Origin of the sequence: Geobacillus sp. C56-T3, assembly GCF_000092445.1 — a bacterium.
Taxonomy (GTDB): Bacteria; Bacillota; Bacilli; order Bacillales; family Anoxybacillaceae; genus Geobacillus; species Geobacillus thermoleovorans.
On the sequence record NC_014206.1, the window covers coordinates 3,306,651 to 3,421,993 of the forward strand.

93 protein-coding genes, 4 pseudogenes and 1 riboswitch (2 of these 98 cut by a window edge) are annotated in these 115,343 nt (G+C 51.9%); of the genes and pseudogenes, 20 read left to right on the forward strand and 77 right to left on the reverse strand.

Translation table 11 applies throughout. From position 1 onward, the window contains the following. From GC56T3_RS16450 to GC56T3_RS16495, 10 genes are all read right to left on the reverse strand, one after another. Positions 1–662, reverse strand: the 5' portion of a protein-coding gene (locus tag GC56T3_RS16450) for a flagellin (RefSeq protein ID WP_013146436.1). The gene continues 166 nt to the left of window position 1, outside the view; the window shows 662 of its 828 coding nt (coding positions 1–662); the start codon lies at positions 660–662; the stop codon falls past the left edge of the window. 18 nt (positions 663–680) lie between these two features. After that, positions 681–1,106, reverse strand: a complete 426-nt coding sequence (gene fliS, locus GC56T3_RS16455; protein WP_013146437.1) for a flagellar export chaperone FliS — start codon at positions 1,104–1,106, stop codon at positions 681–683. 45 nt (positions 1,107–1,151) lie between these two features. Next, positions 1,152–1,448 (reverse strand): EscU/YscU/HrcU family type III secretion system export apparatus switch protein, encoded by a 297-nt coding sequence (locus GC56T3_RS16460; RefSeq protein ID WP_013146438.1) that lies wholly within the window; start codon positions 1,446–1,448, stop codon positions 1,152–1,154. Next, positions 1,445–3,589: a hypothetical protein gene (locus tag GC56T3_RS16465; RefSeq protein ID WP_013146439.1), complete on the reverse strand. Its 2,145-nt coding sequence runs from the start codon at positions 3,587–3,589 to the stop codon at positions 1,445–1,447. The genes GC56T3_RS16460 and GC56T3_RS16465 overlap by 4 nt, the downstream gene beginning before the upstream one ends. A gap of 71 nt (positions 3,590–3,660) precedes the next feature. Further along, entirely contained in the window at positions 3,661–4,353 is a 693-nt protein-coding gene (locus GC56T3_RS16470; RefSeq protein ID WP_013146440.1) for a ComF family protein, read from the reverse strand. Further along, a complete protein-coding gene (locus GC56T3_RS16475; RefSeq protein WP_013146441.1) occupies positions 4,350–5,741 on the reverse strand; it encodes a DEAD/DEAH box helicase in 1,392 nt (463 codons plus the stop codon). The genes GC56T3_RS16470 and GC56T3_RS16475 overlap by 4 nt, the downstream gene beginning before the upstream one ends. A 588-nt stretch (positions 5,742–6,329) precedes the next feature. After that, positions 6,330–7,175, reverse strand: coding sequence for a DegV family protein (locus GC56T3_RS16480; protein WP_013146442.1), 846 nt, complete (start codon positions 7,173–7,175; stop codon positions 6,330–6,332). Positions 7,176–7,406: 231 nt separating this feature from the next. Then, entirely contained in the window at positions 7,407–8,771 is a 1,365-nt protein-coding gene (locus GC56T3_RS16485) for an ISLre2 family transposase (protein WP_013145704.1), read from the reverse strand. A 375-nt stretch (positions 8,772–9,146) separates the two neighbouring features. Further along, complete coding sequence (locus GC56T3_RS16490; RefSeq protein WP_013146443.1) at positions 9,147–9,821, reverse strand: response regulator transcription factor; 675 nt, start codon at positions 9,819–9,821, stop codon at positions 9,147–9,149. After that, positions 9,818–10,999: a sensor histidine kinase gene (locus GC56T3_RS16495; protein WP_013146444.1), complete on the reverse strand. Its 1,182-nt coding sequence runs from the start codon at positions 10,997–10,999 to the stop codon at positions 9,818–9,820. The genes GC56T3_RS16490 and GC56T3_RS16495 overlap by 4 nt, the downstream gene beginning before the upstream one ends. Positions 11,000–11,220: 221 nt before the next feature. On the opposite strand from GC56T3_RS16495, the gene GC56T3_RS16500 reads away from it, so the two are divergent. The 5 genes from GC56T3_RS16500 (at position 11,221) to GC56T3_RS16520 (ending at position 17,823) form a co-directional block, all read left to right on the forward strand. Beyond that, positions 11,221–11,862 carry a YigZ family protein gene (locus GC56T3_RS16500; protein ID WP_013146445.1) on the forward strand — a complete coding sequence of 214 codons (642 nt, stop codon included), beginning with the start codon at positions 11,221–11,223 and terminating at the stop codon, positions 11,860–11,862. Positions 11,863–11,894: 32 nt separating this feature from the next. Next, positions 11,895–12,902 (forward strand): LCP family protein, encoded by a 1,008-nt coding sequence (locus GC56T3_RS16505; RefSeq protein ID WP_013146446.1) that lies wholly within the window; start codon positions 11,895–11,897, stop codon positions 12,900–12,902. 239 nt (positions 12,903–13,141) lie between these two features. Next, complete coding sequence (locus GC56T3_RS16510) at positions 13,142–15,589, forward strand: SH3 domain-containing protein (protein ID WP_013146447.1); 2,448 nt, start codon at positions 13,142–13,144, stop codon at positions 15,587–15,589. 218 nt (positions 15,590–15,807) lie between these two features. Continuing rightward, complete coding sequence (locus GC56T3_RS16515; protein ID WP_013146448.1) at positions 15,808–16,485, forward strand: SH3 domain-containing protein; 678 nt, start codon at positions 15,808–15,810, stop codon at positions 16,483–16,485. Between the two features lie 3 nt (positions 16,486–16,488). Continuing rightward, entirely contained in the window at positions 16,489–17,823 is a 1,335-nt protein-coding gene (locus GC56T3_RS16520; protein WP_013146449.1) for a SpoIID/LytB domain-containing protein, read from the forward strand. Between the two features lie 145 nt (positions 17,824–17,968). Here the strand turns inward: GC56T3_RS16520 and GC56T3_RS16525 are convergent, their stop codons facing one another. From GC56T3_RS16525 to GC56T3_RS16585, 13 genes are all read right to left on the reverse strand, one after another. Beyond that, a complete protein-coding gene (locus GC56T3_RS16525; protein ID WP_013146450.1) occupies positions 17,969–19,225 on the reverse strand; it encodes a glycosyltransferase family 4 protein in 1,257 nt (418 codons plus the stop codon). After that, a complete protein-coding gene (locus GC56T3_RS16530) occupies positions 19,222–19,488 on the reverse strand; it encodes a hypothetical protein (protein WP_013146451.1) in 267 nt (88 codons plus the stop codon). Before GC56T3_RS16530 ends, GC56T3_RS16525 begins: the two co-directional genes overlap by 4 nt. Next, the gene (locus GC56T3_RS16535) at positions 19,485–20,567 is read right to left on the reverse strand and encodes a glycosyltransferase (protein WP_013146452.1); all 1,083 of its coding nucleotides are present in this window, start codon (positions 20,565–20,567) and stop codon (positions 19,485–19,487) included. The genes GC56T3_RS16530 and GC56T3_RS16535 overlap by 4 nt, the downstream gene beginning before the upstream one ends. After that, the gene (locus GC56T3_RS16540) at positions 20,564–21,679 is read right to left on the reverse strand and encodes a glycosyltransferase (RefSeq protein WP_013146453.1); all 1,116 of its coding nucleotides are present in this window, start codon (positions 21,677–21,679) and stop codon (positions 20,564–20,566) included. Before GC56T3_RS16540 ends, GC56T3_RS16535 begins: the two co-directional genes overlap by 4 nt. Continuing rightward, complete coding sequence (locus tag GC56T3_RS16545; protein WP_013146454.1) at positions 21,680–23,068, reverse strand: O-antigen polymerase; 1,389 nt, start codon at positions 23,066–23,068, stop codon at positions 21,680–21,682. It abuts the gene before it with no gap. A 12-nt stretch (positions 23,069–23,080) separates the two neighbouring features. Further along, complete coding sequence (gene wecB, locus GC56T3_RS16550) at positions 23,081–24,139, reverse strand: non-hydrolyzing UDP-N-acetylglucosamine 2-epimerase (RefSeq protein ID WP_013146455.1); 1,059 nt, start codon at positions 24,137–24,139, stop codon at positions 23,081–23,083. Positions 24,140–24,305: 166 nt separating this feature from the next. Next, entirely contained in the window at positions 24,306–25,754 is a 1,449-nt protein-coding gene (locus GC56T3_RS16555) for a lipopolysaccharide biosynthesis protein (protein WP_013146456.1), read from the reverse strand. Between the two features lies 1 nt (position 25,755). Then, positions 25,756–26,487 (reverse strand): acyltransferase, encoded by a 732-nt coding sequence (locus GC56T3_RS16560; RefSeq protein WP_013146457.1) that lies wholly within the window; start codon positions 26,485–26,487, stop codon positions 25,756–25,758. A gap of 17 nt (positions 26,488–26,504) precedes the next feature. Continuing rightward, on the reverse strand, positions 26,505–27,818 hold the full coding sequence (locus tag GC56T3_RS16565; protein ID WP_013146458.1) for a nucleotide sugar dehydrogenase: 1,314 nt from the start codon (positions 27,816–27,818) through the stop codon (positions 26,505–26,507). Positions 27,819–27,833: 15 nt separating this feature from the next. Beyond that, entirely contained in the window at positions 27,834–28,847 is a 1,014-nt protein-coding gene (locus GC56T3_RS16570) for a Gfo/Idh/MocA family protein (protein WP_013146459.1), read from the reverse strand. Continuing rightward, positions 28,844–29,581, reverse strand: coding sequence for an LPS biosynthesis protein (locus GC56T3_RS16575; protein WP_013146460.1), 738 nt, complete (start codon positions 29,579–29,581; stop codon positions 28,844–28,846). Before GC56T3_RS16575 ends, GC56T3_RS16570 begins: the two co-directional genes overlap by 4 nt. Before the next feature lie 118 nt (positions 29,582–29,699). Continuing rightward, positions 29,700–30,818, reverse strand: a complete 1,119-nt coding sequence (locus tag GC56T3_RS16580; protein WP_013146461.1) for a DegT/DnrJ/EryC1/StrS aminotransferase family protein — start codon at positions 30,816–30,818, stop codon at positions 29,700–29,702. A 234-nt stretch (positions 30,819–31,052) separates the two neighbouring features. Continuing rightward, positions 31,053–32,135: a glycosyltransferase family 4 protein gene (locus GC56T3_RS16585; protein WP_013146462.1), complete on the reverse strand. Its 1,083-nt coding sequence runs from the start codon at positions 32,133–32,135 to the stop codon at positions 31,053–31,055. 268 nt (positions 32,136–32,403) lie between these two features. Here GC56T3_RS16585 and secA2 point away from each other — a divergent pair, with 268 nt between their 5' ends. Together secA2 and GC56T3_RS16595 are read left to right on the forward strand one after the other, a co-directional pair. Beyond that, positions 32,404–34,797 (forward strand): accessory Sec system translocase SecA2, encoded by a 2,394-nt coding sequence (gene secA2 / locus GC56T3_RS16590; RefSeq protein ID WP_013146463.1) that lies wholly within the window; start codon positions 32,404–32,406, stop codon positions 34,795–34,797. A gap of 38 nt (positions 34,798–34,835) precedes the next feature. Then, positions 34,836–35,729: an accessory Sec system S-layer assembly protein gene (locus tag GC56T3_RS16595; protein WP_013146464.1), complete on the forward strand. Its 894-nt coding sequence runs from the start codon at positions 34,836–34,838 to the stop codon at positions 35,727–35,729. Between the two features lie 173 nt (positions 35,730–35,902). Here the strand turns inward: GC56T3_RS16595 and GC56T3_RS16600 are convergent, their stop codons facing one another. The 5 genes from GC56T3_RS16600 to GC56T3_RS16620 all read right to left on the reverse strand — a co-directional run bounded on the left by GC56T3_RS16600 (position 35,903) and on the right by GC56T3_RS16620 (position 42,165). After that, positions 35,903–37,315: a S41 family peptidase gene (locus tag GC56T3_RS16600; protein WP_013146465.1), complete on the reverse strand. Its 1,413-nt coding sequence runs from the start codon at positions 37,313–37,315 to the stop codon at positions 35,903–35,905. A gap of 31 nt (positions 37,316–37,346) precedes the next feature. Further along, complete coding sequence (locus GC56T3_RS16605) at positions 37,347–38,087, reverse strand: hypothetical protein (protein ID WP_013146466.1); 741 nt, start codon at positions 38,085–38,087, stop codon at positions 37,347–37,349. 163 nt (positions 38,088–38,250) lie between these two features. Beyond that, a complete protein-coding gene (locus GC56T3_RS16610) occupies positions 38,251–38,646 on the reverse strand; it encodes a hypothetical protein (protein WP_013146467.1) in 396 nt (131 codons plus the stop codon). A gap of 165 nt (positions 38,647–38,811) precedes the next feature. Then, the gene (locus GC56T3_RS16615) at positions 38,812–40,770 is read right to left on the reverse strand and encodes a phosphodiester glycosidase family protein (protein ID WP_013146468.1); all 1,959 of its coding nucleotides are present in this window, start codon (positions 40,768–40,770) and stop codon (positions 38,812–38,814) included. Between the two features lie 162 nt (positions 40,771–40,932). After that, positions 40,933–42,165 carry a CAP-associated domain-containing protein gene (locus GC56T3_RS16620; protein ID WP_013146469.1) on the reverse strand — a complete coding sequence of 411 codons (1,233 nt, stop codon included), beginning with the start codon at positions 42,163–42,165 and terminating at the stop codon, positions 40,933–40,935. 221 nt (positions 42,166–42,386) lie between these two features. On the opposite strand from GC56T3_RS16620, the gene GC56T3_RS16625 reads away from it, so the two are divergent. After that, positions 42,387–43,130: a hypothetical protein gene (locus GC56T3_RS16625; protein WP_013146470.1), complete on the forward strand. Its 744-nt coding sequence runs from the start codon at positions 42,387–42,389 to the stop codon at positions 43,128–43,130. 51 nt (positions 43,131–43,181) lie between these two features. Here the strand turns inward: GC56T3_RS16625 and GC56T3_RS16630 are convergent, their stop codons facing one another. Continuing rightward, positions 43,182–48,113 (reverse strand): alpha-amylase family glycosyl hydrolase, encoded by a 4,932-nt coding sequence (locus tag GC56T3_RS16630; protein ID WP_227456670.1) that lies wholly within the window; start codon positions 48,111–48,113, stop codon positions 43,182–43,184. 428 nt (positions 48,114–48,541) lie between these two features. Here GC56T3_RS16630 and amyS point away from each other — a divergent pair, with 428 nt between their 5' ends. Continuing rightward, entirely contained in the window at positions 48,542–50,155 is a 1,614-nt protein-coding gene (gene amyS / locus GC56T3_RS16635) for an alpha-amylase (RefSeq protein WP_369769996.1), read from the forward strand. A gap of 100 nt (positions 50,156–50,255) precedes the next feature. Here amyS and GC56T3_RS16640 read toward each other — a convergent pair whose 3' ends face one another. From GC56T3_RS16640 to GC56T3_RS16670, 7 genes are all read right to left on the reverse strand, one after another. Beyond that, entirely contained in the window at positions 50,256–52,580 is a 2,325-nt protein-coding gene (locus tag GC56T3_RS16640) for a bifunctional 2',3'-cyclic-nucleotide 2'-phosphodiesterase/3'-nucleotidase (RefSeq protein WP_013146473.1), read from the reverse strand. A 352-nt stretch (positions 52,581–52,932) separates the two neighbouring features. After that, positions 52,933–53,409 (reverse strand): hypothetical protein, encoded by a 477-nt coding sequence (locus GC56T3_RS16645; RefSeq protein ID WP_049775759.1) that lies wholly within the window; start codon positions 53,407–53,409, stop codon positions 52,933–52,935. Between the two features lie 74 nt (positions 53,410–53,483). Beyond that, complete coding sequence (locus GC56T3_RS16650; protein WP_013146475.1) at positions 53,484–54,380, reverse strand: hypothetical protein; 897 nt, start codon at positions 54,378–54,380, stop codon at positions 53,484–53,486. Continuing rightward, the gene (locus GC56T3_RS16655) at positions 54,377–55,171 is read right to left on the reverse strand and encodes an ImmA/IrrE family metallo-endopeptidase (protein WP_013146476.1); all 795 of its coding nucleotides are present in this window, start codon (positions 55,169–55,171) and stop codon (positions 54,377–54,379) included. Before GC56T3_RS16655 ends, GC56T3_RS16650 begins: the two co-directional genes overlap by 4 nt. A 4-nt stretch (positions 55,172–55,175) precedes the next feature. Continuing rightward, complete coding sequence (locus GC56T3_RS16660) at positions 55,176–55,568, reverse strand: hypothetical protein (RefSeq protein ID WP_013146477.1); 393 nt, start codon at positions 55,566–55,568, stop codon at positions 55,176–55,178. A gap of 310 nt (positions 55,569–55,878) precedes the next feature. Continuing rightward, on the reverse strand, positions 55,879–56,604 hold the full coding sequence (locus GC56T3_RS16665) for a hypothetical protein (RefSeq protein ID WP_013146478.1): 726 nt from the start codon (positions 56,602–56,604) through the stop codon (positions 55,879–55,881). 27 nt (positions 56,605–56,631) lie between these two features. Continuing rightward, positions 56,632–56,714: riboswitch (cyclic di-GMP riboswitch) on the reverse strand. Between the two features lie 90 nt (positions 56,715–56,804). After that, positions 56,805–57,149 carry a hypothetical protein gene (locus tag GC56T3_RS16670; RefSeq protein WP_013146479.1) on the reverse strand — a complete coding sequence of 115 codons (345 nt, stop codon included), beginning with the start codon at positions 57,147–57,149 and terminating at the stop codon, positions 56,805–56,807. A 365-nt stretch (positions 57,150–57,514) separates the two neighbouring features. Here GC56T3_RS16670 and GC56T3_RS16675 point away from each other — a divergent pair, with 365 nt between their 5' ends. After that, on the forward strand, positions 57,515–59,173 hold the full coding sequence (locus GC56T3_RS16675; protein ID WP_041468191.1) for an IS1634 family transposase: 1,659 nt from the start codon (positions 57,515–57,517) through the stop codon (positions 59,171–59,173). A 258-nt stretch (positions 59,174–59,431) separates the two neighbouring features. Here the strand turns inward: GC56T3_RS16675 and GC56T3_RS19015 are convergent, their stop codons facing one another. Then, entirely contained in the window at positions 59,432–62,638 is a 3,207-nt protein-coding gene (locus GC56T3_RS19015; protein ID WP_013146480.1) for an immunoglobulin-like domain-containing protein, read from the reverse strand. A gap of 302 nt (positions 62,639–62,940) precedes the next feature. On the opposite strand from GC56T3_RS19015, the gene GC56T3_RS16685 reads away from it, so the two are divergent. Next, the gene (locus GC56T3_RS16685; protein ID WP_041468546.1) at positions 62,941–64,599 is read left to right on the forward strand and encodes an IS1634 family transposase; all 1,659 of its coding nucleotides are present in this window, start codon (positions 62,941–62,943) and stop codon (positions 64,597–64,599) included. A 303-nt stretch (positions 64,600–64,902) separates the two neighbouring features. Here GC56T3_RS16685 and GC56T3_RS16690 read toward each other — a convergent pair whose 3' ends face one another. From GC56T3_RS16690 to GC56T3_RS16700, 3 genes are all read right to left on the reverse strand, one after another. Next, complete coding sequence (locus GC56T3_RS16690; RefSeq protein WP_013146481.1) at positions 64,903–65,682, reverse strand: hypothetical protein; 780 nt, start codon at positions 65,680–65,682, stop codon at positions 64,903–64,905. A 45-nt stretch (positions 65,683–65,727) separates the two neighbouring features. After that, positions 65,728–67,080 (reverse strand): peptidoglycan-binding protein, encoded by a 1,353-nt coding sequence (locus GC56T3_RS16695; protein WP_013146482.1) that lies wholly within the window; start codon positions 67,078–67,080, stop codon positions 65,728–65,730. 154 nt (positions 67,081–67,234) lie between these two features. After that, a complete protein-coding gene (locus GC56T3_RS16700; RefSeq protein ID WP_013146483.1) occupies positions 67,235–67,744 on the reverse strand; it encodes a hypothetical protein in 510 nt (169 codons plus the stop codon). A 209-nt stretch (positions 67,745–67,953) separates the two neighbouring features. On the opposite strand from GC56T3_RS16700, the gene GC56T3_RS16705 reads away from it, so the two are divergent. Next, positions 67,954–68,361 (forward strand): helix-turn-helix domain-containing protein, encoded by a 408-nt coding sequence (locus tag GC56T3_RS16705; protein WP_013146484.1) that lies wholly within the window; start codon positions 67,954–67,956, stop codon positions 68,359–68,361. A 120-nt stretch (positions 68,362–68,481) separates the two neighbouring features. Here the strand turns inward: GC56T3_RS16705 and ssb are convergent, their stop codons facing one another. Continuing rightward, the gene (gene ssb, locus GC56T3_RS16710; protein ID WP_011232661.1) at positions 68,482–68,841 is read right to left on the reverse strand and encodes a single-stranded DNA-binding protein; all 360 of its coding nucleotides are present in this window, start codon (positions 68,839–68,841) and stop codon (positions 68,482–68,484) included. 270 nt (positions 68,842–69,111) lie between these two features. Here ssb and GC56T3_RS16715 point away from each other — a divergent pair, with 270 nt between their 5' ends. Continuing rightward, a complete protein-coding gene (locus tag GC56T3_RS16715; protein WP_013146485.1) occupies positions 69,112–69,552 on the forward strand; it encodes a YwpF-like family protein in 441 nt (146 codons plus the stop codon). A 56-nt stretch (positions 69,553–69,608) separates the two neighbouring features. Here GC56T3_RS16715 and GC56T3_RS16720 read toward each other — a convergent pair whose 3' ends face one another. The 4 genes from GC56T3_RS16720 to GC56T3_RS16740 all read right to left on the reverse strand — a co-directional run bounded on the left by GC56T3_RS16720 (position 69,609) and on the right by GC56T3_RS16740 (position 73,802). After that, positions 69,609–70,238: a class D sortase gene (locus tag GC56T3_RS16720; protein WP_013146486.1), complete on the reverse strand. Its 630-nt coding sequence runs from the start codon at positions 70,236–70,238 to the stop codon at positions 69,609–69,611. 6 nt (positions 70,239–70,244) lie between these two features. Beyond that, positions 70,245–71,144: a processed acidic surface protein gene (locus tag GC56T3_RS16725; protein ID WP_013146487.1), complete on the reverse strand. Its 900-nt coding sequence runs from the start codon at positions 71,142–71,144 to the stop codon at positions 70,245–70,247. A 381-nt stretch (positions 71,145–71,525) separates the two neighbouring features. Beyond that, positions 71,526–72,902 (reverse strand): aspartate kinase, encoded by a 1,377-nt coding sequence (locus GC56T3_RS16735; RefSeq protein WP_013146488.1) that lies wholly within the window; start codon positions 72,900–72,902, stop codon positions 71,526–71,528. A 465-nt stretch (positions 72,903–73,367) separates the two neighbouring features. Beyond that, a complete protein-coding gene (locus GC56T3_RS16740; protein WP_013146490.1) occupies positions 73,368–73,802 on the reverse strand; it encodes a DUF1284 domain-containing protein in 435 nt (144 codons plus the stop codon). Between the two features lie 492 nt (positions 73,803–74,294). Between GC56T3_RS16740 and GC56T3_RS16745 the strand changes: the two genes are divergently transcribed. The 3 genes from GC56T3_RS16745 to GC56T3_RS16755 all read left to right on the forward strand — a co-directional run bounded on the left by GC56T3_RS16745 (position 74,295) and on the right by GC56T3_RS16755 (position 77,184). Continuing rightward, positions 74,295–74,882 (forward strand): hypothetical protein, encoded by a 588-nt coding sequence (locus tag GC56T3_RS16745; protein WP_013146491.1) that lies wholly within the window; start codon positions 74,295–74,297, stop codon positions 74,880–74,882. 213 nt (positions 74,883–75,095) lie between these two features. Continuing rightward, the gene (gene adh / locus GC56T3_RS16750) at positions 75,096–76,616 is read left to right on the forward strand and encodes an aldehyde dehydrogenase (RefSeq protein WP_013146492.1); all 1,521 of its coding nucleotides are present in this window, start codon (positions 75,096–75,098) and stop codon (positions 76,614–76,616) included. A 208-nt stretch (positions 76,617–76,824) separates the two neighbouring features. Continuing rightward, the gene (locus GC56T3_RS16755; protein ID WP_013146493.1) at positions 76,825–77,184 is read left to right on the forward strand and encodes a DUF779 domain-containing protein; all 360 of its coding nucleotides are present in this window, start codon (positions 76,825–76,827) and stop codon (positions 77,182–77,184) included. 208 nt (positions 77,185–77,392) lie between these two features. Here the strand turns inward: GC56T3_RS16755 and GC56T3_RS16760 are convergent, their stop codons facing one another. The 12 genes and pseudogenes from GC56T3_RS16760 to GC56T3_RS16815 all read right to left on the reverse strand — a co-directional run bounded on the left by GC56T3_RS16760 (position 77,393) and on the right by GC56T3_RS16815 (position 91,074). Then, the gene (locus GC56T3_RS16760) at positions 77,393–79,009 is read right to left on the reverse strand and encodes an MDR family MFS transporter (protein ID WP_013146494.1); all 1,617 of its coding nucleotides are present in this window, start codon (positions 79,007–79,009) and stop codon (positions 77,393–77,395) included. Continuing rightward, positions 78,994–79,917, reverse strand: coding sequence for a TetR/AcrR family transcriptional regulator (locus GC56T3_RS16765; RefSeq protein ID WP_013146495.1), 924 nt, complete (start codon positions 79,915–79,917; stop codon positions 78,994–78,996). The genes GC56T3_RS16760 and GC56T3_RS16765 overlap by 16 nt, the downstream gene beginning before the upstream one ends. After that, positions 79,910–80,050, reverse strand: coding sequence for a hypothetical protein (locus tag GC56T3_RS19760; protein ID WP_013146496.1), 141 nt, complete (start codon positions 80,048–80,050; stop codon positions 79,910–79,912). Before GC56T3_RS19760 ends, GC56T3_RS16765 begins: the two co-directional genes overlap by 8 nt. A 205-nt stretch (positions 80,051–80,255) precedes the next feature. Further along, entirely contained in the window at positions 80,256–81,128 is an 873-nt protein-coding gene (locus GC56T3_RS16775; protein ID WP_013146497.1) for an ROK family protein, read from the reverse strand. Between the two features lie 162 nt (positions 81,129–81,290). Further along, the gene (locus tag GC56T3_RS16780; protein ID WP_013146498.1) at positions 81,291–82,112 is read right to left on the reverse strand and encodes a carbohydrate ABC transporter permease; all 822 of its coding nucleotides are present in this window, start codon (positions 82,110–82,112) and stop codon (positions 81,291–81,293) included. After that, complete coding sequence (locus GC56T3_RS16785; RefSeq protein WP_013146499.1) at positions 82,112–83,083, reverse strand: carbohydrate ABC transporter permease; 972 nt, start codon at positions 83,081–83,083, stop codon at positions 82,112–82,114. Before GC56T3_RS16785 ends, GC56T3_RS16780 begins: the two co-directional genes overlap by 1 nt. A 61-nt stretch (positions 83,084–83,144) precedes the next feature. Further along, positions 83,145–84,440, reverse strand: coding sequence for an ABC transporter substrate-binding protein (locus tag GC56T3_RS16790; RefSeq protein WP_013146500.1), 1,296 nt, complete (start codon positions 84,438–84,440; stop codon positions 83,145–83,147). A gap of 261 nt (positions 84,441–84,701) precedes the next feature. Beyond that, positions 84,702–86,294, reverse strand: coding sequence for a response regulator transcription factor (locus tag GC56T3_RS16795; protein ID WP_013146501.1), 1,593 nt, complete (start codon positions 86,292–86,294; stop codon positions 84,702–84,704). Next, a complete protein-coding gene (locus GC56T3_RS16800; protein ID WP_013146502.1) occupies positions 86,291–87,742 on the reverse strand; it encodes a sensor histidine kinase in 1,452 nt (483 codons plus the stop codon). The genes GC56T3_RS16795 and GC56T3_RS16800 overlap by 4 nt, the downstream gene beginning before the upstream one ends. A gap of 165 nt (positions 87,743–87,907) precedes the next feature. After that, entirely contained in the window at positions 87,908–88,921 is a 1,014-nt protein-coding gene (locus GC56T3_RS16805) for a sugar-binding protein (protein WP_013146503.1), read from the reverse strand. 519 nt (positions 88,922–89,440) lie between these two features. Continuing rightward, positions 89,441–89,725, reverse strand: a pseudogene (locus tag GC56T3_RS16810) (DUF4351 domain-containing protein); the annotation flags it as partial. Positions 89,726–89,730: 5 nt separating this feature from the next. Beyond that, entirely contained in the window at positions 89,731–91,074 is a 1,344-nt protein-coding gene (locus GC56T3_RS16815) for a 6-phospho-beta-glucosidase (protein WP_013146504.1), read from the reverse strand. A 124-nt stretch (positions 91,075–91,198) separates the two neighbouring features. On the opposite strand from GC56T3_RS16815, the gene GC56T3_RS16820 reads away from it, so the two are divergent. Together GC56T3_RS16820 and GC56T3_RS20355 are read left to right on the forward strand one after the other, a co-directional pair. Next, positions 91,199–91,966, forward strand: coding sequence for a MurR/RpiR family transcriptional regulator (locus GC56T3_RS16820; protein WP_013146505.1), 768 nt, complete (start codon positions 91,199–91,201; stop codon positions 91,964–91,966). Between the two features lie 296 nt (positions 91,967–92,262). Continuing rightward, a pseudogene (locus GC56T3_RS20355) lies at positions 92,263–92,541 on the forward strand (transposase); the annotation flags it as partial. Positions 92,542–92,971: 430 nt separating this feature from the next. On the opposite strand, the pseudogene GC56T3_RS19490 reads toward GC56T3_RS20355, so the two are convergent. The 12 genes and pseudogenes from GC56T3_RS19490 to GC56T3_RS16875 form a co-directional block, all read right to left on the reverse strand. Continuing rightward, positions 92,972–93,246, reverse strand: a pseudogene (locus GC56T3_RS19490) (hypothetical protein); the annotation flags it as partial. Positions 93,247–93,582: 336 nt separating this feature from the next. Continuing rightward, the gene (locus tag GC56T3_RS16830) at positions 93,583–95,514 is read right to left on the reverse strand and encodes an ATP-binding cassette domain-containing protein (protein ID WP_013146507.1); all 1,932 of its coding nucleotides are present in this window, start codon (positions 95,512–95,514) and stop codon (positions 93,583–93,585) included. Between the two features lie 15 nt (positions 95,515–95,529). Next, positions 95,530–96,651 (reverse strand): M50 family metallopeptidase, encoded by a 1,122-nt coding sequence (locus GC56T3_RS16835; protein WP_013146508.1) that lies wholly within the window; start codon positions 96,649–96,651, stop codon positions 95,530–95,532. Between the two features lie 601 nt (positions 96,652–97,252). Continuing rightward, a complete protein-coding gene (locus GC56T3_RS19765) occupies positions 97,253–97,390 on the reverse strand; it encodes a hypothetical protein (RefSeq protein ID WP_013146509.1) in 138 nt (45 codons plus the stop codon). Positions 97,391–97,856: 466 nt separating this feature from the next. Continuing rightward, complete coding sequence (locus tag GC56T3_RS20225) at positions 97,857–97,991, reverse strand: hypothetical protein (protein WP_255347820.1); 135 nt, start codon at positions 97,989–97,991, stop codon at positions 97,857–97,859. A gap of 94 nt (positions 97,992–98,085) precedes the next feature. Then, a pseudogene (locus GC56T3_RS19505) lies at positions 98,086–98,406 on the reverse strand (DUF4277 domain-containing protein); the annotation flags it as partial. Positions 98,407–98,613: 207 nt separating this feature from the next. Further along, positions 98,614–99,975, reverse strand: coding sequence for an FAD-binding oxidoreductase (locus GC56T3_RS16845; protein ID WP_013146511.1), 1,362 nt, complete (start codon positions 99,973–99,975; stop codon positions 98,614–98,616). A 109-nt stretch (positions 99,976–100,084) separates the two neighbouring features. Continuing rightward, complete coding sequence (locus GC56T3_RS16850; protein ID WP_041468589.1) at positions 100,085–101,062, reverse strand: alpha-ketoacid dehydrogenase subunit beta; 978 nt, start codon at positions 101,060–101,062, stop codon at positions 100,085–100,087. After that, a complete protein-coding gene (pdhA, locus tag GC56T3_RS16855; protein WP_013146513.1) occupies positions 101,063–102,142 on the reverse strand; it encodes a pyruvate dehydrogenase (acetyl-transferring) E1 component subunit alpha in 1,080 nt (359 codons plus the stop codon). 101 nt (positions 102,143–102,243) lie between these two features. Then, complete coding sequence (locus GC56T3_RS16860; protein ID WP_013146514.1) at positions 102,244–103,551, reverse strand: dihydrolipoamide acetyltransferase family protein; 1,308 nt, start codon at positions 103,549–103,551, stop codon at positions 102,244–102,246. A 1,047-nt stretch (positions 103,552–104,598) separates the two neighbouring features. Further along, positions 104,599–104,994 (reverse strand): hypothetical protein, encoded by a 396-nt coding sequence (locus GC56T3_RS16870; protein ID WP_193568246.1) that lies wholly within the window; start codon positions 104,992–104,994, stop codon positions 104,599–104,601. Beyond that, positions 104,981–105,346, reverse strand: a complete 366-nt coding sequence (locus GC56T3_RS16875) for a hypothetical protein (RefSeq protein WP_013146516.1) — start codon at positions 105,344–105,346, stop codon at positions 104,981–104,983. The genes GC56T3_RS16870 and GC56T3_RS16875 overlap by 14 nt, the downstream gene beginning before the upstream one ends. 452 nt (positions 105,347–105,798) lie before the next feature. Here GC56T3_RS16875 and GC56T3_RS16880 point away from each other — a divergent pair, with 452 nt between their 5' ends. Further along, positions 105,799–106,785, forward strand: coding sequence for a Gfo/Idh/MocA family protein (locus tag GC56T3_RS16880; protein ID WP_041468592.1), 987 nt, complete (start codon positions 105,799–105,801; stop codon positions 106,783–106,785). A 97-nt stretch (positions 106,786–106,882) separates the two neighbouring features. Here GC56T3_RS16880 and GC56T3_RS16885 read toward each other — a convergent pair whose 3' ends face one another. From GC56T3_RS16885 to GC56T3_RS16905, 5 genes are all read right to left on the reverse strand, one after another. Then, complete coding sequence (locus tag GC56T3_RS16885) at positions 106,883–107,317, reverse strand: DUF4275 family protein (RefSeq protein ID WP_013146518.1); 435 nt, start codon at positions 107,315–107,317, stop codon at positions 106,883–106,885. A 228-nt stretch (positions 107,318–107,545) separates the two neighbouring features. Continuing rightward, positions 107,546–107,965, reverse strand: coding sequence for an arsenate reductase (thioredoxin) (gene arsC, locus GC56T3_RS16890; RefSeq protein ID WP_013146519.1), 420 nt, complete (start codon positions 107,963–107,965; stop codon positions 107,546–107,548). A 15-nt stretch (positions 107,966–107,980) separates the two neighbouring features. Beyond that, entirely contained in the window at positions 107,981–109,048 is a 1,068-nt protein-coding gene (gene arsB / locus GC56T3_RS16895) for an ACR3 family arsenite efflux transporter (protein ID WP_013146520.1), read from the reverse strand. A 21-nt stretch (positions 109,049–109,069) separates the two neighbouring features. Next, a complete protein-coding gene (locus tag GC56T3_RS16900; RefSeq protein ID WP_013146521.1) occupies positions 109,070–109,417 on the reverse strand; it encodes a metalloregulator ArsR/SmtB family transcription factor in 348 nt (115 codons plus the stop codon). Between the two features lie 220 nt (positions 109,418–109,637). Beyond that, positions 109,638–110,021, reverse strand: a complete 384-nt coding sequence (locus GC56T3_RS16905) for a DUF1360 domain-containing protein (protein WP_013146522.1) — start codon at positions 110,019–110,021, stop codon at positions 109,638–109,640. A gap of 350 nt (positions 110,022–110,371) precedes the next feature. On the opposite strand from GC56T3_RS16905, the gene GC56T3_RS16910 reads away from it, so the two are divergent. Further along, positions 110,372–111,736, forward strand: coding sequence for an ISLre2 family transposase (locus GC56T3_RS16910; protein WP_013145704.1), 1,365 nt, complete (start codon positions 110,372–110,374; stop codon positions 111,734–111,736). 970 nt (positions 111,737–112,706) lie between these two features. On the opposite strand, the gene rbsB is transcribed toward GC56T3_RS16910, so the two are convergent. The 3 genes in view from rbsB to GC56T3_RS16925 are tightly spaced (at most 31 nt apart) and all read right to left on the reverse strand, a layout consistent with a single transcriptional unit that may run on beyond the window. Continuing rightward, positions 112,707–113,642: a ribose ABC transporter substrate-binding protein RbsB gene (gene rbsB, locus GC56T3_RS16915; protein WP_013146523.1), complete on the reverse strand. Its 936-nt coding sequence runs from the start codon at positions 113,640–113,642 to the stop codon at positions 112,707–112,709. Positions 113,643–113,673: 31 nt separating this feature from the next. Continuing rightward, the gene (gene rbsC, locus GC56T3_RS16920; protein WP_013146524.1) at positions 113,674–114,618 is read right to left on the reverse strand and encodes a ribose ABC transporter permease; all 945 of its coding nucleotides are present in this window, start codon (positions 114,616–114,618) and stop codon (positions 113,674–113,676) included. Then, on the reverse strand, positions 114,615–115,343 hold the 3' end of the coding sequence (locus GC56T3_RS16925) for a sugar ABC transporter ATP-binding protein (protein WP_013146525.1). 765 nt of this gene lie beyond the right edge of the window; 729 of the gene's 1,494 nt are visible here — the last part of the coding sequence; its start codon lies off the right edge, out of view — the gene reads right to left on this strand; the stop codon is at positions 114,615–114,617. The genes rbsC and GC56T3_RS16925 overlap by 4 nt, the downstream gene beginning before the upstream one ends.

Genomic DNA, 115,343 nt, shown 5'->3' on the forward strand with positions numbered 1-115,343 from the left:
GTTGTTAAGTTGTTAATGGTATGCTCGAGGCGGTTTTGGTAAGCGCCCATTTTCGATCGCGTTTTCGACACTGATATAATCGCTTCATCTAATTTTGCAATAGCAGCTTGGGCATTCGCTACCTGCTTGATATCCAATGAGCTAATGTCTTTCTTGTCTTCCCCAAGAGAGTCTTTTTTTTGCTTTTCCCACGATATTGTCAACGACTGCCCATTATTCGGCCCCAGCTGGATCGTAATATTTTGGCCGCTGGCTAAAATATTCATAGTGTTAAATTGTGTATCCGTTCCGATCCGATCAATTTCATCCTTCAATTGTTGGAATTCACTGTCAAGCGCTTCGCGATCCGTATCTTGGTTCGTCCCATTCGCCGCCTGCACAGCCAGCTCGCGCATCCGTTGCAGGATGCTGTGGACTTCGTTTAACGCCCCTTCCGCCGTTTGAATGAGCGAAATCGCATCGAGCGCGTTCCGTTCTGCCATTTGCAAGCCGCGAATTTGCGAGCGCATTTTTTCCGAAATGGCAAGCCCCGCCGCGTCGTCAGCCGCACGGTTGATGCGCAAGCCGGAGGAGAGACGCTCCAAGTTTTTCGAAATGTTCGATTGGTTGGCTGCCAAGTTGCGGTAGGCGTTGAGCGCCTGAATGTTATGGTTGATTCGCATCGAAACCGACTCCTTTGCTTAAGATTGCTCATAGGCGATGAACTGCTCATACGCTGCTGTTTTGGGCTTTCGCACCGTTTGCGCGGGGGAGGCGCCGCTCTTCAGCGCCTCGTTCCACGCGGTGGCGATCGTAGTCGTTAATTGCCACACTTCCTGAACAATCTTCACGTCTTTTTTCATATTCGCCTCGATGAGGCGCTCAGCCATATAGTTGTAGAGCGCATCCAACTGATGGGCGATAATGCCCGCGTCATAGCGCAATCCAACGCCGAGGCGGCGGAGGATGTCGTTTCCTTTTTGCAGCTGTTTGTTCGCTTTCCAATAGTCTTTTTGTTCAAGGGCTGTCAAAGCCTCTTCCAAACATTCCATCAATCCTTCATATAACAATGCCGTCAGCTGTTGCGAGTTTTTCTGGTAAATCCATTCTTCTGTAAAAAAATCCACTATGTATTACCCCCATTTTTATATCGGTCGTTATTTTAGGCATGTTTAGTGATTTTTTTCAAGTTCCTGAATTAAAATGAGTATTTCAGCAATGACCGCATACAATTGCGGCGGAATGCGGTCGCCAAGATCAAGCTGAAGCAAGTTTTGCACGAGCAATGGATCCTCTTGAATCGGGATGTGATGCTGTTTCGCCAGTTCAATGATTTTCTGCGCCACATGTCCGCTTCCTTGGGCGACGACAGTCGGCGACTGGCCCGACGATTCGTCATACCGGATGACGGCCGCCGTCGGACCAGTCATTTGCTTTCGTTTTTTTTGATTGAAATATTGCGCCATCATATCGTGAAATCGTACCCTCTTTCCGTAAACGGTCCGTACAGGCGAACGGATGGCACCCGTTTTTCTTCTTCCTGCCGCTTCGTTTCATTCGTCAGCTTTGTGATGTTGACCATTTTGACGTGGTAGCCGATCTCCTCCAATCGCTTTTTCGCCATATCGATGAACGGCGCGGCTTTTTGGGCAAAGTCATCGCGGTCGTTGCGAAGGGTGACGGACAAGCTTCGCTCATTGGCTTGAAGCAAAATGCCGAGGTCTCCCAGTTTTTTCGTCTCCAGCAAGAAATACAGCTGACAGTTTTCCCAATCGATTCGCTCGCCATCTTGGCGGGCGTTGACATAGACGTTGACGTTCCGCACTTCATTTTGCCATCGCAACGGCAAGGAGAAGAACAGGCTTTGCATGCCCACTCCTGCGTCCCAGCGGTTTAACAGCTGTTGGCCAGTCAAATTGGCCAGCGCTTGCACCGACTGGCGCGCGATGGGTTCATTTTCGCTTTGCACAAGCTGCAAGAGCGCCGCCTTCATATTTTGCAGTGTTCCTTCCTCGTCCGCACCTTTTTGCACGAACGATTCAGCCGCCTCATACTCGTGGGTAAAACCAAACCGTCGGAATGCTTCAAACAGTTGCCGTGCTGATGGGCCGTCAACGAACGGCTGCGTCGCTTCGTTTATGTGCCGGAGAAATGCTTTGGACGCATCTTCCTGCGGTTCGCCCAAACCAACCACAAAATGCTTCACTTTTGCTTCGGAAAGTTTCAGTTCCATATTCGCAAGGGTCTCTTTTACCCCATTGACCAATTTTCGAGCGCCTTGCTCATCCCCTTGACGAAGCCGCTTTTTCGCTTCGGCGAGCTGGGAGCTCGCCTTCATCAGCTGCTTTTCCGTCGCCATGTCCGTAAACAGCATCAAATCACTTTTTAAAATGACGTTGTCCAACTGCTTAATTGCGCTTTCCAAGTACTGTTTTGCCTGCAAGCGGGCGGCTTGTCCTCTTTGTTCCGCCCAGTGCAGCACCGTCTCCAAATGGTGCATCACATTGCGCTTCACAATCTGAAAGTCACGGGACGCCTGTGCCATTTTGGCTGTGACCGTTTGCACGAGAAAGTCTTTCGTTTGCATCGGCACACTCGCTTGCATCCATGTTCCATTAAGCAGAACATGGTCCGATGATCCCGAGGAAAGGGTTTGTTCCATGTCACTCAACATATCGAACAACGCTTTCCGGGCAGCAAGCTCTCTTCCGCTTTCCATCGACTGGCGCGCTTCTGTCAATGCTTCGTTGAACGCCTGCCTCCAGGCAGGATGAATCTGAACTCCTTCTCCAATCTCCTTTTGAATCAAGTCAAGCGCTTGTTCAAGATGCGGCTCTTTTTTCAGTTGCTCGATGGCATGAAGAACCTTGTCGCGCAATAAATTGATCGCTTGCATCATCTCTGTGCCATTTGCCTTTTGATGCGGTTCGGACAAAAGAGCTGTTAATCGTTGCAGCAATGGTTGAACGAATTCTTGTGGAGAACCAACACGGGACATAGAAGTTGACGCACTGTCGTCCAATTTTCCTTCCATGGAAACGCGGAATTTCTTTTGTTCATTCACCTTAAGCTCCTCTACCATATCTACGAGCCTCTCTCCGAGCGGCTTCCCATGCAGCGCCTCATGGACGGCCGCAAGATGAACGTTCGTCAGTTCTAAATGCTTATTGATGACCGCGCGGACGGTATCGAGTTTTTGCTCTACGGTGCCTGGGGCTTCGGTGAAAAACGTCCGCAAGGTGGAAACGATCTCTTTTGTGAGCGATTGTCCATGTTTTTGCAGCCAATCCCCGACCTGTCTCAGCTCAGGCAATAACGGTTCAGAAGCAGAAAAATGAACCGCTTGTTTGTCCGTCTCTTGTGGCGGACGGGGAACGATTCGCGCCACAGGAACTCCATCTTGTTCACTGACGATCTTGATTGCCACACGCCCTTCCTTCGGCCATTCTCCTTCCGTTCGCACCCGCACGTCGGTCCCCTTGATCACGACGACTGCCTCGCCGTCTCGGCTTTCTTTGATGACGGCATCGTATGTTTCGCCCTTTTGCACCATCAGGGTTTGATTTGGCGACGTTATCGATTGTCTAGTAAAAACGTTGCGAATTTCCATCCCCGTTCACCTTCTGCTCGATTCAGTTACTACTGTTTATATCGGCACGTAGGCTTTCAATGTTTACACTGTTACGCGCGAATGAGCGTCAACGCCCCCACCTCGGCCGCCCCCGCTTCAAGCAACACAAGGGCCGCGTGGCGGACGGTGATGCCCGTCGTGTAAATGTCATCGATGAGAACGATTCGTTTTCCGTCAATCGGCGGATGTCCGGAGAGAAAAAACGGGTTGTCGGTCTCCAGCCGCTCGCGGCGCGATTTTTTCGATTGCTTCTCGGAATGCCGGCGGGCCAGCCAAGGGAAATACGGGGATGGGAGCAAGCGGGCGAGCGCTTCCGCTTGGTTGAAGCCGCGCTCATACAGCCGTTCGGGGCTCAGCGGGATCGGGACGATGTGCCAATCGCGACCGAAATGGCGGCGAAACGCTTGGGAAAACGGACGGCGAAACGCAGCGACGATGGCATAGTCGCCGCGGAATTTCCACAAGGCGACGACTTCTTTCATCCAGTCGTTGTATATATACACAGATCGGTTTTTCACGAGCGCCCTCCCCCACTGTTCATCTTCCTGCCACCTTAGACAGTTGGCGCACAGCGATGGCTTGGCTTCCTCAAGCGGGCGGCCGCACATCTCGCAAAGTCGGCCGTCAATGAGTTTGAACGACCCGCGGCAGCGCGGGCAAAGGACGTCAAGGTCTTCGAGGAAAAGAAGCTGGCGCCAGCTCGCGATCGGGTTGTACGGAGAATGGCAAAGGAGGCAGTTCATGGGCGCAGCAGCCCCCTTTTCTTCGCTTCTTCGTTCATGCGAAGGATATGGCGGCGCGCCCGCACCATCTCGTTCGTTTTCCCGTGATGGAAAAAGCGGACATCGCCATCCGGAAACGCGGCGTGGCGGCCCACGCGGCCGGCGATTTGCACGAGAGCGCTTTCCGTGAAGATGCAGTCTTCGGCGCCGAGAACGGCGACATCGATGTTCGGCACCGTCACTCCCCGTTCAAGGATCGTCGTTGTGACGAGCAACGGCACGCGCCCATCGCGAAATGCCTGAACGTGCTCGGCTCTGTCTAGGGCTTCGGCATGAACGCCGACGATGCGGGGATCGACGCGCTGCAAGAGGCGGGTGACAGCTTCAAGCTCATCGATATGGGGAACGAACAAAAACGCTTGTTTTCCCTGCGCCAAACGATGGAGAACCCACGCAAGGACGTTTTCAGGCAAGCGGCCGCGCTCTAACCGTTTGCGCCAATTGCCGCACCATTCGAACATGGGGACGGGAAGCGGACGGCCGTGGTAGCGGGCGGGGATGACGACAGCTTTCCGTTTACCTCTTGTGATATCAAGCTGCCAAGCGCGGGACGGGGTGGCGGTTAAATAAATGAGGCTCGCCTGTTCTTTTCGCGCTTCACGAACGGCGTATTCAAGCATCGGCTCAACAGAATATGGAAAGGCATCGACTTCATCCACGATCATAACGTCAAAGACGCGGTAAGCCCGCAGCAACTGGTGGGTGGTTGAGAGGACCAAGGAAGCGATCCGCCCGCGCTCTTCGCTTCCGCCGTACCAAACAGCGAGCGGAACGCGCGGGAACGCTTGGCGAAAGCGGGGAGCAAGCTCGCGGACGACATCGGTCCGTGGCGTGGCGAGGCCAACGCGCCAGCCCTTCTCGAGCGCGGCGGCGATGGCGGGAAACAAAATCTCGGTTTTCCCTGCGCCGCATACGGCCCAAACGAGCAGTTCGCTTCGATCGAGCACGGCCTGACGGACTGCCCAGGCGGCCTCCGCTTGGGCGGCGGACAGCGTCCCATCCCAAACAAGCGGCGCCTCGTGCCGCTCGGACGGAAGCGGCATCGTCACGTGCACAAGGTGAGTGCAGGAGCTGATGCGCCCCATCACGAGACACTTGCGGCAATACGCGCAATCCGATCCACAGCGGGCGCATGGAAACGATGCAAAAAGACGCGCGTCTTCATTCCCGCAGCGCATACAGCGCCAGCCGCTTGATATTTTGATGAGGCCGGGCTGTTCGCATAGCGAACCAGTCTGGATGGCGGCAGCGACTTCTCCATCGGGAAACGGCAGCTGCTCTCGGGGTAGGCGCTGGCCGTTCAGCCAAGCGACGAGCGGCGAAGCAGCGGCTGATGGGTGAATGTACAATGAGCATCACTCCTTTTGCCATTCAGGAAAAGCATGTCTCCTAGTCGGGAGCCAAAAAGAGCGGGTGACGCGGCGAAAACGCCATGGAAAACACCCTCTCCCCAAGTTGAGAGGCTTGAAGCGCATAAAGGTACAGGAAGAGCGATCGACGGTGTTCGTTTTCGTAAAAAGTTAGAAAGATGGTGAAAAATGGGCGTCATGCGCAAAACAGCAACATTCCGCCAGAAAAGAAAGTGGAGATGAAAAGGCCTTTCCAAATGGAATAAGGATGTGGTTTGACCGTCTTTTTCACGACATATCGGCCTTCGAAAGAAATGGATGCGGCGAAACCTGACGCCAGCAAAGATTCACAGGAGAGTCATGGAGTCGATCGATAACGTGTTTCGACAACATTCCCAGGGAAATAGCGACAAATTTTTCAGGAAAGGAAAACGGTTCGACAAGTTCGGCCAGCCCCACATCTCCGTCCGTTTCATAAAGCGGAGAGAAAACTACTGTACAACAAATTCGCCGCCGCGCAAGGCGGAGCGCACCGTTCCTCCTTGCGCTTGGCTGTAGCGCCTCGAGAAGGCGCTTTGCGGCCTCGGCTTAAGGTTGATACCACGTCAACCCGAGCGCGCCTTCGCCGACATGCGTGGCGATGACTGGGCCAAAATAGCTGATCGAAAATTCGACGTGCGGATAGCGGGCGGACAGCTCATCGCGCCAGCGGCCCGCTTCATCCGGCTGGTTGGCGTGGATGATGGCGGCTTTGAGCGGCACACCCTTTTCCGCATCTTCGGCGAACAGCTCTTCGATGCGGTGGATCGCTTTTTTGCGCGTGCGAATTTTTTCAAACGGCACGATCACTTTGTTTTCAAAGCGAAGAAGCGGCTTGATTTGCAAGAGGCCGCCGATGAACGCCTGCGCCCCGGTCAGCCGTCCGCCCCGCTGCAGATGGGCCAAGTCATCGACCATAAAGTAGGCGCGCAGCGTTTGTTTCATTTCATCCAAGCGAGCGATGATATCCTCAGGGGACCTCCCCGCCTGCGCCATTTCCGCCGCTTCGATCGCATAAAACCCTTGTGCCATGCAGCTGATTTCCGAGTCGTATGCGTAAACACGCAATCCGTCCACCATCGTCCCTGCCGTGACCGCCCCTTGGTACGTGCCGCTGATGCCGCTTGAGAGGTGGATGCTGACGACCGCCTCGTACCCTTCCTCACGAATGGCAGTGAACAAGTCAACGAACTCACCGACCGACGGTTGGGACGTCGTCGGCAACGTCGGATGCTGCTTGATTTTGGCAAAAAATTCATCGGCCGTCATATCGATCTCTTCGCGGTACGTCTCATTCCCGAAAATGACGCTGAGCGGAATCAAGCGAATGCCCAGCCTCTCGCGCACCTCTTTCGGCAAGTAGGCCGTGCTGTCGGTGACAATTGCCGTTTTCACGAACGCCATTCCTTCCTGATTTCAAATTTTCTTCCATTATACCAAAAAGACAAACCGCCCACCACTACGAATCCAAATGGGAGTCAGTCAAGACTTTGTGGAGAACATTTTTTCGGTTCACTACGGGCGTTGTCAATCACTAGTTAGCGAACCATTTTCAGGAATTAATATCGTAAGCGCTTTCGGACTCTCATCCCTCATCTTGAGGCGATGATACGATATTCCATTTTTTTACACCCAACCACCATCCCGGAGCGCCGACAACGCTTGATGGATCGGCGTCCCGGATGACCGCTGCAGACACGGTAGATTCTGACGCACCACATCTGCCCATAACCGTCCGGCCTTCCGTTTGGCCTGTTCGATCCGCTTGGACTTTGTTGAGGCCGAGACGGCCGACTGGGGCTCTTGCTCCTCCCACCGTCCCTTTCTCCACCCGATCCCGTCGATTCGGGCCGCCATCGCCCTCAGAAACGCCCGAAGCCCTTGGTCTTTCCAGCTGCGGCGGGATTTCACCCGATGCGCAAACCGGCTCATCACGCTCTCGGCGTGGCCCATCGGACGCATGCCGGTCGTCTCCACCCCTTGCTCCGACAGCCACTCCCGATAGTCCCGGATGCATCCCGGCATCGACTCGATCCGGCGGATCATGGCAGCCATCTGCTTCTCTTTCGCTTCGTCCTCCAACGTGCCGACCGCGCTGTTCAGCTCCACCAGAAGCCCCTCTTCGTCTTGTTTCGCCAGCTTCTTCCGCACCTCCCGCCAACGCGGATGGCCGGACAGACACTGACGCAGCTCCCGCGCCACATGAAATCGATCCAGCTGAAAGCACGCCCGCTTCCCAAAATACTCCCGGCAGGCCGTGATCCACGACGCCGCGTCGCCGTTGATGATCAAAAGGTCCCGGCACGGATCATAGGCATATTCGTTCATCAGCCACTCTTCAAACCGTTCCCACACGTCTCCCGCCCCTTCATGGAGGTAGTGGCGCCGGTTTACCAGCTCAAGCTGCGAACCGTTTCGTTTCCATCCCTCGTGAATCGCCAGGATTTTCTCTTCTTTCGCCCGTTTCCCTTTCCCCTGGCGGGAAATGAACAGCCCATCCGCCTCCACAAACAGCACTCGGCCGTGCCGTTTGGAAACAGGGTGGTGCAGCGAGACAGGGGCCTCCAGCACCAGTTGGCGAATCGCCTCGTGGCTCATGACCGCATACCCTACGATCGACTCGAGTGTGCGAGCCGCTTTGCGGTAGGAAGAGCACTCTACGGCCAACTCGACCGCCGTTTCCTCGAGGCAAGGACTGATCGATCGGGCCCCATCAAAGCCTAATTCGGCATCCAGCAAGAAGGTATAGTTCCCCGTTTGCCGGTCATAGTAGTAGTTCCGTCGAAACGTCACTTCTCCAAACAGCGTTTGGATCGTAGTCGGCCGTTTGTCTTTCAGCTGATACCGGCGCTTGTCCCGCGCTTCCGCCAGTTGTTGATCAATCTCCTCCAAAAGGGCCGCCAACAAGACAGCGAACACCTTTTGAAGAGTTCTGACTAATTGTTCCTCCAGCTCTTTTAATAAAGGCCATTCTGTGGTAAGATGTTTCATGGACTCTCTCCCTCCTGTTTTCGGTTGATGTTGACAATCACCATCATAGCAGGGAGAGAGTCCTTTTTGCATGACATTTGCTTTTTTCTACCGCGCTTCGCTTGGTGGCCCCGACGAGCGTCGCGAACAAAAGTTCGCAACCCTCGTCGGGGATCATTTCGGAATGTCACCCACAAATATTTTACTCACACTCCAAATGGGGGATAGCGCACCGCAAGGACCTAAACAAAGCCGCTTGCCGCCAACTACAAGACAGCTTGTCCTCACCACGGACACACCAACAACAAAGCATCGCTGCCTCGATCCCCTCAACACCAGCCGCCAGACGCCCGTCCAATCCGCCGACAATAGGCGAAAACGGAGGGGGCATTGCCATTAGCGCACTTCCACCCAGCCGTTTTTGATCGCAACCACAACGGCTTGCGTCCGGTCGTTGACGTTTAATTTTTGCAAGATGCTGCTGACGTGGTTTTTCACCGTTTTTTCGCTAATGTAAAGCGCTCCGCCGATGGCGCGGTTGCTTTTGCCGTCAGCCAACAGCTGCAACACTTCGCACTCGCGCCGCGTCAGCAAATGAAGCGGGCGGCGCACCTCCTGCTTAACCACTGCGCCGCCTTTTTCTGTCGTCAAGCGGCGGTATTCGCGAATCAAGTTGTGCGTCACTTTCGGATGCAAGTACGAACCGCCTTCCGCGACGATTCTCACCGCCTCAATGAGCGTATCGGCATCCATCTCCTTCAACAAATATCCGGTCGCTCCCGTCTGCAAGGCGCGCATGACATAGTTTTCATCGTCATGAATCGACAGCACGACGACTTTCGTATCAGGGTAAGCTTCAATCAGCTGTTTCGTCGCCTCAACGCCGTTGATGTCCGGCATGTTAATGTCCATCAGCACCAAATCGGGGCGGTATGTTTCGACGATCGAAAGCGCTTCGCTTCCGTCGCTTCCTTCCGCCACGACTTCAAAATCGCCCTCAAATTCCAAAATGCGCTTGATGCCCTCGCGAAACAGCTGGTGATCGTCGATAATCGCGATGCGTGTTTTCATCGTTTCCTCTCCTCCTTGTTCGTTTTGTCAGTCGAACGGTCGAGCGGAACGCGAATGAACACGGTCGTTCCGCTGCCAATCTTTGAGCGGATGTCGAGCGTGCCGCCGAGCAGCTCCACCCGCTCCCGCATTCCAATCAAGCCGAACGCATTTTCTTTTTTGACCGATGGATCAAATCCTTTGCCATCGTCTTTGACACTGACAAGCAGATGGTCGCACGTCACTTCCATTTTGACGTCGATATGGCGCGCTTCGGCATGCTTCAAGGCGTTTTGCACCGATTCTTGGACAAGCCGAAACACGGCCGCCTCCATCCGCGAAGGCAACCGAATTTCTTCGCCGATATGTACAAAGGAAATGTGGACTCCCTTGTTATATTCTTCCGTCGTTTGCAAATATTTTTTTAGCGTCGGAACCAATCCTAAATCATCAAGCGCCATCGGCCGCAAATCGTAAATGATGCGGCGCACTTCGGACAAAGCCGAACGCACCATTTTGCGAAAATCACGAATCTCGGCGATCGCCGCCTCTGTCCCTCGCTCTTTGATCACCTTTTCGACCAAATCAGACCGAAGAAGGACGTGAGCGAGCAGCTGCGCCGGGCCGTCATGGATTTCCCGCGACAGCCGCCGCCGCTCTTCTTCCTGGGCTTCGATGATTTTCAGCCCAAATTCCTGCTTTTGCTTCGCTCCTTCAATAAGCTCGCCGACCTGGCGGAAATCGCTGTTTAAGTAGTGGAGCACGACCGTAATTTGTCCAACTAAATAATCGGCGCGTTCGATAATTTGCGCAAGGCTCGCCAATCTCCGCTCGAGCTCGTCGCGGCGCAGCCGCAGCTGTTTCTCCCGCTCGCGCACCATCGTCAGCTTCATATGCAACTCATGCGCCGCTTCATACGCCTCGCGAATATCTTGTTCCGAGTGGGTGGAAAAGTTTTGACTCACTTCCGACAGGCGGCGGCGCGCCTGACGCGCCTTCATTTCCAGCTGATCCGCTTCTTCGATCGCCTGCACGGTCAGCCGCTTCACCTCCTCGAGTTCGCGAAGCAAATGGTCGTGCTCTTGACGCGACTGCTCCCCGATGCGGAAAATTTCGTCTTTGCTGTGTTGAACGGTGTCGATCATTTTTTCGACAATCCGATCCAACTGCTTCACATCCCACTGTTTTGCCTCAGCCAATTTGCCAACCTCCAACAGCGCTGCCAAGCGGTGCGCATGGGCGCCAGCAAAATTTGTTTGAAGGAAAAAAGTTGTCGATTTATAATAATAAAAGCATGCCCTATCTATTGCTCTTTTATTTTCAGTTTACCATAATTAGAGTAGATCGCTAGCCATTCCATGCAAAAAAATGAACAAAATTAAACCGTTTTCGCGTTTTTTGTATGTTGAGGTGTTTTGCTTTGTTGCAAACATATTACACGGTCAAAGGATACGGCGAACGCGAGATCGTGATCGAAAAATCACGGTTCATCTGCTATATCAATCGCGCTGAAACCGAGGAAGAGGCCGTCGCCTTTATTCAACAAATCAAGAAGAAGCATTGGGATGCCACCCACAACTGCTCCGCCTATTTGATCGGCGAGCATGACCAAATCCAAAAAGCGAACGATGACGGCGAGCCGAGCGGCACCGCAGGGGTGCCGATGCTTGAGGTGCTGAAGAAAAAAGGATTGAAAGACACCGTCGCCGTTGTCACCCGCTACTTTGGCGGCATCAAGCTCGGCGCGGGCGGGTTGGTGCGCGCTTACAGCCGCGCCGTCTCCGAGGGGCTGAACGCCGCCGGCATCGTCGAGCGTCGGCTCATGCGCGTCATGCATGTCACGATCGACTATCCATGGCTTGGGAAAGTGGAAAATGAGCTACGCTCTTCCGTATATACTATTAAAAATATCCAATATGCCGACCGCGTCACGTTTGACGTTCTCGTTCCCGAGGACGGCCAGTCTTCGTTCGGCGAGTGGATGACCGAACTGACAAACGGAAGGGCGAACATTCAGGCGGGAGCGATGGAGTATGCCGAGCGGCTGCTTCCGTCTTCCTAAAACGACACCGTAAAGGAAAGAAGGGTTAAACGATGAATCATACAAGAAAAACGGTGAAAAAGCGAAAGAAAAAAAAGCGGCTCCGCCGATTCTTTTTGCTCGTGTTTCTTCTTTTGCTCGGGGGTGTCGGCGCCTTTGGCTACAATATTTACTCCGAGACGAAACAGGCAACAAACAAAATTTACCAAGAGCTTGATCCATCAAGCAAGCCTGCAAGAAATATTGAAATGCGCAAAGATCCGTTTACCGTGCTGTTGGTTGGAGTGGAAAACCAGTACCACGACGAGGAGGGGCGGTCTGATGTCGTCATGTTGTTGACCGTCAATCCGAAGACGAACAAAGTGTATTTGTTGAGCATTCCCCGCGATACGCGCGTTTACATTCCGAGCGAAGGGAGGAAAGACAAAATCACCCACTCCTACAGTCATGGAGGCATTCAATCGACGATTGCAGCCGTCAATGAGCTGATCGATGTTCCGATCGACTATTACGTGACGACGGATTTTGAAGGGTTCGAAAAAATTGTCGATTCCCTAGGCGGCGTCACGGTGGATGTTCCGTTTACATTCAAAGCTCAGCTGACAGGTTCGCTCAAATGGCATACGTTCCATAAAGGCAAACAAGAGTTGAATGGCAATGAAGCGCTCGCCTATGTGCGCATGAGAAAATCGGACCCCCGCGGCGATTTTGGCCGAAACGAGCGGCAAAAGCAAGTCATTCGCGCCATTATTGACAAAAGCACGTCCATCACCTCGTTGCCGAAGCTGGATGACGTCATCGCCGATTTAGGGGATCACGTGCGGACGAACATCCCTCCGTCCGAGTTGTTGTCATTCATCTACGTCTATCAAAAAATGAAAAACGCGGATGTAGAAAATTTGCATTTGAAAGGATACGACGAAACGATCAACGGCGTGTACTACTACATCCCGGACGAGCAATCGGTCAGCTCAATCAATGAAACGCTGCGGCAAGCGCTCGAGACGTCCAACGCCTCCCTCACGCGCAGCGATTCACCATCCACACAAAGCCAAAATTAACGATCACAAAGAAGGTGCTACCAAACGCAATGGGGCGCCTTTTTCCATTTACAGCGTATATCATGCCGCAATGATGATGAAAGAGCACAACCTTTCATGTCCTCTGCTTTTTTCTCTCTTTTTCAACAAAACTTTTCATTTTTTCTCATAATAGGACTGAATTCGGGTTGGATAAAACGGCAAAATTCGCTATGATAGTATAGAAAACGCAAACTTGAGAAAAAGGGGGGATCGAATCCTTGAAAAAAACGCTTCTTTCCGTCTTGTTGGCGACTTGCCCGCTATGGCCGTCAGCCGCCTTGGCCGCCGATGGAAGTCCTTCCTCATCCTCACCGACACTCATGGTCGCTGAGCATAACGCTTTGCTGAGGAGAGGAGCGACGGATTCCTATCAAATCGTCGAATCCATTTCCGCTGGCCAACAAGTAAAGGTCATCGACAAGTTCCAAAATGCTGCTGGCGAAACGTGGTATCGCATCGAATACAAGGGCATCACGGGCTGGGCGCGGGCAGACGACTTTTCTGAAGCGCATGTCTCTTCCGCCTTCCCTAACGTGATGTTCGCCAAGCAAGACTCGTTGCTGAAAAGAGGGGCAACCGATTCATATCGGGCCGTTGGTTCGATTCCCGCTGGCCAACAAGTGAACGTCATAGACGAGTTTCAAAACGCCTATGGTGAAACGTGGTATCGCATCGAGTACGGAGGCGTCACCGGCTGGGCGCGTGCGGACAGCTTTTCCAACCAACCACCTTCCATGCTCGTCGGAAAGCGTGCGGTCATCGCCGCCAACGACATCGCGATGCGCAAGGGGGCATCCCCTTACTATCCGGTCGTAAAAACACTGTCTAACGGCGATGTCGTCTCCATCATGGCCGAGTTCACCAATTCGCTCGGGGAACAGTATGTGCGTGTGGAGTGGGCGGGAGTCAAAGGATGGGTGAAAACGGAACAGATCTACATACCCAAACAGCTTCCGACACTTTTGCCGACATTCATGAACGTTGTGCAGTCCTCCCCGGTTCGCCGCGGGGCGAGCGTCCATTACCGCGCCGTCGCCACAGTGTCACGCGGTCAATCTGTCAAAGTGATCGATTTGTTCGTCACAAATGGTCAGGAACTTTGGTACCGCGTTGATCTCGGACATGTCCGGGGATGGGTGTCGGAAAAAGTGTTGACGATGTCATCAACCATTTCGGTTCCAAGCGGTGTCTCGGATACGTCCAGCATCTCAGGCCAGCCGCTGACGGTCAGCGTGTCGGTCGCCAATGTGCGGCAAGCTCCATCTTTAAAAGCAAAAGTCGTCACCCAACTGAAAAAAGGAACCAAACTGAACAGCCTGTCAAGCGCCAAAGATGCGTCGGGAGCGCTTTGGTACAAAGTGTCCCTCAATGGAAAAACGCTCGGCTGGGTGCACGAGACGGTCGTAACCAAATCCTACCTTTCCCCACCAGCCAGCCAGGGGAAGCAAAAGCAGGTGACAACCGCTAATGCGGCGCTGTTTGCCGAACCTTCGTTGAGCGCCGCCGTCATCGAGCGGATTGCGAAAAACCGAACGGTCACGGTTTTGAAGACGACAGAAGCATCTCCGTTCGACTGGGTGCAAGTCACCTCTGCATCGGGGAAAACGGGATGGATGCCGGCGTTTGAAGTCAACGCCCCATCCTACGTATACGTCAAACAGGCGGGCACTCCGCTGCGCCGAGGCGCCTCTTCAAACTATCAATCGTTGAAGACGCTGGCAGCGAATGAGCGGCTTGCTGTCCTTTACGAATATCATGGATGGCTGAATGTCGAAACATCCAATGGCGTCCGCGGATGGGTGGAAGAATCGAGCACCTCTACCGTCGCCTTAAATAGTCTCGTGGAACCGACGTTTTCGACCATCAACGACAATGCCTATTTGACGTGGAAAAAAACGTCTAATTTCCGCGTCTCCTATTCGTTGTTGCCTGGCAATCGCCTGAAAATCACCGGCTCGTTTTCCTACGCTGAAGTCCCGTCGACCGACATTCCAGGCATCCAAACGGTGGAGTGGACGGGCAGCAGCCTGCTCATCACCTTTGAACCGGGGTACACGTTCACCCTTCGCCATTACAGCGACCGATTGGCGCTGAAAATTCTCGAGACCGGACTCAAGGGCAAAAAAATCATTATTGACGCAGGGCACGGGGCGCACGATACCGGGGCGATCGGCCCTGGCGGCACGCGGGAAAAAGATATTACGCTGGACACCGCCTTATTGCTAAAAGAAGAATTGGAGCGGGCCGGAGCGATCGTGAAATTGACGCGAAGCACCGACATCTTTTTGGAGCTGTCGGAACGGACATGGATCGCCAACAGTTCCGACTACGACGCCTTTATCAGCATTCACGCCGACTCGTACTCTCGGACATCTCGCGGAACGACAACGTACTACAACGTATCGAGCAACTTCAACGGGCCAAAAAGCGAGCAGTTGGCCGCCATCGTGCAAAAACATCTTGTCCAACAGCTCGGAACATATGACCGCGGCCATAAAACGCAAGACTTTTACGTCAACCGGAAAAACGAGCTGCCGAGCATTCTTGTTGAGCTCGCCTTCATCTCCAATCCGAATGAAGAGGCGCTGCTCAAAACGAAAGCGTTCCGCCAAAAAGCAGCCGTCGGCATTCGCGAAGGACTGGAAGAATACTTCAGCCAATTCTAGTTTGTTCACATTCGGAGAATAATAGCATGAGAAGGCCGATGATGCAACGGATATAAAGCTTTGGCAACGGTGTTTCTCAAGCTGGAGAAACATGGCAACATCGCGTTTTCATTCCTTGCGATTCCTCATGAACCAAGCGAATCCGTTGTGTTTCACCGGCCTTTTAGGAAAGCTATTATTCTCCTTTCTTTCCATATCCAAAAACGGGGGAGATGAACATGATGAAACGAAAAGCCAAATGGGCCGTTGCTGCCAGCCTGGCGGTCGGAATGACGGCAGGCGCCCTCTTGTTTACGCCATCGGCGATGAAAGCATCGGAAGAAGTCGTGTTAGCGAGCGTCGACTGGGTGACGTCCCAGCTCAACCCGATGAAAAACGACATTGCCAACCTGAAAGCACAACTGGCCGCCCAGCAACAACAAATTCAACAGCTTCAACAACAACTTGCCAGCAAACCCGCTTCGCCTTCTTTGCCTTCTGTCGTCTATGTAGCGAAAAACAATGCGGCCGTCCGCAGCGGAGCGTCAACGAGCTACCGCGTCATCACTTATAAACAGGCAGGGGCTTCACTGCAAGTCGTCGGGGCGCACCTTACTTCCCAAGGACTTTGGTACAACGTCGTCCTATCTTCATCGCTGAAAGGATGGATCCATTCAGGCGATGTCTCGACATCCGCTGTCAGCAGCGACAGCACCAAGCACGTCATCGCCACGGCCGCGGTCAATATTCGAAAAGGAGCGACGACTTCTTATCCGATTATTGCGACCGTTCCAAAAGGGACAGAGATGGTCTATATCCAGCCGTTTACCAACAGCAAAGGAGAGAAATGGTACAACGTGCAGCTGTCTGACGGGCGGCGGGGTTGGATGGCCGCTGAATTTGGTGAGGTGAAGTAGACGGTGAAAAAACTAGCGTGGTTGGCCGTCGTCCTGTTTTGGCTCATCACCTCTCCTTCCGCCTCGAACGCCGCTGGGGTGAAAACGTACAACAATCCCGTGCAAGTCCTTTTATATAAAGGAGCATCGGTGACAGCCGCCGTCGAAGGAAACTATCAAATCGTCAATAAAGAGACGTTGACGATCACCCCGTTGCCAAGCGGGACAAATCTGACATTTCGGTCTTCCTCTTCGACCGTGTTTGTCACGTACAATGGAAAGACGGATTTTTCAAGCACCGGATTTACTATTCAAGAAACAATCGGCGCGGCGCCGTTGTCCCTTGTCAAGGTGAACCAAACGCGGTATCGGGGAAGCGTCGACATTCGCCTGCAAAACAGCGCCTTGTATGCTGTCAATATTTTAGATATGGAAGATTATTTAAAAGGAGTCGTGCCGAGCGAGATGCCTGCCTCTTGGCCGCTTGAGGCGCTGAAGGCGCAAGCCATTGCAGCCCGAAACTATGCCTATAAACATAAAACAAGTTTGACGACCAATCCAAACACACAGACGTATAAAGGATATGATGGAGAATCTCCCCGATCGAACGAGGCAGTGGATGCGACAAGAGGATTGTATCTTAAATATAATGGCAGTGTCATTGAAACGTATTACCACTCGACAAGCGGCGGCAGAACCGCCAACGTAAGCGACGTCTGGAACTCGTCGCAAACCGCCTACCCATATTTGGCGAGCGTCGATGACCCGTATGAATCATCGCCGTACAGCCGTTGGTCGTTCACCTTCTCCCCGTCTGTGCTGCTGCGTTCGTTCGGGCTCACCGATCCATCGGTTGTTTTATACGACGTCTCGATCACCAAAACCGGCGCGAACGGGGAAGTGGGGGCCGTCACGATTGAAACCTCGGCCGGCGAAAAAACGGTGAAAGGCAATGAAACGACCATCCGCAAACTGTTCCCGCTAGACGGTAATCAATTTTACGGCATCTTGCCGTCCAACTGGTTCGACATTCAAGTGCAAAAAAGCGGTCCATCCGTGTCGATTCAAACGACGAACGGCAGCATCGCCGCCTCTTCCTTGTCATCTTATTCTGTCCAAACAGAGAACGGAACGGTTTCGCTCGCCGGCGTCGAAGGAATCAAAGTACAAACAACGGATGGCATCATGCCGCTTTCCGCCTCGCCGTCAGGGGTCAGCTCGATCACCGTCACGGGAAAAGGCTGGGGGCACCGGGTCGGCATGAGCCAATACGGAGCAAAAGCATTCGCCGAGCGCGGATGGACGGCGGAGCAAATTTTAGAGCATTACTTCCGCGGGGCGGAAGTCTCGTTCGAGTGAAAGCGTGACGATTGTGAAGGAAAACATCACTCGCATTACAACACTCCCGACGCAGTCGGAAAATATCTTTCCAAATGGAAACATAGCCGCTTTTCACATAAAGGAAAGGGCATCCTGCTTATGAGCCGGACACCCTTTTCTTTTTTTATTGTTCCGCCGGCCAAACGGATTCGCGTTTTGTTTCATCGCCAAGGGCGTGAAGCAAATCGTCGACAATGCGAATCCATGAGTATTGCTCCACCGCCAACTTGCGCCCATTTTCCGCCATCTTTTCGTATTCCTCTCTCGGAAGGCAAAGCAGCTCGAGAACCGCCGCGGCGATCTGTTCGGGATTTTCTGGAGGAGCGATTTTTCCGCAATGGTATGTTTCTAAAATCTCTGCGCTCTCCCCTTCGCCGCAATACAGCACCGGGGTTCCGGTGGCGATCGCCGGGAAAATTTTCGACGGCCTTGCTCCTTTAAACAAATCGATGTTGCGCAGCGAAACGATGCTGTAATCGGTGATGGAGAAAATCTCCGGCATCTTCTCAACCGGAACGGATCCGTAAAACGTCACGTTGTCAAGGCCAAGCTCTTCTTTTAACGCCATCAGCTTTTCCCGCTCTTGGCCGTCGCCGACAAACAGGAAATGCGCCCGTTCATCTTTCGCTTTGACGATGGCCGCCGCCCGCAGCACCGAATCGAGCCCTTGGGCGTATCCCATCGTTCCGGCGTACGTAAACACCACTTTTCCTTCGAGCCCTAATTCCGCGAGCAGCTTCTTGTTTTTCGGCAACGGGCGAAACACATCCGTGTTGACGCCGTTCGGCAATAAAAAGACATCCTCGGGCGCCTTCCCTTGCTCAATCATATAATCGCGAATGCCTTCCGTCGCGGCGGCGATTTTCCACGCCTTCCGGTATAAAAACAGCTCGAGCCATCTCGCCATTCGGATGAACAGCCGATTTTTCAAAATGCCGAGCTCAACGGCCGATTCCGGCCAAATGTCGGCGACGTTGAAAACAAACTTCGCCCGTTTCAACTTCGCGCCCACGTACCCGGTGATCCCTAAAAACAACGGCGGGGAATTGCAAATGATCACATCCGTCGGCTTCGCTTTCACAAGCAGCGAATAAAACGAGCTGAACGTAAACGAAAAATACGAAGCGAGCCGTTTCCAAAAGCTCCCCTTCGGCGACGGATAAATCCATGTCCGATGAACGGGAATGCCGTCCCATTGTTCGAACAAATAAAACAGGCCGCGGTATGGCTTGGGGATGACGCCGTGCGGATGATGCGGGAACGCCGTGAGCACTTCCACTTGATGCCCCCGTTTGATCAGCTCTTTGCTCACCTCATACACACGAATTTGCGGTGCGCCTGTTTCCGGCGGGAAGTGTTGGCATAGGTACATGATCCTCATGGCCCGCTCCACACCACTTTCCCAAAAAATCGCAAACGAACGTTCCATTTCGAGCGCCAAGAGGCGAGCGCAAACGAGGCGTGGAAAAGGGGAAACGCCCCCCTGGCATCGTCCCGCTGTCCTTGGATGGATAATCGTTGCCGCGAACCGACGGTCATCATGAGCTTGCCAACGGAAAGCCGCCGGCTTCGCGACTTAGCCTCCGCTTTCGGCAACAAACGAGCACCAACCGCGGCGGCTGATATGACGGCTTTGTTCCTCATTGACTCCCTCCACCGCCTTTCAACGTTTGTTCATACAATCGGATCATGCGCATCGCATTTTCCGTCCAATCGTAATGTTCATGGACATGGTTGACGCCGTTTTCCCCCATTCGTTGCCGCAGCCTCTCATCAAGCAGCAGCCGTTCGAACGCCTCCGCCAGCTTTTCCGGACTGTTTTTCGGCACGATCAACCCCGTTGTTCCCTCACGGACGACTTCCGGCAGCCCGCCGACGTTGGAGACGACAACGGGAACGCCGCACGCCATCGCCTCGACGGCGGCAACGCCAAAACTTTCGCTGTCTTCAGTCGAAGGCACGGCGAAAATATCCATTTGATTGATATACAGCGGCACTTGTTCGTTCGGAACTTTGCCGGCAAACGTCGTCACGGATTGGATGCCGAGGCGGGCGCACAGCTCCTCGTATTCGCTCCGCTGCGGCCCGTCGCCGACGATCAACAGCTCCGTTTGCGGATGCCGCTCGTGCACAATGGCAAACGCCCGAATCAAATCGGCGATCCCGTACTTGTCGGAAAGAGCTTTCACCGTGCCGATCGTCACGGTCCGTTTCGGCTGTTTCGGCAACGGTTTGAAGCGGGCGACATCAACACCAAACGGCGTCACTTCGATCGGTTTGTCCGTATACTTTCCGGTTTCTTTCGCCATCACATGGCTTGTCGAACAAATGACATCCGCACGCTGGAATGTATATTCAAGCATCCGTCGGTTCCAACGATTGGCATTCGGAAACTGATACACGTCGCGCCCCCAGACGGAGACGTAAAACGGATGATACCCCGCAAGCGCCCCGATCAACCCGTAGCTGGAGGCATAATGGGCGTGCAAAATATCTGGTTGAAACGAAGCGAGCAGCCGCTTTAATGAAAAGACAGTGGAAAAATACGACAACTTCCCCGGCAGCCATTTCGGCAGCACGACTGTCTCGACTTCTTTCGCTTGTTCCGGCCCGTAATGGTCTTTAAACGTCACGACTTTCACGTCGATGCCTTGCGTTTGGTAAAAGCGGGCCCACTTATGCGTATGGATCGATTTGCTTGGAGCCAATAAGGCGACTTTCATCGGAGGCCCCCCACCAACGTTTCTTTCACCTTTTCCACTCTCGCTTCCCACGAGTGTTTCGCCATAAACGTCTGCGCAATGCGCAAGCGGCACTCCTCGAGCATGTCGGCCATCTTGGCGATCGCTTCTGCCATCGACGACGGGTTGTCGTCGCAAATGACGCCGTACCCATCCGCTTCAATCAACCGCTTTTGCGCTGAGCAAGCGGTGGCGACAATCGGCAGGCCGCTCGACAGATAGTCAACCAGCTTGACGGGAACGGAAAAATCATTGTACTCGCTCCGCCGCCGCGGGATGAAGGCGAAATCCATCTCCGCATACAAACGGTCGAGCGCTTCGCCGCTGACGTGCTCGACGCGCACTTGCAAGGCGGCAAGCTCTTCTTTCACCGCAAGCGGCTGCCGCTCGTACTCGTCTTTTCGGCAGACGACGGTGAGCGAAACAAGCGGCTTGCGGCGGTTTGCCAAGCGAATCGCCTCAAGCAGGAGCAAAAGCCCGTAGTCGGCATTGTTGATGCCGCCGACATAAATGGCATTCAGCGGCTGTTTCGCCGTCCCGAACCGCTGAAACGGCTTTTGCTTCCCACCCGGCGGCAAATCGACCATCGGGCGGCGGATCGCGACGTATGTTCCCATTTCGAGGCTCGGCAAAAAGATGACATCGCAGTACCGCTCGTAAAACCGTTCTTCCCAACGGTACATCATTTGCATGGCCGCTTTTTTCCAACCGCGGAGCGGATACAAATCAGGAAACTTCCAATAGACGTCGCGGTAAAAGACGCCGATCGGAACATTGCGGGCTTTCAAGTAGCGGAGAACGTCCCGGTCGACGAACGGACTTTGCGGCCGGTGTCCTGGGTCAGTGAGCCAAAGCGGAATCGTCTGGTTTTCCATATAGCAAAACCAGACATCATCGAGCTTGCCTTGGCTGCGGAGCTCTTGAAATTGCTTCTCCCGCTCGGCTGACGTGCCGGCGATCAGAAGAACGTCCACTCCCTCCTTCGCTCCCCAGCGCAAAAACGCCTGATGCATTTCATACGGCCGCAGCTTTGACCCGCTGTTTCGTTCCGCGGCGAGTGAAAACGGGTAATAAATCAATACGGTTTTCATCATTCATCCCTCATCCGTGATTCGCCTTTTCGTTGCAAACCATGCCCGTAAATCCCCCTGCACCCGCAGCCATAACGCCATGCCGCCAAACAACGCCACGAGCAGCACCCAGGTCGGATTGAACAAAAAATCGGTGAACCCACCGACGAGCGTGCGGGGGATGTTAATGGAAAAATAAACGAACAAACTTAAAAACAAAGGATTTTTTGGCAGCCGTAGAAACCCAATGTACAACAGCTGCGTCACGACACCGACATACAGCGTGCCGATGACGATCCCCACATAACCGAAATTGGCATACGCCTCAGCGACAAAAAGGGTGTTCAACACTCCCCCTGTCCCGTCTTCAATCCGCTCTGGGAACACGTGCGCCATCACGAGGCGGGCGGAGCGGACGTTCTCGACGTCAAACAACCCTGTTAAAATCGAGGGCAAGCTTTTTCCATAAAGAAATGGCAGCGCTTCGCCGAACAAATTCAAATGAAGAAACGTCGGCGCGATTTGCGCCAAAATCATGCGGCCGATCGGGCCCTTGTTGTAAGACAAAAAGGTCGTGGCATCTTGCACCCCTTGAATGACGATGTACATGCCGACGAGCACCGCCGCCCCCACTCCCCCATACAGCGCCAATTTCACCGCCGACAGCCTTGTTTTTCCAATGTAAATGCGAATGAGGAAAAACATCATCACGTAAAAGAAAATCGGCGATTTGGCCAAATCATACACATTGACGAACACCGCCCCGACAAACAGACAGATAAACAGCAGCTTCCACCGCCACTCGTGCGTCAGCTCGGCAAACAAATAAGCGATAAACGACAAAAGCGGCGTGAGCGTAATGGCAAAAATATTGCGAACGAGCACGTTTCCGGCAAAATGGCGCGACGCCTCAATGCGCAACGCAGCCAAGCTCTCATCCGTGCCTGTCAAGAGCGCAAACACCGGAATCGTCGGCGTTTTCCAAATCATATACGCAATGGCGGCAAAACTGAGCAGCGACAGCGCCAAAAACGCATAAAACACTTGGCTGCCCGTCGCTCCGGCCAACGGGGAAAGCGGCTTTTGCAAATAGGCGCGAAACTCCTGCCTGGCTTCAAATCCGCACAGCCTTGAAACGACCACCATCGACAGCGGGAACACGATCATGACAAAGCACACGACGACAAATCCAATCTGCCGGTATTCCTCAGGCCGAAACAACTTGCGAATCATGTAGTAATCGTCCATCCCCAAGGCGATCAGCAGCGCGCCGATGAAGCTTGACAGAAGGAACGAGTAATAGTACACAATCGACACGAGATTCGGCGCCGTCAATGAAAGCGTCCCCGCTGCATAGCGAAACATCAAGGTGGAGGCGACAAGAACAATCAACCAGATCAACACGTCCAACATGCCGACGCACCCTTATCGCTGTCCGATCGCCGCCACGATTTTCTCCGCCGCATGCCCATCGCCAAAGACGTCCACATAAACAGGGGCGACTTCCTTGTGAACCGCCGCGACGATCTTCTCGCGGTCCGTGCCGGTTAAGATGTTCGCCCCGCCTTCGAGCGTTTCCACCCATTCGGTTTGTTCGCGCACCGTCACGCAAGGCACACGAAGGAAATACGCTTCCTTTTGTACGCCTCCTGAATCGGTGATGATTTTTTTCGCGCCGCTCTCTAACCGAAGCATGTCCAAATAACCGACCGGATCGATCAGCCGAAGCCCTGGAATCGCCGAAGCGTCCAAGCCGTACTCTTCAAGCTTATGCCGCGTCCGGGGATGAATCGGCCACACTTTCGTTCCGTCAATATCCCGAAAAGCAGCCAAAATGGCTTTCAATTTGTCGGGGTCATCGGTATTTTCCGCTCGGTGAATGGTGATCAAGTAGTAGGATTGTTCCGCCAGCGACAAATCAGCCAAAATCGTCGATTGGCGCTGTGCGAGCTCCTTGTTGTACAAAATGGCGTCATACATGACGTCGCCGACATTCCAGACGTTTCGCGTAATATTTTCTTTTCGTAAATTTTCCACGGCCGTCTCCGTTGGACAAAATAAGAGCTCGGAGACATGATCGGTCATGATGCGGTTGATTTCTTCCGGCATCTGCTTGTTGAAGCTGCGCAGTCCGGCTTCGACGTGGATGACGGGAATATGGAGCTTCGCTGCGACAAGAGCGCCCGCGAGCGTCGAGTTCGTATCGCCATAGACGAGCACATAATCCGGTTTTTCCTGCATGACAATTTCTTCAATTTTCATCAGCATTTCGCCCGTTTGCTTTCCATGGCTGCCTGAACCCACCCCAAGATAGTAGTCAGGCGTCGGAATGTTCAACTCCTCAAAAAAAATGGCCGACATATTCGGGTCATAGTGCTGCCCGGTATGGATCAGCACTTCGGTATATTGTTTTCGCAAGACGCGCGAGACAGGGGCAGCCTTGATAAACTGCGGTCTGGCGCCTAACACGGTGGCGATTTTCATCCGAAACACCTCCTAGAACGTTGGTGAAAAACAGTGATTTCTGCAAAATCATCGGTTCATGAATGCAAAGCAGGATCATGACCATGCTGTTTTTCAATGTGAGAAAGTCCTTTGAAGGAGCGTTTTCCCATTCAGTCACCAGACTTCTAGATCAGACGAGCGGTTATCAAGTATTTTGCGCATTTTCGCCCTCGATCGTGCGCACCGGGCGGCGCAAATCACGATCAACCCGGCTGGCAAAGAGCGTGGCAGCAAACAAGCCCCAACCAGCGAGCACCCAGCCGTCAGCAAGCGGCGCTTGCTGGACGTAGACGATGACGATGAGGGCGAGCAATGTGCCGACAAAAACCAAAGACATCTTTTTCCACGACACCGGCACGGAATACACTTGTTGGCTTTTGCGAAAAATGAAGGCCACAGCGACAATATACGTAATGAGGCTGGCCGCGACCGCTCCCCAGCTGAGCCAAAGCGGCACCAAAACGGCGTTCAACGCAAGGTGAAGAAGCGCCGCTAGAGTGAACACCCGTGAAATATAGCCGGTTTCCTTTGTCAAAAACAAGCCGGTGGAAACAATCAGATAATAAAAGTTCAAAAACGTGACGGCCGATAAAAACGGGATATAGGACGCTGCATCGCGATATTCCTGTTTGAAAAAGGTTTCCACAAGCCACGGGCTCGCCGTGGCGATCAAAAGCAGCCCAAACGCTCCAATGAGCAAAAGCGCCATATACACTTTCGCAAACAGCGCACGGCTTTCCGGCCGGTCTTTCATCGACATCGAATACGGACGCCACGCCATCTGCACGCCGCTCGTGATGAGCGTGATCACGGTCGCGAGCCGCAAGGCAACCCCAAACACCCCGACTTCCTCCAACGACGCAAACCGTTGGATGAAAAACGTGCTGACGTTGGCGATCACCCAAAAGGCGAGCGAAGTCGGCACGAGCGGGGCGGCGTAGGCAAGCAGCTCCTTTAACACGTCAAGGCGCACGCGCCACACCATATACTTTACGGTCAAACGCAGCATCAACAAAAACACGAGCGCGCTGCTTACGAGCCGGCCGATGAGCAGCCCTTCCGGCGTCGCCGCGAACCACCGGAGCGCCGCATACGACAGCACAGCGACAAGCAGCATTTTCACGAGCGTCCAAATCACGACTTTTTTCGTCTGAAATTCAAACCGCAGCACCGTCGTCGCCACGACGAAAATCGTATCGAGCAATAGCGTCGCGATACTGATGTACAGCAAATCGACATAGCGAGGTTCTTGAAACAGCGCGCCTGCGATCCACGGACCGGCCAAAACGACAGCCAAAAATAAGATGGCGACGACAAACAGCCGGAAGTACATGACGTTGCGCACATACAAAAGGCGCTTCTCTTTGTCGTCCGTGTCGTAATAGTAAAAAGAGAGCGCCGAATCCGTACCGAAAATGACGAGAAACGTCAGCATCGACGTCCATTGGTCGATCAAGTAGACCGCCCCGTACTGCGCCTTTGACAAATAGCTTGTATAAATCGGCAGCATCAAAAAGGCAATCAGCTTCGTACCGACGTTCATAAACGCGTAAAGGAGCGAATCCGCTCCTAAACGCTTGAATGCCGAGAACAATTTATAACAACTCCCGCTCGTCGACCATTTTGCTGAAGCGCGCCGGGAATCCTTTCACGACCGTCCTCGGTTCCGTATCTTTCGTCACAAGCGCCCCAGCGGCGACAAATGTCTCTTCCGCCACCGTCACGCCCGGCAGCAAAATCGCTCCGCCTCCGACGCGCGCCCCGCGCTTGACGGTCGCCCCTTTGATTTTGGCGAACCGTTCTTCCGTCCGCCCCATGTAGTTGTCATTGGTCGTCGTGACGCACGGAGCAATGAACACATGGTCTTCGAGCGTTGTGTAGGCCGTGATGTAGGAGTTCGACTGGATTTTCGTCTGATCGCCGATTTGGACGTGGTTTTCGACGCACACCCCGCGCCCGACGATCACATATTGGCCGATGTGCACGTTTTCGCGCACGCTCGCCAAATCAGCGATCAATGTGTAGGCGCCGATCACTGCTCCTCGATAGATGACAGCGTTGGCGCCGATCGTGCAATGGTCGCCGATGACAAGCGGCGGCAGCTCGCCCGACAGCTTGACGGTGCTCGTTTTCGCCGGCTTCGGCGGTTTGCCGAGCACCGCTCCGTCGGCGATCGTCACGCCGTCGCCGATGACGGTTCCTTCGTGAATCGTGACGCAATGTCCGATTTTAACGTCGTTTCCGATTTTTACATTCGCCTCGATGACAGTGAAATGGCCAATTTCGACACGTTCACCGCAAACAACAGAGGGATCGACAACGTTCATGGTTTCGTCTCCTTCGCTTACAATTTGACGTATTTTGCCGGTTTCGACACATCTTTCATGGCGTTGCGTGTGTCAAACACGACCCGGCTGTGACGAGCGACCATTTCATAGTCGATGTTGGAATGGTCCGTCGTAATCAAGACAAGATCTGACTGTGCAAGCAGTTCCGGCGTCAGTTCGACCGTCTCAATGACGCGGTTGCACGCCCGGAACGACGGCACATACGGGTCGACGACGGCAAATTCCGCCCCGTATTGTTCGAGCAGCTCGACGATTTTCAACACCGGCGATTCGCGCACATCGTCGATGTCTTTTTTGTAGGCGACGCCGAGCACCGTCACTTTCGAACCGCGCAGCGCCTTCCCTTCTTCGTTCAAAATGAGCATCGCGCGGTTGACGACATATTCCGGCATTGCGTTGTTGATTTCGCCGGCCAGCTCGATCAAGCGTGTATGGTAGTTGTATTCGCGCGCTTTCCATGTCAAATAAAACGGGTCGATCGGAATGCAATGGCCGCCAAGCCCCGGGCCCGGGTAAAACGCCATAAATCCGTACGGCTTCGTCTTCGCCGCATCGATCACTTCCCAAACGTCAATGCCCATCCGTTCACACAAAATGGCCATTTCGTTCGCCAATGCGATGTTGATATGGCGGAACGTGTTCTCAAAAATTTTCTCCATTTCCGCCACCGCCGGACTCGATACTTCGTGCACATCGCCTTCAAGCACGGCGCGATACATCGCCGCCGCCACTTTCGTGCACGTTTTTGTCACGCCGCCGACGACTTTTGGCGTATTTTTCGTCTTAAACTGCTTGTTGCCCGGGTCGACCCGCTCCGGTGAATAGGCAACAAACACCGTTTTCCCAACGACGAGCCCCTTTTTCTCCAGCGCCGGTTTCACGATTTCTTCCGTCGTGCCTGGATAGGTGGTCGATTCCAAAACGACAAGCATTCCTTCATGGGCATATTTGGCGACTTCGTTCGCCGAGTTTTCGACGTAGGACGTATCCGGCTGGTGATGCTCATCGAGCGGGGTCGGCACCGCGATCGCCACGGCGTCGACTTCCGCGATGCGGGCGTAATCGGTCGTCGCTACGAGCCGCCCTTGTTTGACCATCTCATGCAAATCTTCATCGACGACATCGCCGATGTAGTTGATCCCGTTGTTTACTTGATCGACGCGGCTTTGTTGGATATCAAAGCCGATGACATGAAATCCTGCTTTCGCTTTTTCGACCGCCAGCGGCAAGCCGACGTAGCCAAGACCGACCACGCCGATGACCGCGTCGCGTTTTTCAAACTTTTGCAACAGCCGTTCCGCGTAGTTCATTCCTCTCATTCCTTTCTACTCAGATAGTTGCACTCTTGTCCCCGTTTCCGCCGAACGCAAAATCGCTTCGATCAGCCGAACAGGAGCCAATCCGTCCAAACCAGTGACGATCGGCTCGCGGTCTTCGCGAATCGCTTGCACCATATCTTCAATGATCCATTGGTGCCCCGGCTTGCCAAACGGGTCGGCGTTGATCTCATCGATGAGCTTTGCCCGTTCTTCCTCGCTGACGCCTTCCGCTTCCCACGTTTCGATAAAGTTGGCCGTCCGGCCGCCGATTTTCACCGATGCCGTTTCGCCGAAAATGGAGATCGATTCCTCCAAGTTTTGCGGATAAATCGTCGTCGCTGCCTCAATGACGCCAAGCGCCCCGCTTTCAAACTCGACGACCGCCGCCGCGACGTCTTCCGTCTCAATCTTGCGCAGCCTTGTCGCCGCCATCGCTTGCACCGCCTTGACCGGCCCCATCAGCCAAAGCAGCAAATCCAAATTGTGAATGGCTTGATTCATCAAGACGCCGCCGTCAAACTCTTTTGTCCCCCGCCACGCCGCCTGATCATAGTAGGCTTGATTTCGATTCCAGCGCACCGTGGCGTTCGCATGGCTCAGTTTCCCGAACATGCCGCGCTCCATCGCCTCTTTCAGCTTCCGAATCGCCGGACGGAAGCGGTTTGGATGGACGACCGCAAGCTTCACGCCATATTCCTTCGTCGCGCGGATCATCTCTTCAGCGTCGCTTGTGCGAAGAGCCATCGGTTTTTCCACAATGATATGGCGGCGATAGCGGGCCGCCAGCTTGGCCAGCCGCGCGTGCAATCCAGACGGAACACAAATGTTGACGACATCGATCTGTTCGTTCTCCTTCAACATCGTCTCCATATCAGTGTAAACAGGAACATCCGACACGTCGCGCAAACGTTCGGGGTTCGTGTCGCAAACCGCCGCCAGTTCGGCGTCGTCCGCCTTTTCAATGGCATCGATATGTTTTTTGGCGATATGCCCCATGCCGACAATGGCAAAACGGATCATGAAGAATAGTACCTCCTCGCGTCCAATATATACTTCCAAAGCACGAGCCAAACGACCGTCAAAAACAGGCCGAGGACAAGGCCGACGGCCATCAGCTGCCCCGTATACGTTTTCGATTTCGCCACCGTTTCCGACAATACGGCCGGTTTTTCGTAAAAGACAAGATTGCCGCGGATGCGATTGACACGCTCCATCACTTCAGTCAAGTTGTTTTCCGACTCAACCAACAAGTCGCTGATGTCATGGAGCTGTTCCGGATTCAAGCGGCCCGACTGTATTTGTTCGCTATAATAATCGACTTTTTGCTGCAATGCGCGCTCCCGTTCTTCCAGCGCATGCAAGTATTTCGTGGTGACATCAATCCGCTCTTGCGAATGGCGCTTGAGCCCCTGGCTGTATTCCGACACAACAAGCTTCAATTCTCGACTCACGTCTTGTTCATCGTCGCCTTTGACAGTGATTTGCACGTACTGTTCTTCAGGAACGACGACATCCAAGTTTTTCACATCTGGAAACTTCGCTTCTATATTTTTCGGATCCGTCAACTCTTTTACGTCAATCGATCCGGTAAACACGACAGCTTTCCCCGTATACTTCTCCCCCTGCAGCAAAAGCCGCCCTGCGATGACGGTCAACACGATCGTCGCAAGCGGAACGACAAGAAACCACCATTTTCGCTGCCAAAAAAAGCGCAAATATTCGTATAGCACAAACGGTCGTTTTTCCGCCGTCAATCCGGCCACCATCCCTTATCATAAAATAACAAAGTGTTGTGAACAAAACAAATGATCCAACGCCAAAGAAAACGCCATTGCTGTGCGCAAGTGACGTTTCCTTTGGCCGGTTGGACGATCAAGCGAAATGACGGTAAAACTCTGCGATTTTCTCGACGACGTACTGTTGCTGCTCCTCTTTCAGCTCTGGGAACATCGGCAGCGACAGCGCTTCTTTCGCCGCTTTTTCCGCCTCCGGCAGCTGCCCTTCCTTGTATCCGAGCGAAGCAAACACCGGCTGCAAATGCAGCGGCAGCGGATAGTACACCATCGTCGCGATCCCCTGTTCTTTCAAAAACGCTTGCAGCTCGTCGCGCTTCGGCGCTCGAATCGTGTATTGATGGAACACATGATAGCGCCCGTCGACTTCTTTCGGCGTCACAACAAGGTCGCCGACCGCCTCCTCGAGCAGGCGCGTATACGTCGCCGCATGCTTGCGCCGCTGTTCCGTCCACCGATCCAGATGCGGGAATTTGACGCTTAAAATCGCCGCTTGCATCTCATCGAGGCGGCTGTTGTAGCCAAGTACATGATGGTAATATTTCGGCTTGCTGCCATGAACGCGGATGACCCGGCATTTTTCGGCCAGTTCGTCATCATTCGTAATGATCATGCCGCCATCCCCGTAGGCGCCCAAGTTTTTCGTCGGGAAGAAGCTGTACGTCGCCGCCGTCCCAAGCTCGCCAACGCATTTCCCGTTGTATTTCGCGCCGATCGCCTGGGCGGCGTCCTCAATGACCGCCAATCCGTGCCGGTTGGCAATCGCGGCAATCGCCTCCATATCCGCCATTTGCCCGTACAAATGCACCGGGATGATGGCTTTCGTCTTCTCCGTCACCGCCGCTTCAATTTTCGCTGGATCGATGTTGAACGTCACCGGATCGATATCGACAAACACCGGTTTGGCGCCGGCCCGCGCAATCGATCCTGCCGTCGCGAAAAAGGTGAACGCCGTCGTGATGACTTCATCGCCCGGCCCGACGCCGGCCGCTTGCAAAGCAATATGTATCGCATCGCTTCCGTTGCCGCAGCCGATCCCATGTCTAGCCCGGCTGTAGGCGGCAATATCTGCTTCTAGCTTTTTGACATAATCTCCTAAAATAAAGCGGGAGGAGCGCATCACTTCATCCAATACGCGCATGATCTCCAGCTTCAATTGTTCATACTGTTCGCTTAAATCCAACATTGGCACATTCATCGCAAGTTCCTCCAAATCCAAAAAATATATAGAATAAACATGTTTAGTTTATCACATTTGCGTCAATATATAATGACAGTTTTGTGGCAATCTTGGCCTTGCCGCAAAAAAATCAGCGAAGGAACGGAAGAAGCTGCATAAACAACGAAAAAGAAGGGTATAATTTTCCAAAGACGGGCCATTCCTGAAAAAAGCCGTTTGTCCCTTTCATGACACAAACGGCCCATTTGCTATTTATCGGTCATTTCCGTATACTTTTCGGCTTCCCCGAAGCAGCTTGCGAATAAAGGTCATAAACGGCTTGTACTGATCATTGACCAAGCCGATCAGTTCAGCAAGCAGTTCCCCGAAGACGATCAAGGCAAAGACAATGAGAATGGACTGCCATAACGTCGAGGCGGAGAACAAAATCGCGCTGATGGCAAACATCAAGCCAAACGCATAAATGAGCAGCACCGTGTTGCGATGCGAAAAGCCAAGGGCCAGCAGCCGATGATGAAGATGCGACTTATCCGGCGCCGAGATCGGCTTTTTATTCACAATGCGGCGAATAATGGCAAATGTCGTATCGAAAATCGGCACACCCAAAATGATCACCGGAACGACGAAGCTGAAGAGCGTCACGCTTTTGTAAAGCCCTAGCACCGACAGGACGGAAATCGCATATCCTAAAAACAACGCGCCGGTATCCCCCATGAAAATTTTCGCCGGGTGGAAGTTGTAAAACAAGAAAGCGATGACGCTGCCTAAGATGATCAAGCAGAGCGTGAAAATGAGCATTTTGCCCGCCATGCCCGCCATGACGGCAATGGCCGCAATTCCAATGGCGGAAATGCCTGCGGACAATCCATCCAATCCATCGATCAAGTTGATGGCGTTCGTAATCGCGACAATCCAAAATATCGTGATCGGGTAGCTCCACAGCCCCACCTCAAACGTGCCGACAAACGGAACGGTCAAAAGATCGACCTTCAGCCCGGAAGCAACAACGACGAACGCCGCCAGCAGCTGGCCGGCCAGCTTCACTTTTGGCGACAGCTCGTACAAATCGTCGAGCATCCCGACGAGCACGATGATGATGGCGCCGACCGTCATCCCCGTCACTTGCTCTTTATACACCCCGCCGACAAAATAGCCGACGGCGACACCGATAAAAATGGCCAATCCGCCAAGCCTTGGCATGACTTTTGTATGCACTTTTCTCCCGTTCGGCCGATCGACCGCGCCAATTTTGACCGCGAGCTTGATCACGAACGGGGTGATGACCAATACTGTGATAAACGAAGCCAAACATGCGGCAAATGCTTCCATATTCATGTGCAATCACCTTGGCCTTATAAAATCGCGGAAACACACATCATCTTTATGTTACCATATACGATGAGTAAATCAATCTTTTTTTACACCCCTTTTTTGTCCCCAAGGATGGAAAATTTCTTTTTCCCTTGCCGCGAGAAGCTCCGAGCGCCAATCCGGCGGACGATTCCACATTTTACATCCTCCCTCCACAGGAAACATCTTGTGCTATAATTAGGTTTTAGAGCACTTGGTGTGAATCATGCCTGTCTAGGAAAGGAATGGACATATGTTTGCAAAAGTAAAGCAACTATTTGACGAAAGCGCGCGAGAAGTGCAGCGTCTTGCCAAGCTGGCGGCGCAAATCAATGAATGGGAACCAACCATTTCTTCGCTGAGCGATGAACAACTGCGCCAAAAAACGGTTGCCTTCAAAGAACGGCTCGAACGCGGTGAGACGCTCGATGACATCAAAACCGAGGCGTTTGCCGTCGTCCGGGAGGCGGCGCGGCGCGTGCTCGGTCTGCGCCATTACGACGTGCAACTGATGGGCGGATTGGCGATGCATGAAGGAAACATCGCCGAAATGCAGACCGGGGAAGGAAAGACATTGGCGGCCACTTTGCCGAGTTACTTGCACGCCCTCCTTGGAAAAGGCGTCCACATTATTACAGCCAACGAATATTTGGCGCGCCGGGACTGCGAACAAATGGGCCGTGTGTTCCGCTTTCTCGGCTTAACCGTCGGCCTGAATGTGTCGCAAATGACGGCCAGCGAGAAAAAAGAAGCGTACGCGGCCGATATCACGTACGGCACCGGCACCGAGTTCGGCTTTGATTATTTGCGCGACAACATGGTGTACCGCCTCGAAGATAAAGTGCAGCGCCCGCTGTATTACGCCATCATCGATGAAATCGACAGCATTTTAATCGACGAAGCGCGCACCCCGCTCATTATCGCCAATAAATCGGGAATCGGAGCCGAATTGTTCCCGATTATGGCGCGCATCGTCCGCACCTTTGAAGAAGGAAAAGAGTATGAACGGTCTTTGGAGACGAAACAAATTTTCCTCACCGAAGAAGGGGCGCAAAAAATCGAGCGGGCGTTTGGCATCGACAATCTATACGACTGGGAGCATCACGTGCTGCTCCATCACGCGATGCAGTCGCTGCGCGCTTGGTTTATCATGCGGCGGGATGTCGATTACATCGTCAAAAACGGCAAAGTGATGATCGTTGACCCGTTCACCGGCCGGGTGATGGAAGGGCGCTCGTTCAGCGACGGCCTGCATCAAGCTATTGAAGCGAAAGAAGGTGTGGAAATCACCGAAGAAAACGACATCCAAGCAACGATTACGATCCAAAACTATTTTCGCATGTATGAGAAGCTAGCCGGGATGACCGGCAGCGCTACGCCGTCGAAAGAAGAATTTTGGCAAACGTACCGGCTGCGCGTTATTACGATTCCGACCAACCGGCCATCCCGCCGCACCGACTGGGACGACCTCGTCTACCAGACGTACGAGGCGAAAGTACGGAAAATTATTGACGAAGTGAAAAAAATGAATGCCATCGGCCGTCCCGTTCTCATCGGCACGACATCGGTCGCACAGTCGGAACGGTTGTCAGCAGCGTTTTCGAAAGCAGGCATCCCTCACCACCTGCTCAATGCCAAAACGGAGGAAGAAGAAGCGCGCATCATCGCGACCGCTGGGCAAAAAGGGCAAGTGATGATCGCAACCAATATGGCCGGGCGCGGGACCGACATTTTGCTTGGAGAAGGCGTCAAGGAACTTGGCGGGCTGCACATCATCGGCACAGAGCGGCATGAAAGCCATCGCATTGATATGCAGCTGCGCGGCCGGGCAGGACGCCAAGGGGATCCGGGGTCTTCCCAGTTTATCATTTCGCTGGAGGATGATTTATTTCGGCTGTACGATCAAGAGGAACTGGAAAAATGGCGAAGCAAAGTCAAGACGGATGAAACCGGGCTCATCGTGTCGCCCGACCCGATCAAGTTCGTCCAAAAAGTGCAAACAACGATCGAAAACGCCCATTATTCAGCGCGTTTGCATTTATTGAAATTGGACACCGTGATCGACCAACAAAGCAAAGTCATCTACCATATGCGCGACCGCGTTTTGGCGCTGAAGCAAGCAGAGGTGCTGTCCGAGCTCCTTCGACACATTCAGCGTTATATCACGCAAACGATCGACCGTTATTGCCCGGAAGACGTCTTGTTTGAAGAGTGGAACATCGAAGGACTGCACAACGAGCTGCGCCGTGCCTTTTTCCAGTTTGTCTATCCGATTGAGGATCTTCGCCATAAGCAAAAAGAAGAAATCGCCCTGCTTGTTTGGGACGAATACAAATCGCTTGAAGCGGCGCTCACCGATCTTCCGTGCGACGAAGAACAAACGATGCGGCTTAAGCATTTGATGGTCGAAACCATCGACGCCCACTGGATTCGCCACTTAAATCAACTGAATTTATTGAAAGAGGGGATTCATTTGCGCAGCTACGGCCAAGAGGATCCGTACCGCGCCTTTGAAATGGACGCCTACCGCGAATTCGTCGCGCTGCAGCAAGCGATCGACGCCGGCATTTGCACCACAGCCATGAACTATTTGAAAAGCCAGTTTGTCATCGATGACGAAGCGGCCGCCGCCGCGAACGAACCATAACCGCGGCGCAGCACGCCGCCTCGTAAAGGAGGTTCCCTATGATTTTCCGACGAAAACAACGCACGCAACCGGAGGCCGAGTTGCCGGCGCAGCATGTCGAACAGCCGGAGGGCGGAACGAAAACGACGCTGTCGTTTCATCCGGACTGGCAGCTGTCTCCAGAGGAAACGTACGTCTATCGCTTTTACCACGAACAGCTGCCGCCGCTTCAGCCAAACCAAATTTCCATTTCCGGCGTCAAGCTGGTCGAATACAACGATGGGTTTGTCGCTGTCGCCATTTTGCGCAACACGCTGCCGAAGCCGGTTCGCTTTGAACGAATCCGCCTGTTGCTGCTTGACGAGGATGGCACGGCGATCGCCCGCAAAGAGTTTGATATGAGCGCTTTCGGCGAGCTGCCGCCGATGACGGCCCGCCCGTGGCGGTTTTTGTTCGCCGCCGAGGACAAGCTCGTCGATCAGTTGCCTCAAGATGGATGGAAGATCGCCTTTGAACTGACACCGCGGCATCGGCTCGACCTAGAGGAAAGCTGGGAGCAGGCGCTGTCGGCCAAGCAGCACCAACAGCTGCAAGCCCTCGTTGACTCGGTTCCGCCTCCCGCTCCCGGGGAGGTGAACTTCATGGGCATTGAAGCGAAACAGCTGCCTTCCGGTGAACTAGCCGTCACGTTGCTCATTCGCAACGGCAGCGACAAACATATCCATTTTGAACAAATCCCGCTTGAAGTGCGGGATCATGCTGGCGACATGGTCGCCCGCGGATTATTTCCGTGCCATCTGGAAGTGAAAGCCCACACCAGCAAACCATGGACGTTCCTCTTCCCACCGGAATTGCTGCACAAAGCAGAACCGGATTGGACGTCCTGGAAGGTGACAATCCCATCCTCCCCGGCACAGAGCGAAAGGCAAGAAACGCAATCAAGCGAAACGTAATCGGCAAAAAGCTGGCCCCCATGGTCGCCAAACGACCGATGGAGGCCAGCTTTCTTTGCATCGTTCCGTTCAAAACGACCGCGCTCCCGTTGTCAGCCGAGCCTTAGTCGAAGCAGCCGAACTTTGCACCATCAAGAGCAGACGGCTATCCAACGCATCTGGACGGGAGGGCCTTATTTCGTAGAAGCAGCGGTTTGAATCTCCATGTAAGCGCCTTTTTTCATCGCCACGCCGTCTTTGCTTTTTAACACCGGCGGAATGACCAATAAATAGCTCTGCCCTTTGGCCAGCTTCGCTGCCGGTTTGATCAAAAGCTCCGTCCCCCGGCGGATTTGCGCCGTCACCGCCGCTTCCTGTCCACCTAATTGATACAATTTTACTCCGCTTACCGCGGTATTGGCGAGCGGACGAGAGAAGCGGACGACAAACGTCTTATCGACCGGCGCGTTGCGCAGCTTGCCGAGCGACTGATACCCTTTCAGCTGGCCAATCAGCAAATCGCGGTGAGCGGCATACAGCTCTTTACCGACAACCGTCGGCACATCCGGCTTCACCCCAACGTGATGAATCGGCGTCCCTTTTGGCGAGAAAAAGTGGGCGACGGTCAACTTCAACATGCTGCCGTCCGACAGCTCAAACATTTCCTGCATCGATCCTTTGCCAAACGTCCGTTGCCCATACAAAACGGCCGCCTTTTGCTCCTTCACCGCCGCCGCCAACATTTCCGACGCGCTCGCGCTCGACGCGTTGACAAGCAGCCGGATCGGACCCGCCATTTGCACCGGCTGTTTGACAGCGGCATACACTTCTGGGTGATTCGAACGGTCGCGCAACTGAAACGCCTGTTTCACATTCGGGAAAAAGCCGGCGATTTGCTGCGCCGTTTCCACATATCCCCCCGGATTGTCGCGGAGGTCAAAAATCCACCCTTTCACCCCGCTTAACGAGCGAATGGCGCGTTCGATCTCACCAGGCGCTGTCTCATCAAAACTATATAGCTGAATATAGCCGATATTCCCTGCCAGCCGTTTGAACTCCACGTTCGGCCAGTCGATTTTTTCCCGCTTGATGGTGACGCTGACGGTTTCCTCGGTCGACGGCCGCCAAACGGTTACGGCCACCGTCGTTCCTTCTTCCCCTGCGATCAAGCTCAATACTTTTTCCATTGTCTCATTCGTTACCGGCTGCCCGTCAACAGCCTGAATCACATCGCCCGGCTGCAGTCCGGCGCGGGCGGCTGGCCCATTGTCCAAGACAGACATGATGTGGACGCCGTCCTCATCTTCCTCAATCATCACGCCGATGCCGACAGACTCCATATCAATCCACTTCAAAAATTCCTCGTATTCTTCCTTTGTCATATAGGCAGAATACGGGTCAAGCTGTTTGACAATATCTTGCGGGGTGCTCGCCTTCAGCACTTGATCGCTCACTGGTTCCACATAATACTGGCGGACAATTTCCCGCACTTCTTCGAGCACCTTCGTTGACGCCGGAGCCGTCGCCGCCTCCGCCGGCGGACTCCAAACCGAAAATGAAGCCGCAAGCAATAGAAGAGCCGCCGCCCATCGCTGAATCACCTTCATATCCGTCTCTCCTCTCCCGACATGCGCCAGTTTATTCGATATCGACATCTAAGACAACCGGCGCTTTAAAATCATCGATATACACCGCCAGCTGCTTGCGCGTCGCCGCATCCACCACGTTTGGCAGCCACCGGTCGCAAAGCGACAGCAACCGCTCCGCCCGCGCGATATCCCCTTCATCATACGCATCAAGCAGCTTGTCCATGGCTTTCATAATATTGATGGGATCATAGGCACGCAGCTTGACAGCCAAAGCCGGGCGTTGAAACCATCCTTCCATCTTTTCGCGCAGCGACGCTCCCGGAACGCGGCCGATGAGAATCGCTGTTTTGCGAATTTGATATTCCAGCGGACCGTAGGAATCGTACACAACATCCACATCCCCCGTCCGCAGCGCCCGGTCGACGTTGGCCGTCAAGGCGCGCAATCGCTCCCCGCTTTCGACCGCGCTGATATAGGCGGAAGCCTTTTTCATCGTCTGTTCTCCGGCCGCGATCCGTTTTTCCAACTGCGCCCTTGCCGTTTGTGGACGCACGCGCGCCACTTCTTTTTTTGCCGCCTCATAATCGCGTTTGACTTGGTTGAAGAGACGGTACGGCTTGGACCATTGATCCGCTTTCATCGCCCGCTCAAGCTGGGCGGCATGCTGTTCAAGCCGCTCCACACTTGGGAACGGGGCCGCTTCCGCCTGAACAGCCAACAGCGAAAACGACAACCAAAACACCGCCAGCCATCCGATGATGGAAAATGCTTTTCTCCGTTTTCTCCTCACACTTTCACCTGCTATCTATAAAAATAGGAAACATGTATTTCAATTTTACTGGAAAAGAAACAAAATGAAAATATGTTCTGAAAAAAATCGAACGTAAGCCCTTCAAAGCATAAAATAAGGCCGACTCTTCAGCCACCTTTTTGACTGTCAGAGCCAGCCTTGATCAACGAAAGTCCGGCCAATGAGTTTGCTGCTTGTCGCCGTCGATTTTGCTCAGCGTCCGGTAGCGAAACGGAACGATTTCCTGCTCTGGCTTGCCAAGAAACTCTTTCGCCCATTCGAACGGAATCAAATCGAACTGCTCCTTGTTTTCAGCGATAAAATAGACGCCGACGACTCTTCCTTGTTGATTGAGGTCAATTGTCAAAAAAGCCGGGTAATACGTGCCGTCTTGCGCCCACAGCACCGCTTTGGCCGTCACCCGGCCGTCCCCTTCGTCTTCCACATCCGGATTGGCGATTCGCTCCAACACTTTGATCGCCCATCCTTGTTTTTTATATCCTCCGACCAGCTTCGGCGGATTTTTCCGCAACTGCTCCAACAATGTTTGCTCGTCCATCGTAAAACTTTTGCCTCCCTTGCGGTTTGCCTATCCACATATATACAATACTTTTCAGAGAAATGCAAATGCCTAGAAGAACAGCATGCAAGGACTTTCTCGATTAGTGAGCAACATCCCTTGTTCATTCACCATCCTTCTAGGCAAGCAGGGGAGGCGAGCGCATCAGCGGAAGATGGCGCGAAGGCCGTCGATGTAAATCGCTCCGGCGTTTTTCCGTCCCGCTTCCGTTTCCATATAACGCACCGGCATCTCCAGCATGAGCGGAAGCGCGACATCGCTAGGCACAGCGGCTTGCACATATTTCCAACCAGTCCAATCGACATGGCGGGAAAAATCGATCCAGATGCGGCGCCCGCTTCCATCCCGCAGCTGGGCGCGCAGCCAATGGCCGCTTCCGTCTCCATACACCCACATGCCAATCGCTTGCGGCCGTTTTGAAATCCAAATCGCTTCCTCCCGACTAGCATAGACGCCGGATGTCCCTGGCATCCCGCGGAAATCATATGAAATTTTCAGCGCCTGCTTTCCTTCTCTCACCTTTTCTGTCGTCCGCTCGACCGCAGCCCCCACATAGTTGACGCCCGATGCATTCCACTTCGACTCGGCCTCAAAATCATCAAGCACTTCTTCGCTTTCCCCGTTCTCTTGCGTCTCTTTGTACACAACAAGAAGCGCATTCGCCACCGGACGCGCAAATCCATCAGACGGCTTGTTTTCGACTTTGAGCTGCCCGTTTGGCTGGCGGACGACAAAGGTCGAAGAACCGCCGCCATCGAGCGTCATCGCATCGACGGCGCCAAGCTCATGCATCAGCTTGGCCAGCTCATTCAATGTCATTCCTTGGCTATGGGCAGGCTGGCGGCCATCGACAACGATGAGCATGACATTTCCGTTCTTGTCAATGCCGACGGCTGTACGCGGATGGACTCCTTCGATCGAAAACGGCTGCACTTTTCCATCCGCCACCAACCGGTATCGGCCGCCGAGCGCTTCTCTCACCCCACTCCATTCGGGCTGGTCATACTGAAGGGAAATTTCCACCGCATCCCCTTCTTTCGCCTGCCGCAAATAGTCGCTCGCCCGGCCGTGGCCCGATAGCACGAGCTCTCCAGGCTGGAGCGGTTCATCGCCTTGACCGACTACAACTTTCTTCACCGTTCCGGTGACCGTTCCATTCCCGTTCAACACCCCTTGTACATTCGTCAGCACGACTTCCGTCCCAAGGGCGTTCGTTTTCGTGGAGGCAGCGAAATACGGGGTGTACAAAATCAACTGATGAGCGCGCCGCGGCTTGTTGATGCCATCGACGGGATATGAGCCTCCTTCTCCAATTCGAACGCCAATTTGAACATCTGGGTTTCCAATCATCGGCTTCCCATCAGCGCTGATGCCAAAAATCGTCCGTTCCGCCGCCGGCGTCGTATTTGTTATCACAATTTCCCCACGGTGCACCATCAAATCGGTCGGCGAACCATCCTCTTTGAAATAATCGCCGTTCACCGCCGCCAGTACGATTCCGTCGCGGCCATCGTACCGTTTTGCCTGCTCAAGCACCGGTTCAATGCCAAGCACTTGATCATTGGACAGCGCCGTCTCAATGGCCAGCCTCTCATTCGACGTATCGATGTCAAGCTTGTACACATGCTGCTTGCCGCGCGTTCCGACGATTTCCATTTCCTCTTTTTCCACCCCGGAGGCGATGCGCGTCGACACCTCCTTTACCACCGTGCCGACCGCCAGTTGTTTCGCTCCGTACCGCCCAGGATTGACAAGCTTCAGCTTCTCCTTTGACGGCGTTTTATACACGACATGCCCTTTGATATTGGTGACGTAATATCCACCGCCAACCCCGTATTGGCCGCCAAACGCCTCGTCATACGAATACACCCGGTACTGTTCTCCAGGCTGCAACACGCGGACAAACGTCAGCTCCCCGTTTTCCCGTTTCCATAGGTTAATCGGTTTCACGATCTCCAATTTTCCAATTTGCCCCTGCACGAGGCGCATGCCTTCCCAGTAGACGACATTCGCTCCGGCATCCGCTTCTGCCGCCTGCAGCGCCGTCCATGCGGCCAACACCGCCCCGATCCCAATGCGGATGATGTTCTTCGCTTTTCCCACTGGTCCTATTTTCCTCTCTTTCTATCATTTTGTTGACACTGATTCTATTATACGACAAACTTCTACAAAAAGGGGAACCCTTTTCCATTTATTTAGTCAAAAAAAAAAAGAACGTCCCAGCAAGGTTGGGACGCTCTGTAGAAGCGAAAACATCATCCGCGGTCACGGAGTATAAAACTCTTGAGAGTAGTAGGGTTGATGAAATGAATTGAACGCCACCCCAACGCCGAGGCGGGTAAAGTCCGGATATAAAAGGTTTTGCCGATGACCGAGCGAGTGCATCCACGCTTCATGGACAAAAATCGCATCGTATTGTCCGTAGGCGATGTTCTCTCCCGCCACGCGATAAGCGATGCCATGGCGCTTCAGGCGGTCAAACGGCGACAGGCCTTGCAAGTTCGTATGAGAGAAGTAGTGATGGACCGCCATATCTTCGCTATGTTCACGGGCGGCCGCCGCCGCCTTCGCATCCCACGCGAGCGCCGGAAGCCCGTGCAAGCGGCGCGCCGCGTTTGCTAAATCAAAAATTTGATATTCATAGGCCGTGCGCAGCTCCTCCGTCGCCGTTCCGTAAAACCCGGGCTTTTCATACTCGAGCGCCCGATTGACGACAAGCACGCCATCCACCCGGTTGTTGTTGTACCGGTCATAAAAGAAGGTGACGTAGCGGCCGTTGACAAGATACGTATCATATTCATCATTTTGGATGCTGTAAAGGCCATCTTTTTTTTGAATCACCGCAAGCGGCCGGCCGTAGCGCGCTTCCACCACCGTTTTCGCCGTTCCGATGCCCGTTCCTTTTTTCGTTTGGACAATCGGCTGATTCGTGTACATCGCCGCCACCCGATCACGGTCATAGCTCACCATCAAAAAGTTTTTGTAACCGCCCTGATCATACGCCTCCCAATATAGGCCGTAGGCGTTTTTCGTCTTCCGCTTCGCCTTGCCGTACATCGCTTCGACCTTCGCGCGCGAGTCGCCGATCGCCACCCCGTTCATCGTGACATCCGCCATGTTTGCCTTCGCCTGCTGCACGCATAAAGCAGCGGCCAATTTCTCTTTTGACGGCGTTTCATAGCGGACGCGGGCATCGTTCTTAATCGCATATCCTCGGCCGACCTCGAAATACCCGCCGCCTAGCGCGTACACGCGATACACCGCGCCGCTTGGCAGCGTCTTCACTGCTTTGTTCGACAACCATAGCTCTGTCGGCGCTGTGACCGTCAACCGGCCGATTTGCCCGGGCTTCAGTTCAACGCCGTCCCACCACACTTTTTCCGTTCCGACAAGCTCCCCGCAATCCTCCGCCTTGACCATTGATGAACTCGGCATCCAAAGCCATCCGGCCGCAGCCAACAGCATTCCGATTGCCACCGTCTGCACCCATTTTCTCACTTCCGTCCGCTCCTTCCTTTCTCTTTTTCTTTCATCATAGATGCCTTTCCATCAAAAGAAAAGAGAAAAAAGAATGATTTCAACGAAAAAGAGGCCGCTTTGGCGGTGCAAAGGTCAACATTTCGTCAAACAAGATTTCCAACGGACTTGGCTAAAGAGTGAAAGATCGGTTAAAATGGATCATATTATTCTTCCATCTTTGTAAGAGAGGAGCATACTTTATGAAGACCATAAAAAAATTTCTAACAGTCTCAGCGCTAAGCGCCGGAATCCTTCTGTCGCCATTTCACGCCCACGATGCGCAAGCAAAAGTTTGGTGGAACGGCATGGAATTGGTGCAGGGACAGATCGGCAAGTTGACCGTTTTAAAAGATACCGAGCTTTATAAGTTGCAAGGAGAGAAGAAAGTTTACATAAAAACGTTAAAAGCCGGTGGAGTCTATCGCATTTACACGTTTAAACCTGGCATGTTAGGTTTAGGCGGCGGATATTATGTCGATCGCGATGCCCGGGTAAAATACGAAACGCCGTCCAAAGCAAAACTCAATCAAGTCAAAATGGAGCAACTGTTCCGCGGAGTCAAGCTCGGCATGTCCGCTTCTCAAGTCAAGAAGTTGGAAACCGCAAAATTTATCCTACAAGAAAATATAGACGGCGGCCAAGCCTGGGTCTATTCGACTTCTCTTTTCGGATATCATACGCTGCTCGTCTATGGATTTGAGAACGGAAAGCTGGCCTTCTACGGCTACTCGTTCGATGCCGGAAAGGAGTACACAAACGATCAGCTCACAGCGATTTACAACAATCTGAAACAACAGCTCATCACGCTATTTGGAAACCAGTATGAACAGTCCGATTCTGGCCAAGGCTACCCGCCTGCACTCGTATTTCACAAAGACGGCCTTGTGATTGCCCTTTCCTATGATGCGGACGGGTTGGCGGTTACGGTCACGAGTGAACAATAACGTGCAAAAAGCGAGGCTGCCCCATTCATTCGGACAGCCTCGCTTTCTTGCTTACTCCCCATTCACCAACTTCAACTTCTCCTTTGACGGCGTTTCGTAGCGGATGTGCGTGTCGATGTCGGTCACGTAATACCCGCCGCCGACCGCGTACTGCCCGCCGAAGCGCGCGTCATACCCGTAGACGCGGTATACTTCCCCAGGCTGTAAGATGCGGACGAACACAAGGCGCCCATCCTTCGTCCGTTTCCATAGATTGATCGGCTTTTGCACCGTCAAGCGGCCGATTTGCCCTTTTTTCAGCTCCACGCCATCCCAATAGACTTTTTTCACTTGGCTTGGAGGAGTGGTTGGCTTTCTCGGTTTCTCTTTTGGTTTCGATGGAGACGGTTTTTGCGGCGGTCTGGATGGAGGTGCTCCGTTTCCCGGTGGAGCTGTGCCGCCCGGCGGAACGCTCCCCCCAGGGGATGTGCCATCCGATGGACCACCGCTGCCTGGAGAGGTGCCGTTGCCTGGTGTTGCCCCTCCGTCATGGGACGGCGTTTCGCTTCCCGGAGAATCGCCGTTGCTTGGCGGCGTTGTCAACTTCCCTTCGCGCAATTGCTTCGTTGCTAAATCCAGCACATAATCTTTCGTGTTTTTCGCAATCGCTCCGCCGTCGTTGTTGAAAATGGCTGTTTTGCTTTCAGCCGATGGTTCAATATGAATCGACACTTCTTTTTGATGGCTGGCCGGCGCAAACGTGTACGAGAATGCCATCCGGCCATCAATCGGCACCCGCTCGCCATTGATTGTCAAAACGCCGTTTTTAATGGCATTGCCCTTGATCGTCACTTGACTCCCTTGTTTTTGCACCTCTTCGATGACGACTGGCATATCGATCCAACGCAAAATGCGGTCTTGCACAACCATCGTATTGTTTCCTTCATTGTGGACCGTCACTTTCAAGTCGGTGCCAATCGTCCCATAGCCGTAGTAGCTCACGTCATCATCGTTGTCGTCCTCACGCGTATGGTCGGCCAACCCCTCTTGATCCCACGATCCACCTTTCACATACTTATAGGTGATCGTTTCCCCTTCCTGCACCTCGACGGTAAATTGCCAATCGGGCGTCACCGCACCGTTGCGCGACATCTCCCAGGCCCCTGTGTTCCAGCCGTTCAAGCTGTTCGGAATCGTAATGCGGGCATCGAGCGGCGTATAATCCGGCGCTTTCACTTTAAAAATCACCTTCACCATCACAATGTCCGGCGTCACCTTGACCGTGTTCGACGCCACAACATTGCCGGCGCGGTCATACAACTTGACAACATACGTGTACTCGGTGCCGTTTTCGACATCGTAGTCTGTAAATGAATCGCCGATCGAAGTGGTTGTATGCACGATATCACCGTTGCGCTCGATGGCTAACAAATAAGCATCCCCATCTTTTTTCCCAACAAACGTCCATGATAAATTCACTTGTCCCGATTCAACCGCAGGCTGCCGCAGCTCGATGGCGTCTGCTGGCGCTATTTGATCGCTGTTGTCTGCCGCAAACGTCACTTGCTTCTCTCCTGTATACATCCACTCCTCGCCAAGGTTGGTCGTCAGCGCATAACGATACGTATACGTCCCTGCGGCGAGCGGAGTGAAGGCAGCTCGGAACACGTTGGCGTCGCCGTCTTGTCCTTGGTAAGCCGCTCTGTATTCTTTCCATGTTTCGTCATGCGGGCCTTTCACTTGCAACACCGCTTGCAACCCATCAGCTGCTCCTTTGCTTGTCACATTGTCGATGTTGACATGGACATCCACTTGCTGCGGCTTTGACAAATCCAGTGTGGCATCGCTTAACGTTGTCACGAACTGGACATTGTCGCTCGTCAGCGGGTAATGAGGAACGACGCGATTCGTTTCGACCTTCGGTGATTCATTCCCGTTTTCATCGACCGCCGCAACGGCAAAGTAATAGGCTGTTCCGTTCGTCAACGAACCGATCGTGGCCGAAGTTGTTTCCGTCTCTTGCACCATCGTATAACCGGCCCCTTTTAACGTGGACTCGTAAATTCGGTATCTCGACGCATTTCCTTCCCACGTTAACATGACACGGCCATCCGAAGCGCTCGCCTGCAAATTGCTGACTGCTGCCGGCATTTCCACCGTCACCGCCCCAAACATCATCCGTCCATCCAGGGCCGGAATCGTGACCGTCAACGTTCCGCCAGCGACCGTAGCTTTCCCGCCATCATGCAACTCATCCGTGAGTACGGTGCCATTCGGAAGCAACGAAGCGACGTCAAGCGCCACCGTCTTGTCCTCATTGCCGCGGTTGACAGCAATGAGCGCCACTTCACGCCCGTATTGGCGGGCAAATACGTATACATCCCCTTGCGCATACACCGTCTTGATGTCGCCATGGGCCAACAGCGATTGATGGTGCTGGCGAATGTGCCCCACTTTCTGATAATGGGACAACAGATTTTGATCTTCTTTGCCCCACGGATACGTGCGGCGGTTGTCTGGGTCTTTTGAGCCTGTTACTCCCGCTTCATCGCCGTAATAAATCGTCGGAGCTCCCGGGTATCCCATCTGCAAAATCACCGCCAGCTTGAGCCGCTTTTTCCCAAGTTCCTCATTATAATTCGGATCAAGCTCCGCCCGCTCGGATGAATCCGTTCCGTTCCCAAGCAGAAAGACCGCCCGCGCCGTGTCATGCGAACCGATTAAGTTCATCAGCGCATAAAACGCTTCACTTGGGTAGTCTTCCCTTATGGCCGTCAGTCGCTTGTCCGCCTCTTCTGCATTTCCGTTTTTCAAAAAGTCAAGCACCGCCCCGCGGAACCGGTAGTTCATCACGGAATCGTACTGGTCGCCTAGAAAATATTTCGATGCGTCATCCCAAATTTCCCCTAAAATGAGCGGCTGCTCCCCCTCTTTTAACGTCGGACCGCGGCCGTACGACCCTTGAAGCAATTCTTGGCGAAACTCGCGCCAAAACGCCGGATCCACCTCATTGGCCACATCCAACCGCCAGCCGGAGGCGCCGCGGGCAATCCAGCTTTTCGCCACCGAATCCGATTCACGGAAAATGTAATTCGCGAGCGCATCGTTGTTCAATTCACTCGGATTCGGCACTTTTTCCCCCGTCACCGACTTAAACTCCGGCAGACTGTCATAGCCCCACCATGATTGGTATTGATAATGGCCATCGACTTTTTTGTTTTCAATATTGAACCAAAGGTGAAACCCATACGGGCTGAACGTCTGTCCCTCTTGTTTGAACTTCTCTTCCACTTGTTTCCGCGCTTCTTCCTCGCTCAATCCTTTTTCATTTATCAAATCGTAAACCGCTTCCCAATATTCATACGCGCCGACGGTCGGATAGCGGTGGTAGTGGTCAAAGTAAATCGAATCGTCGGATACGTGGTTGAACACCCCGTCTAAGATGAGATGCATCCCCCGGTTCGCAAGCGCCTGCACAAACGATTGGAATTCTTCCGGGGAACCGAACATCGGATCCAATTCTTTGTAATTGCTCGCATCATATTTATGGTTCGATGGCGCATTGGCGATCGGATTTAAGTAAATCGTGTTCACTCCAAGCGACTGCAAATAATCCAACTTTTGTTCAATTCCGGCGATGTCTCCGCCGAAAAAGTCATTCGACCATTCGCCGTCGCCATCGTAGCCGCTCGTTCCTTTCAGGCGCGGATTATCGGGCAAATCCGACCAATCGCGATGCTCAATCGGCTGCGCCCCGCGTGCCTGCTGCTTGCTGTTATCATTTGAAGGGTTGCCATTAAAGAACCGATCCGGGAAAATTTGATACACAACCGCTTCTTTCATCCAATCTGGTGTTTTGTAATTCGGATCATAGACGGTCAGCTGAAACAGCCCCGCATTTTTGTCGACCGCCCTCCCCCATTGTCCTTCTTTCGTATCTTCACCATATTCCGCCTTCATCCCGGCATCGACAGCGATAAATTTATAACCGTATACCCCCGGCGCAGAAGGGGTAAACGCAGCCTCCCAATATTCATCATCCCCGAGCACGCCGACTTTTTCCATCGTGTAGACTTTGGCGGTTCCGGTCGTCGCATTTTTCACATACACATCCGCCTTCGTCAAATCGCCTTTTTTCGCCGCCAGACGAAGCGTCACCTTCGTTCCCGCTTTCACCGCACCAAACGGCTGGCGGTACAGCGTATCCCATGTATTGTGTTTTAATCGGTCTTTCTGAACAACACCGTCAGAGCCATTGGGGTTGTAGTCGGTGTACACCTCTTTTGTTTTCGCATTGAAGAAGAATGTAATGATCGTCGTTTCCAAAACATTTAAGCGTGCATTCTCTTGTGGGTAGCTCTCGTTCCAATTGTTTCCGAGGACAATTTTATATTCATACGATCCTTTCGGCACCTGCGCCGTAAACGTGTACACCGAGTCAAAATCATCATCGGTCAACAGCGCCGTCGATGTCCCCGGAGTCCATCCGTTGCTCTCCCCCTCATAGCCGATGGCCGGCAGCACCGTCCCGACAAGACGCGGCTGTTTCTCCTTCGCAATCGCCGTATACCATGTCGAATCAGCGATCGCATGCGTCCGGTCATTGTAATAAAACGTCACCTCGGTTTGCCGATCCAGCTTCAACACCAGATTTGCGCCATTGCGGCCGCCGACGCCGTAATTTTCATCCCAGCTGCCGTTGACCGCAATTTTGTACTCATAGGTCCCGGCTGGCAGCGTCCCGGTGAATGTATAAAGCCCATTCCCTTCATCATGCATCCTCGTCGCCAATGCCCCCGGATCCCATTCCGCCGTATGGCCCAACTCATCTTGCAAATTGCCGACTAGCGTGATCGTCCGTGGTTGCGAGGCCGTGGATTCGGCCGTCCACCGATGCGCTCCATTCCCTAGAGCGCTAGAACTTCCTGCCTCGTTCGCAGCGGCAACCGCCTGGAAAGGAGTCAATGCCAGCAACAACACCGATGCCAAAACCAATGATAGCATTCTCCTTGCCCTCTTGATCATCCCCCGCTCCCTTCTCCTTTGTTTGGCCAACTTCCTTCTCTCCTTTCCTTTTTATATTCTTTGTGCAATCGTTTGCACAAAATGGTTGATGCAAACGATTTCATCAATCTTTATCTTATACGAATAAACAGAATATTTCAACTATATTTTCCCCTTGTTGAAAAACGAATCGTTCCGTTGTTCTATTTTCGATTCATGTCAAACTCAAAATTGTTTAAATTCGATATTGAAAACGATTACAAATAAAAATTATAATAGACGTAAACGTTCGAGGGTTTGCTCCCTTTTTACTCTTTTTATGCAATCGTTTCCCTTAATTTTTTGGAAGCCAAACCGTCGAATGTAACATTTGATTAAGGGGGAAGGGCATTGTGCTAACGTTTCACCGCATCATTCGAAAAGGATGGATGTTCCTGCTCGCGTTTTTGCTCACTGCCTCGCTGTTCTGCCCAACAGGACAGCCCGCCAAGGCTGCCGCACCGTTTAACGGCACCATGATGCAGTATTTTGAATGGTACTTGCCGGATGATGGCACGTTATGGACCAAAGTGGCCAATGAAGCCAACAACTTATCCAGCCTTGGCATCACCGCTCTTTGGCTGCCGCCCGCTTACAAAGGAACAAGCCGCAGCGACGTAGGGTACGGAGTATACGACTTGTATGACCTCGGCGAATTCAATCAAAAAGGGACCGTCCGCACAAAATACGGAACAAAAGCTCAATATCTTCAAGCCATTCAAGCCGCCCACGCCGCTGGAATGCAAGTGTACGCCGATGTCGTGTTCGACCATAAAGGCGGCGCTGACGGCACGGAATGGGTGGACGCCGTCGAAGTCAATCCGTCCGACCGCAACCAAGAAATCTCGGGCACCTATCAAATCCAAGCATGGACGAAATTTGATTTTCCCGGGCGGGGCAACACCTACTCCAGCTTTAAGTGGCGCTGGTACCATTTTGACGGCGTTGATTGGGACGAAAGCCGAAAATTGAGCCGCATTTACAAATTCCGCGGCATCGGCAAAGCGTGGGATTGGGAAGTAGACACAGAAAACGGAAACTATGACTACTTAATGTATGCCGACCTTGATATGGATCATCCCGAAGTCGTGACCGAGCTGAAAAACTGGGGGAAATGGTATGTCAACACAACGAACATTGATGGGTTCCGGCTTGATGCCGTCAAGCATATTAAGTTCAGTTTTTTTCCTGATTGGTTGTCGTATGTGCGTTCTCAGACTGGCAAGCCGCTATTTACCGTCGGGGAATATTGGAGCTATGACATCAACAAGTTGCACAATTACATTACGAAAACAAACGGAACGATGTCTTTGTTTGATGCCCCGTTACACAACAAATTTTATACCGCTTCCAAATCAGGGGGCGCATTTGATATGCGCACGTTAATGACCAATACTCTCATGAAAGATCAACCGACATTGGCCGTCACCTTCGTTGATAATCATGACACCGAACCCGGCCAAGCGCTGCAGTCATGGGTCGACCCATGGTTCAAACCGTTGGCTTACGCCTTTATTCTAACTCGGCAGGAAGGATACCCGTGCGTCTTTTATGGTGACTATTATGGCATCCCACAATATAACATTCCTTCGCTGAAAAGCAAAATCGATCCGCTCCTCATCGCGCGCAGGGATTATGCTTACGGAACGCAACATGATTATCTTGATCACTCCGACATCATCGGGTGGACAAGGGAAGGCGTCACTGAAAAACCAGGATCCGGACTGGCCGCACTGATCACCGATGGGCCGGGAGGAAGCAAATGGATGTACGTTGGCAAACAACACGCCGGAAAAGTGTTCTATGACCTTACCGGCAACCGGAGTGACACCGTCACCATCAACAGTGATGGATGGAGAGAATTCAAAGTCAATGGCGGTTCGGTTTCGGTTTGGGTTCCTAGAAAAACGACCGTCTCTACCATCGCTTGGCCGATCACAACCCGACCGTGGACTGGTGAATTCGTCCGTTGGACCGAACCACGGTTGGTGGCATGGCCTTGATGCCTGCGATCGCGTTGTAAAGACATTCCGCTCTATCATTGAGGCAAAAAACACGGCCTTGCCCGCCATGAATGGCGGCACAAGGCCGTGTTTGATGTTATCATCCATTTGCTTGCTTCAACTTCTCCTTTGACGGCGTTTCGTAGCGGATGTGCGTGTCGATGTCGGTCACGTAATACCCGCCGCCGACCGCGTACTGCCCGCCGAAGCGCGCGTCATACCCGTAGACGCGGTACACTTCCCCAGGCTTTAAGATGCGGACGAACACAAGGCGCCCATCCTTCGTCCGCTTCCATAGATTGATCGGCTTTTGCACCGTCAAGCGGCCGATTTGCCCTTTTTTCAGCTCCACGCCATCCCAGTACACTTTTTTCACTTGGCCTGGAGGAGTGGTTGGCTTCTCCGGCTGCTTTGGCGGGTTGGGCTTTTCTTCCTTCCAAAGCGGCAAGGCAAATTCATATTGGGCAAATCCGCTCGGCAAGGCGGTGACATAGCGGATGCTGCCGTCTTGCGGCAAGTATTTTTGCGCTTCCGGCGACGATTCAAACGTGACGGTCACCGGCGCTTTCCCTTTCACTGGCGCAAACCGCCAGTTGCCATCCGCCGACGGGTTGATCGTTCCGTTTTCCCGAATGTAATCGATGATCACTTGCCGGTTTTCATCCGGCGCAGCCAAAATCGTGTTTTTCCCGCCCGGATTGATGATCCGGTTTGTCGTCGCCCGATAGTTGTTCGTTGCGACGATAAATTCCATGTTCGGCGTCACTGGCTTGCCTTCGAATTTCAAGTTTTTAATCCGACTCGCGTTCGGATTGATCACATTTTGGTTTTTGTCGTATTTCGCCGGCTCGGTGACATCGATCTCGTACGTCACTCCATCAATAATGTCGAAGTTGTACGTCGGGAAGTCATTGTTGATGAGCGGCTGAACGTCTGTCTTGTTCGGGTCGATTTGGTTGAATTGCCCCGCCGACCACTCAAGCCATTCTTTCAACTCGGCTCCCGTAATTTTCAGCGCATACACCGTGTTCGGATACAAGTACAAATCAGCAACGTTTTTAATGGCGATTTCCCCTGCCGGGATGTCGGTATAGTAGCTCGCCCCGCCGCGTCCGCCGGCTTTGAACGGAGCGCCGGCCGACAGCACCGGAAGGCCTTCATATTTCGTCCCTTTCAACATCTTTTCGACATACCATTTTTGCGCATTCGTGACGATTTGCACGGACGGATCGTCTTTGATAAGCGCAAAATAGCTGTTGATCGGGCTCGTTGTTTTTCCAACCGGGCTGCGGACGTACTGAATCGTCGCTTCATGTTCCGCTTGGATCGCCTGCTCAACGGCCGGGTCGCTGTCGACAAGCGGCGTTTTCGTCGCCTTGTCATACACTGGACGGAGTTGGGCTTTCGCTTGCGTCACTTTCCATTTTCCGTCGACTTGCTCGACCGTCAAGTCGATCACGCCGAGCGTATCGCCCCATGAACCCGGCATCGTCACCGGAACACCGTTGATCGTGCCGGTTTCATTGTTGATTCCGTTTCCGTCCGGAAAATCTGGTGTTGTGCCTGGAAGGGCCGGGAATTTTTTATGCTGGTGGCCGGTCAACACGGCGTCGACCCCCGGAATTTGCGTTAAATAATACGATGCGTTTTCCATATTCGGGCTGTTTCCGCCGGTCTCAATGCCCGAGTGCGATAGCACAACGATCAAATCGGCCCCTTCCGCTTTCATTTTTGGAATATACTTTTGCGCCGACTGCACAATGTCTTTCGCAATCACTTTCCCTTGCAAATTCGCTTTGTCCCAATCCATAATTTGCGGCGGCACAAAGCCGATGACGCCGATCTTCAGCGTATGCTTCTCCCCGTCTTCATCAACGACTTCTTTCTCTAAAATTTGATACGGCGTGAAATAGTTGACATCGTTATCCGGATTTTGGTCATGATCGTCACGGTACACGTTCGCATTCACGATCGGCAGCTTGGCATCGTCATACACTTCATTGAGGAAATCCAAGCCATAGTTGAACTCATGGTTCCCAACCGTCGCCGCATCGTACTTCAGCAAATGCAACAGTTTCACCGCCGGATGCACTTCTCCGTCTTGCAGCGGCTTCACTTTGGCCACATAGTCGCCAAGCGGCGTTCCTTGAATCAAATCCCCGTTGTCAAACAGAAGCGTATTCGGCTGCTCAGCGCGCGCCTGCTCGATCAAACGCGCCGTCTTCGACAACCCGAACTCATTCGTCGGACTATCTTTGAAATAATCGTAGTTGACGAGATTCATATGTACGTCCGTCGTCTCTAAAATGCGCAGCTTGACGACATCTCGGTCTTCCGCGCCCGCTGCGGTCGGCAACACAGCCGGAGCAAGCAGCCCCAACGCCAACACCACGCTCGCCGCCGAGTATTTCTTCCGTTTTTTCAATGCCCATCCCCCTCTAGTGATTCGAAAAATTTGTACCATTGCCATCATATCACAAAAAACACAAAATTGTTAGAAAAAAACACCTAAATCCTTCACAGCAGCTTACCAAAAACAATAGAAAACGCAATCAAAGTATGGAATCCTGCTTCGGATCTTCAAGCTCAGCAAGAAGCCATCACCTTCATGATTTCAAGGGAGACGAAAATTAGGAAAACACAGTCTGTCTCGGGAGATAGTGAAAAAGAATCCATCATTCACCATGATCGTAGCCCCTGGAGAACACATCCATCAACATTCTCCGTTAATGTAAAAAAGTGTCCCGCCATCTGGGGGACACCCTTTCCTTTCATTTCTACAGCAACTGAAGCAACGCCTTTTTGTTCGCTTGCACTTGGTCGTTCAACGCGTTGACTTTTTCTTTTACCCTCTGAATGTCTGCGTTGTTGGCGCCGACTTTCTTTTCAAGAGCGCGAATTTCATTCGTCACCGCCCGCAGCTGGTTGGACAAGGCGATGAGCTGGCCGATGAGGCCATCGATTTGCTCTTGTTTTTCTTCATCGAATTCCTCTTGGTCTTCAGCAACGGGCTGTGGAGAAGTCAGAGACAATGCCTCTGTTGCCGTTTGTCCGCTGGAAGCGGGAACTGCAGCGTCACTGGCCGCTATGGCTTGTCCACTTGGAGCATCAGTTGCCGCTGCGGCTCCTGTCGGTTGAGAAGCGGACGACTCGCCCGTTGACGCTGAATCGGCAGGCGTCGTTTGCGTGTCCGTTGCCGGTTCCGCTTCGCTCAATGCTTGAATGTTTGATTTCAACAAAATAAGCTTTTTCATAACGGATCTTCCTTGCGGCTCTCTGCCTCTATCGAGCTTTCGCAACTTTTGCGAAAGCAACGGATGCCCCTCCGTTAAAAGGAAATCTCTATTTTCCCTTCTTCTATCCATTTTGCCAAATTGGCATTTTTTATTTCTGTATGCAATGGCTGTCCATCTAATGAATAAATGACCTTCCTTGACTCGTTTCGGCCGCTGCTGTGCACAAAAGCATAGATTTCTTCGGAGCTTAATTTCGTATTCTGAATAGATAATTGTAAAATACGGTCATAAGACAGCAGGATGTATTGCTGTTTAAACTCTAAAAAATCATCGATGCCTAATATTCCAAATAGACTTTCATTATTTACGAAAGTATTATACATCGTATATACACCTTTGCCGTCATCACTACATATATAGGCAGGACCGTAGTACTGATGAACAAGCAATAATGAGAAAAAACAAATAAAGCGCTCTCCTGCATTATTCCCGTTATGTAAAATGATTTGTCTCAATTTGGGAAGATCCGAAATGGAGGATAATTCACATCGTTCCAGGTTATGAATAATATCTCTATTTACTCTAAAAGCTTGCAAAGCCAGTTGTCTCATCACATCCAATATGCGTTGCCTTTTCATCATTCCTTTCTCTAATAATTGATAAATGGTTTGCATCGATAGAATATACAGCTGTTTCTCCGCCGATAATTGTTTGAAAAGCTCAAAGTAATACTCATGATACCGTTCCTTTGTGGGTATATTCCTACAAGACTCTTCTAACACTGCATCAGGAATAAGAAAAATCGGAGACTGATGAAATGCCTGCAGCAAAAGCGGCAAATTTGATATTTGTTTTCTGAATTTCGTTAAGATCATATTATCTAACATATAAAATGCTTGATGTTCATTTAGTGACTGGTACAGTTGGAGCGTATTATCTGAAATAAACGGGCGAACGGATTCTAAAACAGGGGAATCGAGGACCTTCATCCTTTAGTCCCCCTTTGATCATGCACTGACGCCAACACTTGTTCATATAGCTTATCATAAAATTTTTTAATCGATTGAAGATCCTCCTCATACATCAATCCTTTTGCTTTTTCATATAATTCATCAAACCCGCTGATGTTTATCGTATAACTAGGCTCGAACAATGATTTGTCTATATCATGGGGAATACGATTTCTATAATCATAGTCCAATGCATCTTTCGCTTCGTTAATCGTGATCAATTCGTTTTGAGCAAGTTTCACAACTAACGCTTTGTACGGGATCTGGAAGACACTGATTAATCGCATAATTTTTTGGGGGAGAGATTGTTTCATGTGAGCGGTCTCCAAAAATCGAAAACTTCTTTCCAACACAAAATCATTAATTAAAAATTCGGCAGCGAAGAGATTAGGAAGCCGCTCTTTTTCATCATAAATATGATCAATCATGATAAAATTTTGGTCAGGGCTCTTAATTTTCTCTCTGTCAAAAAAGAAATGATAAAACTCGTGCGCCCACATGAAATTTTCATATATTCTCGGCTGTGCCGTGTTAATATGGACATAATAATCACCGTTATAGTAATACACAAGCCCACCATAGTCAGCATTTTGAATCGGAAACTGCAATACATTTGCATGCTCGTAAAGATAAGTTTTTATAAAATCAAGCGGCTTTACATGAGCAAGAGGATCTCCGAGGGAGTATATACGGTCCATTGCCCTTTTCATTTTCGGCAAATGTGTTTTGTTATGCTCTACAATCATTTCAAGATTGTCTTTTGTAATCAATGGACTACCCCCTTGGATGTTCCGAATTTGTCACTGATTTTAACACATCGATCAGTTCAACAAATTCGCTGAAAAGATGCATGCCCTTTTTTAATTCTTCGTCCACTGCACCGTGAAACGAAAGGGCCACATAATTCATAAATGAATCAGATCGGCTGCGGCCAAACGTTTTTCCATTTAACTCCATATCTGCCTTGTAAAAAAAGAACAGATCGTGAATGCGGAACAGCTTATTGATCTTTGCAACATACTCCTCCACATTTCCTTCGCCTTTCAAGAAATTATAATAAGCTGTCTTCTTAATACCAGTGCGTTCCATCACCCATGAATGTTTAATGCCTTTCCCTTCTATATATTTTTTGACATTCTGGCCTACAATTTTGTTTGTATTTACCATACACTTCACCTCCCGTATATCTACAATGACGAATCCAACCTTGAACATCCCTGCGATGCTCAATGGGATGGTCCGTGTGGAGTTTTCATAAAACGTTTGACGTTGCCTCTACAATAAATTATAAATGAAGAACGATTGATTTTCCATTGTATGTTTCCTCAAAAAGCGGAATATATGGATTAGTTTATGCCAAAAATCATTCAAAAGTTCTTGATGAAATTCATTTTTTCCTTAAAAACGGGAATAAGGACGTCCTTCCGTTAATGCAAAAAGGCGCCCCAACGTTTTGGGACGCCTTCTCCTTTGATTTCTACAGCAACTGAAGCAACGCCTTTTTGTTCGCTTGCACTTGGTCGTTCAACGCGTTGACTTTTTCTTTTACCCTCTGAATGTCTGCGTTGTTGGCGCCGACTTTCTTTTCAAGAGCGCGAATTTCATTCGTCACCGCCCGCAGCTGGTTGGACAGCGCGATGAGCTGGCCGATGAAGCCATCGATTTGCGCTTGTTTTTCTTCATCGAGTTCCTCTTGGTCTTCACCAACAGGTTGTGGAGAAGTCGGAGACGGCGCCTCCGTTGCCGTTTGCCCGCTGGAATCCGGAGCGGCAGCGTCATTGGCCGCTATGGCTTGTCCGCTCGGAGCGTCAGTTGCCGCTGTGACTTCTGTCGGTTGAGAAGCGGACGGCTCGCCCGTTGGTGACGAATCCGCAGGCGTCGGCGAGGCTTGCGTATCCGTCGCCGGTTCCGCTTCGCTCAATGCTTGAATGCGAGCGGTCACTTTGTCTAACCGCTCTTCAATTTGGCCTACTTTTTTATTTAACTGCGCCAACTTTTGCGCAAGCCATTTTTGTTGCTTGGACGATTCCTGTTTTTTCTTCGCCTCTGTTTCCTTTTGTTCCGTCTTCTTCTTGACGACGACTTCCACTTTCTTCACCATCGTTTCGCGCTCATGCGCTTTGCCCGCAGGCTTGGCGGCCGCCCACGCCGGAGAGGCGACAAGCATCGACGCCACCAAAATCGGCCATCCTTTCTTTAACATTACCAATTCCTCCTTTTATTTTTTGGTAATGGCAGCTGGCTGGCATAGGTTTCCCCTTAGCCCCTGTAGCTTTGTGACGCTAAGTTTCCTTAGCTGTACCTTTATCATGATTGTACCATGATTTTCTTCGCAAGGAAGTGAGACGAAATGACTATTTTCGACCTCTGAACCATTTCATATATGCCCCAAACGTTCCTGCTTCACCATTCAATCCCTAGTTGAAGCTCGTGTACAGTATATTTGCTTTTTGTCACAACTCCCGGGTGCCGCAATGTTTCATGCACCTTCTCATTATACAACCGAACATTTTCATTGATGATCTTCCACTCCACCGATCGCTGGTGGCAAAACCCATCGATATCATTGTCGAGATGTTTCACATAGCGATGGGGGCCAATGATGCCGATGCTGAGCCATGTGCCATGGCGAACCAACACGACATCCCCTTGTTCCATCGTATGGACAAACGTCCAGATCGCGCCAAGAGCGTTGCCAAGCTTCGCCCCCGAAATGGTACACGTTGCGCAATCGCTCTCTCCGTTCATCTTTGCTTATGCCGTCTAAATTGCCAATCAGCGTCCAGCCAATCCCAATGACCTGGTCGCGAATGAATTCGTCGTACCGCTGAAACCCATGCGGTTTTGTTTTGATTTGAAATACATGCGCCATTCCTAATCCCCCGTTTCCCTCTTCAACCTCCGCCTTAGCCACACCGTCCCATCCATCGAAAAATGACACGCACATAACCGCTTCAACTCTTTGCGTGCTTCTGAAGAACGGCGGTAATGGCCTTAATCGTTTCTTTGGTGACTCACATTTCGCACCCTCCCGACGAAAATCGGGAGGATTTTTTCATTCCGATGTCGAATGAATCCTTGACACACAAGGAACGTAAAGGAGTTTTTCTCTCATGAATGTGAAAGTCAAAGGGGTCTATCGTAATGGTTATTTGAATATAATAAGTGTTCTAGTCAAAAAACTCGACATCCCCCACTTGATTGACCATCTTGTGCCCGTCGATCCACAATGCCAAACGCGAGTCAGCGATGCCGTTCAAGCCATCCTTTACAATCTATTTGACGGCCGGCAAGCCCTGGTTCACTTAGAACGATGGGCTCAGGAGATCGATCTGGAGAAACTCATCCGTCCCGGTCTCCAGCCTTCCTGGTTGAACGACGATGCCTTGGCCCGTCATCTCGACCGCTTGTATGAGGCCGATATTCACAAGGTCATCAGCACTTGCTTGATTCACATTTATCGCAAAGAAGGCCTTTCCCTCCGAGCCTTTCACGCTGATACGACGGACAAGACGGTTTACGGAGCGTATGAGTCGGCCTCATTAGAGGCTTTGCAGATCACACATGGCTATAACCGCCATCACCGTTGGCAAAAACAGATCGGCTTCGGGCTGGTCGGCAACGAGGATGGCATCCCGTTTTACGGCGATGTGCATGACGGCAATCTATCGGATAAGGCGTGGAATCCTGAGGTGCTGTCGCGGATCCACGAACAGTTCAAACAAGCCAAGATCGACGACGAATGGATTTACGTGGCCGATTCCGCCGCGATGACGAAAGACACCTTGGCGCAGACAAAAGCCGCCCGAGCCTTTTTGATCACCAGAGGCCCTTCGTCGCTTCGAATCGTGAAACAGGCGCTCGCGGAGGCCGATTCGCCTCACATCCCGTGGAGCGAACCCTTTACCCTAGCGGAGAGAAACGGCGCCACGTACCGGGTATGGGAAACGGCCGCGACCTATGAAGGCCACCCGGTTCGGCTGATCGTCGTCGAATCGAGCGCGCTCGACCAGCGCAAAGGAAAAACCCTCGAAAAAGAGCGGGTCAAAGAAGCGGAGCTTCTTCGCGAGGAACAAGTCCGTTGGGAGCGCCACCCCTTCTCCTGCCGCGAAGACGCCGAACAAGCCTTGACGTCCCTCAAGGCGTCCCTTCGCCCTCGGTTTCATCGAGTGGAGGCCGCGGTCGAAGAGATCGTGCGTCCGAAAAAACGGCGAGGACGGCCGAAAAAAGGGGCGGAACCCGAGATGGAGACGCTGTACACCCTTCGCCTAAACGTCGAATTCGACCAACCGGCATGGGAACAGGCAAGACGGAAAGCGTCCCGGTTTGTCCTCGTCACGACCGTTCCGAAGGAATGGAAGGGCCAACAAATGGATGCCCAAGAGATCTTGAAGCTGTATAAAGGGCAAATCTCGGTGGAAATGAACTTCGCGTTTTTGAAAGATCCGTTTTTTACGGATGAGATTTATGTCAAAAAACCAGAACGGGTCGCCGTATTGGGCTATCTATTTCTCTTGGCCTTGGCGATTTACCGCGTTTTTCAGCGCCGGGTGCGTCAGTTCATCACACCAGAACGCCCGTTAAAAGGGGCTGGAGGCCGCAAGCTGACCCGGCCAACGGGACAGGTGATTTTTCAGCTGTTTCAATATGTGAACGTCATCCTGCTGGAGCTGCCAGACGGGCGCATCCAACGCGCACTGGATCGCTCCCTCAACCCGGATCAGCGAAGGATTCTGCAGGGATTGGGCATGGATGAGAGCATCTACGTCTAACATGATACGGAACGACTAGCGATGGTAAAAAAAGGATTACCATCGCTCGTTGTGTTGGTCAAAAAGTTATTCTGAAAAACTAAATAAAAAATCCTTTGTTTTGACCTTGTTAGGGTGCGAAATGTGAGTTGGTGATATCTCTGTCAATGCTTCAAAGATTTTCGCCGATGGGATGGTTAAAATAAGTCAGAAAGGAAGGCCCTAGAGAAATTCTTCTCAGAGCCTTCCTTCCGTCATATTACAAAAACTATCAATATATCAATTCTTTGTTACAGTTGTAGCATTATCAAATGTTCCATCTGAATTACTGTCAACATTATTTCCAACTGTAACTGTAAATGTCTGAGTTGCAGTCGATGCACCTTTAGTGATTGTTGCAGTTAATACTACAGTTTGGGTAGAAGATGTACGTGCTGGTGTAGTGTACGTTCCATTAGAGATTGTTCCTCCACCAGACGTAATTGCCCAAGTTACTGTAGCTCCATCTTGAGTAGACGGCAATGTAATTGTTGAAGTAGCACCTGTTGGATTTGTTACAGTCAAATTTAAGTTGGCTTTTGCTGTAGCAACTGTAGCAGCATCAGCTGCTGTTGCAGTAATGCCATCTTGAGAAGCTTTCACATTACGAGCTGCATCTTCAACTGGACCCACTAAAGCCACTTTCGGAGTTGCTGCTAAATCATTCGTTGTTTTCTCTTGGACTGTGATAGTCACCACATTGCCGTTTACAGACACTGATTTAACAGTATAACCTTCAATCAAGAAGTCTGAATCATTTACAGACGGCACATACAGATTTTCGCTGAATGTCACCTCAAAGGTGTCAACAAAGTTGTCTCCGTCTAGATCTTTCGCTACAGCAGCTGTCATTTCTGGCGCATACTTATCAGCAACCGGTACACCGCTAGTTCCCAAATTTACGGCTGCACCGAAGCTGTTCTTAGCGTCAACATTGGAAGTTGCTGTTCTTACTTTTACATTCTGAACATTTGTTGGGATGTTGACGCTATTAGTAGTAGTCAAGGTAATGACAGACTTGCCATCTACTACTTCGTTGGAAAGCCCGCCAGCTTGAGCCCAAGTGCTACCGCCATCAACACTAACTTCGAAGTCATCTGCTTGCGCACCCGTAATGACTTCTTTAAAGTAAAGCTTAACTGTATTTTTACCAGTTGCTTCTGCTTTATCAAATAATGGAGCAGAAACTGTTGATGGCACTTGAACATCCGTAGAAGCTGCAGCGATTGGGTTACCCGCAGCATCAAGAACACGCAATACTTGAATTGTCTTTCCTGCTGGATCTTGTGTTGCGTCGGTAAAGTCAAGGATTACAGCTTTATTTCCATCTACTGCTGTTACAGTAACTTTGCTGTCTAATGCTGCGCCTCCAAATAAATAGTTAAGTTTGTTTTCGATAGAAGCTTTGTCCATTACTTCGCTGAATACAATCTTAACTTTCTTAGTAGATAATAGTTGTGCTTGAATACCTTGTGCGTTGCTGTCTAAGTCAGAAACTGTAGGAGGCACAACATCTTTAACAGTTACTGTTGTAGTGTAATCAGCAAGTTTATTTTCGTTAATAGACTTATCTTTTACGTTCTTGATCGTTAATGTGTAAGAACCGCCGTTTAACGTTGGCGTAGTAATTGTGAACGTTTTGTTATCAGTTGTGCTGACAGAGATCAGATTCACTGTATTACCTGCTGCGTCTTTAAGTGTATAGTTACCTAATACATCTCCACCAGTTACTTCTTCACTGAATGTTACTTTAATTTGGGTATTCGAAACAGCCTCAACTTTTGTCACTGTTGGAGCCACTGTATCTACAGTTACATTGCCTGTAATCGTTTGAGCAGGCACTTTGTTGCCCCAGAGGTCAGCAATTTGAGCGCCTTTCTCATCAACATAGCTTAAGAATAATTTGAACGGACCTTCTGGAAGCGGGTTAGCGAAATCTAAAGTAAGCTCTCTACCATTTAAAGTTTTAGTTGCTTTATATGCAGCAACACCTTTGTAAGTGTGATAGAATTCAACGTTTGCATCCATAACATTTGTTACATCTTCATTGAATTCAAGAACAATTTTCTTAGGAGATGCAGATTTAACTGTTACAGTTGGAGCTGTAGCGTCTGTCGCAAAAGTAAATTCTTTAACTACTTCCTCAACTTTGAAACCAGCGTAGTCCGCACCATCTTTTACTTTTAATTTATGGGTACCCGAAGCTGGTTGAGTGCCAAGAGTTAATACTGCCTCGTCAGAACCTGGAGTAAATGTTGCGTTTACAATAGCAATTGTTCCATCATCCAATGTGAAGGTTGGAACCGTTGAAAGGATTTCAGAGAATTTTACCTTCAACGTCTTCGGTCCAATTGCTTCAACACTAGCAACAGTCGGAGCTGTTACGTCCAAGAATTTAACCGATTTAGTAGTTTTTCCGATCAATTCCCCATTTACAGTTTTTACATTTTCAATTGTTAAATCAGCAGTTTGTTGCTGAGCAGCGCTATTAGTCAGTGTTAGGACGACTTCTTTGCCGTTCGCTTTTGCACTAGTTACTGTTAAACCGCTTGCACTTGGGAATGTATAGTTACCGACAGTTTCAGCAGTTGTTACATCTACATCTTTGTTAAATGTAATTTTAACTTGTTTAAGGTTAATCGCACTTACACTCTCAACCTTCGGCGTCAATGCCGCTTCATACGCCGCATTGGCGTCTTGCGCTGCTTTTTGCAGTTCAGCTTTGAACGCATCGGTTACTTTCGATACGTATTGGTTGACTTGGTCAAGCGCAGCTTTCGCTTTGTCCAGGTTGCCGGCTTTGACGGCGTCTTGCGCTTCACGCGCTTTCATCGAAACCGTGATGTCGTAAACTAAGCTGTCGCGCAGTTTTTGCGCTTCGGCTTTGAATTGCGAACGAAGCAGGTCGCGCGTCGTTTGACCGTATACGCGGTCGAGGATGACCGTGCGCGTTTTGAGCTCGTACGAAATTTTGTGGTAAAGCTCTTCTGCTTTTTTCAGATCTTTCGCATCGACGGCTGCTTTGAGTTCTTGACGCATCGCGTCTAATTTTGTCGCATAGTTGTAAGCGTCGATGTACGTAGCCACGCGCGCTTCGCCCGATTTCGGGTTGGCTTTGAATACATACGTTTCGTATGTAGCTTGCAAGTCAGCCAAATACGCGTCTTTTTTCGCGCCGCCGGCTTTGTTCACGACAGCGACAGCGTTTGCATACGCTTGTTTTGCTTTGTTGTAGGCGGCATACACATCGTTGATGTTCGGGAGTTTACCCGTTTCCGTTACCGTATGGCTGTACGTATAGTATGCTTCTTTCATTTGCGCTTTCGCTTGGCTCACGACCGTCGCAACATCCGTTGCCGCTTGGGAAGCGTGCGGGTTGGCGGCGACGAAAGCGCTCGCTGCTACAGCGCTGGCTGTGGCGAGTTTGACTGCTTTCTTTTTGTCCATAAAGCCCAAAATCCCCCTTCGTTTTTATGAAACTTTAGAGCAATGGGTACTAAACGTTTCCGTTTAGTAGATTCATTGCCTAAAAGGTGCTAACATGAACCAAGATCATCCTGTGTGTCTAGATGATAGACTTATTAGCAAGGCTATCATCCAGTGCTAGCACTTTCACATCATTCCTTAATGCTCCACGTCTCCTATAATAACTCACATTTCGCACCCTTCCGACGAAAATCGGGAGGATTTTTTGTTCCGATGTCGAATGAATCCTTGACACACAAGGAACGTAAAGGAGTTTTTCTCTCATGAATGTGAAAGTCAAAGGGGTCTATCGTAATGGTTATTTGAATATAATAAGTGTTCTAGTCAAAAAACTCGACATCCCCCACTTGATTGACCATCTTGTGCCCGTCGATCCACAATGCCAAACGCGAGTCAGCGATGCCGTTCAAGCCATCCTTTACAATCTATTTGACGGCCGGCAAGCCCTGGTTCACTTAGAACGATGGGCTCAGGAGATCGATCTGGAGAAACTCATCCGTCCCGGTCTCCAGCCTTCCTGGTTGAACGACGATGCCTTGGCCCGTCATCTCGACCGCTTGTATGAGGCCGATATTCACAAGGTCATCAGCACTTGCTTGATTCACATTTATCGCAAAGAAGGCCTTTCCCTCCGAGCCTTTCACGCTGATACGACGGACAAGACGGTTTACGGAGCGTATGAATCGGCCTCGTTGGAGGCTTTGCAGATCACACATGGCTATAACCGCCATCACCGTTGGCAAAAACAGATCGGCTTCGGGCTGGTCGGCAACGAGGACGGCATCCCGTTTTACGGCGATGTGCATGACGGCAATCTATCGGATAAGGCGTGGAATCCTGAGGTGCTGTCGCGGATCCACGAACAGTTCAAACAAGCCAAGATCGACGACGAATGGATTTACGTGGCCGATTCCGCCGCGATGACGAAAGACACCTTGGCGCAGACAAAAGCCGCCCGAGCCTTTTTGATCACCAGAGGCCCTTCGTCGCTTCGAATCGTGAAACGGGCATTAGCGGAGGCCGATTCGCCTCACATCCCGTGGAGCGAACCCTTTACCCTGGCGGAGAGAAACGGCGCCACGTACCGGGTATGGGAAACGGCCGCGACCTATGAAGGCCACCCGGTTCGGCTGATCGTCGTTGAATCGAGCGCGCTCGACCAGCGCAAAGGAAAGACGCTCGAAAAAGAGCGGGTCAAAGAAGCGGAGCTTCTTCGTGAGGAACAAGTCCGTTGGGAGCGCCACCCCTTCTCCTGCCGCGAAGACGCCGAACAAGCCTTGACGTCCCTCAAGGCGTCCCTTCGCCCTCGGTTTCATCGAGTGGAGGCCGCGGTCGAAGAGATCGTGCGTCCGAAAAAACGGCGAGGACGGCCGAAAAAAGGGGCGGAACCCGAGACGGAGACGCTGTACACCCTTCGCCTAAACGTCGAATTCGACCAACCGGCATGGGAACAGGCAAGACGGAAAGCGTCCCGGTTTGTCCTCGTCACGACCGTTCCGAAGGAATGGAAGGGCCAACAAATGGATGCCCAAGAGATCTTGAAGCTGTATAAAGGGCAAATCTCGGTGGAAATGAACTTCGCGTTTTTGAAAGATCCGTTTTTCACGGATGAGATTTATGTCAAAAAGCCAGAACGAGTTGCCGTATTGGGCTATCTATTTCTCTTGGCCTTGGCGATTTACCGCGTTTTTCAGCGCCGGGTGCGTCAGTTCATCACACCGGAACACCCGTTAAAAGGGGCTGGAGGCCGCAAGCTGACCCGGCCAACCGGGCAGGCGATTTTTCAGCTGTTTCAATATGTGAACGTCGTCCTGTTCCAGCTGCCGGATGGACGCATCCAACGCGCACTGGATCGCTCCCTCAACCCGGATCAGCGAAGGATTCTGCAGGGATTGGGCATGGATGAGAGCATCTACGTCTAACATGATACAGAACGACTAGCGATGGTAAAAAAAGGATTGCCATCGCTCGTTGTGTTGGTCAAAAAGTTATTCTGAAAAACTAAATAAAAAATCCTTTGTTTTGACCTTGTTAGGGTGCGAAATGTGAGTAATAATACATTTTCCTTCTAAATTCTAGCCCTAAATACAAATTTTTTAGAGAATATACCTTTGAAATTATTTCCATCGATGGCGACATTGATATGAATATGCCTGTAACAGAAATTTAGAACAATATTTTGGCAGTTTGATGGTTTTGGTTGGCAAACATTTTGTGCAAAAACATCAATCGTTTTTCTTCACCGTGACGTCCATCGGTTGGCCGAGCGTCATTTTGACGACGTCATAGCGGTCATCCAAGTACAAATCGAGAAAGCGGAACTGTCCTGCGAATTGTTCTGGGCTGTTCGTGATGGAAAATTGCAGCTGCATCGCGTAGTCGCCGCTGTTGGCGAGCTGTTCGGCGATTTTTTCGATCTCTTCCTTCGGCACGTTGTACGCTTTTAAGTAAGAGATCGAGTCGGCGATCGCTTCGGCGTTGTCGTTGAAATAAATGGAGAGCGTCACCGCGGCGCCGTCGATGCGGCCTTCAAGCGGCAATGACATATTTTGGCCGTATAAGTACCAACCGAACAAGCGGCTGCCTTTTTGCCGCTCAATGACGAACGGGACGGATTCATTTCCTGCCTGAAGAATGTACTGCCCTTTCAATGAGCGGGCGACAAGGGCGAGAAGTTCGTCTTTTGTGAACGGCACGTATTGGATGGCGTCCCCTTGTTTGGCATACAGTCCGCCGCCGAGGCTGTAATAGACGGCGCCGCCTGCCCGTTTTTGGCTGTAGACGCGATACTCGCGCCCTTGTTTCGCCGTCATGGCGGACTGCCATGCGGCTCCGTTCAGGCGGTATAGAGGCGTGTCGCGCAAAATGACGACTTTGCCGATCATGCCTTGTTTCCATTGGACTTGCCCCCATTGGACGGCGGCGTCAACCGTTTGTCCATTTCCTCCGAGGGCGATGGCGGCGGCGAGGCAGATGGCGGCTGCCATTTGGGATGCATGCTTCATCTTCGTTTTCCTCCTCATTTTGGTCATCGTTGTCGTTCCAGCATGCTAAAAGAACCGCTTCGCCCCCAAGTACCGCTGTTTCCAATACGATTGGTCGAGGCGGCTCGTCGTCACGCCGGTCGAAGCGCCGCTATGGATGAACTGGCCGTTGCCGATATAGATGCCGGCGTGCGACGGGCTATTCGTGGTCGTGGCGAAAAAGACGATGTCGCCGACTTCCGGAGCGGAAACCGATGCGCCTGCATTCCACATCAAGGCGACGGTGCGCGGCACGGTGATGCCTTGTTGCTGGAAAAGGTAGAAAATGAAGCCGCTGCAGTCAAATCCCTCTTCCGGCGCATCGCCGCCCCAAACGTATGGGGTTCCGAGCAGCTCAGCCGCATCGGCGACGAGTTCGATGACGTCCAGCTTCGCCGCAGGGGCTTGTCCGATCAGGCGCTCGTATGTTTCGCCGTCCACGACGCCGGTTGCGGGGAGTTGGGCCGCTTGTTGGAAACGGCGGACGGCATCGGCGGTGGCGGTGCCGTAGTAGCCGGTGATGGCCGTCCAGAAGTAACCGAGCTCTTTCAGCTTTGTCTGAATGCGCTTGACGTCTTCGCCGAGCGCGCCGATGGAGAGGCGAACAGCTTGACGCTCGCGTTCGATCAGTGCAGGGGAGGTCGTTTTCGCTTTTACCGCGCTCGCGAGGCGGGCGGCGGTTTGGTTGTCGACCGCGCCGGTCACGGGCAGGCCGTTGTCGCGTTGAAAGCGGCGGACCGCGTCGGCGGTCAGCACCCCATAGTAGCCGGTGATGTCCGAATACGTAAAGTAGCCGAGTTGTTTAAGCTGCTGCTGCAGCTTGCGGACGTCGTCGCCGCGCGAACCGATCGTCAGCGCGTCAGATGACGTGGCCGGCTGACTTGTTGCTTTTTGCTTCAGCCGCTCAAGCGTCGCCCGATCCGCCCGGCCGGTGGCGGGAAGTCCGTTCGCCTGTTGAAACTGCTTCACCGCATCGGCGGTTACGGCGCCGTAGTAGCCGGTGATTTGCGGATAGCGAAAATAGCCGAGCTGTTTCAGCCAGCGCTGCAAATCACTGACGGCCGCACCGCGGGACCCGATGGCGAGCGTGTCGTTTGACGCAGGCTTTTTCAGCTTCGCGTAGGTGGCGTCATCGACGATGCCGGTCGCCGGCAAGTTCATCGCCCGTTGGAACGCTTTGACCGCTTCTTCGGTAATGGCGCCAAAGTAGCCGGTCGCTTTTGGGTATGTAAAAAAACCTTGTTCCTTTAAACGCTGCTGGATTTGTGTGATTTCAGGGGAACTCATGCCTTTTTTCCATTCCGCCGCCTGGCTGTCATCCGGGGCAAGAAAAAAGGACGAAACCATGGCAGCGGCAAAGAAGGCGTGATTCGGTTTCACGGATGCGTCCTCTCCCTTCGCCGCCCCTTTCGTTTGTTGTCGTCTTGTCCTGAGTGGATGTTCAAGATGAGGCGCGGCAATGTTCTATATTTTCAGTATATCGTATGAAAGCCATGAAAGGAAATGCTTTTTTCCATTGGGAGAAGAAAGAAGATCATGAACCGGAATGGGGTGTTCCCCGTTTCGGACGCGACAGATTGGCGAACAAGTGCGATACATGCCGGTCATCGACAAGGTAAATCGACTGCAGCACTTCATAAATGAGCTGTTTTTCCATCGCCAGCCATTCATCTGCGCGGATCGGGATGTATTTTTGCCTCGGTTCGTTCCACTCATAAAGGGCGACGGTAAACTTTTTTTGGCGAAGATCAAGCTTGACGATAAACATGTAAAGCTGGCTCGTGCATTTAAATACAAAATAGAGCTGAGCTTCCTTTGAGCAGGTGATCGTGCGGAACAGCGCCTCGCCTTCCGATGCAAAACGCATCCGCCCACCTTCGTTTTTCAGCGAGCGCAGCGAATCGGTGAAACTGGCGGGGGCGATCGTTTTCAGCCGCACGGAAAACGGATTTTTCATTTCCTTAATATAGATATGGTACATGTTTTGGGCGTGCTTCTCCCCGTTTCGTTCACAAATGACAAAATCGGCAAGATAGATATTCACCTTGACCCCCTCTTTTTGGCTCATAATTTCCCATTTTTAACTAATTGTACTATGTCCTTCCTGGGCAAAAAAAGAGGCCGAACGATGAAATTACGGACAAATCCGTTCTGATTTAGAAACAAAGATGGGAATGAGTGAAAAAGGAACAACCATTAGCTCCACGCTTTTCTATCTTTAAAGAGTAATGATGAAAAGCGTGGTGACGAACGATGGCAAACTTAGGAGAAACGCTCAAACAGCTGCGAAAACAACGGCGCTGGACACAGGAACAGCTGGCCGAGCAGCTGAATGTATCGCGTTCGCAAATCAGCAAATGGGAAAACGGCAGCTTGCTTCCGGATGTGCAGTCGCTTGAAAAACTTTGCCAATTATTCAACATCAGTGCCGATTTTTTGCTTGGCGGCGAAACGCGCCAGCGCGAGCTGTTGCGCGAAGTGACGGACATGTACGGAACGGCGGACGTGCACGAAACGGTGCTCGCGGCGTTGGACTACTTGCTTCATAACCAAGAGATGAGCGAAGCGGTGTACGCGCTCGCGAAGCTGCCGGATAAAAAGCGAAAACATGTCGAAACGATGATCATGACAATCGTAAAAGAGTGCTCCGAGCTCATTTAGCTCCCCTCATGCTGAAAAAAGCGCTAACAACGACGTGCTAGCGCCATCCGTTGGGGGAGTGTTTGGGGACACGTTCTTTCTCTTGGGGATTCGCTTTGAAAGGCATGTATGGGGAAACGACTATACGTGCTCCGGCCATTCTGGTTTCTTTCCGGAGTGGAGAAATTGGACGGACTCCGCGACGACTTCGGTGACATAGACGCGTTGACCGTCTTTTTTATCGTAGCGGCGCGTTTGGATTCTCCCCGTCACCGCCACCATCGATCCTTTTCGGCAATAATTGGCGGTATGTTCCGCTGTTTTCCGCCATAAAACGCATGGAACGAAATCGGCGTCAATCCCCCCTTCCGCGTTGCGGAAATTTCTCGCCACCGCCAGCGTGACAGTCGCGACGGCAGCCCCTTCGGCCGTGTAGCGAAGCTCGGGATCTTTCGTCAACCGGCCGACCAACACGACTTGGTTGATCATGTGTTGGCGCATCCCCCCTTTCCTCCACCGCACCTTTATGATAACGAATCTCGTTTTGGGTCGTAAAATCGCGATTTTTGCATTTTTTTGCGCACTCTATAGATACAATCCAGCGAAAAAGGCGAAATCTTCGTCGACAATGGCGGGGCAAAATGGCTTTTTTGCCATCTGGCGGAAAAAAATGCAGATCGTTTTTCAGCAGCAGGGGCGGCATCCCGTTTTTCTTCCCTCGTCCGCCTGTGCTATAATCTTGGATAAGACAACGGTAACGAGGTGGACGAGATGAAAACGTTCAAGCTTGTCGGGCTCTCGGTCATCGATGACGACATGCACCGCCAAGACATCCCCTTTATTGACGGGTTGATCATCAACAAAGAAGACGGGCAAAACCGCTGGCTCGTGGAGGCGTATTTGGATGACGACTATGAGCCAATGTTTGTGAGCTTGCAGCGGCGTCCAGAGTTTCAACTGCAAGTGACGATCACCCACACAAGCAACGACCCGGCCAATATGCTCGTCGCCGTCCGTTCGATCACGAAAATGAACGGCCACATCAGCGTCTTGATGGAAGGGCTGATGATCCCGCGGCGCACCCATTTGGCGGAAGTCGTGCTGGCCGGCCTTGTCAAGAAAGGGCTGCAAGGCGAGGCGCTGCTTCAAGAGTTTCGCCAGCAAATGCATGAGCGAATCGATGCCAAGGCGCCGCAGGAACGGAAAAGGTAAAAGGCTGGAGAGCGCACTTTCCAGCCTTTTTGTTTGCCTTCCTGCAGGCAAGTGGATCATCCTCTTGGAAACGCCAGGGCATCAACCCGAACCGGGCGGGCGGTGACGATGCAGCGTTTCGGGGCGCGGCCGATGAGGCGAAACGGGTAGCACGTTGTCACCGTCAGCGTTGGGCGCGCTTTCTCCACCAAAACGGTCCGGTCGTCGTCATCGACGATGCGGATGTTGACGATGCGGTAATGGATGGCGGCGCGATCCGTCCGAATGACGAGCGCATCGCCGATCTCAAGCTCGCCAAAGCGGCGGAACACAGTATCGCGGTGCCCGGACAACACGACATGCCCTCGTCCCCCCGGCCAATCGCTCGCCGGATAATGGCCGACACCTCGGCGCAATTCTTGTTCGCGGACGCCTTCATACACGGGAATCGCCGCCCCGAGCTTCGGAATGGCAAGTTCGCCAAGGCAGGCGCCGAGCGGTGCGTCTTTTTGCCCCGAACGTTCCGCTGGAAGGCTTGCGGCCGGCGGTGAGGAAGGCGCAGGAGCATCCCGCTTGACCGCCATCCAGCCGACGGTGTACCAATAGCCGTTCCAACCGGCCGTCGCCGCCCCGATGACGATCGCCGCCAGCGCCGCCCATTGGGCGGCCCGGCGCTTCCACGAAACCCGTGCTAGCTTGCGCTTCACGTCCCTTCACCCTTTCAGCCGCCCGACCCGCCGGTAAAGAAGGAACCCGGCGGAAGCGAGCATCAGTCCGGCCAACGTATAGGTCAAATACGGCGCCGCCGTCTCCGGCAGTTTTTCCCCATACATCTTTCCTTTCATCTCTACAGCGAGCAGCCCGGCGTCAATGCCTTTCTCCCCCGCGCGGACGATGTAGCCTGATGTCAACATCTCCCGCGTTATGGCGATATCGGCGACCTCCTCGCCTTGGCGGTTGTACAATCGAATGCGGATCGGCTCCGCTCCGGCCGCCTTTATGTCCGGCTCGTCCGCCTCAAGTTCAAGCAAGCGAAGCCCCTCTTCCCATATCGCCCGCAGTTTGCGGCGCTCTGTTTCCGTAAACGGCCCTTCCGTCTCCGCAAACGGGCGCAGCCGCTCACGAAGCGCCGCCAGCCGCCCAGCCAACTGTGGGTCGTCAAGCGAGGCCATATGGCGGGTGAGGGCGCGCACTTCTTGTTCCGTCATCCCAATGGCCCCAAGCAAGTCGTTGATTTGCTGCATGGCGGCGTTGTGCTGCGAGTAAAAACGGATGGCCCGGTCTAAGTCTTCGACAAATGTGTAGTCTTGCACCGTTTCGCCAAACTGGCCAAGCAGCGCCTCGAGCTCCTCGACCGTCAGTCCGTGCCGGCGCAGAACGGCATGAAGCCGCTCGTCAGTGATGGGCGTGCCGAGCCATTGTTTCATCTCATCCATGGTGCGAAAATCGGCGGCTGTCAAGCCGTATCGGTCCAAATAGTCCAACAAGTCGCTCACTGTCCAGCCGACGCTCTTGGCGTACTGCTCAAGCTCGCTTCGGCTGATGGCCGCCGCCCCAGCCGGAAACGAAGCGAAAACAGCGACAAGCACCGCCATTCCTAGCCATTGCCGCATTCGTTCTTCCTCCCTTCCGCTTTCTTTGACGTACATTGGTAGTATTTTCCGAACATGCCGCTCTTATGTACGCCAACCAGCGAAAAAAGAAGAAAGCTCGACTTAGAGCGCTTGAACGCTCTCCCATTTACGCAAACGCTTAGAGATGGAAGATTCTCGGGAACACCTGCCATAAGGCAGACTGCCAGCCAGACCATCCCCCGTCTGTCCCTGTGATTTGGCTGTTCCAACGAAGTCCTTCTTTCAAGATATTTTGAGCGGCGTTGGGGAACATCCATGATGGAAGACGCTGATTCATTCCCCCCTTCGGCTGATCGCGTGAAAGTGGGGGCTTCTCGGTTCATAAGAATAGGCGCCCGAGTTTCGGACGCCTGTTTCGCGTTAGGAAAGGTGACTTACGGTTGCCTGTTGAAAGTAGGCGTTGTACAAGGCGCGAACCGCCTCGTTGACGACTTCTTCTTTGACGCCGAACATCATGCTCACTTCGGACGAACCTTGGTTGATCATCTCCAAGTTGATGTTGGCGTCAGCGAGCGCAGTCGTGGCTTTCGCCGCCATCCCGATCGTTTTTTCCATTCCTTCGCCGACGACCATAATGAGCGCCAAGCCGTACTCAATCGTCACCTCATCGACGGCAAGCTCTTCGCGGATGCGGGCGAGGATGCGCTCATCTTTTCCATCCGCGAGCTGATCCGCCCGCAAAATGATCGACATGTTGTCGATGCCGGACGGCGTATGTTCGTAGGAGATGCCTTCGTCTTCTAAAATTTGCAGCACGCGCCGGCCAAAGCCAATCTCACGGTTCATTAAGTATTTGCTGATGTTGATGCTGCAAAAGCCAGTGTCGCTCGCAATGCCGGCGACCGGTTCGTCGATATGGTTGCGCTTGGCGACGATCCACGTGCCTGGAGCGGCCGGGTTGTTTGTGTTTTTTACGCAAACGGGAATGCCGGCGCGATAGACCGGCTCGAGCGCCTCGTCATGAAAGACGGAAAATCCGGAATACGACAGCTCACGCATCTCGCGGTACGTGATTTCTTTCAGCTTGCGGGCATCGGCGACGATCGACGGGTTGACGCAATAAATCGAATCGACGTCGGTAAAGTTTTCGTACACGTCCGCTTTGACGCCCGCGGCGACGATCGAGCCCGTAATATCCGACCCGCCGCGCGGGAACGTGACGATATGGCCCGATCGGGAATAGCCGAAAAATCCTGGGATGACCAAAACGCCGCGCCGTTCGCGCAGCTGCTTCAGTTTGTCATACGACTCCGGAAGCACTTGGGCGTTGCCCGGCTCATCGGTGACGATAATGCCGGCTTCAAGCGGGCTGACGTAGCTCGCCTCAAGCCCGCAATCTTGCAGATAGAGCGCCATGAGCCTTGCGTTATGGTCTTCGCCGCTCGCTTTAATGGCGTCAAACAACCGAGGCGGCTCGCTTCGATAGGCGCTGATTTTCGACTGCAAGTCATCGACAAGCTCGGCCAAAAAGCCGTTTGCTTCCAGCCCCAGCTCATTGGCGATGTCAGCATACCGCTTCACGATCGCTTCCATTGTTTCCTCATGCGGCTCGCCAGCCACAACTTGTTCGGCCAGCTGGATGAGCATATCGGTCACTTTCACATCGTCCTTGTACCGTTTCCCCGGCGCCGACACGACGACGATGCGGCGCTCGATATCCGAGCTGACGATGTCGGCCACTTTACGGAATTGTGCAGCGCTCGCCACCGAACTTCCACCGAATTTGGCTACTTTCATCGTTCATGACCCTTTCTGTCGAAAGTCTCTATAATTGTTTATCATATCACATTTTTCCGCCCATGGAACTATTCATTTTTTAGAAATTTCCGCCAACGTCCAAAACTGCCGCCATCGCCGGCCATGACTCTTTTCAAAACATATAGATGCCATTTGAAGCTTTACCATTTGCCGCTTTTACCGAGCATTGGATCGACTGCCTGGCGACCGAACAACGCCGCTTTCAGCCCCAGTATGGGTCTGTGAAGCGGATGGTTGTTCGGTCTTCCAAGCTACAGGCTTGCCTCGACAGTCGAAAATGGACAAACCGCTTTTCCGTCAAGGATATGTTAAACTTCTTCGTTGCATCTATATATACAGATGCCGCTGCAACAGGCTCCCCGCCTTGACAAACGGATGATGGTTCAGCGCAGCGCCGTTTTTCCATCGTTCCTCCTTGATTTTTCCGAAAACGGCCGCTCTGCCTCACGTTTGCGCCACATTGCCGCGGCGGACGTTGGCGATTCCTTCTTTGCAGACGCCGTACGGCAGCCACGAGCAGTTGCGGCACAACTCGTCCAAATCATCCGGCTTGACCCGTTCCGCCGTCCGCCGGATCAGTTCGGACTTCCAATACACGTTGCCTGGCTCCAAGCCTAAATGGCGAATGACGTTTCCGTCAAGCGAACGGACGTGGGCATCCGAATTCGGGCCGACTTCACACGTTGTCTCCCCATGATGCGGGCAGGCGAGGCACGCCTCATCGAGCGCCGCGACGACTTCAATCGGGAAATCGTCGTGTTCATCGCGAATGCGGGCTACGATCTCCCACATTTTTTCCACGAACGACGGGCTGTAGCCCATGCCGCGAAACCCGTGCACACAAAGCAAATGATGACCGCGCAAACGAACCGGTTTCATCTTCTCTCCCCTTCCTTTCTTTCCGGATTCAACGAAGCGAACCTTTGACCAACGGAACATTGTCGAAGTGAACATTTGGAGATGGAAAAGACAGCTTTTCGATTGCCTTCTTTTTTGTCCCCGTCGTCCTTGACGAACCTTTCGCGCTTTTAGTGGGGGCGGTCAAGGTTAAATCCTCAAAGGAATCGTCTGTATGGAGTTTTCATCCAACTTTTGACGCTGCCTTCTTTCCTCTCTTCAGACATATGCCGCCCGGCCCAATCGTTTCTATCGTTTTTGACTCCATCATACGTCAACTCTTTTCATTGGGCAACCGGCACCTCGATAACCAGCAGCGGACAGCGAAGCGACATCCCTTTCAGACCTATGCATCGTCTATGAAACGGTGGGCTCCCGGTCTTCGCCCAAACCGCCGTTTTCCTCCGTCAATTCGGAAAAATAACGGATCTGCTTTATACAGACAGCCGTCATGATACAATGAGAAAGGGAACGATGTTGCTGGGAAAGGACTGGCTGATCATGACGAAAGAAGAATTGGCACGCTCGCTTTCCGTCTTGCTTCATGAGCTGACGAAATCATGGCGGAAAGAAAAAATTCATTCCGATGTGCTCGAAATCATTATGAAACTGCGCATTCAAACCGATGACGACGACCAATACGTTGCCGATCTGCTCGGCAACATCGCGTTTGCGAGCGAATCGGCCCATGCGCTCAAGCAAATTTGGGGCTATATGCTGCGCGAGCAAACCTTTCTATCGCCACAGACGATCGAGGCGATGCTCACTGACGCCCAGCGCAAGATCCAGCGCCGACTGTCAGAGATGACGGCCCGCTATGAGCGTCCGTTTTTGTCCATCGATGACCCGCTCGAGCGGAAACGCCAGCTTGAGCGCTCCTACGGCGCGCTTCTTTTGTTCAACCGGATCGCCACCGACTTTTTGCTTGAGTTCGTCGGCGAAGAAAATGAAACGGCCGCGAGCGTCTTTTTCGCCGCCGATCCGAACGAGGCGATCGAAGTGTTCCACCATCTTTGCAGCGTCTACGCGAGCCGCTGGCTGGAAGGCCTGGAAGTCGATTGATGGACAAACCGTCGATTCAAGTCCTTGAAGCCAACCAAAGGTGCCCCAAAAGCGGCGGGGCGCCTCCTCTCATCACCATCTATACTGCCGCATTGGCATTTTCGATTTGACAGTATTGTCCAGCCATGATATTGTATTCATTGGAAAGAATTTTTATAATATTCTTTCCTTTGCAAGCGAATACAAAAAACTCAAATGAAGGAGGAATCGGGGATGATCTACGCACAACCAGGCCAGCCAGGCGCGCTTGTCACATTTAAAAAGCGCTACGAAAACTTCATTGGCGGCAAATGGGTGCCGCCGGTCGACGGCGAGTATTTCGAAAATATCACGCCAATCACCGGACAGCCGTATTGCGAAGTGCCGCGCTCAAAAGCGGCGGACATCGAACTGGCGCTTGACGCCGCCCATGCAGCAAAAGACGCATGGGGACGCACGTCTCCAGCGGAGCGCGCCCGTTTGCTGAACAAAATCGCCGATCGGATGGAAGAAAACTTGGAAATGCTGGCCGTCGCCGAAACGTGGGAAAACGGCAAGCCGATCCGCGAGACGCTCGCGGCTGACATTCCGCTCGCCATCGACCATTTCCGCTATTTCGCCAGCTGCATCCGCGCGCAAGAAGGCACCATTTCGGAAATCGATCATGACACGGTCGCCTATCATTTCAAAGAACCGCTCGGCGTCGTCGGACAAATCATCCCGTGGAACTTCCCGATTTTAATGGCGGCCTGGAAACTCGCGCCAGCGCTCGCGGCCGGCAACTGCGTCGTGTTGAAACCGGCGGAGCAAACGCCGACGTCGATCCTCGTTCTCATCAAACTCATCGAAGATTTGCTTCCGCCTGGCGTCGTCAACATCGTCAACGGCTTTGGCTTAGAAGCCGGCAAGCCGCTCGCCTCGAATCCACGCGTGGCGAAAGTGGCGTTCACCGGTGAAACGACGACCGGACGGCTCATCATGCAGTACGCCTCGCAAAACATCGTGCCGGTCACGCTTGAGCTTGGCGGCAAGTCCCCGAACATTTTCTTCGCTGATGTGATGGACAAAGATGACGAGTTTCTCGATAAAGCCCTCGAAGGGTTTACGATGTTCGCTCTAAACCAAGGCGAAGTGTGCACATGCCCGTCGCGCGCCCTCATCCACGAGTCGATTTACGATGCCTTTATGGAACGGGCGCTTGAACGCGTCAAGCAAATCAAGCAAGGCAATCCGCTCGATACGGAAACAATGATCGGCGCCCAAGCCTCGTCCGAGCAACTCGAGAAAATTTTGTCATACATCGACATCGGCAAACAGGAAGGCGCCGAACTTTTGATCGGCGGCGAACGGAACATGCTGGAAGGGGAACTCGCAGGCGGCTATTACGTCAAGCCGACGATTTTCAAAGGACATAACAAAATGCGCATCTTCCAAGAAGAAATTTTCGGCCCGGTGCTCGCGGTCACGACGTTTAAAGATCACGACGAAGCGCTTTCGATCGCCAATGAGACGCTGTACGGCCTTGGCGCCGGCGTCTGGACGCGCGACATCAACACCGCGTACCGCTTCGGCCGCGGCATCCAAGCCGGCCGCGTTTGGACGAACTGCTATCACGTCTATCCGGCCCATGCGGCATTTGGCGGCTACAAGATGTCCGGCATCGGCCGCGAAACGCACAAAATGATGCTTGAGCATTACCAACAAACGAAAAACTTGCTCGTCAGCTATTCGCCGAAAAAACTTGGCTTGTTCTGACATTGGTCCACCTGCTCTTCCACAGCAAAAGGCAGCGCGTCGGCGCTGCCTTTTGCCCACTGTTGCATCCATTGCCGCCAAAACCACGCAAACGCCTTTTGATGATGGAATGGAAAACAACGCAGCAACCGTTCCATTCGACGAATCCAGCGCAGCTGCGCCAGGCCGGCGTCTGTCTTTGACCGTGATGCGAAAGGAGGTGCATCCAATGCCTGATGAACCGAAAGTCATCGCCACCGAAGCGGCGTTAGAATTGATTGAAAAATTAAAGGCGAAATACGGGCCGCTCATGTTCCATCAATCCGGCGGCTGCTGCGACGGCAGCTCGCCGATGTGCTACCCGCTCGGCGAGTTGATCGTCGGCGATTCCGACGTTTTGCTTGGCGAAATCGGCGGCTGCCCGTTTTACATCGCCAAGGCGCAATACGAATATTGGAAGCATACGCAGCTCATCATCGATGTCGTTCCGGGGCGCGGCGGCATGTTTTCACTCGAAGGCCCGGAAGGCGTCCGCTTTCTCACTCGCTCGCGCGTCTTCGGCCAAAGCGCGGATGCAGGCGCGCCGTAGCCGCCCATTGCAGGACGCTGCTGTAAAACCGCCATGCGCGATGCATGAATCGCTTGGCAAATGAGAGGCATGGAGCTTGCCTGCTTCCATTCGCCCATCCGCCCCCGCCGCATGCTTTATCACCTCCGGGGCGGTTTGTTCGTCGCGGCAAAAAAACGGCGGCCCGCCTTCTCGCTGAAAAGGCGCGGTCCGCCATTTCCTTTTTTCTTCACTCGGTCTCTTTTGCCTGCTTCAACGGCTTCATCGCCTCAGCCCGATCGGACAAGGCGATCCGTTTCAAGCCGAACACCAAAAGCAAGCCCACTGCAATAAACACGAGCCCGAACCAAAAGACCGCCTGCAGGGAATCGACAAGCGACTGCTTCAGCACCGGCACGAACATATCGCGCAGCGGCGCTGGAATCTTGGCCATCGCTTCCGGAGTGAGCAGAACGGAATACAGCCCTTGCGGATCATCATGGATCATGCCGACAAAGCGGTCGACAAGCCCTTTCGCTTGCGCCGGCAGCGCTTCGAGCTTTGGCATGAGCCGCTCGTCAAGCAAGGCGCTCGACCGTTGGTTCATGATGGCGCCAAGCACCGTCATCCCAAACGTCCCGCCAATGGAACGGAAAAACTGACTCGAAGAGGTGACAACGCCAAGCTCCGATTTCGGGAAGCTTTCTTGCAAGGCGAGCGTCAAAATCGGCATCACGAGCCCTGTGCCAAGACCGAGAATGATCATATACATCGTCGCCGTCCATTTTGATGTATCAACCTCCATCGTGCCAAGCAGCCCGAACGCTGACGCCATAATGATCATGCCGGCGGCGAGTTGCGTTTTCACTCCAATTCGGTACACCAAACGGCCGCCAAGGACGCTGCCGATGATCATCGTGATCATCATCGGTGTCATAATCGTCCCGGATTGGGTGGCGCTCACACCGACAATGCCTTGCATAAAAAACGGCACAAACATAATCGCGCCAAACATGCCGACGCTCATAAAAAAGCCGATGCCATTGAGCAGCATAAACGTCCGATTGCGGAACAGCCAGAGCGGAATGATCGGCTCCTCCGCCCGCTTTTCCGCCCAAACAAACAAAGCGAAAAAGACAACGGCCGCCGCAAACAGCGAGATGATTTGCCACGACCCCCACGGATATCGGTCGCCGCCAAACGTCAGTCCCAACAGCAGGCTGACGACGCCCACGGTCAACGTCGCCATCCCGGCGATGTCAAATTTCACCGGCCCCTCGGCTTTATATTTGCTTAACCCCATGGCAATCAGCACCGTGGCGAGAATGCCGACCGGCAAGTTGATGTAAAACACCCAGCGCCAGTTCAAATGGTCAACGATAAAGCCGCCGATTTGCGGGCCCAGCACCGAAGCAAGGCCGTACAAGCCGCCGAACACCCCTTGCCATTTCGCCCGCTCCTTGCCGGTAAAGACGTCGCCGATGACGACCATGGCCATCGGCATCATAATCCCGCCGCCCAGTCCTTGAATGCCGCGGTAAATGATGAGCTCGGTCATATCGTTCGCCATGCCGCAAAGCGCGGAACCAGCCATAAAAATGACCAACCCGCTCACATAGACAATCCGACGACCCAATAAGTCGGCGAGCTTGCCGGCGATCGGCACGACCGTCGTTGACGTGAGCATGTACGCCGTTGTCAACCACGTCATGACACCGAGTCCGCCAAGTTCCCCGACGATGCGCGGCATGGCCGTTCCGACAATCGTCCCGTCCAACGCTGCAAAGAGCATCGCAATGATCAGTCCAGCGATGAGCAACGGGCGATGACGAATGGTGCTCGCTGGCACGGTTATCGCTTTTTCCATGGTCCTCTCTCCCATCCATTGAGTCGTTGATACGCTTCCATTTCTTGGCTCAGTGCGTCCAAAGCCGACGCAAGTCGAGGCGCCTGTTGATGCCGCAAATACAAAAGCAGCGCTTCGACGATATAGGCGCGCGGCGGCTCATTGCGCCCAAGCAGCTCTTCCTCCAGCACCGCTACGGCTTCAAGCACATCGTTCGCCTGCTTCGGATTGAGCCCGTTGGCGGCCTCCCGGACGGCGGCGAACGCTGAAGCCAGCCGCTCCCGCTGACGCTCGCGCTCACGCTCCTCCAGTTTCATCCATGGCGCAAACGACTCCTCGGTCAAAAGCGGGCGCTCATCAGCCGTGAAGCTGGCGACAATCGCATCAATGCGCCGCACGAGAAAACGAGCCGCCTCGTCCGCGTCAAACGCCTCCTCGCAAAAAAAGAAGTAAAACAAATATTGTCGGATGATGCCGTTCGTCATCATGGCCACATCATACACATACGGACCGACTTCCTCTCCGTACACCTCCGCCAGACGGGTGCAATACCATAAAAAAAGGCGCCCATGCTGGCGGAACATATACCGTTCCACTTCCGGATTGACTTTCGGCAATTGCTCCGACATCATCATACGCAAAAAGTCTTTGTACTCGCGAATGTGAGAAAAATGGGCAGCCAGCTGGCGAGTAAACCGTTCTTTTTCCGTCCCTTCCCCGCCGTCCGCCATGAAATCAGCGACCATTTTTTCGCTGTAGTAGCGGAGCACCGCCAGCAACAAATCTTCCTTCGAGGCGAAATGGTGATAAAACGCTCCTTTGGAAATCCCCCATGCCTCGACCAAATCTTGAATCGACGTCTCATGATACCCTTTTTCGGCAAACAATTTCATTGCCGCCTCAATAAATTGAGCGCGCCGTTCATCCATGGCAACGACTCATTCCTTTCCCATTCGCTGTCATCCATTGCCGATACGACGGCAACACCGCGCGCGGTTTCACGAAATCAACCCGTACGCCGCGCTGTTGCAGCCATTCCACCAACCGTCGAACATCGGTCATTGTCCTCGCCTCCATATCCCATATGACCATTTGGTCAAAACGATTATAAACTACTGTTATAAAGGTATGCAACTCAAAAACGATATTTTTTGACCAAATAGTCATTTTCCCAGACTAAATTTGTTGAACAATCAGTCAACATCCCTGCCTTCAAACAAAAAAACGGCCCCACCGCCTGATTGAAGACGGTGGACGGCCGTTCTTGCTATTCATTTGCCGCCGCTGCGAGCGCCAACGCGCCCGCGATGCCGGCGTTGTCGCCAAGCCCTGGGAGGACGATGTACTCATCGATCTTCTCGAGAATCGCTTCGTGCTGAATATAGCCGCCAAGCAATTCCTGCACATGACGGCGCACAAGCGGCAGCACGTGCGTCTGCTTCATGACGCCCCCGCCCGTGATCACCTTTTTCGGCGATAAAATGAGGATGTAGTTGGCGATCGCTTGGGCAAGATAAAAGGCTTCTAGCTCCCATACTTCATGGCGGTCAGCCAATTCCGCTCCCTTTTTCCCCCAGCGCCGCTCAATCGCGGGGCCAGACGCCATGCCTTCCAAACAGTCGCCATGATACGGGCAAATGCCGGCAAACGCGTCATCCGGATGGCGGCGGACCAATATGTGGCCCATCTCCGGGTGAAGCAGCCCATGCAGCAAGCGGCCTTCGATGATCGCCCCAACGCCGATGCCGGTGCCAACCGTCATGTACAGGCAGCTGTCAAGCCCTCGCGCCGCCCCCCAGCGCTGCTCGCCGAGCGCCGCCGCGTTGACATCCGTGTCAAAGCCGATCGGCACGGGAAAATGCTGCTTCATTGTGCCGACAAAATCAAACTGCGCCCACGCCTGTTTCGGCGTGCTCGTAATGTACCCGTACGTTGGACTATCCGGACGCAGATCGACCGGGCCGAACGACCCGATGCCAATCGCCTCGATGCGGTGCGGACGGAAAAAGTCGATGACGTGCGCCATCGTCTCTTCCGGGGTCGTCGTCGGAAACACCGCCCGTTCATGGATGTTCCCCTGTTCATCGCCGATGGCGCAGACAAATTTCGTGCCTCCAGCTTCAATGGCTCCTAGGATCATATGTACGCCTCTCTTTCTTCATCTGCTCTTTTCTTGTATCTATCTTACTAGAAAAAAGGAGAGGGCATCAATGACAAAAAGCCGCTGATCAGCGGCTTTTTGAAACATAGTGCAATCGATTCTATTGTCTGCCGGGTTTGTTGATCTACACTGCTGATTGGCTCACCCCTTCACCGAACCGGCAAGCAGGCCGCGGACGAAGTATTTGCCGAGGAAGATGTACACAAGCAACGTCGGCAGTGCGGCGAGCAAGGCGCCTGCCATTTGCACGTTCCATTGGACAATTTGGCTGCCGGATAAATTTTGCAAGGCGACCATGATCGGCTGTTTGTCGGATGTCGTGATCGTCACGGCGAACAGAAACTCGTTCCAAATGTTCGTAAACTGCCAGATCGCCACGACGACAAACCCGGTGATCGACAGCGGGAGCATAATGTACCGGAAGATGCGGATAAACCCCGCGCCGTCGATTTTGGCCGACTCAATCATCTCATCCGGTATCGCGGCGTAAAAATTGCGGAACATGAGCGTCGTAATTGGAATACCGTAGACGACATGGACGAACACAAGCCCCGGAATCGTGTTGTACAGCCCGATTTCGCGCAAAAACTGGATGAGCGGAATGAGAATGCTTTGATACGGGATGAACATGCCGAACAAAATGAGCGTAAAGAGCGTATCCGCTCCTTTAAACTTCCATTTCGACAGCACGTAGCCGTTGAGCGACCCAAGCAGCGCGGAGAGCAGCGTCGCCGGCACGACGAGCAAAATCGAATTCCAAAAGTTCGGGGCGAGCTTGTCAAATGCCGTCGCGTAGCTGCTCCAATCGATCGTTGACGGCAGCTTCCACATATCGGCCAATGTCACTTCATCGAGCGGCTTCAAGCTCGTTGTGACCATGACATACACCGGCAACAGGAAAAACACGCTCATGACGAGGGCCAACAAATACAAAAACGGCCGCGCCCACATGGATCTCGCCATCACGATCCCCCCTTGCGGCTTGAGATGAGATACGGAACGATAAAGATGGCGACCGACAGCAGCATCACGATCGCAATCGCCGCGCCGTTGGCGTAATAGTTGCCGCGGAACGTCGTTTCAAACATGTACACGCCCGGCACATCGGTGACAAAGTTCGCCCCCGGCCCGGTCATGGCGTAAATCAAGTCGAAAATTTTCAGCGAAATATGGGCCATGATGATGATGACGCTGACGGTGATCGGCCGCAGCAGCGGCAAAATGATTTTCCAATACAATTGAAACTCGGTCGCTCCGTCCATCCGCGCCGCTTCCCGCACTTCATCCGGAATGGCGCGCAGGCCGGCGAGATACATCGCCACCGCAAATCCGGTCATTTGCCAGACGGCCGCCACGACAACAGCAACGATGGCGACAGGAACGCCAAATTCGATTTTCCCCCAATGGAATCCGCCAAGGATGTTCGTATCCGTATACCATTTTCCATCAAGGCCAAGCGGTTTTAAAAACAGATTCACGCCCGTTGACGGGTTGAACAGCCATTGCCACACGACTCCGGTGACGACAAATGACAAGGCCATCGGGAAGAAGAAAATGTTGCGGAACAGCGACTCGCCGCGCAGTTTTTGGTCAAGCAAAATGGCAAGCAATTGTCCCAACACAATGACGGCGGCGATAAACAACACCGTAAACACAAGCGTATTGCGCAAGTCGGCCTGGAAGCGGAAATCATGGAACAAATACAGATAGTTTTTCAACCCGGCAAACGACCAATCCGGAACGAGCGAATTCCAGTTGCTCAAGGACACATACCCCGTCCAGCCGATAAACCCGTACACAAATAAGAAAATCAGTACGACCGACGGCGCCAAAAACGCCGCTGCCAGCCAATGATCGGCCGTCCATTTCCGCTTTTTCCGCACCATAGGGACAGCCGCTGTCTTCTCGGCTGGCGTGATGTTGACCGTTTCCACTACGATCCCTCCTCATGATGACGAAAAGGGGAAGAGAATGGCTCCCGTCCCCTTTTCCCGATTACTTCTTCAGTTCTGCGGCGGCCGATGCCAACGTGTCGATGAACGTCTTCACATCTTTTTGCGTCACGAAAATGTTGACGGCCTGATTCACCTTCGTGACAAACCCTTCCGGCGCTGCTGAACCGTGCGCTAAGCTCGGCGCCAGCTCCGCCGTTTTGAAGTCTTGCATCGTTTGTTTGCCGTATTCATCGTACTTGGACGGATCCGCGTCGATGCGGGCCGGGATGGAGCCTTTCAGCGGGTTAAACGCATCTTGCCCTTCCACCGAACCAAGCACCGCTAAAAATTTCTTCACATCATCCGGGTTTTTCACGCCTTTCGGCAGGCCGAACGTATCAGTAATGACCATAAACTTGCCTTCCGTATTCGGCACCGGCACATAGCCGAAGTCTTGGTTCACCTTCAATTTCAAATCGTTGACAAAATAGCCTTTCACCCAGTCTCCCATCACGTACATGGCCGCTTTTCCTTCGGCAACGAGCTGGGCGGCGTCTTGCCAGTTGCGCGAGCTATGGTCTTCGTTAATATAGCCAAGCATTTTCTTAAACGTCTCGACGGCTTGTTTCACTTGTGGGTCGTTAAACGACAATTCGCCCGTCCAAAGCTTCTTGTAGTTTTCCGTTCCGAGCGTGCCAAGCAGCACGTTTTCAAACAGGTGCGTTGCCGCCCACGGCTCTTTGTCGCCCAAGGCGAGCGGCGTAATGCCTTTTGCTTTCAGCTTGTCAGCCACTTGGAAAAACTCGTCGAACGTTTTCGGCGGCTGGAGTCCGTTGTCGGCGAAGATTTTTTTGTTGTACCATAGCACGTTGCCGCGGTGAATGTTGACAGGCACGGAGTAAATGTTGCCGTCTTTGCTTACCATATCGATAAGCGCTTTCGGGAATTTGTCCATCCAGCCTTCTTTTTCATACAAATCGTTGAGCGGCTCCATTTTGCCAGCCGCCACCCAGCCTTCATTCAGCTCCGCTCCGCCGTGCACTTGGAACGTTGATGGCGGGTCGTTCCCTTGCATGCGGCTCGCCAACACCGCCTTGGCGTTCGTTCCGGCCCCGCCGGCGACCGCGGCGTTTTCGACTTTAATATCCGGATATTTTTCTTGGAACAGTTTGATGAGCGCTTTTAAGCCGTCTTCCTCACCGGCTCCGGTCCACCAGCTGAAAATCTCGAGCTTCTCTCCCGCTTTTTGGCTGCCTTGTTTGGCGTTATCGGATGAAGAGTTCGAGCTGCTGCAGCCCGACAGCGCCATCCCAATTCCAAGCGCAAGCGCCAGCCATGCGGATGCTTTCTTTCTCATGTTCTTCCCCCTTTTCCGCTTGTTTTTGAAACCCCTTTCAATGTTGAGTGTACCATGCGCCGCTCATCAATCGGCGGCTTGATTTCTTCACTTTTTTGCGTTTTTCTTCACTTTTTTGTTTTCCGTTCTCCTGTCAGGCAAGCGGTGCAGCTAACGGCCAGTTCGCTTCAATGGCGCAAAAAAGCCCGTCTCCCCATCCAGGGGGCGGGCTTCGTTTCAGACGCCGGAAGAGGGCGGGGCAGCCTGCTTTGTCTGCGGGACTTACCTTTTGACTTGCCATGCACCTTCCTTGTTGGAGACAGCACTCCCCTTGTCAGTGCGCCTGCACTTTTTCCGGTATTCGCTCGGCGACAGGCCGGTCTGCTTTTTAAAGACGCGGCTGAAATAGTTGGGATCGTTGTAGCCGACTGAAAAACAAATTTCTTTTAAGCTTTGATCCGTCTCAGCCAGCGCTTCTTTCGCCCGTTCGATGCGCACGTTCGTCACGTAGTCGATAAAGGTGATGCCAAAATGCTCTTTGAACAGTTTGCTGAAGTAGTACGGACTGATGCCCGCTTGTTCCGCCACCTCCTCAAGCGTCAGCGGCTCGGCGTAGTGGCGGTCAATGTAGTCTTTCGCCTTGCCGAGTTTGCCATACGCTTGCTGCTGGCGCCAAGCCTCGAGATCAGCGGCGATGCGGTCCAGTTCATCAAGCGCCGCCCGCTTCAATTCTGCCGCCGACCGGCAGGAAGCAAAGGAAGCGAGCCGCTCATAACGAATGCCCAGCTCCGATAGAAGACGCCCGAGCCACACAAAGGTCTCTTCCGCTTTGCGACCGGCGGCCGGCAGTGAATGAGAAGAGGCCAGTTCCTCTATATACGCGAGGCCAATCATCCGGGCTTGCTCGATGTCGCCAAGGCGCAGCGCTTCAAACAGCTGTTTATCCCGTTCCGCTTTCCCGCCGGCGCGCGTCGCTTCCGCCGGCAGAAACCCCACTTGTGCTTTTTGCCGGCCGGCGTAATAATGAGCGGCCGACAGCGCCTCATAGTACGAGGAACGAAGTTGGTCAAGGCGGGAAAACGGGGAGCCGAGCCCGATATACAGCGCGGCGCCGTACCGGGCCGAAAACTGCCGCGCCAAATCGAGCGCCAATGCCTGGACGGTGGGCTTCCAGGCCGGCTCGCCATCGTTTGGGCTGCGGAAAAACAAGACCGGCAGGCGCCGGTTCGCCATCCGCCCGATCCAATAGCGCGTTGGCGCCTTCCCGCTAAGCTGCTTGTCCAGCCATGATTTCCATTCGTCAGCCACCCCTGCATCCGGGAACTGAATGACGAGGAACATCCCCGACGCAATCGAAAACGGCAGCAGTTCCTTCCACCGCTCCCACTCATCAGCCGATACGTCTTCTGTCATGAGGACAGACAGCCATTCGCTTTCCACAAGCGTCTGCAACCGGCGAATCTGCTCCTCGAGCTGGCGGCTGCTCTCCTCGTGTCGCCGCTTGGCCGCCACTTCTTGGCTGACCCGTTCCAAAGCCGAAATGACCTCCTCCTTCCGGCTCGGTTTCAATAAATATTCCTTGACGCCAAACCGCATCGCTTGTTTCGCATAGTCGAACAAATCAAACGCCGACACAATAATGAATTCCAGATCGAGGCCGTCTTGGCGAATCGCTTCGATCGCTTGCAGCCCGTCAAGGCCGGGCATTTTGATGTCTATAAGCATCACATCCGGGCGATATTGCTTGGCAATGTCAATCGCCTCGCGCCCGTTGGCGCCCTCGGCGACCACCTCGATGTCCGGAAGGTGGTCATGGATCATTTTGCAAAGCGCTCTTCGCTCCAACGCTTCATCATCGACGATCGCCACTTTCACCGTTCATCCCCCCCTTGCCATCTTGGCAGCCATAACCGCACCGTCGTTCCTTTTCCTGGTGCAGACTCGATTTCGGCCACATCCATCACTCCGTAAAACAGCTGCAGCCGGCGAATGACATTGCGCAAGCCGATGCCGGTCGAATGGCCGCGCCCTTGCTCACGGCGCGCTGGCGGTTCTTCGCCGCGGATCAACGCATCAAGCTCCGCTTTCACCTGCTCATCCATGCCAACGCCATTGTCGCGCACTTCCACAACGACCCGCCCGTTTTCGGCGAAAACGGACACGGACAGCTCGGCTCCCTGCTCGTACGTCTCAATGCCATGGATGAACGCATTTTCAATCAGCGGCTGCAACGTGAGCGGCGGAATCGGTTGATCGAGGCAAGATGGTTCCGCCTCTAACGAAAACTTGATCCGATCAAAAAACCGCGTCTGCTGGATGAAGAAATATTCACGGGCGATGCGCACCTCATCGGCAAGCGTCACCGTCCGCTGCAAATCGCCCAAGTTGTAGCGCAAAATGGCCGCCACCGCTTCAATCAGCCGCGACGTTTGCTGGGCGTCCTCCAAGTACGCCATCTTCGCAACCGTGTTCAGCGTATTGAATAAAAAATGCGGATTGATTTGGCTTTGCAAGCTTTTGAGTTCCAGCTCCTTCACCAGCCGGTCGAGCTCAGCCTTTTGTTTCATCTCCGCAATCAGCTGCTTTAAATTGCGGCGCATGTCATTAAACGTGATCGTCAACAGCCGCAGCTCATCGTTGGTCATCGGCTCAATATCCGGCCCGTCCAGCCGCCCGTCAGCGATGGATCGGGCAGCGCGCGAGAGAAGAATGATCGGCTTCGTTAAGTGGCCGGAAAAGAACACCGCCAGCAAGGCGCCAAGCAACAACGTCGTGACAAACAATCCCATTCCCATATAGCGGAAATAGCGGTTGCGCCGCTCCACTTCATCGTACCGCCGTTGGTAGGCCGTCAGCTCATCGTCAATCAAGTTTAACGTTTCCTCTTGCAAAAAGGACGCAATGTTCATCGTTTCATGCAAGTGGGACGAGTACAAGCCAATATTTCCAGCTTGAAAATGATAGACCGTCAGCGCCGCCTCCTCCAGCAAACTTTCAATCATATGTTCATAGTTTTCCGCCGCCAGCCGGTCGGACAGCACTGGCAAGATGGCGCCGAGCTGCCGGCGGCGTTGCTGCAGCCAGCGGAACTCCCGCTCATACGCGCGCGCGTATCGTCCTTCTTTTTCCGACACGTACGCATTGAGTTGTTCGGTCATCCGATTCGTCCGCTGCGACACCTCATTCAGCAACAGCAATCGGCGCATCCGTTGATCATAATCGCTCATCATCTCTTCGCTCGTCTGATACAAAAGAAACACTGCTCCGTTCAGCAAAAGCAAAAAAACGGTAAAGCAAAGCAGCATCTTCGTCCGAATGTTCATCTCGATTCCACCCCGCTGTCACCGGCGCTTTGTTGCCTGCATCGCCCTGCCGCTTCAAGCCGAACGTGTTCGAACGTCAAGGACGGCCATCTCTCATGCTTTAGCGGTGTTCGCCAACCTTTCTCCGCTTTCAGCCCCCTCCCTACGGAGGCCTGGCAGGCGCCTTCATGGCGTGTTGACCTCATAATGGCGCGCCGGGCGCAGCGGCAAATCCTCTTTTCGGATCACTTTCGTCTCCGTATTCGTCACCGCCGGCACGTCTCTGCCGGCGACGATCTCGGCCATCATGTTGACCGCCTTGTATCCCATTTCATACGGCTCCTGCACCACGGTCGCCCCAATCGTTCCTTTCTGCAAATAGCGGATCGTCTCCGGAAGCGTATCAAAACCGATAATATACGTCTTTTGCTCGCGGTGAAACTGTTCCACCACTTGGGCAATACCGATCGCATCAAGCGCGCTTGTGCCGTAAAACGCATTCACATCCGGGTGCTTTTTCAAAATCGTATACGCCTTTTCCGCGGCTTGCACACGCGTAATGTGCGACTCTTCGATGGCAACGATGCGGATGCCTTTTTCCTGTCTCACCGCATCCTCAAATCCGCGCACTCGCAGCTGTTGGTGCGCCGCCGTCAAACTGCCGGTAATAATCGCGACCGTCGCCTTGCCCTTCGTATCCTCAGCCAACGCCCGTCCCGCGAGAAAACCGGCATAATAATTATCCGTTCCCACATAGGCGACACGTCGGCTCGTCGGGGCATCCGTATCGATCGTCACCACAGGAATATTCTTGTCCGTGATTTCGTTAATCACTGGGACAAATTCCGCTTCCGTCAACCCTTGTGTGATGATCCCATCGACTTTCGCCGCCGCAGCTTTTTTCAAAATGCGCAAATGCTCATCCATATTCGCCTGCCGCGGGCCGATATACTCAAGATCAACCCCCAGTTCTTTCGCCGCCGCTTTCGCTCCTTTTTCCACGAGCCGCCAGTAATCATTATCGAGTTCCTCCGGCACAAGCACGAAATGATAGGCCTCTTTTGTTTTTTCCGGAACCCGTTCCTTCTCTGATTTCGGATACGCATACACGTTCCAAGCGCAATAGGCGGTGAAGGAAGCGCTTGCAAGCAGCGCGGCGATGCCGCCCCCGTAAAACAGCCGTTTCCACCAATCGCGCATCTTGATCCCTCCTACCGCCATTGTACACGAATGCCGGGGCGCTAGCCTAGACAAAAGAAAATGGATGCCGTGTCTCTCCCTTCTTCCCGCCTGCCGCGGCCTCACATCGCTCTCCTCTGCTTCTCGATGACAGCAAAAGCTGTATAGATGCAACGAAGAAGTTTAACATATCCTTGACGGAAAAGCGGTTTGTCCATTTTCGACTGTCGAAGGCAAGCCACAGGCTTGCCCCGTCACGCCTTGGCGTGACGGAAGACCGAACAACCACCTGCTTCACAGACCCATATATGGGTCTGGAAGCGGCGTTGTTCGGTCGCCCGACAGTCGATCAAATACTTGGTAAAAGCTATAAATGGTAAAGCTTCAAATTGCATCTATATGAAATAAAAATAGGGGTCAGTCCGGCCGGCATCATTCGCCATGCGGCGATGGCCATGCCCATCATCAAGTGCAGAGCGAGCAAAAAAAAACGCCGTTCCGAAACAGATTTGCTGCATCGGAACGGCGTCTCCCCATTTTTTACTCTTTCAACTTTTCCACCGCCTCCACTGGCAGTCCGGTCAACTCACAAATCGTCGGCACGTCATACCCTTTCGCCAACATCTGCTTGGCCACGTCCATTTTTCCTTTTTCCATTCCCCGCCGCTCGTATGAGATCAGGAGATCGTTCACTTTTTTCGCTTCCTTCGTTTCCATTTGGCTCACCTCGTTTCGCAATTGGATTTCCTCTTGTTCGGACAGCGTCAAATACGTCTCGAAAAACCGAAACAACAGCCGCTGTTTCGCTTCATCAAGCTCCAATCGGCCGTTTAGCGCCTGGCCGCTGCTTTGGTCTGTTTGAAAAACTGCGGCAAGTATTCTTTATGCGCTTCAAGCATTTCGTCCAAAATTTGTTTGGCGATGGTGTCAGACGGGACAAGCGGGTTGATCGTCATGGCGACGAGCGCCGTTTGGTAGTCGCCGGTGACCGCGGCCTCGGCAGCGACGCGCTCGAACGACTTGATTTGCTGGACGAGCCCACGCACCGCGACCGGCAAATCGCCGACGGCGATCGGTTTCGGTCCATCTTTCGTGATGACGCAGTTTACCTCCACCGCCGATTCCGGAGGGATGCTCGCAATGGCGCCGTTGTTTCTCGTGTTGACCGGCTGAATGTCGCGCTTGTCGTTGTAAATGGAGCTGATCAAGCTGCACGCGGCGTCGCTGTAGTACGCCCCGCCCCGTTTCTCGAGCTGCGGCGGCTTGATGGCCAAGTTCGGATCTTTGTACAGCTCGAACAGCTCTTTTTCGAGCTGCTGCACAACCTCGGCGCGCGTCCCTTTCGTTTTCGCCGCCTCGAGCTCTTCAGCCAGCATTTTGTCCGTTTGGAAGTAATATCGATGGTACGGGCACGGCAATACTTTCAACCCTTTCAAAAAGTCCGGCTCCCAGCCAAGGTCGACGATGTTTTTCATCGTCACACCGGAGCGGTCTGGATGGGCGACGAGATCAATCACCTTTTCGGTCACCTCGACGCCGTCCAGATAGACGTGCAAGCCAAACACCATATGGTTCAAGCCGGCAAAATCAATGTGCACGCGGTCGGCATCAACGCCAAGCAGCTTGGCGACGCCCATGCGCATGCCGATTGGCACGTTGCACAAGCCGACGACTTTCTCCTGCTTCGTATAGCGCAAGACGGCTTCTGTCACCATCCCAGCCGGGTTCGTGAAGTTGATAAGCCATGCATCGGGGCAAAGCTCTTCCATATCGCGAATGATGTCCAAAATGACCGGAATCGTCCGCAATCCCTTAAACAATCCGCCCGGGCCGTTTGTCTCCTGGCCGATCACCCCGTATTTGAGCGGGATGCGCTCGTCTTTCGCCCGTGCCTCAAGACCTCCGACGCGAAACTGCGTCGTCACAAAATCCGCCCCGTCAAGCGCCCGACGGCGATCCAAAGTCAAATGAATCTCGATCGGCACGCCGGCTTTTTCGACCATCCGTTTGGCCAGTGCGCCAACGATTTCGAGTTTTTCTTTGCCTTCCGGAATATCGACAAGCCACAATTCCCCGACCGGCAATTCATGATAACGCTTGATCAACCCTTCGACCAATTCCGGCGTGTAGCTCGACCCGCCGCCAATCGTCGCAATTTTCAATCGTTTATCCATATTCCTCTTCCCCTTTCGCCCTGTTGGGCATGGTATAATCAATGTAGGAATCAACCAGTGGGCTTGAAAGCGCCATCCTTTCCCAGCTATCGCACGTTCCGTCCCATGAAAGCGAGGTGTCCCGATGTTCACTCCTGAACAAATCGCCCAGTTCTCCGAGCTCGACTACGCCATTTACGACTATGTGATGAAACATCCGCATGAAGTCGCGTACATGCGCATCCGCGAGCTCGCCGAAGCCGTCCATGTCTCGCCGCCGACCGTGCTCCGCTTTTGCAAAAAGGTCGGATGCGAAGGGTTCAGTGAATTTAAAACGAAATGGAAGCTGTATTTGCGCGAGACAAAGCGAACCGCGATCATCAGCAGTCAAGAGGCGCTTAAGGAATTTTTCGAACGGACGCTGACCGCCGATTACGAGCGGACCATTCTGAATGCGGCAGCCGCGATCGCCCGGGCGGATCACGTCATTTTCGTCGGATCGGGCAGCTCCGGCATTTTGGCCGAATACGGCTCGCGCTATTTTTCTGCCTTTCAAAAGTTTTCTGTCTACATCAAGGATCCGTTTTTTCCGATTTACGGCCATTATTTCCACAACTGCGCCGTGATCGCCTTGTCGGTGTCTGGAGAGACGTCCTATACGCTCGCCCAAGTGCACCGGTTCAAGGAAAACGGCAGCACGATCATCAGCATCACCAACCGGAAACATTGCACACTCGCGAACATCTCGGACTACAACTTGACGTACTACGCCACACCGGAGCGGATCGGGCAGACCGATGTCACAACCCAGCTTCCGGTCGTCTACTTGCTCGAACGGTTAGCGAAAGAAATGTATCGACTGCTGGGACGGAAGACGGAAACGATCGGAAAGGACAGCAGCCCAACCGTTTGAGCCCAGCTCTGCTGATTGCAGCAACGCCATCGCCTTGTTGTTGGCTCCATCTACTATTACTAAACCGCGCCTGATGGCAAAAGTAAAGGGCATGGCGCCTTGTTGTAACAAAAGGAAAACGAAAAACAACTGTTTCTATGTTGTAACGTTGTGTTACAGGAACAAAGGCATCCCCTGTTTCCATTTTGTCGATTAACTCACATTTCCCATCGTAGCCAAAACCCGAGTTCGACAGTTTTGAGGTCATTTTAGGCAAATAGAAATGACCAAAATGCTGTTATATCAAGGGTTTCGTGATGCGGATCCTAGGAAAAAACGCCAAATTTCATAGGCACACGACTTGTCAATCTATCCTTTAAAAAAACCCAATATCGTTTATCATATAGGCACGTACATACGACGAGTCACACGCAAAAACAAGGATGGAACGACCGTGGCCTATCTCCAGCTTGCTCACAACGAATTGGGATCCGAAGGCCAAATATGCGAAAGCGAAGGTGATGGATTCGTTCGAGTGCGAAGACGAGGTGGATCGTGCAGTCTTGGAGCGTTTGGCCAAAAGTTGCGATTCCTTTCCCCTGACTCATGAATCATATCGGAAAGTAAGAGACGGGTGTGAGCGTCTCATGCTTGGACATTTTTCTTCCAAAAACGGAGACCTTTCTCAACGAACCGAACTGACGGCCAAACAGGCTCAACTCTTTGTGGCTCTAGGGCTGGAGCCTCCTCTGAAGATCCTAGGCATCCATCCTCGCACCTAGAAGGCCGGTGAAAAACGGTTGTCACGAGCAAATCAGCGGCATTTCGCCAAAAAAGAAGGCTGATTTCGTAAGGTTTTTCTAATTGAGAAATAGCTGGAACTAGCAGCATTTTGTACTAAATCACCAGCCTCCTAGATACACGCCGAGAGTGTGCCCAAATGTCTCTCGTCCCTTTTGCATCAAGGGGCGAGAGGCATTTTGTTTGCCTAGAGACTGTCGAACTAGGGTTTTTTAGAATCACTTTTTAACCAGCACGACAAGCGATGGCAATCCCTCCTTTTCTGCCATCGCTTGTCAATACGTAAATGCTCTCATCCATGACCAATCCCTGCAGAATCCTTCGCTGATCCGGATTGAGGGAACGATCCAGTGGGTGTTGGATGCGTCCATCCGGCAGCTCCAGCAGGACGACTTTCACATACTCAAACAAAAACCGCCTGTCCCGTCGGCCGGGTCAGCTTGCGGCCTTCAGCCCTCCTTTAGCAGATGTTCCGGTGTGGTGAACGGACACACGCAGCGCCAAACCGGATTGGGCATTCGCTTCTATCAGAGCAGCTTTGACGATTCGGAACAGCGACGGGCCTCTGGTGATCAAAGAGGCGTTGACAGCTTTCGTCTTCTCATACTACCATTGGGGGAATCGTTGCACTTGGATGTATACAGATTACAATTGTCTACTCTCTCTACGTCCCTTTATCAAACCAATGAAATTAGTGATGACAAGAAAAGTAGAAATGATCCACGCAGTACTGCTAATCGTCTCCCCCGAAATCAACTTGTACAAAATAAAAGAAATAACCGATAGAATAAATATAACATTCATCCACTTCATCTTTTTCACGCTCCACATCTTTCTTACTCATGTCGCAATGCTTCCACAGCAGGTTGTTTCGCTGCTTTATTTGCAGGGACAAAAGAAGCTAAAACACCTAACAGCCCGCTAAACAGAACAAGAAGTACAACTTGAATAAAACTAAACTGAAAAAGATCCAAATTACTTTTTTTCATTACTGTCGTTACAACATAATTTGCTGCTTTTCCCACTGCGATCGAGCCTAAAATTCCGAATACTCCCCCAATGATGCCGATCAACATTCCTTCTGTGACAAATATGCGGCGAATATCTGAACGAAAGGCGCCAAGTGCTTTTAAAATCCCAATCTCGCGAGTTCTCTCTAAAACGCTCACGTATAAGACAATACCAATCATAATGGATGAAACGATAAGCGATATGCCTGACAACATTCCTAATGCAATACTTGCTAAGGAGATATACTCATTAATTTCATTTTGACTTTCTTCGTCTGTTTGCACTTTATACCCCATCTTCTTAATCTCACTCTTTAAATGCGCTATATCCTTAATGGACGATGGGATAATGGTGAAGGATAGAGCACTTGTGCTATTGCCTATCGATTCTTTCATAATCTTTTGTGACAATCCATAAGAAATTCCTACCATATCGAGCAGAGGGATGGGATTATTCTTTACCACTCCTACTATCGTCGCATGAACGTTAACTGTCGGATAAATTTCTTTCAAAGACATTAACTGTACAACAAGTGAGACATTTTTTCCAACAGCCTCTTTAGAATCTTTAAACAATTTTTTGGCTATGCGCTCAGGCAGCACAATTTCATCTCTTTGATCGTCTGGAAACCTTCCTTTCACGATATATTTTTGCCCATATATGATCTCAGCATATTTTCTAGGAGACAAACTCTCAGCTGACGAGGTAGCTTTCGCTCCTTCTTTCGTTTTCATACTTATTTGAAATGGATTGTACGGATATATGTCCCTTACTCCTTTGATTTCCCTCAATCGAGCGCTGTCGTTCTCGTTCAAAACCGCAAACTGTTCATTTGCTACAGTTAAGGATGATTTTGCTGTCGCTTCATCTATCGAACTAGATAACTTTTGTTTTACGCCGTTGCCTAAAGCCATAATGATCGATAATCCAAAAATTCCGATTGATGCACCTAGAGCGGTTAAAATATTTCTCCACTTTTTATTTTTTATATTTCGAAATGACAGCTTGCAAGTGGTAAGCAAGTCTAGTTTTTTACTTTTGTTTCCTATCGACTTGTCCACATCTTCAACTTCTGTTGCGTGTGCAACATCCTCATTTTCAATAATTTTCCCATCTCTCATCCTTATGATTCTATCAGCATATGAGACTAGCTCTTGAGAATGTGTGACAACCAGCACCACTTTTCCCTGTTGCGAAATTTTCTTTAGTATTTCCATTATACGTGCTGAGTTTTCTGAGTCTAATGCTCCCGTTGGTTCGTCTGCTAATATAATGTCGGGATCGTTTGCTAGCGCTCTCGCTATTGCTACACGTTGCTTTTGTCCTCCACTCAACTGATTAGGAAGATAATTCAATTTATCCCCTAATCCTACCATATTTAGAAGCTCTATCGCTCTTCTTTTTCTTTCTTCTTTCGATTTCCCTAATAAAGTCATGCTCATCTCTACGTTTTCCAGAGCGCTCAGATGAGGAATAAGGTTAAAGCTTTGGAACACAAACCCGATCTTTTCTCGTCGTAGGCATGCCCATTCCTTTTCATTGAATTCCCGAACATTGATCGAGTGAAAAATGTATTCACCATCATCCGCATAGTCTAACCCGCCAATAATATTTAATAAAGTCGATTTTCCACATCCTGACTCCCCTAATAAACAAATGAGTTGCCCTTTTTGAAGATGCAAAGAAACCCCTTTCAACACCTCAATGCTTTCATTACTTAATTTATAGTACTTTTTTATATTCCGAAGAATGATCAATGATTTCCATTCCCTTCAACTTAAAGATTTCTGTTTAGACAACTTATAAAGAAATAACCCAAAAAATATCAAAACTAAAAAATATGTTATTCCTTCGAAGAAAAGAATCACATATTGAAAATATCCCCCAATGTTAATGGACACATAATATATACCTACAAACCCTACTACTATTGACATGAATACAAACACTATATTCAGAATGCCGAAAACTTTTATAAACTTCTTCTTAAGAATCTCTCTTTCATCAAAAAGAACTTCTTCGCCTCTTCCTAAAGCCAACTTCAGAGATTTCTCGTATAAATTAGGTATCTCAACAATGTTCGATAATATCCAGTAACCGTCCAATTTTACGAACGGTAAAATATTGAAAAAAATCATCAATACATTCCAAAGAATAAATGTCGCTAGCCAAGTTGACTGTCCAAAATATAAATCATAAATAATGGAGCATAAAGAAAATATGATTAGCTGGACATAAACCCCGGCAATGAGAGTAATTATTTTTTGCTTTTTATCTTTGAAAGACCAGATTCCGCTTACATCACAATAAAGAGCAGGGGAGAAAAATATCAACAAGAAACCGATTTCTTCAACTTTTCCTCCGAAATATTTACAAGCTATACCATGACCTAGTTCATATAAAAAAATAACTAGAATTGTAGCGATATAAAAAGTTATGAAATCAAAGAAAACAAAATCTCTAAAAAATCCATCTGTAATCTGAGAAATATTTTTCAAAAAAACAATCAATCCCATCGTAATAATCAATGCTGAAAAAATCAGCAACAATCTATTAACTGTTTTATTACTAAAAAATTTATTGACTAAAAGATGAAGATATGTATCTGGGTTAATTAACTTAAACCTATAGAAAAGTATATTTTTTCTTTCCTTCTTCACATCCCCAATCACACCACATTCCTCAAGAGCATGTACAAACTTACTGAAATCCTCTTCGCTTATTCCATACTTACGAAGCACAGTTTGCACATCTCGATGAACTGTTAGTTCCCGTAACATGTTAGCTTCTGGAACGCCTAATCTAAAATACTTACCATATCGTTTAATAATAAAGTAATCTTTGTCTTCAATGAATTCTATACCATTCATATCTAGAAGGCTGGTGAAAAACAAGTTTTTTGCTCAAACCAGCCGTATTTGATCAGCAAGGAGAACAGATCTGACAAAGTTTCTCTAATTGAAAAAGAGTTGGGATGAGTTGCCTTTTTCATTAATTCACCGGCCTTCTAGGTTTTTGATATCGATAGTCAATGTCTTTCACCTCCCGCCAAATCGATTAACGTTTTTTGAAATTTATTGGGAAGATCCCAAGAATGTGGAATCTCCCCTAAATACAACACTATAAACCGAAAAATCCGTCAATAAAACCTCTAATAAAATCTTTAATCATCTGCCACTTACCAGGAGCAACAACTGACTCTAGGAGGCTGGTGATTTAGTACAAAATGCTGCTAGTTCCAGCTATTTCTCAATTAGAAAAACCTTACGAAATCAGCCTTCTTTTTTGGCGAAATGCCGCTGATTTGCTCGTGACAACCGTTTTTCACCGGCCTTCTAGAGACTCAACTTTAAAATTCATCATCTTTTCCCTCCTCGCATGTATTATTTCTTACATTCATCCAAAAATTACTGTAAAAAATTCCCCGGGGGAAAAGTTCTTTAAATGAAACTGAGACACCAGCAAACATAGCTATATATGCATAGAAACCGTTTTTTAATTATCAAAAAGACCGCCGAAAGTTATAATCCAGCTAACCACTTTGCCTGTGTAGTATCCAATCTGATAGGGGATAGATCCTTTACCAGGAGCAATGACGTTTTCTAAAACCTCAATCTTATAAGTAAAAGTCATGAAAAATACCTCCTTAATTTATATTTTATGGTTCATCACCAAAAGATGTACTTGACTTTTAAAGACAAACATGATAGCAATGTTGTTCAAAGAGATGTGTGGTATAAAAAGGAAAAAATGCTGTTTTGGTTTTTCTTTATCATGATCGTCTTTCTTTTTCAAGTACACTTTGTGGTGAAGAGCCTATTTTATAGAAATAATGTGGTATCGATACCATGTAAAACTATAACAAAAAAAAAAATTCAATACTTTTAATGTAAATTTACCAATAAAATAATAATATTAACTTAAAAGAAAAATATATCCATTTATTACGATATCACATTCTCTAAAAACTCACATTTCGCACCCTAACAGGGTTGTTGAAAGAAAGGATTTTTTATTTCGTTTTTCAGGATCACTGTTTGACCAACACAACAAGTGATGGCAATTCTTTTTCTGCCATCGCTTGTCGCTCCGTATGACGTTACACGTAAATGCTCTCATCCATGACCAATCCTTGCAGAATCCTTCGCTGATCCGGATTGAGGGAACGATCCAGTGCGCGTTGGATGCGTCCATCCGGCAGCTCCAGCAGGACGACTTTCACATACTCAAACAAAAACCGCCTGTCCCGTCGGCCCGGTCAGCTTGCGTCCCCCAGAACCCTTCAATGGGTGTTCTAGTGTAATGAACTGACGCACCCGGCGCTGAAAGATGCGGTAAATGCCAGCCTCATACAGACGGTCGAGATGGCGAGCCAACGTATCGTCATTCAACTGGGAAGGATGGAGTCCGGAACGGATAAGTTTCTCCAAGTCGATCTTGTGACCCCATTGTTCCACGTGAACGAGGGCTTGCTGGCTGTTAAATAGATTGTAGAGGATGGCTCAAACGGCATTGCTGACTCGCGTCTGGCACTGGGGGGAGGCGGGCACGAGATGGTCAATTCATTGGGGCAGACCCAGTTTCTTGAATACGGCACTTATGATATTCAAATAAGAACGGCGATAGACCGCTTTGACTTGAACGTCCACAAGAGAAAACTCCTTCACTTTCCTTGTGTGTCAAGGATTCATTCAACATCGGTACGAAAAAGTCCTCCCGATTTTCTCCGAGAGGGTGCGAAATGTGAGTAACACGTTTATGTTGTTGGAACGCTTAGCGGATTTCTCCTTTGCACCGCCCGCCGATCAAAAGAAAAATCCCCGCCAACAGGCAGGGATGCAGAGCGTCCGCTATGATCAAAAAATTTTCCCCGGATTGAGAATGCCGTTCGGGTCAAACAGCTGTTTCAACCGTTTCATCCAAAGCACGGCGTCTCCTTTTTCTTCACGCAAAAACGCCCGTTTGCCAATGCCGATGCCGTGCTCTCCCGTGCACGTGCCGCCGCGCGATAAGGCATAGCGGACGATATGGGCGTGCACGCGTTCGATCCGCGCCATCTCATCCGCATCGTTCGGGTCAAAGGCAAGCACCGTATGGTAATTGCCGTCGCCGACGTGGCCGAAAATCGCGGCGGTCATCTTCTGCTCATCAACGAGCCGACGTGTATCGGCGATCGCCCCCGGCAGCTCGGACAGCGGCACGCACACATCAGTTGAGAGCATCGCCTTGCCTGGATAGGCGGCTTGAATGGCGAACGCCGCATGGTGGCGCGCTTCCCAAAGCTTCGCGCGGGCGAGCGAGTCGGTTTCAACCGTGAATGAAACCGCCCCCTCCGCTTCGCACAATTCGTTGACAAGCTTTGTCCCTTCCTCGACGCTTGACGGGCTGCCGCTCAGCTCGATAAACAACGTCGGTTTCACCGGATAATCGGTTTTTTTGTACGCATTGACCGCCGCGATCGTCGCCTCGTCAACGAGCTCGATTTTCCCCGGACCGACGCCGGCTTTCAGCACGGCAAACGCCGCTTGCGCTGCCGCCTCGAGCGATGGGAAGCACGCTTTGATAGCGTTTGTCGCTTCCGGAATGCCGTGCAGGCGGACGATCAGGCGGGTGAACACGCCAAGCGTCCCTTCCGACCCAACGAACAAGCCTGTCAAATCATAGCCGGCGGACGATTTCACCGCAAGGCTTCCCGTCTGAATCATCGAACCGTCAGCGAGCACCACTTCTAATCCGAGCACTTGATCGCGCATCACGCCGTATTTCACGCAGTTCGTGCCGCTCGCGTTCGTCGCCGCCATGCCGCCGATCGTCGCGTCCGCCCCCGGATCGACCGGGAAAAACAACCCATATCGCTTCAGCGCCTCATTCAGTTGCAGCCGCGTCACTCCCGGCTCGACGATGGCGAGAAAATCGTCCGGGCGAATGTCGATGATGTTGTTCATCAACGTCAAATCCAAACTGATGCCGCCCGCAACTGGAATGACATGCCCTTCCAAGCTCGTGCCGGCGCCAAACGGCGTAACAGGAATGCGGTGCTCGTTGGCAAACGCCATCACCCGGCTCACTTCCTCCGCCGTTTTCGGAAACACGACGACATCTGGCTTGTGCGGCGCATGGTAGGCGATGCCTTTGCTGTGGTGTTCGAGCACCGTTTCATTGATGCTCACCCGCTCGCGGTCGCCGATCAATTCCAGCAGTGATTCGTATACGTTCATCGTTCTCCTCCTCACCCGATCGGATCAAGCGGTGCCATCCATCGATGCGCCGCCTTTTCTCTTGACGCACTCTGATGGTGGATCGATCGACCCGGATGGCATGGTTCGTTTAGTATCGCAGCAGCGTTTCGATCCCTTCCACGATGCGTTCGGCGTTCGGCAGCCAATCATCCTCGACCGACGGCACCGGGTACGGCGTGTCGTAGCCGGCGATGCGCACGATGGGGGCCGAGAGAGCGAATAGCGCCCGCTCGCTGATCAAGGCCGCCACTTCCGCGCCAAACCCGCCTGTTTTCACCGCTTCATGGACGATCATCACCCGTCCTGTTTTTTCCACCGAAGTGATGATGGTGTCGATATCAAGCGGCTGCAGGCAGCGAAGGTCGATGACCTCCGCATTGACTCCTTTCGCTTCCATCTCGGCGGCGACTTTGGCGGCAAGCGGCACGGTCGCCCCCCAAGAGATGATCGTCACATCTTCTCCTTCTTTCACAACCCGTGCTTGGCCGAGCGGAATCGTGTACGGTTCTTCCGGCACCTCCATGCGAAACGCCCGATACAGCTTCATCGGCTCCAAAAACAAAACCGGGTCTTCATCGCGAATGGCGGAAATCAACAGCCCTTTCGCATCGTAAGGATTGGACGGCATGACCACTTTTAAGCCCGGGGAATGAGTAAACAGCGCCTCGAGCGCATCGGAATGCAATTCGGGCGTCCGCACCCCGCCGCCGTACGGGCTGCGCACGACGATCGGGCACGAAAACCTCCCGGCCGAGCGGAAGCGGATGCGCGCCGCCTGGGCCGCCAACTGGTCCATCGCCTGGTACACAAACCCGAGAAACTGAATCTCGGCAATCGGCCGCATGCCGTTGATCGCAAGTCCAATGGACGTGCCGATAATGCCCGATTCCGCCAGCGGCGTATCAAACACACGCCCCTCCCCAAATTGCTCAAGCAGCCCGTCCGTCGCCCGGAAGACGCCGCCGTTTTCGCCGACATCCTCGCCAAGCACGATGACGCGCGGATCGCGCTCCATCTCCTGGCGCATCGCTTCATTGATCGCTTCAATCATCGTCAGCTCGGCCATTTATCTCACCCCGCTCCGTTGTTTGCGCCGCATCACTTCTTCTTTTTGCTCGGCCAGCAATTTCGGCGCCTCGCTGTACACGTAATCGAATACATCGACAATCGAACCGGACTTGCTGGCGATGGCCGCCTCGTACGCCGCCGTCACTTCGTCATTCACTTGGGCGACAAGCGCTTCTTCTTGCGCTTCCGTCCATAATCCGCGCCGTTCCAAAAGCACGCGCAGACGGTGAAGCGGATCTTTCGTCCGCCATGCTTCCACCTCTTCCGGCCGACGGTATTTCGTCGGGTCGTCCGCCGTCGTGTGCGGCCCAAGCCGATAGGTGAGCGCCTCGATCAACATGGGTCCCTCGCCGCGGCGGGCGGCTTCGACCGCCTGTTTCATCGTTTCATAAACCGCCAGCACATCGTTGCCGTCAACGAGCACCCCTTTCATTCCGTAAGCGAGCGCTTTTTGCGCGATCGTGCGGCTGGCCGTCTGTTTCCGGTACGGGACGCTGATGGCGTACTGGTTGTTTTGGCAGAAAAAGATGACCGGCACGTTGTACACCGCGGCAAAATTCATCGCTTCATGAAAATCGCCCTCTGACGTCGCGCCATCGCCAAAATACGCCACCGATACGTGCGGTTCGCCTTTCAATTTCGACGCCCATGCACAGCCGACCGCATGAAGCGTCTGAGCGGCGATGATAATTTGCGTCGGAAAAATGTTCACCTCATCCGGCATCCGTTTCCCCGACAAGCGGCCCTGCACATAATGGAAAAACTGCTCAAGCGGCATGCCATGCATCAAGCAGACCGCCACTTCGCGGTAGCTCGGGAAAATCCAGTCGTCTTTTCGAAGCGCAAGGGCGCTTCCGATTTGCGCCGCCTCTTGACCGCTAAACGGGGCATACGTCCCGATCCGCCCCTGCCGCTGCATGCGCAACAGCCGCTCATCAATGACGCGCGCCCGCCGCATTTCCCGGTAGGCACGAAGCAGCCACTCATCGGAAAACGCCGCTAACTTCTCCTCATCGCCGTTTCCGTTTTCATCGAGAATTTGCACGATCTCGACCAGCAATTTGTCCGGGTCAAACATGGGCTTCCCTCCTAATCATTTTTTTCATCACGGCCCAGCTGCTTCTCTTTGGCGCTCGCTCTCTTCCAGCACGAAGACATGTCCTCCTAACCGCGCGCCACCTACCGCACGTCCAAGAGCAGCACTTCCGGATTTTCCAAATAGTAGGCCACCGTCCGCATAAACCGCCCGGCCGGCTCACCGTCAATGACGCGGTGATCAAAGGTGAGCGACATCCCCATCATATCGCGGATGACAATTTCGTCGCCGACGACAACCGGGCGCCGTTTGATCGCATGAGCCCCGAAAATTGCCACTTCCGGATAGTTGATGATCGGCGTCGCAAACCAGCCCCCGCCCGCCCCGGTGCTCGTGATCGTAAACGTGCTTCCTTGCAGCTCCTCAAGGCGAAGCGCCTGGCGGTGCGCTTTTTCTGACAGTTCCGCGATTTCGATGGCGAGCTCGCGGATCGATTTTTGATCGGCGTCACGGATGACGGGAACGACGAGACCGGCTTTCGTCGCCGTCGCGATGCCGATGTGATAGCGCTTTTTCAAGACGATTTCATTCGTCTCTTCATCGAGCGAAGCGTTAAACATCGGATATTGCTTCAGTGCCCTTGTCACCGCTTTAATAATAAACGGCAAATACGTCAGTTTGATACGTTCTTCCGCCAATTGATTGGCAAGGTGCTTGCGGATTTCCACCAACTTCGTGACGTCCACCTCGTCCATGCCGGTCACATGCGGCGCCGTGTACATCGATTTCACCATTTTTTCGGCGATTTTTTTGCGCAAGCCGCGAAGCGGGATTCGCTCTTCTTCTTCAAACACCGCATCCAAACTCGCGATGGACGTCCATGCGGCTATACTCTCCTGCCGTCCTCCGGCCGCACTCGCGCTGCCGGTCGGCAGAACGCCGGCTTCGTTCGCTTCCCTTCTTGCCACCTCCGCCACCGAAGCGGCTGCTTCTCGTTCTCTGACATACCGCTCCAAGTCGGCGAGCGTCACCCGGCCGCCTTCGCCCGTTCCTTCCACCTCATCGATCGGAACGCCCAACTCCCGCGCCCGCTTGCGCACAGACGGCGCGGCAATCGCCCGTTTGCGCGCAGGACGAGGCGTTTCTCCATGCAGAACAGGCACGGGCTCCCGAACCGAATCTTCGATGGGCGCGGCTTCCCCCACGACCGCCGCCTCGGTTTCCACGACAATCAACGGCTCTCCAACCTTCACCGTCGCCCCTTCCGGCCCGGCAAGCGCCACCACTTTCCCCGCCACCGGCGTCGTCATTTCGACCATCGCCTTATCCGTTTGAATTTCGGCAATCGGCTGATCGGCTTTGACTATATCCCCTTCTCGGACAAGCCAGCGAACGATTTCCGCTTCATGCAGCCCTTCGCCGATGTCTGGCAATTTAAATTCGTAGATCATGTGATATCCCCTTCCCCTTGTTCTCATGTTGTGATTGGAAACAAACACAATGGTGCAGCATCAATAGTGCGGCGATCATGAGGAAACACGAATGTTAAGCGCTTACAAAAAACGTGGTGACAATTCGTTTTTTCTGCCAAAATATCAAATGAATATTTCAAATTTTCTAACCTACAAGATTCATGATATTATATAGATTGTCAAGCTGTCAATATAAGGAGAGCGGACATTTTTCGCCTGCTTCGACAATCAACGACAGTTGCTTCCATTATCTATCGTAAAATAACAACTCTCAATTTGATTCGACCCAAACACCGAGAGCGGGTCCAAAACGGCGGGGAGGCCATTTTTCGCAACATTATGTCATACAGGCGCAAATCGGCGGCATTGGGTCAGAAAGAAGTTAGTTTTACATTTTTTAATTGAAAAATAGAGATCTTCATCACAAAGCGTACTTGACAATGAAGAAGGACTATAGATGATGAAAATTTGAATGGAGTTTATTTGTTTCTTTAGCTAGCATTTCAATCATGTTTACCTTTAAAAGTCAAGTACATCTTCTGGCAATGAACCTGTAATCTCCCGTTTTTTATTTTTGTATGTTGTGCCAAGGCTACAAAATATGAGTTCCATCTTCTTTGCCTATTATAAAAACCACCCCATACGGGATGGCCATAATATTTCAAATATTTCATCCAAATAATCGCTCACTATAGACGTCTTTTAAAAAAACCAACTAACTTCATAATCGACCAGACAATAACAAACACCACACCATAGGTCGTTATAAAAATAACAACGCCTTTCAAAAAAAGAAGGGAAAGGCCTTCCCATCCTTCTTTCAACCAACTTATATATAAAAGACACACAAGAAATGCAAAGAATGCAATGTAATTTTTTTTCATAACTACTTCCTCTTTAGCTCTCCACCAAAAGTTTGGGTTTGGCTGTGGTCAGAATTTGTCCTTCTTCCGTCACAAGTAAAGATCATGTTGGATACAAGTCTATACAAAACATCTCGTATATTGTAGAAGTGAACCTCCTCGTTCAAACTTTAAAATCATAAGTAGATAAAGTACCATTAGCTCGGAAACCAAACGTCCTTATCTCCAAATCCCACTTGAAGTCAAAGGGCATAATATGAACCGCCCAAATACCATCTGGTTTTTCTAAATGAAGAAAAAACGAAAAATGTACAATGGAAAATACTTTTTGTATCGCTTTTTTCTGATCAAGTTCTATCTTAACTCCAAAAATCGCTTCTCCATGCGGGTGATGCCATATCATTTCAACAAATCTATCTGTTTCTTGCACATTTGAAACAACGCAATGAACAATACAATATTTATCAAGTGGAGTGAAAACTTGTTTTATATATAAGGGATTGCGATCACTATCAAGCTCGGCACAGCTATTTACACTACACAACTTAATAACGACCACCGCCAATTAATTTATGAAGTTTATTTTCAACCTTCGTTATACCGTTGTCAATTGCCTTCCCTACTTTTGTGCTGTCAAACCATTTTTCTACTGCAGCGACTTTGTTCATGCTCCCGACTACATAACTTCCTGCGAAATATCCCGCTACCATTCCCTTGGCGGCTCCTTTGGCAGTTTCGGACGCCACTTTTCTTTCTAGCATAGTAAATCCCGTCGTTGCAGCTTTATACGCTCTCACTCCATTGCCTATTCCACCTGTAGCCATCCCAACAATGTTAGAAAGCGTATTACTCCTCAAATCATCCGCTATAGAACTGACTACCCAATGAGCAGCTTTTTGTATTTTGTTCATCGTACCCCTCCTAGCGAAAAATGAATTCCCAAAATAATCATAAAAAAAAGTATATGTCTGTCAACTCTTTTTTTAGAATAAATTGTATATAAAGACTCACATTTCGCACCCTGAATAAAAATTCGAAACAAGCCAGGTTTGACCGAATAAAAATTAATTATTTTACAATTTTTGTATAAAAAATTATTTTTATGCGCATATCCGGGTTGTTTTTTGTATATTATGCAAAGGTTGCGAAATATGAGTAAAGAAATGAAAAACCATCTTAAATACGAGATATATGCTGGGGCGTGATCATAATGGTTTTTTCTTCGTTTCTCACCGATTACAACAACTCCTCCCTTCACTGCTTTTTGACAAGGTAGTGATCCAATCCCGCACACAAGAATCCCATACTCTCCCGATAAATTGTGCTAAAATGAAGGACGACAAGAGCGAAAGGGGAATTGATGATGATTCGATTCGCAACAATCGGCACAAACTGGATCACCGAAGCATTTATTAACGCCGCGCGCCTCGTCGATTCCTTTGAACTCGCTGCCGTCTACTCGCGGACGGATGAGACAGCGAAGAGGTTTGCCGACAAAGTCGGTGCGCCACGGACATTCACCGACTTGCACGAACTGGCCGAAAGCAACGACATTGATGCCGTCTATATCGCGAGCCCGAACGCACTTCATGCCGAGCAGGCGATCTTGCTCATGAATCACGGCAAACACGTCTTGTGCGAAAAACCGCTCGCCTCCAATGCGAGAGAAGTCAAAGCGATGATCGAAGCGGCCGAGCAAAACGGCGTCGTGTTGATGGAAGCGATGAAAGCGACGCTGCTCCCCACATTCCAGTCCATCCGCGAGCACATCCATAAGCTCGGCCGCATCCGCCGTTATGTGGCGAACTATTGCCAATACTCGTCGCGCTATGACGCTTATAAACAAGGAACGGTGCTCAACGCCTTCAACCCCGCTTTCTCGAACGGGGCGCTGATGGACCTTGGCGTCTATTGCCTATATCCAATGGTCGTCTTGTTTGGCAAGCCGGAAAACCTCAAAGCGCAAAGCGTCAAGCTCGAATCAGGGGTGGACGGCGAAGGCTCGATCGTGCTCGATTACGGCGACATGGACGCAGTCGTCTTTTATTCCAAAATCACGAACTCGCACTTGCCTTCGGAAATTCAAGGGGAAGACGGAAGCATGATCATTGACGCCATCCATACGCCAGCGAAAGTCGAAATCCGCTACCGCGACGGACGGGTCGAGGACATTGCCGTGCCGCAAGACAAACCACCGATGTACTATGAAGTGAAAGAATTCATCGATCTCATTGAAAGCGGAGCGCGCGAATCAGCGATCAACTCGCACCGCCATTCGCTTTGGACGATCGAAATCATGGACGAAGCGCGAAGACAAACCGGCATCGTGTTCCCAGCCGACGAGCGATAATAAAAAAGGTTCCAACCTAGTCTGCAATGAAGCTCGGTTGGAACTCTTTTTCTTTCTGTCTCATTGGATTTCCTTGGCCGCCGATAAGCCATGGCTGTTACCTTCTGCTAAAATACGGACCAAGCCATCCGCTTTCATGCGTAATGACAAACGTCCAGTTGAACCCACTGTCAACCACGTAGAGATCCATCCCGCCGTTTCCCGCGGCCAAGTCCGCAGCTTTCAAGCTAGAAGCATCCTCCACTTTGAACCCATCATCATGATGTTGAAAGAAAAGATAGCAGCACGTTTTCTCTTCTTGATCAAACGCCATTTCCGCTTCTTCTCCTGTGAAACAGCCTCTCATCCCATAGCTGAACACATGCCATAAGTAGCCGTTGACTCCATTCCGATTATGAAGGTGGATGTGTTGTTTTTCTTCCACAGTCAAATGGCCGGCAAATACCTCTTCCCACCGTTGCCTCCATTTCGCTCCGACGCCGTGTTTGCTGATTTTGATGTTTCGGCGAGCTAACTGATGAAATAACTCCATTCGGTTTCTCCCCCAGTGACCTGATGTGGCACCGCCTTCATCGATGTGCTCATTTCGTCTGTCAAAACGTTCGATGGATCGACAAGATGGCTTCTCACCATCTTTGTCACGCCGAGCGGTTTTCGTCCGCCCAGCCACTTCCCCGTTTCCGGCCGCGCTTCGACGAGCAGCTGCTGCGCACCCTATGCAAGACAGTTTCCCCGCTCTTTGCGCCTTGCTGCACCGTCCCTATTCCCCCGTCTCGGCAAACCGGCGAATGCGCTCGCCAATTTCATCGCGGACGCGGCGGAACACCGCGAGTTTCTCCTCTTCTGTCCCTTCCGCTTTCGCTGGGTCGTCAAATCCCCAATGGACGCGCTTCACATGCGGCGGTGTGACCGGGCAATGGTCGGCCGCATGGCCGCACAGCGTCACGACCAAATCGGCGCGGTTTAAAATGTTCGGGTCGATGACGTCAGACGTTTGCTTCGAAATGTCGATGCCGATTTCCTTCATGACTTTCACCGCATTCGGATTGAGGCCATGCGCTTCAATCCCGGCGCTGTACACGTCCCATTCGTCACCTAATAGTTGTTTCGCCCAGCCTTCCGCCATTTGACTGCGGCATGAGTTTCCGGTGCATAAGAAATAAATGATTTTTTTCTTCATCGTTGATTCCCACCTTTACTTTGATGTTGGAGCAGCAGAGGAAAAATACTTTCGCTGAAACGCCAAGGCGACGTTGACAAGCGCCAGCATCACCGGCACTTCAATGAGCGGACCGATGACCGCCGCAAACGCCGCGCCCGAATGAATGCCAAACACCCCAACCGCCACAGCAATCGCCAGCTCGAAGTTATTGCTCCCCGCTGTAAACGCCAGCGTCGTCGATACCGGATAGCCAGCGCCGAATTTTTTCGCCAAAAAGAACGACACAAAAAACATAATGACAAAATAAAGCAGCAACGGAATCGCAATGCGCACAACATCGAGCGGCAAGCTGACGATCATATCGCCTTTGAGCGAAAACATCACCACGATCGTAAACAAAAGCGCAACAAGCGTCAGCGGGCTGATTTTCGGCACAAACACCGTGTCATACCATTGCCGTCCTTTCGCTTTGACAAGCACAAATCTTGTCGCCATGCCGGCGAAAAACGGAATGCCCAAATAAATAAACACCGATTTCGCCACTTCCGCCATCGTGATCTCAACAACGGCTCCCTCAAGCCCGAACCATTCCGGAATGACCGTCACAAACACATACGCATACAGAGAGAAAAACAGCACTTGAAACAGGGAATTGAAGGCGACAAGTCCTGCTGCGTATTCCGTGTCGCCGCGCGCCAAGTCGTTCCAGACGATGACCATGGCGATGCAGCGGGCAAGCCCGATTAAAATCAAGCCGATCATATACTCCGGCTTGTCAGGCAAAAAGATGACCGCCAATATGAACATAAGCAGCGGGCCGATCACCCAGTTTTGCACGAGGGACAAGACGAGCACCTTCACATCTTTGAACACGCGCCCCATTTCCTCGTAGCGCACTTTCGCCAGCGGCGGATACATCATCAACATCAAGCCGATCGCAATCGGAATCGAGGTCGTACCGACTTGCAGACGGTTCAATCCATCCACCAGCCCAGGAGCCCAAATCCCGACTCCGATCCCGACCGCCATCGCGAGAAAAATCCATACCGTCAAAAAGCGGTCTAAAAACGACAACCGCTTCGGTTCGCAACAATCCACCATCATTCACCTCGTCATTCAACATCAGCACCCGCAGCGGGCCGCGGGATTCGCTGTCTCGATTTTGCGAATGTTTTCCTCTTGATCCGGAACATACGACAACACCGCTTGCAGCAGTGAGTAGTATTCGCTTTGCGGCCGGAGCGAATAATACACCCACTGTCCCCTCCGCTCCTCTTGAATCAGTCCGGCATCTTTTAACTTACGCAAATGCTGGCTGATCGCCGGCTGGCTGGTCGAAAACACCTCAAGCAGCTCGCACACGCAGCATTCCCGCTGATTCAAAATCGCCAAAATCGTCAGCCGCGTCGGATCGCCGAGCAGCTTCAACACCCGGGCGGCCGCTCCTATCTCCATTGCGAGTTGCGGCATATCACCCCTCCATTCATCATCATATCATGATTTGCTTATATCAAAACGAACAACCATCATGAAACGGCCACGCCGACCAATGAAATGGTTTCCGTCAACCAGTATATAATTAAATGCTTATATAAGTCAACCATGATGTATCGACAAAAGCAAGAAAAACGAGCGTGCCGCCCCCGCCGCACGCCCGCAAATGTTCCCCGCCCTCTGCCGCCAACACGCCTTAGTCCATCCGCTTTTTCGCCGCCGACAACAGATCGATCGCCTTCGTCCCAACCCCGACAAACGTCTCCAAAATCGCCTGCGCCCCGGCGATTGAAAAGACAAAAATAAACGGCATGGCGATCTTCGGGATGAATAAATACCCAAGCGCGAGAAAAACCGCGCTCCACACCCCCGCGCACCAATAACAATTCAACAAGTAGCCAAACTTGGATGTCGGCACTTTCTTGATTTCCGTATGCCCGTCCTCACTTTTGACTTTTTCTTTCTTCATAAACGGATTGCGCAGAAACTCGGTAATTTTGTCAAACACAATCAAATGGGTAAACCGATAGCTGGCCAAAATCATCATGATATACGTCATCCAATCGAGTTCACGAAGCATGGCGAGTCCCTTTCTTTTGCAATCTTTTTCTTTAGTATGAACAAAGATGCGTTTCCTTATGACCTCCGATGGTTGACGGAGCCGGTCTAGGGAAAGAGCGGAAGTCACTACTCACATGTCACACCCTAACAAGGTAGAAACAAAGGATTTTTGTAGATTGTGTGAGTAAAATATTTGTGGGTGACATTCCGAAATGATCCCCGACGAGGGTTGCGAACTTTTGTTCGCGACGCTCGTCGGGGCCACCAAGCGAAGCGCGGTAGAAAAAAGCAAATGTCATGCAAAAAGGACTCTCTCCCTGCTATGATGGTGATTGTCAACATCAACCGAAAACAGGAGGGAGAGAGTCCATGAAACATCTTACCACAGAATGGCCTTTATTAAAAGAGCTGGAGGAACAATTAGTCAGAACTCTTCAAAAGGTGTTCGCTGTCTTGTTGGCGGCCCTTTTGGAGGAGATTGATCAACAACTGGCGGAAGCGCGGGACAAGCGCCGGTATCAGCTGAAAGACAAACGGCCGACTACGATCCAAACGCTGTTTGGAGAAGTGACGTTTCGACGGAACTACTACTATGACCGGCAAACGGGGAACTATACCTTCTTGCTGGATGCCGAATTAGGCTTTGATGGGGCCCGATCGATCAGTCCTTGCCTCGAGGAAACGGCGGTCGAGTTGGCCGTAGAGTGCTCTTCCTACCGCAAAGCGGCTCGCACACTCGAGTCGATCGTAGGGTATGCGGTCATGAGCCACGAGGCGATTCGCCAACTGGTGCTGGAGGCCCCTGTCTCGCTGCACCACCCTGTTTCCAAACGGCACGGCCGAGTGCTGTTTGTGGAGGCGGATGGGCTGTTCATTTCCCGCCAGGGGAAAGGGAAACGGGCGAAAGAAGAGAAAATCCTGGCGATTCACGAGGGATGGAAACGAAACGGTTCGCAGCTTGAGCTGGTAAACCGGCGCCACTACCTCCATGAAGGGGCGGGAGACGTGTGGGAACGGTTTGAAGAGTGGCTGATGAACGAATATGCCTATGATCCGTGCCGGGACCTTTTGATCATCAACGGCGACGCGGCGTCGTGGATCACGGCCTGCCGGGAGTATTTTGGGAAGCGGGCGTGCTTTCAGCTGGATCGATTTCATGTGGCGCGGGAGCTGCGTCAGTGTCTGTCCGGCCATCCGCGTTGGCGGGAGGTGCGGAAGAAGCTGGCGAAACAAGACGAAGAGGGGCTTCTGGTGGAGCTGAACAGCGCGGTCGGCACGTTGGAGGACGAAGCGAAAGAGAAGCAGATGGCTGCCATGATCCGCCGGATCGAGTCGATGCCGGGATGCATCCGGGACTATCGGGAGTGGCTGTCGGAGCAAGGGGTGGAGACGACCGGCATGCGTCCGATGGGCCACGCCGAGAGCGTGATGAGCCGGTTTGCGCATCGGGTGAAATCCCGCCGCAGCTGGAAAGACCAAGGGCTTCGGGCGTTTCTGAGGGCGATGGCGGCCCGAATCGACGGGATCGGGTGGAGAAAGGGACGGTGGGAGGAGCAAGAGCCCCAGTCGGCCGTCTCGGCCTCAACAAAGTCCAAGCGGATCGAACAGGCCAAACGGAAGGCCGGACGGTTATGGGCAGATGTGGTGCGTCAGAATCTACCGTGTCTGCAGCGGTCATCCGGGACGCCGATCCATCAAGCGTTGTCGGCGCTCCGGGATGGTGGTTGGGTGTAAAAAAATGGAATATCGTATCATCGCCTCAAGATGAGGGATGAGAGTCCGAAAGCGCTTACGATATTAATTCCTGAAAATGGTTCGCTAACTAGTGATTGACAACGCCCGTAGTGAACCGAAAAAATGTTCTCCACAAAGTCTTGACTGACTCTTGTAGATTGGTTGGTTTTGTTATCCCCTCTTGTATATGCTATAATAGATGTACATTATAGCCAGCGTATGTCTCGTACATGTTTTTTCAAAACAGGCATATGCTATTGCTAAGGTGGTGATAGCGTATGCGCAGAAAGGAGCATCGTCAGTTGCGAAGATCAGCCATTTCAAGGCGAAAAGATGTGCGAGCACAGTCATTAAGATCGATTTATGCTAAACCTGCTGTGCGAAATCGATACGCAAAAATCAATGCGTCTTTAAGTTCAAGCATTTGTTTTGATCGGTTGCCTTCTGCTCCTTTATTGGATGTTAGCCCTGATGGTGTTGTGACTGTGAATCCCGATAATCCTGTGCATCAACGGTGGCTAGATGAAGAATGATGCAGCCAGGTGGTATTTACGATATATATTTTCGTTTTCAGGAAGGGCAGGGCGGTACATATCGTCCTGTTCTTATTTTGGGTTTTAGAGGCAATCGAGCCATTGCTATTGGATTAAAAGTCACAAGATCAAAACCAACATCTCGATACCCTTATCGAATACCAATTGTTTATTGGAAACATGTTGGATTAAAGGCACAATCATATGTTCAGTATGACTGGTATAACGAAATTCCATCTACCGTTCGGTTTCGGAAATTTTACGGGATTATGCACCCTTACGATTTTAATCGCGTTCTTAACGCGTTTCCTCGTTATCATGGCATTTAATAGATACATAGTGATCAAAGAGCTTGCTTTGCCAGAGCTTTGTTTTGATTAACCCATGGTGCTAGTTGAGCGTCAGAGCTCAACTAGCACCACGGATAAAATCCCATATTATTGCCCTTGAACCAACTCGAGCGGAACGGGGATAAATTGATCCACTTTCTCCCCTTTGTGAACGCGGATAGCAGCTTCCACAGCCTTTTCGCCAATTAATGCCGGTTTTTGCGCGACGGTGGCCGCCATTTTCCCTTCTTTCACCGCTTTGACCGCGTCATCGGTCGCGTCGAATCCAACCACAATCACGTTGTTCATTCCATGCGCCTGCAAGGCCTCCAACGCCCCTAAAGCCATTTCGTCATTATGGGCAAAGACCGCTTGAATGTCTTTATGGCTTTGCAAAATATTTTCCATGACCGACAATCCTTTAGCTCGGTCAAAATCCGCCGCCTGTTTGGCCACGACTTTCATATTGGCTGCTTTGTCGATCACTTGGTGGAATCCTTCCCCCCGTTCACGGGCTGCAGACGAACCAGGAATCCCTTCCAATTCCACAATGTTTCCACCGTTTTTCAAGTGGTCGACGATAAACTGCGCCGCCATTTTTCCTCCAGCCACATTGTCGGAGGCGATATGGGTGACCACTTCCCCGCCGTCCGCGCTGCGGTCGACCGTAATGACCGGAATGTTGGCGCTGTTGGCGGATTCAATCGCAGAAGTCACGGCGCTCGAGTCCGTCGGGTTGACCAACAGCACATCGACTTTTTGCTGGATCAAGTCTTCAATATCGTTAATTTGTTTCGCTGAATCATTTTGGGCATCGACGACAATCAATTCCGCCCCTTCGTCTTTGGCGGCTTTTTCCGCTCCTTCTTTTAATGTGACAAAGAACGGGTTGTTCAAGGTGGAAATGGACAAACCGATTTTCACTTCTCCATCTTGTTTCGTTTTCCCTTTGTCGCTCGAGGCACTGTTCTGATCGAGCGAGCATCCGCCCAACACGCCTCCCGCAAGCAACAATGCCGCCAATAACCCCACTGCTTTTCTCATTTCGATTCCCCCTTGTTTTTTGATAAATCTATCATGCTTCTTTGCGGCGGTCTAACAGCACCGCAAGAAGAATGACCGCTCCTTTGATGACTTGCTGGTAAAACGACGACACATTGAGCAAGTTCAATCCATTGTTCAATACCCCGATAATCAAGGCGCCCACTAGCGTGCCAAAAATCCAACCTTTTCCTCCTGACAAACTAGTGCCTCCTAGGACAACGGCCGCAATGGCATCCAACTCGTACGCCGTTCCCGCTGTCGGCTGCGCAGAATTCAAACGGGAAGTTAAAATGAGCCCCGCCAAAGCAGATAACGTCCCTGTCAGCGCATACACATATATTTTGAGTCGATCAACGCGAAGTCCCGATAGACGGCTCGCTTCTTCGTTCCCGCCAACCGCGTACGTATGGCGGCCAAATGTAGTCTTTTTCAATACCACATACAAAGCGATATAGACCATGAGCATCAATATAATAGGTACGGGAATGCCGAAGAAATAACCGCGCCCCATCATCTGAAACAGGATGTCATCAGACGCAAACCCTGTAATAGGGCGGCCGTCCGTGTAAACGAGAGTCAAGCCGCGAAACGCCGTCATGGTCGCCAGCGTAGCGATAAAAGGAGCCACTTTTCCTTTGGTGATGATCACCCCATTCAACGCTCCCATTACCATACCTGCTAATAGGCCCACCAGTATAGCGACAAAACCATTAATTCCTTGCGCCATCATTCCTGCTGTGATAGCGCTTGATAACGCCAACACCGAACCGACCGATAAATCAATGCCTCCCGTTAAAATGACAAACGTCATGCCAAAGGCGATGAGCGCGTTAATCGATACTTGCCGCAGGAGATTGAGCCAGTTGTCCATCATCAAAAAGTCATCGCTCAATATGGAAAGCACGATGCATAGCAGAAACAATCCGATGAGAGGCCCTAGTTTTTTCACATCCCATTTTCGCTTTGCTTCCATCATCGATTCCCCCCTGTCGCTGCCCGCATGACGGTTTCTTGATCCAGGCCGTCGTTTTCCAAGATCGCTTGCACTTTCCCTTCATGGACGACCATGACGCGGTCGCTCATGCCCAATACTTCCGGCAGTTCAGAAGAGATCATAATGATCGCGACGCCTTGGGCGGCCAATTCATTGATCACTTCATAAATCTCTTTCTTTGCCCCGACATCCACGCCGCGAGTCGGTTCATCCAAAATGAGGATGCGCGGGTTCATCGCCAACCATTTGCCGAATACGACTTTTTGTTGATTCCCGCCGCTCAATGCTTTCACGGGTAAATCTGGGGAAGAGGCTTTAATATTCAACAGATGAATGTATGTCAACACCACGTCCCGTTCTTTCGATGACTGGATGAATCCCGCTGTTGCTAATTGTTCCAACTTCGGCAAGGTCAAATTCTCATGGACGCTCATCTCGAGGACGAGTCCTTTTTGCTTTCGGTCTTCGGTAATCATGGCGATGCCATGTTCGACGGCTTGGCGCGGAGAACGGATGCGCACAGGGCGCCCGTCGATATAGATGTCTCCTTCATCGAATGGCCTGGCTCCGAAAATCGCTTCCATGATCTCGGTTCGCCCCGATCCCATCAGTCCCGCCACACCAAGCACTTCACCGGCTCGCACGGAAAACGATACATTCTCAAACAACCCTTTTTTCGTGAGCCGCTCTACGCGCAGCCGTTCTTC

What these genes read in the sequence shown, in the direction of transcription:
- GC56T3_RS16460 (WP_013146438.1), bottom strand. Translation starts at nt 1,448, where the DNA reads ATGATGGCGCAATATTTCAATCAAAAAAAACGAAAGCAAATGACTGGT.
- GC56T3_RS16465 (WP_013146439.1), bottom strand. Translation starts at nt 3,589, where the DNA reads ATGGAAATTCGCAACGTTTTTACTAGACAATCGATAACGTCGCCAAAT.
- GC56T3_RS16470 (WP_013146440.1), bottom strand. Translation starts at nt 4,353, where the DNA reads ATGAACTGCCTCCTTTGCCATTCTCCGTACAACCCGATCGCGAGCTGG.
- GC56T3_RS16485 (WP_013145704.1), bottom strand. Translation starts at nt 8,771, where the DNA reads ATGAAACATCTTACCACAGAATGGCCTTTATTAAAAGAGCTGGAGGAA.
- GC56T3_RS16490 (WP_013146443.1), bottom strand. Translation starts at nt 9,821, where the DNA reads ATGAAAACACGCATCGCGATTATCGACGATCACCAGCTGTTTCGCGAG.
- GC56T3_RS16505 (WP_013146446.1), top strand. Translation starts at nt 11,895, where the DNA reads ATGAATCATACAAGAAAAACGGTGAAAAAGCGAAAGAAAAAAAAGCGG.
- GC56T3_RS16515 (WP_013146448.1), top strand. Translation starts at nt 15,808, where the DNA reads ATGATGAAACGAAAAGCCAAATGGGCCGTTGCTGCCAGCCTGGCGGTC.
- GC56T3_RS16525 (WP_013146450.1), bottom strand. Translation starts at nt 19,225, where the DNA reads ATGAGGATCATGTACCTATGCCAACACTTCCCGCCGGAAACAGGCGCA.
- GC56T3_RS16530 (WP_013146451.1), bottom strand. Translation starts at nt 19,488, where the DNA reads ATGAGGAACAAAGCCGTCATATCAGCCGCCGCGGTTGGTGCTCGTTTG.
- GC56T3_RS16535 (WP_013146452.1), bottom strand. Translation starts at nt 20,567, where the DNA reads ATGAAAGTCGCCTTATTGGCTCCAAGCAAATCGATCCATACGCATAAG.
- GC56T3_RS16540 (WP_013146453.1), bottom strand. Translation starts at nt 21,679, where the DNA reads ATGATGAAAACCGTATTGATTTATTACCCGTTTTCACTCGCCGCGGAA.
- GC56T3_RS16545 (WP_013146454.1), bottom strand. Translation starts at nt 23,068, where the DNA reads ATGTTGGACGTGTTGATCTGGTTGATTGTTCTTGTCGCCTCCACCTTG.
- wecB (WP_013146455.1), bottom strand. Translation starts at nt 24,139, where the DNA reads ATGAAAATCGCCACCGTGTTAGGCGCCAGACCGCAGTTTATCAAGGCT.
- GC56T3_RS16560 (WP_013146457.1), bottom strand. Translation starts at nt 26,487, where the DNA reads ATGAACGTTGTCGATCCCTCTGTTGTTTGCGGTGAACGTGTCGAAATT.
- GC56T3_RS16565 (WP_013146458.1), bottom strand. Translation starts at nt 27,818, where the DNA reads ATGAACTACGCGGAACGGCTGTTGCAAAAGTTTGAAAAACGCGACGCG.
- GC56T3_RS16570 (WP_013146459.1), bottom strand. Translation starts at nt 28,847, where the DNA reads ATGATCCGTTTTGCCATTGTCGGCATGGGGCATATCGCCAAAAAACAT.
- GC56T3_RS16580 (WP_013146461.1), bottom strand. Translation starts at nt 30,818, where the DNA reads ATGAATGTGCCAATGTTGGATTTAAGCGAACAGTATGAACAATTGAAG.
- GC56T3_RS16585 (WP_013146462.1), bottom strand. Translation starts at nt 32,135, where the DNA reads ATGAATATGGAAGCATTTGCCGCATGTTTGGCTTCGTTTATCACAGTA.
- secA2 (WP_013146463.1), top strand. Translation starts at nt 32,404, where the DNA reads ATGTTTGCAAAAGTAAAGCAACTATTTGACGAAAGCGCGCGAGAAGTG.
- GC56T3_RS16595 (WP_013146464.1), top strand. Translation starts at nt 34,836, where the DNA reads ATGATTTTCCGACGAAAACAACGCACGCAACCGGAGGCCGAGTTGCCG.
- GC56T3_RS16600 (WP_013146465.1), bottom strand. Translation starts at nt 37,315, where the DNA reads ATGAAGGTGATTCAGCGATGGGCGGCGGCTCTTCTATTGCTTGCGGCT.
- GC56T3_RS16610 (WP_013146467.1), bottom strand. Translation starts at nt 38,646, where the DNA reads ATGGACGAGCAAACATTGTTGGAGCAGTTGCGGAAAAATCCGCCGAAG.
- GC56T3_RS16625 (WP_013146470.1), top strand. Translation starts at nt 42,387, where the DNA reads ATGAAGACCATAAAAAAATTTCTAACAGTCTCAGCGCTAAGCGCCGGA.
- GC56T3_RS16630 (WP_227456670.1), bottom strand. Translation starts at nt 48,113, where the DNA reads ATGCTATCATTGGTTTTGGCATCGGTGTTGTTGCTGGCATTGACTCCT.
- amyS (WP_369769996.1), top strand. Translation starts at nt 48,542, where the DNA reads ATGTTCCTGCTCGCGTTTTTGCTCACTGCCTCGCTGTTCTGCCCAACA.
- GC56T3_RS16645 (WP_049775759.1), bottom strand. Translation starts at nt 53,409, where the DNA reads ATGAAAAAGCTTATTTTGTTGAAATCAAACATTCAAGCATTGAGCGAA.
- GC56T3_RS16650 (WP_013146475.1), bottom strand. Translation starts at nt 54,380, where the DNA reads ATGAAGGTCCTCGATTCCCCTGTTTTAGAATCCGTTCGCCCGTTTATT.
- GC56T3_RS16660 (WP_013146477.1), bottom strand. Translation starts at nt 55,568, where the DNA reads ATGGTAAATACAAACAAAATTGTAGGCCAGAATGTCAAAAAATATATA.
- GC56T3_RS16665 (WP_013146478.1), bottom strand. Translation starts at nt 56,604, where the DNA reads ATGTTAAAGAAAGGATGGCCGATTTTGGTGGCGTCGATGCTTGTCGCC.
- GC56T3_RS16670 (WP_013146479.1), bottom strand. Translation starts at nt 57,149, where the DNA reads ATGAACGGAGAGAGCGATTGCGCAACGTGTACCATTTCGGGGGCGAAG.
- GC56T3_RS16675 (WP_041468191.1), top strand. Translation starts at nt 57,515, where the DNA reads ATGAATGTGAAAGTCAAAGGGGTCTATCGTAATGGTTATTTGAATATA.
- GC56T3_RS19015 (WP_013146480.1), bottom strand. Translation starts at nt 62,638, where the DNA reads ATGGACAAAAAGAAAGCAGTCAAACTCGCCACAGCCAGCGCTGTAGCA.
- GC56T3_RS16685 (WP_041468546.1), top strand. Translation starts at nt 62,941, where the DNA reads ATGAATGTGAAAGTCAAAGGGGTCTATCGTAATGGTTATTTGAATATA.
- GC56T3_RS16690 (WP_013146481.1), bottom strand. Translation starts at nt 65,682, where the DNA reads ATGAAGCATGCATCCCAAATGGCAGCCGCCATCTGCCTCGCCGCCGCC.
- GC56T3_RS16705 (WP_013146484.1), top strand. Translation starts at nt 67,954, where the DNA reads ATGGCAAACTTAGGAGAAACGCTCAAACAGCTGCGAAAACAACGGCGC.
- ssb (WP_011232661.1), bottom strand. Translation starts at nt 68,841, where the DNA reads ATGCGCCAACACATGATCAACCAAGTCGTGTTGGTCGGCCGGTTGACG.
- GC56T3_RS16715 (WP_013146485.1), top strand. Translation starts at nt 69,112, where the DNA reads ATGAAAACGTTCAAGCTTGTCGGGCTCTCGGTCATCGATGACGACATG.
- GC56T3_RS16725 (WP_013146487.1), bottom strand. Translation starts at nt 71,144, where the DNA reads ATGCGGCAATGGCTAGGAATGGCGGTGCTTGTCGCTGTTTTCGCTTCG.
- GC56T3_RS16735 (WP_013146488.1), bottom strand. Translation starts at nt 72,902, where the DNA reads ATGAAAGTAGCCAAATTCGGTGGAAGTTCGGTGGCGAGCGCTGCACAA.
- GC56T3_RS16740 (WP_013146490.1), bottom strand. Translation starts at nt 73,802, where the DNA reads ATGAAACCGGTTCGTTTGCGCGGTCATCATTTGCTTTGTGTGCACGGG.
- GC56T3_RS16745 (WP_013146491.1), top strand. Translation starts at nt 74,295, where the DNA reads ATGTTGCTGGGAAAGGACTGGCTGATCATGACGAAAGAAGAATTGGCA.
- adh (WP_013146492.1), top strand. Translation starts at nt 75,096, where the DNA reads ATGATCTACGCACAACCAGGCCAGCCAGGCGCGCTTGTCACATTTAAA.
- GC56T3_RS16755 (WP_013146493.1), top strand. Translation starts at nt 76,825, where the DNA reads ATGCCTGATGAACCGAAAGTCATCGCCACCGAAGCGGCGTTAGAATTG.
- GC56T3_RS16760 (WP_013146494.1), bottom strand. Translation starts at nt 79,009, where the DNA reads ATGGAAAAAGCGATAACCGTGCCAGCGAGCACCATTCGTCATCGCCCG.
- GC56T3_RS16765 (WP_013146495.1), bottom strand. Translation starts at nt 79,917, where the DNA reads ATGGATGAACGGCGCGCTCAATTTATTGAGGCGGCAATGAAATTGTTT.
- GC56T3_RS19760 (WP_013146496.1), bottom strand. Translation starts at nt 80,050, where the DNA reads ATGACCGATGTTCGACGGTTGGTGGAATGGCTGCAACAGCGCGGCGTA.
- GC56T3_RS16775 (WP_013146497.1), bottom strand. Translation starts at nt 81,128, where the DNA reads ATGATCCTAGGAGCCATTGAAGCTGGAGGCACGAAATTTGTCTGCGCC.
- GC56T3_RS16780 (WP_013146498.1), bottom strand. Translation starts at nt 82,112, where the DNA reads ATGGCGAGATCCATGTGGGCGCGGCCGTTTTTGTATTTGTTGGCCCTC.
- GC56T3_RS16790 (WP_013146500.1), bottom strand. Translation starts at nt 84,440, where the DNA reads ATGAGAAAGAAAGCATCCGCATGGCTGGCGCTTGCGCTTGGAATTGGG.
- GC56T3_RS16800 (WP_013146502.1), bottom strand. Translation starts at nt 87,742, where the DNA reads ATGAACATTCGGACGAAGATGCTGCTTTGCTTTACCGTTTTTTTGCTT.
- GC56T3_RS16805 (WP_013146503.1), bottom strand. Translation starts at nt 88,921, where the DNA reads ATGCGCGATTGGTGGAAACGGCTGTTTTACGGGGGCGGCATCGCCGCG.
- GC56T3_RS16815 (WP_013146504.1), bottom strand. Translation starts at nt 91,074, where the DNA reads ATGGATAAACGATTGAAAATTGCGACGATTGGCGGCGGGTCGAGCTAC.
- GC56T3_RS16820 (WP_013146505.1), top strand. Translation starts at nt 91,199, where the DNA reads ATGTTCACTCCTGAACAAATCGCCCAGTTCTCCGAGCTCGACTACGCC.
- GC56T3_RS19765 (WP_013146509.1), bottom strand. Translation starts at nt 97,390, where the DNA reads ATGACTTTTACTTATAAGATTGAGGTTTTAGAAAACGTCATTGCTCCT.
- GC56T3_RS16845 (WP_013146511.1), bottom strand. Translation starts at nt 99,975, where the DNA reads ATGAACGTATACGAATCACTGCTGGAATTGATCGGCGACCGCGAGCGG.
- GC56T3_RS16850 (WP_041468589.1), bottom strand. Translation starts at nt 101,062, where the DNA reads ATGGCCGAGCTGACGATGATTGAAGCGATCAATGAAGCGATGCGCCAG.
- pdhA (WP_013146513.1), bottom strand. Translation starts at nt 102,142, where the DNA reads ATGTTTGACCCGGACAAATTGCTGGTCGAGATCGTGCAAATTCTCGAT.
- GC56T3_RS16860 (WP_013146514.1), bottom strand. Translation starts at nt 103,551, where the DNA reads ATGATCTACGAATTTAAATTGCCAGACATCGGCGAAGGGCTGCATGAA.
- GC56T3_RS16875 (WP_013146516.1), bottom strand. Translation starts at nt 105,346, where the DNA reads ATGAACAAAATACAAAAAGCTGCTCATTGGGTAGTCAGTTCTATAGCG.
- GC56T3_RS16880 (WP_041468592.1), top strand. Translation starts at nt 105,799, where the DNA reads ATGATTCGATTCGCAACAATCGGCACAAACTGGATCACCGAAGCATTT.
- GC56T3_RS16885 (WP_013146518.1), bottom strand. Translation starts at nt 107,317, where the DNA reads ATGGAGTTATTTCATCAGTTAGCTCGCCGAAACATCAAAATCAGCAAA.
- arsC (WP_013146519.1), bottom strand. Translation starts at nt 107,965, where the DNA reads ATGAAGAAAAAAATCATTTATTTCTTATGCACCGGAAACTCATGCCGC.
- arsB (WP_013146520.1), bottom strand. Translation starts at nt 109,048, where the DNA reads ATGGTGGATTGTTGCGAACCGAAGCGGTTGTCGTTTTTAGACCGCTTT.
- GC56T3_RS16900 (WP_013146521.1), bottom strand. Translation starts at nt 109,417, where the DNA reads ATGCCGCAACTCGCAATGGAGATAGGAGCGGCCGCCCGGGTGTTGAAG.
- GC56T3_RS16905 (WP_013146522.1), bottom strand. Translation starts at nt 110,021, where the DNA reads ATGCTTCGTGAACTCGATTGGATGACGTATATCATGATGATTTTGGCC.
- GC56T3_RS16910 (WP_013145704.1), top strand. Translation starts at nt 110,372, where the DNA reads ATGAAACATCTTACCACAGAATGGCCTTTATTAAAAGAGCTGGAGGAA.
- rbsB (WP_013146523.1), bottom strand. Translation starts at nt 113,642, where the DNA reads ATGAGAAAAGCAGTGGGGTTATTGGCGGCATTGTTGCTTGCGGGAGGC.
- rbsC (WP_013146524.1), bottom strand. Translation starts at nt 114,618, where the DNA reads ATGATGGAAGCAAAGCGAAAATGGGATGTGAAAAAACTAGGGCCTCTC.